This is a genomic window from Pseudomonas sp. MYb60, from assembly GCF_002979555.1.
Classification (GTDB): domain Bacteria; phylum Pseudomonadota; class Gammaproteobacteria; order Pseudomonadales; family Pseudomonadaceae; genus Aquipseudomonas.
Genome location: NZ_PCOZ01000002.1, coordinates 228433 through 339915 on the forward strand (window position 1 = coordinate 228433; position 111483 = coordinate 339915).

Annotated in this window: 112 protein-coding genes and 1 other RNA gene (2 of these 113 cut by a window edge); 50 read left to right on the forward strand and 63 right to left on the reverse strand. The window is 61.6% G+C overall.

Translation table 11 applies throughout. The annotated features are described in order from the left end of the window. Both argA and argE read right to left on the reverse strand, forming a co-directional pair. Window positions 1-191 carry the beginning of an amino-acid N-acetyltransferase gene (gene argA, locus CQ041_RS03810; protein WP_105521170.1) on the reverse strand. Its footprint begins 1111 nt before the window's first position, so the window shows 191 of its 1302 coding nt (coding positions 1-191); it begins with the start codon at window positions 189-191; its stop codon lies off the left edge, out of view. 135 nt (window positions 192-326) lie between these two features. Then, complete coding sequence (argE, locus tag CQ041_RS03815) at window positions 327-1475, reverse strand: acetylornithine deacetylase (RefSeq protein WP_105521171.1); 1149 nt, start codon at window positions 1473-1475, stop codon at window positions 327-329. Between the two features lie 158 nt (window positions 1476-1633). Here argE and CQ041_RS03820 point away from each other — a divergent pair, with 158 nt between their 5' ends. Further along, window positions 1634-3001 (forward strand): inorganic triphosphatase, encoded by a 1368-nt coding sequence (locus CQ041_RS03820; RefSeq protein WP_105521172.1) that lies wholly within the window; start codon window positions 1634-1636, stop codon window positions 2999-3001. Between the two features lie 111 nt (window positions 3002-3112). Here the strand turns inward: CQ041_RS03820 and CQ041_RS03825 are convergent, their stop codons facing one another. Beyond that, complete coding sequence (locus tag CQ041_RS03825; RefSeq protein WP_105521173.1) at window positions 3113-3583, reverse strand: Lrp/AsnC family transcriptional regulator; 471 nt, start codon at window positions 3581-3583, stop codon at window positions 3113-3115. A gap of 127 nt (window positions 3584-3710) precedes the next feature. Here CQ041_RS03825 and CQ041_RS03830 point away from each other — a divergent pair, with 127 nt between their 5' ends. The 6 genes from CQ041_RS03830 to CQ041_RS03855 all read left to right on the forward strand — a co-directional run bounded on the left by CQ041_RS03830 (window position 3711) and on the right by CQ041_RS03855 (window position 8958). Beyond that, window positions 3711-4049, forward strand: a complete 339-nt coding sequence (locus tag CQ041_RS03830; protein WP_105521174.1) for a hypothetical protein — start codon at window positions 3711-3713, stop codon at window positions 4047-4049. Between the two features lie 85 nt (window positions 4050-4134). Further along, on the forward strand, window positions 4135-5814 hold the full coding sequence (locus CQ041_RS03835; protein WP_105521175.1) for a GspE/PulE family protein: 1680 nt from the start codon (window positions 4135-4137) through the stop codon (window positions 5812-5814). 77 nt (window positions 5815-5891) lie between these two features. After that, window positions 5892-6812, forward strand: a complete 921-nt coding sequence (locus CQ041_RS03840) for an SPFH domain-containing protein (RefSeq protein ID WP_105521176.1) — start codon at window positions 5892-5894, stop codon at window positions 6810-6812. 4 nt (window positions 6813-6816) lie between these two features. After that, window positions 6817-7263: an NfeD family protein gene (locus CQ041_RS03845; protein WP_105521177.1), complete on the forward strand. Its 447-nt coding sequence runs from the start codon at window positions 6817-6819 to the stop codon at window positions 7261-7263. A 69-nt stretch (window positions 7264-7332) separates the two neighbouring features. Beyond that, entirely contained in the window at window positions 7333-7647 is a 315-nt protein-coding gene (locus tag CQ041_RS03850) for a DUF2388 domain-containing protein (RefSeq protein ID WP_003176799.1), read from the forward strand. A gap of 162 nt (window positions 7648-7809) precedes the next feature. Continuing rightward, entirely contained in the window at window positions 7810-8958 is a 1149-nt protein-coding gene (locus CQ041_RS03855; protein ID WP_105521178.1) for a DegT/DnrJ/EryC1/StrS aminotransferase family protein, read from the forward strand. Window positions 8959-9018: 60 nt separating this feature from the next. Here the strand turns inward: CQ041_RS03855 and gcvH are convergent, their stop codons facing one another. The 9 genes from gcvH to CQ041_RS03900 all read right to left on the reverse strand — a co-directional run bounded on the left by gcvH (window position 9019) and on the right by CQ041_RS03900 (window position 18420). Then, complete coding sequence (gene gcvH / locus CQ041_RS03860; protein ID WP_105521179.1) at window positions 9019-9402, reverse strand: glycine cleavage system protein GcvH; 384 nt, start codon at window positions 9400-9402, stop codon at window positions 9019-9021. 53 nt (window positions 9403-9455) lie between these two features. Then, the gene (gene gcvT / locus CQ041_RS03865; RefSeq protein WP_105521180.1) at window positions 9456-10538 is read right to left on the reverse strand and encodes a glycine cleavage system aminomethyltransferase GcvT; all 1083 of its coding nucleotides are present in this window, start codon (window positions 10536-10538) and stop codon (window positions 9456-9458) included. 157 nt (window positions 10539-10695) lie between these two features. Next, a complete protein-coding gene (locus CQ041_RS03870) occupies window positions 10696-12312 on the reverse strand; it encodes an iron ABC transporter permease (protein WP_105521181.1) in 1617 nt (538 codons plus the stop codon). Window positions 12313-12463: 151 nt separating this feature from the next. Next, window positions 12464-13468: an extracellular solute-binding protein gene (locus CQ041_RS03875; protein ID WP_105521182.1), complete on the reverse strand. Its 1005-nt coding sequence runs from the start codon at window positions 13466-13468 to the stop codon at window positions 12464-12466. 156 nt (window positions 13469-13624) lie between these two features. Further along, window positions 13625-14848 carry a 2-octaprenyl-3-methyl-6-methoxy-1,4-benzoquinol hydroxylase gene (locus tag CQ041_RS03880; protein ID WP_177429353.1) on the reverse strand — a complete coding sequence of 408 codons (1224 nt, stop codon included), beginning with the start codon at window positions 14846-14848 and terminating at the stop codon, window positions 13625-13627. 9 nt (window positions 14849-14857) lie between these two features. Next, window positions 14858-15343 carry a DUF4442 domain-containing protein gene (locus CQ041_RS03885; protein ID WP_105521184.1) on the reverse strand — a complete coding sequence of 162 codons (486 nt, stop codon included), beginning with the start codon at window positions 15341-15343 and terminating at the stop codon, window positions 14858-14860. Then, the gene (ubiH, locus tag CQ041_RS03890) at window positions 15336-16523 is read right to left on the reverse strand and encodes a 2-octaprenyl-6-methoxyphenyl hydroxylase (RefSeq protein WP_105521185.1); all 1188 of its coding nucleotides are present in this window, start codon (window positions 16521-16523) and stop codon (window positions 15336-15338) included. Before ubiH ends, CQ041_RS03885 begins: the two co-directional genes overlap by 8 nt. Further along, window positions 16520-17842 carry a Xaa-Pro aminopeptidase gene (gene pepP, locus CQ041_RS03895; protein WP_105521186.1) on the reverse strand — a complete coding sequence of 441 codons (1323 nt, stop codon included), beginning with the start codon at window positions 17840-17842 and terminating at the stop codon, window positions 16520-16522. The genes ubiH and pepP overlap by 4 nt, the downstream gene beginning before the upstream one ends. A 20-nt stretch (window positions 17843-17862) precedes the next feature. Continuing rightward, complete coding sequence (locus CQ041_RS03900) at window positions 17863-18420, reverse strand: YecA family protein (protein ID WP_105521187.1); 558 nt, start codon at window positions 18418-18420, stop codon at window positions 17863-17865. Window positions 18421-18558: 138 nt separating this feature from the next. Between CQ041_RS03900 and CQ041_RS03905 the strand changes: the two genes are divergently transcribed. The 4 genes from CQ041_RS03905 to CQ041_RS03920 all read left to right on the forward strand — a co-directional run bounded on the left by CQ041_RS03905 (window position 18559) and on the right by CQ041_RS03920 (window position 19978). Further along, window positions 18559-18768 (forward strand): TIGR02449 family protein, encoded by a 210-nt coding sequence (locus CQ041_RS03905; RefSeq protein ID WP_003177365.1) that lies wholly within the window; start codon window positions 18559-18561, stop codon window positions 18766-18768. Continuing rightward, the gene (locus CQ041_RS03910) at window positions 18765-19082 is read left to right on the forward strand and encodes a cell division protein ZapA (RefSeq protein ID WP_105521188.1); all 318 of its coding nucleotides are present in this window, start codon (window positions 18765-18767) and stop codon (window positions 19080-19082) included. Before CQ041_RS03905 ends, CQ041_RS03910 begins: the two co-directional genes overlap by 4 nt. A 30-nt stretch (window positions 19083-19112) precedes the next feature. Then, window positions 19113-19291, forward strand: a non-coding RNA gene (gene ssrS / locus CQ041_RS03915) — 6S RNA. A 57-nt stretch (window positions 19292-19348) separates the two neighbouring features. Then, window positions 19349-19978 carry a 5-formyltetrahydrofolate cyclo-ligase gene (locus tag CQ041_RS03920; RefSeq protein ID WP_105521189.1) on the forward strand — a complete coding sequence of 210 codons (630 nt, stop codon included), beginning with the start codon at window positions 19349-19351 and terminating at the stop codon, window positions 19976-19978. Window positions 19979-19985: 7 nt separating this feature from the next. Here CQ041_RS03920 and CQ041_RS03925 read toward each other — a convergent pair whose 3' ends face one another. Beyond that, on the reverse strand, window positions 19986-20135 hold the full coding sequence (locus CQ041_RS03925; RefSeq protein WP_085986534.1) for a hypothetical protein: 150 nt from the start codon (window positions 20133-20135) through the stop codon (window positions 19986-19988). A gap of 194 nt (window positions 20136-20329) precedes the next feature. Between CQ041_RS03925 and CQ041_RS03930 the strand changes: the two genes are divergently transcribed. Further along, complete coding sequence (locus CQ041_RS03930) at window positions 20330-20779, forward strand: EVE domain-containing protein (RefSeq protein WP_105521190.1); 450 nt, start codon at window positions 20330-20332, stop codon at window positions 20777-20779. Between the two features lie 4 nt (window positions 20780-20783). On the opposite strand, the gene CQ041_RS03935 is transcribed toward CQ041_RS03930, so the two are convergent. After that, the gene (locus CQ041_RS03935) at window positions 20784-21191 is read right to left on the reverse strand and encodes a flagellar basal body-associated protein FliL (RefSeq protein WP_105521191.1); all 408 of its coding nucleotides are present in this window, start codon (window positions 21189-21191) and stop codon (window positions 20784-20786) included. A gap of 149 nt (window positions 21192-21340) precedes the next feature. Here CQ041_RS03935 and CQ041_RS03940 point away from each other — a divergent pair, with 149 nt between their 5' ends. Next, window positions 21341-22318, forward strand: a complete 978-nt coding sequence (locus tag CQ041_RS03940; RefSeq protein ID WP_105521192.1) for an NADPH:quinone oxidoreductase family protein — start codon at window positions 21341-21343, stop codon at window positions 22316-22318. Window positions 22319-22505: 187 nt separating this feature from the next. Continuing rightward, a complete protein-coding gene (gene glpT / locus CQ041_RS03945; RefSeq protein WP_105521193.1) occupies window positions 22506-23843 on the forward strand; it encodes a glycerol-3-phosphate transporter in 1338 nt (445 codons plus the stop codon). Here glpT and CQ041_RS03950 read toward each other — a convergent pair. Next, window positions 23840-24493, reverse strand: a complete 654-nt coding sequence (locus CQ041_RS03950) for a gamma-glutamylcyclotransferase (RefSeq protein ID WP_105521194.1) — start codon at window positions 24491-24493, stop codon at window positions 23840-23842. The genes glpT and CQ041_RS03950 overlap by 4 nt on opposite strands. Before the next feature lie 270 nt (window positions 24494-24763). Here CQ041_RS03950 and CQ041_RS03955 point away from each other — a divergent pair, with 270 nt between their 5' ends. Then, the gene (locus tag CQ041_RS03955; RefSeq protein ID WP_105521195.1) at window positions 24764-25246 is read left to right on the forward strand and encodes a sn-glycerol-3-phosphate transporter; all 483 of its coding nucleotides are present in this window, start codon (window positions 24764-24766) and stop codon (window positions 25244-25246) included. 89 nt (window positions 25247-25335) lie between these two features. Here the strand turns inward: CQ041_RS03955 and CQ041_RS03960 are convergent, their stop codons facing one another. From CQ041_RS03960 to CQ041_RS03985, 6 genes are all read right to left on the reverse strand, one after another. Next, window positions 25336-26304, reverse strand: coding sequence for a CDP-6-deoxy-delta-3,4-glucoseen reductase (locus CQ041_RS03960; RefSeq protein ID WP_105521196.1), 969 nt, complete (start codon window positions 26302-26304; stop codon window positions 25336-25338). Next, window positions 26304-27770, reverse strand: coding sequence for a 4-hydroxy-3-polyprenylbenzoate decarboxylase (gene ubiD / locus CQ041_RS03965; RefSeq protein WP_105521197.1), 1467 nt, complete (start codon window positions 27768-27770; stop codon window positions 26304-26306). The genes CQ041_RS03960 and ubiD overlap by 1 nt, the downstream gene beginning before the upstream one ends. A gap of 59 nt (window positions 27771-27829) precedes the next feature. Further along, window positions 27830-29812 (reverse strand): acyltransferase family protein, encoded by a 1983-nt coding sequence (locus CQ041_RS03970; protein WP_105521198.1) that lies wholly within the window; start codon window positions 29810-29812, stop codon window positions 27830-27832. A 158-nt stretch (window positions 29813-29970) separates the two neighbouring features. Further along, entirely contained in the window at window positions 29971-31230 is a 1260-nt protein-coding gene (gene rho, locus CQ041_RS03975) for a transcription termination factor Rho (RefSeq protein WP_016973082.1), read from the reverse strand. Between the two features lie 235 nt (window positions 31231-31465). Beyond that, on the reverse strand, window positions 31466-31795 hold the full coding sequence (trxA, locus tag CQ041_RS03980) for a thioredoxin TrxA (RefSeq protein WP_003213989.1): 330 nt from the start codon (window positions 31793-31795) through the stop codon (window positions 31466-31468). A gap of 121 nt (window positions 31796-31916) precedes the next feature. Further along, window positions 31917-32612, reverse strand: coding sequence for a FadR/GntR family transcriptional regulator (locus CQ041_RS03985; protein WP_105521199.1), 696 nt, complete (start codon window positions 32610-32612; stop codon window positions 31917-31919). Between the two features lie 255 nt (window positions 32613-32867). Here CQ041_RS03985 and CQ041_RS03990 point away from each other — a divergent pair, with 255 nt between their 5' ends. Genes CQ041_RS03990 through CQ041_RS04005 form a run of 4 tightly spaced genes read left to right on the forward strand, consistent with a single transcriptional unit; the run spans window position 32868 to window position 35708 of the window. Further along, complete coding sequence (locus tag CQ041_RS03990; RefSeq protein WP_105521200.1) at window positions 32868-33653, forward strand: transporter substrate-binding domain-containing protein; 786 nt, start codon at window positions 32868-32870, stop codon at window positions 33651-33653. Window positions 33654-33668: 15 nt separating this feature from the next. Continuing rightward, the gene (locus tag CQ041_RS03995) at window positions 33669-34337 is read left to right on the forward strand and encodes an amino acid ABC transporter permease (protein WP_017736949.1); all 669 of its coding nucleotides are present in this window, start codon (window positions 33669-33671) and stop codon (window positions 34335-34337) included. Beyond that, window positions 34334-34984 carry an amino acid ABC transporter permease gene (locus CQ041_RS04000; protein WP_105521201.1) on the forward strand — a complete coding sequence of 217 codons (651 nt, stop codon included), beginning with the start codon at window positions 34334-34336 and terminating at the stop codon, window positions 34982-34984. Before CQ041_RS03995 ends, CQ041_RS04000 begins: the two co-directional genes overlap by 4 nt. After that, window positions 34971-35708: an amino acid ABC transporter ATP-binding protein gene (locus CQ041_RS04005; RefSeq protein ID WP_105521202.1), complete on the forward strand. Its 738-nt coding sequence runs from the start codon at window positions 34971-34973 to the stop codon at window positions 35706-35708. Before CQ041_RS04000 ends, CQ041_RS04005 begins: the two co-directional genes overlap by 14 nt. Here the strand turns inward: CQ041_RS04005 and CQ041_RS04010 are convergent. From CQ041_RS04010 to CQ041_RS04025, 4 genes are all read right to left on the reverse strand, one after another. Next, on the reverse strand, window positions 35689-36219 hold the full coding sequence (locus CQ041_RS04010) for a hypothetical protein (protein WP_105521203.1): 531 nt from the start codon (window positions 36217-36219) through the stop codon (window positions 35689-35691). The genes CQ041_RS04005 and CQ041_RS04010 overlap by 20 nt on opposite strands. Then, window positions 36209-38725 carry a fimbria/pilus outer membrane usher protein gene (locus CQ041_RS04015; protein WP_256586735.1) on the reverse strand — a complete coding sequence of 839 codons (2517 nt, stop codon included), beginning with the start codon at window positions 38723-38725 and terminating at the stop codon, window positions 36209-36211. The genes CQ041_RS04010 and CQ041_RS04015 overlap by 11 nt, the downstream gene beginning before the upstream one ends. A 7-nt stretch (window positions 38726-38732) precedes the next feature. Beyond that, window positions 38733-39416, reverse strand: coding sequence for a fimbria/pilus chaperone family protein (locus tag CQ041_RS04020; protein WP_105521204.1), 684 nt, complete (start codon window positions 39414-39416; stop codon window positions 38733-38735). 137 nt (window positions 39417-39553) lie between these two features. Then, entirely contained in the window at window positions 39554-40201 is a 648-nt protein-coding gene (locus CQ041_RS04025) for a DUF1120 domain-containing protein (RefSeq protein WP_105521205.1), read from the reverse strand. 444 nt (window positions 40202-40645) lie between these two features. On the opposite strand from CQ041_RS04025, the gene ppx reads away from it, so the two are divergent. After that, window positions 40646-42148 (forward strand): exopolyphosphatase, encoded by a 1503-nt coding sequence (ppx, locus tag CQ041_RS04030; RefSeq protein WP_163001956.1) that lies wholly within the window; start codon window positions 40646-40648, stop codon window positions 42146-42148. A 126-nt stretch (window positions 42149-42274) separates the two neighbouring features. On the opposite strand, the gene ppk1 is transcribed toward ppx, so the two are convergent. Both ppk1 and hemB read right to left on the reverse strand, forming a co-directional pair. Further along, window positions 42275-44494, reverse strand: coding sequence for a polyphosphate kinase 1 (gene ppk1 / locus CQ041_RS04035; protein WP_105521206.1), 2220 nt, complete (start codon window positions 44492-44494; stop codon window positions 42275-42277). Between the two features lie 18 nt (window positions 44495-44512). Next, window positions 44513-45526: a porphobilinogen synthase gene (hemB, locus tag CQ041_RS04040; protein ID WP_105521207.1), complete on the reverse strand. Its 1014-nt coding sequence runs from the start codon at window positions 45524-45526 to the stop codon at window positions 44513-44515. A gap of 207 nt (window positions 45527-45733) precedes the next feature. Here hemB and CQ041_RS04045 point away from each other — a divergent pair, with 207 nt between their 5' ends. Then, a complete protein-coding gene (locus CQ041_RS04045; RefSeq protein ID WP_105521208.1) occupies window positions 45734-46375 on the forward strand; it encodes a DedA family protein in 642 nt (213 codons plus the stop codon). On the opposite strand, the gene CQ041_RS04050 is transcribed toward CQ041_RS04045, so the two are convergent. After that, the gene (locus CQ041_RS04050; RefSeq protein ID WP_105521209.1) at window positions 46356-47591 is read right to left on the reverse strand and encodes a sterol desaturase family protein; all 1236 of its coding nucleotides are present in this window, start codon (window positions 47589-47591) and stop codon (window positions 46356-46358) included. The genes CQ041_RS04045 and CQ041_RS04050 overlap by 20 nt on opposite strands. Before the next feature lie 116 nt (window positions 47592-47707). On the opposite strand from CQ041_RS04050, the gene elbB reads away from it, so the two are divergent. Then, window positions 47708-48373 carry an isoprenoid biosynthesis glyoxalase ElbB gene (elbB, locus tag CQ041_RS04055; protein ID WP_105521210.1) on the forward strand — a complete coding sequence of 222 codons (666 nt, stop codon included), beginning with the start codon at window positions 47708-47710 and terminating at the stop codon, window positions 48371-48373. Between the two features lie 24 nt (window positions 48374-48397). Here the strand turns inward: elbB and CQ041_RS04060 are convergent, their stop codons facing one another. Together CQ041_RS04060 and CQ041_RS04065 are read right to left on the reverse strand one after the other, a co-directional pair. Beyond that, window positions 48398-48853 (reverse strand): YaiI/YqxD family protein, encoded by a 456-nt coding sequence (locus CQ041_RS04060; protein WP_105521211.1) that lies wholly within the window; start codon window positions 48851-48853, stop codon window positions 48398-48400. Window position 48854: 1 nt separating this feature from the next. Next, a complete protein-coding gene (locus tag CQ041_RS04065; RefSeq protein WP_105521212.1) occupies window positions 48855-50750 on the reverse strand; it encodes an FTR1 family protein in 1896 nt (631 codons plus the stop codon). A gap of 267 nt (window positions 50751-51017) precedes the next feature. Here CQ041_RS04065 and CQ041_RS04070 point away from each other — a divergent pair, with 267 nt between their 5' ends. From CQ041_RS04070 to CQ041_RS04085, 4 genes are read left to right on the forward strand one after another with little or no spacing between them, the layout of a single operon-like run. Beyond that, on the forward strand, window positions 51018-52415 hold the full coding sequence (locus CQ041_RS04070) for a COG3014 family protein (protein ID WP_105521213.1): 1398 nt from the start codon (window positions 51018-51020) through the stop codon (window positions 52413-52415). Window positions 52416-52425: 10 nt separating this feature from the next. Further along, a complete protein-coding gene (locus CQ041_RS04075; protein WP_105521214.1) occupies window positions 52426-52797 on the forward strand; it encodes a YcfL family protein in 372 nt (123 codons plus the stop codon). Window positions 52798-52831: 34 nt separating this feature from the next. Beyond that, complete coding sequence (gene lpoB, locus CQ041_RS04080; RefSeq protein WP_105521215.1) at window positions 52832-53419, forward strand: penicillin-binding protein activator LpoB; 588 nt, start codon at window positions 52832-52834, stop codon at window positions 53417-53419. Between the two features lie 3 nt (window positions 53420-53422). Then, entirely contained in the window at window positions 53423-54163 is a 741-nt protein-coding gene (locus CQ041_RS04085) for a penicillin-binding protein activator LpoB (RefSeq protein ID WP_105521216.1), read from the forward strand. A 78-nt stretch (window positions 54164-54241) separates the two neighbouring features. Here the strand turns inward: CQ041_RS04085 and CQ041_RS04090 are convergent, their stop codons facing one another. The 3 genes from CQ041_RS04090 to CQ041_RS04100 form a co-directional block, all read right to left on the reverse strand. Next, the gene (locus tag CQ041_RS04090) at window positions 54242-54874 is read right to left on the reverse strand and encodes a LysE family transporter (RefSeq protein ID WP_105521217.1); all 633 of its coding nucleotides are present in this window, start codon (window positions 54872-54874) and stop codon (window positions 54242-54244) included. 72 nt (window positions 54875-54946) lie between these two features. Further along, window positions 54947-55501: a mechanosensitive ion channel family protein gene (locus CQ041_RS04095; protein WP_105521218.1), complete on the reverse strand. Its 555-nt coding sequence runs from the start codon at window positions 55499-55501 to the stop codon at window positions 54947-54949. Continuing rightward, on the reverse strand, window positions 55501-57411 hold the full coding sequence (locus CQ041_RS04100; RefSeq protein ID WP_105521219.1) for an ATP-binding cassette domain-containing protein: 1911 nt from the start codon (window positions 57409-57411) through the stop codon (window positions 55501-55503). The genes CQ041_RS04095 and CQ041_RS04100 overlap by 1 nt, the downstream gene beginning before the upstream one ends. A gap of 50 nt (window positions 57412-57461) precedes the next feature. Between CQ041_RS04100 and CQ041_RS04105 the strand changes: the two genes are divergently transcribed. Further along, a complete protein-coding gene (locus CQ041_RS04105) occupies window positions 57462-57929 on the forward strand; it encodes a TIGR02444 family protein (protein WP_105521220.1) in 468 nt (155 codons plus the stop codon). Here CQ041_RS04105 and CQ041_RS04110 read toward each other — a convergent pair. Next, window positions 57926-59011, reverse strand: coding sequence for an AlgP family protein (locus CQ041_RS04110; protein WP_105521221.1), 1086 nt, complete (start codon window positions 59009-59011; stop codon window positions 57926-57928). The genes CQ041_RS04105 and CQ041_RS04110 overlap by 4 nt on opposite strands. A gap of 192 nt (window positions 59012-59203) precedes the next feature. On the opposite strand from CQ041_RS04110, the gene CQ041_RS04115 reads away from it, so the two are divergent. Continuing rightward, window positions 59204-59869, forward strand: a complete 666-nt coding sequence (locus tag CQ041_RS04115; protein ID WP_105521222.1) for an FKBP-type peptidyl-prolyl cis-trans isomerase — start codon at window positions 59204-59206, stop codon at window positions 59867-59869. A 53-nt stretch (window positions 59870-59922) separates the two neighbouring features. Here the strand turns inward: CQ041_RS04115 and rsd are convergent, their stop codons facing one another. The 7 genes from rsd to CQ041_RS04145 form a co-directional block, all read right to left on the reverse strand. Beyond that, window positions 59923-60381: a sigma D regulator gene (rsd, locus tag CQ041_RS04120; protein WP_105521223.1), complete on the reverse strand. Its 459-nt coding sequence runs from the start codon at window positions 60379-60381 to the stop codon at window positions 59923-59925. 210 nt (window positions 60382-60591) lie between these two features. Beyond that, entirely contained in the window at window positions 60592-61113 is a 522-nt protein-coding gene (locus tag CQ041_RS04125) for a disulfide bond formation protein B (RefSeq protein ID WP_105521224.1), read from the reverse strand. A 237-nt stretch (window positions 61114-61350) separates the two neighbouring features. Next, window positions 61351-62592, reverse strand: coding sequence for a heme biosynthesis protein HemY (locus CQ041_RS04130; protein WP_105521225.1), 1242 nt, complete (start codon window positions 62590-62592; stop codon window positions 61351-61353). A 5-nt stretch (window positions 62593-62597) separates the two neighbouring features. Beyond that, entirely contained in the window at window positions 62598-63710 is a 1113-nt protein-coding gene (locus tag CQ041_RS26500; RefSeq protein WP_122557352.1) for a uroporphyrinogen-III C-methyltransferase, read from the reverse strand. An 18-nt stretch (window positions 63711-63728) separates the two neighbouring features. After that, a complete protein-coding gene (locus CQ041_RS26505) occupies window positions 63729-64487 on the reverse strand; it encodes a uroporphyrinogen-III synthase (protein ID WP_122557351.1) in 759 nt (252 codons plus the stop codon). Next, window positions 64484-65425: a hydroxymethylbilane synthase gene (gene hemC, locus CQ041_RS04140; RefSeq protein ID WP_105521226.1), complete on the reverse strand. Its 942-nt coding sequence runs from the start codon at window positions 65423-65425 to the stop codon at window positions 64484-64486. The genes CQ041_RS26505 and hemC overlap by 4 nt, the downstream gene beginning before the upstream one ends. Window positions 65426-65551: 126 nt before the next feature. Beyond that, the gene (locus tag CQ041_RS04145; RefSeq protein WP_105521227.1) at window positions 65552-66298 is read right to left on the reverse strand and encodes a LytTR family DNA-binding domain-containing protein; all 747 of its coding nucleotides are present in this window, start codon (window positions 66296-66298) and stop codon (window positions 65552-65554) included. 501 nt (window positions 66299-66799) lie between these two features. Between CQ041_RS04145 and argH the strand changes: the two genes are divergently transcribed. Continuing rightward, window positions 66800-68194 carry an argininosuccinate lyase gene (argH, locus tag CQ041_RS04155; protein WP_105521229.1) on the forward strand — a complete coding sequence of 465 codons (1395 nt, stop codon included), beginning with the start codon at window positions 66800-66802 and terminating at the stop codon, window positions 68192-68194. 111 nt (window positions 68195-68305) lie between these two features. Here the strand turns inward: argH and CQ041_RS04160 are convergent, their stop codons facing one another. Further along, the gene (locus tag CQ041_RS04160; RefSeq protein WP_105521230.1) at window positions 68306-68965 is read right to left on the reverse strand and encodes a glutathione S-transferase family protein; all 660 of its coding nucleotides are present in this window, start codon (window positions 68963-68965) and stop codon (window positions 68306-68308) included. A gap of 126 nt (window positions 68966-69091) precedes the next feature. Here CQ041_RS04160 and CQ041_RS04165 point away from each other — a divergent pair, with 126 nt between their 5' ends. The 3 genes from CQ041_RS04165 to CQ041_RS04175 all read left to right on the forward strand — a co-directional run bounded on the left by CQ041_RS04165 (window position 69092) and on the right by CQ041_RS04175 (window position 72736). Beyond that, entirely contained in the window at window positions 69092-69376 is a 285-nt protein-coding gene (locus CQ041_RS04165; RefSeq protein ID WP_105521231.1) for a hypothetical protein, read from the forward strand. A 96-nt stretch (window positions 69377-69472) separates the two neighbouring features. Continuing rightward, on the forward strand, window positions 69473-69727 hold the full coding sequence (locus CQ041_RS04170) for a TIGR02647 family protein (RefSeq protein ID WP_003195403.1): 255 nt from the start codon (window positions 69473-69475) through the stop codon (window positions 69725-69727). A gap of 168 nt (window positions 69728-69895) precedes the next feature. Further along, window positions 69896-72736, forward strand: a complete 2841-nt coding sequence (locus tag CQ041_RS04175; RefSeq protein ID WP_105521232.1) for a class I adenylate cyclase — start codon at window positions 69896-69898, stop codon at window positions 72734-72736. On the opposite strand, the gene rnk is transcribed toward CQ041_RS04175, so the two are convergent. The 3 genes from rnk to cyaY all read right to left on the reverse strand — a co-directional run bounded on the left by rnk (window position 72733) and on the right by cyaY (window position 73831). Beyond that, complete coding sequence (gene rnk, locus CQ041_RS04180) at window positions 72733-73146, reverse strand: nucleoside diphosphate kinase regulator (RefSeq protein ID WP_105521233.1); 414 nt, start codon at window positions 73144-73146, stop codon at window positions 72733-72735. The genes CQ041_RS04175 and rnk overlap by 4 nt on opposite strands. Before the next feature lie 131 nt (window positions 73147-73277). Beyond that, the gene (locus tag CQ041_RS04185; protein WP_105521234.1) at window positions 73278-73496 is read right to left on the reverse strand and encodes a DUF1289 domain-containing protein; all 219 of its coding nucleotides are present in this window, start codon (window positions 73494-73496) and stop codon (window positions 73278-73280) included. A gap of 2 nt (window positions 73497-73498) precedes the next feature. Further along, window positions 73499-73831: an iron donor protein CyaY gene (gene cyaY / locus CQ041_RS04190; protein ID WP_105521235.1), complete on the reverse strand. Its 333-nt coding sequence runs from the start codon at window positions 73829-73831 to the stop codon at window positions 73499-73501. A 238-nt stretch (window positions 73832-74069) separates the two neighbouring features. On the opposite strand from cyaY, the gene CQ041_RS04195 reads away from it, so the two are divergent. From CQ041_RS04195 to CQ041_RS04220, 6 genes are read left to right on the forward strand one after another with little or no spacing between them, the layout of a single operon-like run. Then, window positions 74070-74237: a lipoprotein gene (locus CQ041_RS04195; protein ID WP_017845169.1), complete on the forward strand. Its 168-nt coding sequence runs from the start codon at window positions 74070-74072 to the stop codon at window positions 74235-74237. Window positions 74238-74246: 9 nt separating this feature from the next. Beyond that, a complete protein-coding gene (lysA, locus tag CQ041_RS04200) occupies window positions 74247-75494 on the forward strand; it encodes a diaminopimelate decarboxylase (protein ID WP_105521236.1) in 1248 nt (415 codons plus the stop codon). Between the two features lie 3 nt (window positions 75495-75497). Continuing rightward, entirely contained in the window at window positions 75498-76328 is an 831-nt protein-coding gene (gene dapF / locus CQ041_RS04205) for a diaminopimelate epimerase (RefSeq protein ID WP_105521237.1), read from the forward strand. Between the two features lie 13 nt (window positions 76329-76341). Beyond that, a complete protein-coding gene (locus tag CQ041_RS04210; RefSeq protein ID WP_105521238.1) occupies window positions 76342-77058 on the forward strand; it encodes a DUF484 family protein in 717 nt (238 codons plus the stop codon). 2 nt (window positions 77059-77060) lie between these two features. After that, on the forward strand, window positions 77061-77960 hold the full coding sequence (gene xerC / locus CQ041_RS04215) for a tyrosine recombinase XerC (protein ID WP_105521239.1): 900 nt from the start codon (window positions 77061-77063) through the stop codon (window positions 77958-77960). After that, window positions 77957-78652, forward strand: a complete 696-nt coding sequence (locus CQ041_RS04220) for an HAD family hydrolase (RefSeq protein ID WP_105521240.1) — start codon at window positions 77957-77959, stop codon at window positions 78650-78652. The genes xerC and CQ041_RS04220 overlap by 4 nt, the downstream gene beginning before the upstream one ends. A 145-nt stretch (window positions 78653-78797) precedes the next feature. Here CQ041_RS04220 and sutA read toward each other — a convergent pair whose 3' ends face one another. The 3 genes from sutA to glnK form a co-directional block, all read right to left on the reverse strand. Continuing rightward, the gene (gene sutA, locus CQ041_RS04225) at window positions 78798-79133 is read right to left on the reverse strand and encodes a transcriptional regulator SutA (RefSeq protein ID WP_105521241.1); all 336 of its coding nucleotides are present in this window, start codon (window positions 79131-79133) and stop codon (window positions 78798-78800) included. 386 nt (window positions 79134-79519) lie between these two features. Further along, a complete protein-coding gene (locus tag CQ041_RS04230) occupies window positions 79520-80857 on the reverse strand; it encodes an ammonium transporter (protein ID WP_105521242.1) in 1338 nt (445 codons plus the stop codon). Between the two features lie 34 nt (window positions 80858-80891). Continuing rightward, window positions 80892-81230 (reverse strand): P-II family nitrogen regulator, encoded by a 339-nt coding sequence (glnK, locus tag CQ041_RS04235; RefSeq protein ID WP_002555808.1) that lies wholly within the window; start codon window positions 81228-81230, stop codon window positions 80892-80894. 423 nt (window positions 81231-81653) lie between these two features. On the opposite strand from glnK, the gene CQ041_RS04240 reads away from it, so the two are divergent. Both CQ041_RS04240 and CQ041_RS04245 read left to right on the forward strand, forming a co-directional pair. Continuing rightward, a complete protein-coding gene (locus tag CQ041_RS04240; protein WP_105521243.1) occupies window positions 81654-81917 on the forward strand; it encodes an accessory factor UbiK family protein in 264 nt (87 codons plus the stop codon). Window positions 81918-82046: 129 nt separating this feature from the next. Beyond that, a complete protein-coding gene (locus CQ041_RS04245; protein WP_105521244.1) occupies window positions 82047-83543 on the forward strand; it encodes a YifB family Mg chelatase-like AAA ATPase in 1497 nt (498 codons plus the stop codon). A gap of 3 nt (window positions 83544-83546) precedes the next feature. Here the strand turns inward: CQ041_RS04245 and CQ041_RS04250 are convergent, their stop codons facing one another. Together CQ041_RS04250 and CQ041_RS04255 are read right to left on the reverse strand one after the other, a co-directional pair. After that, the gene (locus CQ041_RS04250) at window positions 83547-85523 is read right to left on the reverse strand and encodes a methyl-accepting chemotaxis protein (RefSeq protein ID WP_105521245.1); all 1977 of its coding nucleotides are present in this window, start codon (window positions 85521-85523) and stop codon (window positions 83547-83549) included. A 179-nt stretch (window positions 85524-85702) separates the two neighbouring features. Then, on the reverse strand, window positions 85703-86620 hold the full coding sequence (locus CQ041_RS04255) for a LysR substrate-binding domain-containing protein (protein WP_105521246.1): 918 nt from the start codon (window positions 86618-86620) through the stop codon (window positions 85703-85705). Window positions 86621-86770: 150 nt separating this feature from the next. Between CQ041_RS04255 and CQ041_RS04260 the strand changes: the two genes are divergently transcribed. Beyond that, window positions 86771-88174 (forward strand): NorM family multidrug efflux MATE transporter, encoded by a 1404-nt coding sequence (locus tag CQ041_RS04260; protein WP_105521247.1) that lies wholly within the window; start codon window positions 86771-86773, stop codon window positions 88172-88174. A gap of 60 nt (window positions 88175-88234) precedes the next feature. On the opposite strand, the gene CQ041_RS04265 is transcribed toward CQ041_RS04260, so the two are convergent. After that, window positions 88235-89899 (reverse strand): bifunctional diguanylate cyclase/phosphodiesterase, encoded by a 1665-nt coding sequence (locus CQ041_RS04265; RefSeq protein WP_105521248.1) that lies wholly within the window; start codon window positions 89897-89899, stop codon window positions 88235-88237. 265 nt (window positions 89900-90164) lie between these two features. On the opposite strand from CQ041_RS04265, the gene rep reads away from it, so the two are divergent. Together rep and CQ041_RS04275 are read left to right on the forward strand one after the other, a co-directional pair. Next, window positions 90165-92174: a DNA helicase Rep gene (gene rep / locus CQ041_RS04270; protein ID WP_102061199.1), complete on the forward strand. Its 2010-nt coding sequence runs from the start codon at window positions 90165-90167 to the stop codon at window positions 92172-92174. A gap of 58 nt (window positions 92175-92232) precedes the next feature. Beyond that, the gene (locus CQ041_RS04275; protein ID WP_010207474.1) at window positions 92233-92805 is read left to right on the forward strand and encodes a xanthine phosphoribosyltransferase; all 573 of its coding nucleotides are present in this window, start codon (window positions 92233-92235) and stop codon (window positions 92803-92805) included. A 70-nt stretch (window positions 92806-92875) separates the two neighbouring features. Here the strand turns inward: CQ041_RS04275 and CQ041_RS04280 are convergent, their stop codons facing one another. The 5 genes from CQ041_RS04280 to dadA form a co-directional block, all read right to left on the reverse strand. Continuing rightward, window positions 92876-94798 carry an acetyl-CoA hydrolase/transferase C-terminal domain-containing protein gene (locus tag CQ041_RS04280; protein ID WP_105521249.1) on the reverse strand — a complete coding sequence of 641 codons (1923 nt, stop codon included), beginning with the start codon at window positions 94796-94798 and terminating at the stop codon, window positions 92876-92878. Window positions 94799-94933: 135 nt separating this feature from the next. Further along, window positions 94934-95347, reverse strand: a complete 414-nt coding sequence (locus CQ041_RS04285; protein ID WP_105521250.1) for a cytochrome c5 family protein — start codon at window positions 95345-95347, stop codon at window positions 94934-94936. Between the two features lie 181 nt (window positions 95348-95528). Continuing rightward, window positions 95529-96077 (reverse strand): cupin domain-containing protein, encoded by a 549-nt coding sequence (locus CQ041_RS04290; protein WP_105521471.1) that lies wholly within the window; start codon window positions 96075-96077, stop codon window positions 95529-95531. A 115-nt stretch (window positions 96078-96192) separates the two neighbouring features. Beyond that, window positions 96193-97266, reverse strand: coding sequence for an alanine racemase (gene alr, locus CQ041_RS04295; protein ID WP_105521251.1), 1074 nt, complete (start codon window positions 97264-97266; stop codon window positions 96193-96195). Window positions 97267-97397: 131 nt separating this feature from the next. Beyond that, window positions 97398-98711: a D-amino acid dehydrogenase gene (gene dadA, locus CQ041_RS04300; protein WP_105521252.1), complete on the reverse strand. Its 1314-nt coding sequence runs from the start codon at window positions 98709-98711 to the stop codon at window positions 97398-97400. A gap of 156 nt (window positions 98712-98867) precedes the next feature. Between dadA and CQ041_RS04305 the strand changes: the two genes are divergently transcribed. Beyond that, window positions 98868-99356, forward strand: coding sequence for an Lrp/AsnC ligand binding domain-containing protein (locus CQ041_RS04305; protein WP_003176896.1), 489 nt, complete (start codon window positions 98868-98870; stop codon window positions 99354-99356). 64 nt (window positions 99357-99420) lie between these two features. Here the strand turns inward: CQ041_RS04305 and CQ041_RS04310 are convergent, their stop codons facing one another. Beyond that, window positions 99421-99774, reverse strand: a complete 354-nt coding sequence (locus CQ041_RS04310) for a YkgJ family cysteine cluster protein (protein ID WP_105521253.1) — start codon at window positions 99772-99774, stop codon at window positions 99421-99423. Between the two features lie 115 nt (window positions 99775-99889). On the opposite strand from CQ041_RS04310, the gene CQ041_RS04315 reads away from it, so the two are divergent. Continuing rightward, window positions 99890-101182 (forward strand): FAD-binding oxidoreductase, encoded by a 1293-nt coding sequence (locus CQ041_RS04315; protein ID WP_105521254.1) that lies wholly within the window; start codon window positions 99890-99892, stop codon window positions 101180-101182. A gap of 1 nt (window position 101183) precedes the next feature. Here the strand turns inward: CQ041_RS04315 and CQ041_RS04320 are convergent, their stop codons facing one another. After that, window positions 101184-101408 (reverse strand): DUF1127 domain-containing protein, encoded by a 225-nt coding sequence (locus tag CQ041_RS04320; protein ID WP_105521255.1) that lies wholly within the window; start codon window positions 101406-101408, stop codon window positions 101184-101186. A gap of 164 nt (window positions 101409-101572) precedes the next feature. On the opposite strand from CQ041_RS04320, the gene CQ041_RS04325 reads away from it, so the two are divergent. Further along, a complete protein-coding gene (locus tag CQ041_RS04325) occupies window positions 101573-102997 on the forward strand; it encodes a PLP-dependent aminotransferase family protein (protein ID WP_105521256.1) in 1425 nt (474 codons plus the stop codon). Between the two features lie 62 nt (window positions 102998-103059). Next, window positions 103060-104625, forward strand: a complete 1566-nt coding sequence (locus tag CQ041_RS04330; RefSeq protein WP_105521257.1) for a phospholipase D family protein — start codon at window positions 103060-103062, stop codon at window positions 104623-104625. Here CQ041_RS04330 and CQ041_RS04335 read toward each other — a convergent pair. Beyond that, entirely contained in the window at window positions 104622-105764 is a 1143-nt protein-coding gene (locus CQ041_RS04335) for an MFS transporter (protein WP_105521258.1), read from the reverse strand. The genes CQ041_RS04330 and CQ041_RS04335 overlap by 4 nt on opposite strands. A gap of 181 nt (window positions 105765-105945) precedes the next feature. Further along, complete coding sequence (locus CQ041_RS04340) at window positions 105946-107439, reverse strand: aldehyde dehydrogenase (RefSeq protein ID WP_105521259.1); 1494 nt, start codon at window positions 107437-107439, stop codon at window positions 105946-105948. A 194-nt stretch (window positions 107440-107633) separates the two neighbouring features. Here CQ041_RS04340 and CQ041_RS04345 point away from each other — a divergent pair, with 194 nt between their 5' ends. Then, on the forward strand, window positions 107634-107996 hold the full coding sequence (locus CQ041_RS04345; RefSeq protein ID WP_105521260.1) for a cupin domain-containing protein: 363 nt from the start codon (window positions 107634-107636) through the stop codon (window positions 107994-107996). Window positions 107997-108067: 71 nt separating this feature from the next. Here CQ041_RS04345 and rpmG read toward each other — a convergent pair whose 3' ends face one another. Continuing rightward, window positions 108068-108223 carry a 50S ribosomal protein L33 gene (gene rpmG, locus CQ041_RS04350; protein WP_003176906.1) on the reverse strand — a complete coding sequence of 52 codons (156 nt, stop codon included), beginning with the start codon at window positions 108221-108223 and terminating at the stop codon, window positions 108068-108070. 11 nt (window positions 108224-108234) lie between these two features. After that, window positions 108235-108468 (reverse strand): 50S ribosomal protein L28, encoded by a 234-nt coding sequence (gene rpmB, locus CQ041_RS04355; protein ID WP_019410280.1) that lies wholly within the window; start codon window positions 108466-108468, stop codon window positions 108235-108237. Window positions 108469-108926: 458 nt separating this feature from the next. Here rpmB and CQ041_RS04360 point away from each other — a divergent pair, with 458 nt between their 5' ends. Next, a complete protein-coding gene (locus tag CQ041_RS04360; protein WP_105521261.1) occupies window positions 108927-110519 on the forward strand; it encodes an ABC transporter substrate-binding protein in 1593 nt (530 codons plus the stop codon). Window positions 110520-110569: 50 nt separating this feature from the next. Here CQ041_RS04360 and radC read toward each other — a convergent pair whose 3' ends face one another. Further along, the gene (gene radC / locus CQ041_RS04365; protein WP_105521262.1) at window positions 110570-111244 is read right to left on the reverse strand and encodes a DNA repair protein RadC; all 675 of its coding nucleotides are present in this window, start codon (window positions 111242-111244) and stop codon (window positions 110570-110572) included. A 141-nt stretch (window positions 111245-111385) separates the two neighbouring features. On the opposite strand from radC, the gene coaBC reads away from it, so the two are divergent. Further along, on the forward strand, window positions 111386-111483 hold the beginning of the coding sequence (coaBC, locus tag CQ041_RS04370) for a bifunctional phosphopantothenoylcysteine decarboxylase/phosphopantothenate--cysteine ligase CoaBC (RefSeq protein ID WP_105521263.1). 1111 nt of this gene lie beyond the right edge of the window; the window shows 98 of its 1209 coding nt (coding positions 1-98); its start codon is at window positions 111386-111388; its stop codon lies off the right edge, out of view.

Here is a 111483-nt window from a genome sequence, read left to right on the forward strand (position 1 = left end):
ATCTGCGGGCGCGAACCGTGCACCAGCACCAGGCGCACCCCCAGGCTGTGGAGCAGCACCAGGTCGTGGACGATATTGCCGAAGTTGGGATGTTCCACACCGTCGCCGGGCAGCATGACCACGAAGGTGCAGTCCCGGTGGGCATTGATGTAAGGGGAAGCGTGACGAAGCCAATTAACGTAGTCGGGCATAACACCTGGGCCTGTAATAAAAAGCAGCCAAAAAAGGATGAGTCGTGAAAACGCACAGCGGGCTGATGGTTATCGTCGGAACAGGCTTGGCGACACGCTCACTCTCCTTCTATGTACGAACAGTCAGGGGTTAATTTATGCAGGCTTGAGGCAGTAATGTTCGATCAGTTCCCGCAATAGACGCACTGTAGGCGTCAAGCGTGACATTTCGAGGTATTCGCCCGGCTGGTGGGCGCAGGCAATGTCGCCGGGGCCCAGCACCAGGGTTTCGCACCCAAGGCGCTGAAGATAAGGCGCTTCGGTGCCGAACGCTACTGCTTCGGCACGGTGGCCGGTCAATCGTTCCGCTACCCGTACCAACTCGGCGTCTTCAGACTGCTCGAATGGCGGCACTTCGGGAAACAGCGGCGCATAGTCGATCTTGACCTGATGGCGCTCGGCCAGGGGTTGCAGCTTCTGGCGGATGGCCGCGCGCAGCACCTCGGGGTCCATGCCCGGCAAGGGCCGCAGGTCGAACTCCAGGGAGCACTGGCCGCAGATGCGGTTGGGGTTGTCGCCGCCGTGGATGCAGCCGAAGTTCATCGTCGGCTGCGGCACACTGAATTGCGGGTTGCGGTATTCGCGCTGCCAGGCCAGGCGCAGGCCCCGCAGCTCGCCGATGGCGTCGTGCATGGCCTCCAGGGCGCTGTGACCCAGCTTCGGGTCCGACGAATGGCCGCTTTGCCCAAGGATGTCGATACGCTCCATCATCACGCCTTTGTGCAGGCGGATCGGCTTGAGGCCGGTGGGCTCACCGATCACCGCTGCACGGCCCAGCGGGCGACCGGCTTCGGCCAGCGCACGGGCACCGGACATGGAGCTTTCTTCATCGCAGGTGGCGAGGATCAGTAGCGGCTGCTTGAACGGCTGGTCCAGCAGCGGCAGCACGGCCTCAATCGCCAGGGCGAAAAAGCCCTTCATGTCGCAGCTACCCAATCCTACCCAGCGGCCGTCAACTTCCGTCAGCTTGAGCGGATCGGTCTTCCACAGTGCAGCGTCATAGGGAACGGTATCGCTGTGCCCCGCCAACACCAGGCCACCCGGGCCGCTGCCAAAGGTGGCGAGCAGGTTGAATTTTCCGGGGCTGACTGGCTGGATATCGATGGCAAAACCCAGGTCGCCCAGCCAATCGGCGAGCAAATCGATGACCGGCCGGTTGGTCTGGTCGAGAGACGCCTGGGTGCAACTGACGGACGGTGCGGCGATCAGCGCGGCGAACTGTTCTTTCAGCGTGGGCAATGGCATGCGCGGTCTCTCAACTTCCCGGATGAGCCCCACTATAGAGCCATCTGTACGACACAATAAACCGTTGCGGCACGTTGCCGGGCTCAGTCCTGTACACTGCACGGCCTTGGCAGCCACTCTTTTCCCCGGCTGCGCTCCCGATCCTGGATTTTCCGGCCATGCAGAAAGAAACCGAAATCAAGCTCCGCGTCAGCCGCGAAACACTCGCCGCGCTACGTGAGCACCCGCTACTGAAAAAACGCAACAAAAGTGGCTGGGAACGCCTTGAGTTGATGAACCAGTACTTCGACACCCCCGAGCGCGACCTGGCCCAGGCCAAAGTCGCCCTGCGCCTGCGCAAGGACGGTGACGCCATCATCCAGACCCTCAAGACCCGTGGCCAGAGCGTCGCCGGCTTGTCGGAACGCAACGAGTACAACTGGGACCTGCCCAAAGCCAAGCTCGACGTGAAGAAACTCGACGGCGAATGCTGGCCCGAGCAACTGGCCGAGCTGGACAAGAAAACCCTCAAGCCGATCTTCACCACCGACTTCGTCCGTGAGCGCGCGGAAATCGCCTGGGGCCGCGGCAAGGCCAAGGTGGTGATCGAAGCCGCCCTGGATTTGGGCCACGTGGTAGTCGGCAAGCAGAAAGAAGAAATCTGCGAACTGGAACTGGAACTGCGCGAAGGCGAACCGGCTGCCCTGCTGGAGCTGGCCGCTGAATTGGCCGCCACGCTGGCGCTGATGCCCTGTGACATCAGCAAGGCCGAACGCGGCTACCGCCTGCACGATGCCAGCAGCTACTCCCTGAGCCTGCCGGCGCCGCAGCTGCACGCCGAAATGCCGTTGGACGACGCTTTCGCCGCAGTCCTGTGGCACCTGCTGGGCAGCAGCCAGCGCCTGGCCGAGCAATACCGTTTCAATGGCCACTGGCGCCTGCTGCAAGACTGGGTCGACAACCTCGGCGAAATGCGCGCCCTGATCGGCAGCCTCGGCCAGGCCGCACCGCGTCAATCCACCAGCGAACTGCGCAGCGCACTGGATGCCCTGCTGGAAGACTGGCGCCCGCTGGTCCAAGCCGGCGACGACGATGAAGACATTCGCAAAGCTGCACCGGAACAGTTCGTCGAAGAACTTGAAGACGTGCGGTGGGGCCTGTTCTCGCTGAACGCTTCGCGCTGGCTGCTGGCTCGTACCTGGACCGCCGACCGCAACGTGCGCGGCAACCGCCAGGGCGCTGCGCAAATCACCAACTGGCTGCCACGCCTGTTGGCCGACGACGCCGTCGCCCTGCAACTGCCGCGTTACCAGCAGCAGCCGGAAGACCTCGCCGAGCAACTGCCGCGCATCGAACGCATCCAAGCCTGGCTGCACCATGCCCGCCAAGTGGTGGACATCCCGGAACTGGACCGTCTGTATGGCGAGTTGAACAAACTCGCGCAACTGGCCAACCAGCCGATCACCGATGAGTCGCTGGATGCGCGCATGCATCAGGCGATTGCGGTGTATCAGAACCGGGCCTGGAAAACGCTGCTGCGTCTGTAAAGAAGCCATCGGGGGCAAGCCCCCCCTCCCACATTGCCCCGGGCTCACAGCGTTCCATTGGTGAATGCAGTCAGTCTGGGAGGGGGCTTGCCCCGGGTGAGGCCAGCACTGTCAGCGCAATACTGGCAGGCTGGTGGTGGACTTGATCTCCGACAACGCCACAATCGAGTTGACCTCCTGGATCCCCGGCACCATCGACAGCTTCTCGAAGAAGAACCGCTCGTAAGCCTCGATATCCGCCGTCACGATGCGCAATAGAAAATCCACCGCGCCCATCAGCACATAACATTCCAACACTTGCGGAAAGCCGCGAATCGCCTCGGTGAACTCGGTGAAGTTCGACCGACCGTGGGCGTTGAGTTTCACCTCGGCGAAAATCTGCGTGTTGAGGCCGATCTTCTTACGGTCCAGCAGGGTCACCTGCCCGCGAATCACTCCCTCCTCTTTCAACCGCTGGATGCGCCGCCAGCACGGCGACTGAGACAGGCCGACCTGTTCGGCAATCTGCGCGCTGGACAACGACGCGTCCTCTTGCAGCAGGGCCAGGATACGGCGGTCGTAGGTGTCCAACTCGCTGTGCATATAAATACCTTCCAGAGTGCGTTTATTGAATTGATCAATTCGATCAATGCTGGATTCAGCCCATCTTAGATAAGAAATCTCCCGTGTCGAATGTAAAAATTCCTCCTGTCGAATCAGGAGATTTCCCATGCATGTTGTCGAAACCACCCACCCCGTTACCCGCGTCGATGCGTGGGCGGTCAACAGCGTGCATTGCCAGGCGCACTACCGGATCGTCGCCGAGGCGGAACCGGATCTGCTGTGCCGGGTGCTCAACCTTTTCGCGTTGCAGTTCCTGACCCCCAGCCAGGTCACGGCAAACCGCGTGGACGACCTGCTGCACCTCGACATCGTAATGGATGGCCTGAGCTGGCATCGCGCACAGGTGATCGCCGAAAAGATTCGAAACCTGATCAGCGTGTACTCGCTGCAGGTATGGGAAGTCGATGCGGTGGCGCCTGCAGACGTGGTGGCCGCCGCTCGGTAAAGCCCTGCAATACACACACGGAGGAAGAAACATCGGGGCTGACTAGGCTGGGATTCACACCCGGCCTCCACTCAGGAACCCCTCCATGCCCGTTGATCAGCAATTGGATTTGCAGCAGTTGATACCCGACCTGCTCGATGCAGGCCTGGTGACGACCGATGTAGCGAAACGCTTATCGACGTTGGGGGCCGACGTTCACAGCCATCCGCTTGAGCGCGTTGCCGAACAGGGTCCCTGCCTGGAAACCCTCATACACTGGCTGGCCCGGCACGCAGGGCAGGATTACCTGCGTATCGACCCGCTGAAGATCGACGTCGCGACCGTCGTGCCGCTGATGTCCCATGCCTTCGCCCAACGCCACGCCATCCTGGCCGTTGCCGTGGATGCGCACACCGTCACCATTGCCAGCGCCCAGCCGTTCATTACCGGCTGGGAGGCAGGGCTGGCCCAGGTCCTTCAACGTTCGATCAGGCGGGTGGTCGCCAACCCCCAGGCTATCCGGCGTTGTATCGGCGAGTTCTACCGGCTGGTGAAATCCGTCGGCGGGGCCGATCAAAAAGCGCTGGCACCGGGTAATTTCGAACTGCTCAACCTCGGCGCCAGCGACCAGGAACCGGACGCCAACGATGCGCATATCGTCAATATCGTCGACTGGCTGCTGCAGTACGCATTTGCCCAGCGGGCCAGCGATATCCACATTGAACCCGGCCAGGAGCAAGGCCGCGTGCGCTTTCGCATTGACGGGCTGCTGCATGATGCCTACCAGTTTCCGCCCCAGGTCACGATGGCAGTGGTCAGCCGCCTGAAAAGCCTGGGCCGCATGAACGTGGCGGAGAAACGTCGTCCCCAGGACGGCAGGATCAAGACCAAGAGCCCGACGGGTGCTGAAGTCGAGTTGCGGCTTTCCACGCTGCCGACGGTTTTTGGCGAAAAACTGGTGATGCGGATCTTTGACCCCCAGGTTCTGCTCAAGGACTTTGACCAGTTGGGCCTGTCCGCCGAGGACCAACAGCGCTGGCAGGCCATGACCCGCCAGGCCAACGGCATCATCCTGGTCACCGGCCCCACCGGCTCAGGCAAGACCAGCACGCTCTACACCACGCTCAAACAGATGGCCACGCGGGAGATCAACCTGTGCACGGTGGAAGACCCCATCGAAATGGCCGAGCCCGCGTTTAACCAGATGCAGGTGCAGCCCAACATCGACCTGACCTTCGCCAGCGGCATCCGCGCCCTGCTGCGCCAGGATCCGGACATCATCATGATCGGCGAGATTCGTGACCAGGAAACTGCCGAGATGGCGATCCAGGCTGCCTTGACCGGGCACCTGGTGCTGTCGACCCTGCACACCAACGACGCACCGAGTGCCATCAGTCGCTTACAGGAACTGGGTATTGCTCATTATTTGATCAAGGCCACGTTGTTGGGGGTGATGGCGCAAAGACTGGTGCGGGTTTTGTGTGCCCACTGCAAGCGCTCGCTGGGGGGCGTCCATGAAGCCGTGGGGTGCGTTGAATGCCGAAACAGCGGCTATCGGGGCCGCGCCGGGGTTTACGAAATCATGCCTCTGGAGGAAGAGCTCAAGGCGCTGATCACCCCCGGCACCGATGTGCAGGCCCTGCGACAGCGGGCCATGGCACAGGGGATGTGCAGCCTGCGCATGGCGGGTATGCAAAAGGTCGAGGCCGGCCTGACCACGCTGGAGGAAGTATTGCGGGTCACCCCTGGGGATTCAGTAACAAATGCTTTGATTGTTGCGCCGTGAAACCGTCCTTATCGGTGACGACACCGTTACAATCCGTCGAACACCGTTCGACTGACACCATCAGATAGGGAATCGCTATGCAGATCGGAACCGTACTGCTTCTTTTCGTGGGGCTGGCCGTCGCCATCCTGTTCATGGGCTTCAAGGTAGTCCCCCAGGGATACCAGTGGACCGTCGAGCGCTTCGGCCGCTACACCAACACCCTCAAGCCTGGCCTGAACATCATCATCCCGGTGATGGACCGCATCGGTCGCAAGATCAATGTGATGGAAAGCGTGCTGGACATCCCGCCCCAGGAAGTCATCACCGCCGACAACGCCACTGTGCAGATCGATGCCGTGTGCTTCTTCCAGGTGGTCAACACCGCCCAGGCCGCCTACGAGGTGAACAACCTCGAACATGCCATCCGCAACCTGCTGCAAACCAATATCCGTACCGTGCTCGGCTCCATGGAACTGGACGCCATGCTCAGCCAGCGCGACGGCATCAACGAAAAGCTCCTGCGAACCGTGGATGAAGCCACCGCACCCTGGGGCATCAAGATCACCCGTATCGAGATCAAGGACATCAGCCCGCCCGCCGACCTGATGGCAGCCATGTCCGGCCAGATGAAAGCCGAGCGGATCAAGCGTGCGCAGATCCTTGAAGCCGAAGGCCTGCGAGCGTCGGCGATCCTCACCGCCGAAGGCAAGAAGCAGGCGCAGATCCTCGAAGCCGAGGGTAGCCGTCAGGCCGCATTCCTGGAGTCCGAAGCCCGCGAGCGTCAGGCCGAAGCCGAGGCCCGCGCCACCCAAGTGGTGTCGGAAGCGATTGCGTCGGGCAACGTGCAGGCGGTCAATTACTTCGTCGCGCAAAAATACATCGACGCCCTGGGCAAGCTGGCATCGGCCAACAACAGCAAGGTCATTCTGATGCCGCTGGAAGCGAGCCAGGTGATCGGCGCGGTCGGTGGTATCGGCGAGATCGTCAAGGCCACCTTCGACAGCAAGAAAGGCTGAGATCATGTGGGAATTCCTGCAGCATCTGTCGTTCTGGGATTGGCTGGCACTGGGCACCGTACTGCTGATCCTTGAGGTCTTCGGCGCCGGCGGTTACCTGTTGTGGATGGGTATCGCTGCGGCGGCCGTGGGTGTGATCAAGTTTCTGGTGCCGCCCCTGGCGCTGGAATGGCAACTGCTGCTGTTCGCCGTGTTGTCGATACTGACCGCGGTGTATTGGTGGAAACGCCAGCGCAGCAGCGCCAAGGCCAGCGACCAGCCGGGTCTGAATGAGCGCGGCTCCGAGCTGATAGGCCGAACCTTCATGGTGCACCAGGCAATCGTGGACGGCCGGGGCAAGGTAAAAGTCGGTGATGGCGTGTGGATGGTGACCGGCCCGGACAGCCCTGTGGGCGCCCAGGTACGGGTGATAGCCCAGGAAGGGGTGGTGTTGAAAGTTGAAACTGTTTAGTCGCTCACGGAACTCGGACGGGCCAACTACAATCATACAGAACAGATACCCCACCCGGAGTCACCCACCATGCGTCTCAAATATGCTGTCGCAACCCTTGCTGTGCTTTCCCTTCCTGTCGGTTCAGCGATGGCCGACAGTTTCTGGCGCAACGTCATCTCGTCGGGCGCCACCACTGGCTCGACGTACCTGACCTTCAAGGACCACAAGTTGGTGGTCGCCGCTCAAGACGACGCAGGCAGCTTTGTTGCCAGCGACGGCGGTATCCGTGGCCCCTACCTGGAAGCCGCGATGCAGAAAGTCCGCGCCGACAACCCTGGCCTGCAAGCCACGGACATGGAACTGGCGAACGCCATCCTTGCGAAAAACGCCGTTACCGAGTGACCCCCTCACTCTGAAAAATGCCGCTCTCGTAGCGGCATTTTTTTGCCTGCTCGGTGACGATTCATTCACAGGCGACAGGCTATATTCAGTCGAACCGTGCAACCATGCCGCTGCTGGTACCTCGCCACTCATCGCCAATCTGAAACGGATGCCTTCGTCGTCATGAGCTCACTGCCCTTCCTGCCGTTCTCCAAACCCACCATCGACGAAGCCACCATCTCGGCCGTGGGCGATGTATTGCGCTCGGGCTGGATTACCAGTGGTCCAAAAGTCCAGGCGTTCGAGGCGCAGTTGTCGGAATACTTTGGCGGCAGGCCGGTGCGCACGTTCAACTCGGGCACCTGCACCATGGAGATTGCCTTGCGCATTGCGGGCGTCGGGCCGGGGGATGAAGTCATCACCACACCGATCTCCTGGGTCGCCACGGCCAACGTGATTCTCGAAGTGGGCGCCACTCCGGTGTTTGCCGACATTGACCCGGTGACCCGCAATATCGACCTCAGCCAGGTGGAAGCGGCAATCACCCCGCGCACCAAGGCGATCATCCCGGTGTACCTGGCCGGCCTGCCGCTGGACATGCCGATGCTTTACGCGCTGGCCAACAAGTACAACCTGCGCATCATCGAAGACGCCGCCCAGGCACTGGGTTCCAGCTGGGACGGCGAGCGCATTGGCGCTACCGGCGATTTCGTGTCGTTCAGCTTCCAGGCCAATAAGAACATCACGTCTTCCGAAGGCGGGTGCCTGGTGTTGAACACTCCCGAAGAGGCACGCCTGGCCGAGAAGTATCGCCTGCAAGGCGTCACGCGCACTGGCTTCGACGGACTGGACGTGGATGTATTGGGCGGCAAGTTCAACATGACCGACATCGCTGCCGCCATTGGCCTGGGGCAATTTGCCCATATCGAGCAGATCACTGCTCACCGCCAGAACCTGGCGCGGCACTACTTCAAATATTTCGGTGCCGACTTTGAAGCGCAATACGGCGCCCAGCTACCGCCCGCTGACTTCGAGAACAGCAACTGGCACTTGTTTCAACTGGTGCTTGCGGAGCGCACAGACGGCCTGCCCGCCCGCGCCACGTTCATGGAGCAGATGCAGGCTCACGGCGTAGGCATTGGCTATCACTACCCGCCGATCCACCTGCTGAGCCTTTATCGGGCGCAGGGGTTCACGGAAGGCATGTTCCCGGTGGCGGAAAAGGTGGGGCGCTTGATCGTGTCGTTGCCGATGTTTACGGCGATGACAGAGGCGGATGTGGAGCGGTCGGTAGCGGCGGTCAAAGCCGTCTTGAAGCGCGCTAAACCCTAAAGGCTGGCGCCGATCAAAAGGTGGGAGGTGGCTTTCCCCCCCTCCCACATTTGAACCTATTTATTCGCCGATGGCGGCTTTGTAGCCAGCAGCATCCAGCAGTTTTTCCACATCCGCCGGGTTGCTTGGCTTGAGCTTGAAGATCCATGCGCCATACGGGTCGGAGTTCAGCAGCTCCGGGCTACCACTCAGCTCTTCGTTGACGGCGATCACTTCGCCGGCGACCGGGGCGTAGATATCCGAGGCGGCCTTTACCGATTCAACCACACCTGCCTGGCCTTGCGCTTCAAACTGCGCGCCCACTTCCGCCAACTCAACGAACACCACATCGCCCAACGCTTCCTGGGCATGGTCGGAGATGCCGACGGTCACGGTGCCGTCAGCTTCCAGGCGTGCCCATTCATGACTCTCGGCAAAACGCAGGTCGGCCGGGATATTGCTCATAGTCTGTGTCCTCAAGAAGTAATGTCAGCGGCCTTTGGCCTGCCGGAAATAGGTTAGATCAAGGTTTTGCCATGGCGCACGAAGGTCGGCTTGACCACTCGAACCGGGTACCACTTGCCGCGAATTTCCACTTCGGCCCGATCAGCCGTCGCCGTCGGCACACGCGCCAGGGCAATGGATTTGCTCAGCGTAGGAGAGAAACTACCACTGGTGATCTCCCCTTCGCCAACATTGGCGATACGAACCACCTGATGAGCGCGTAAAACCCCGCGTTCTTCCAGTACCAGCCCTACCAGCTTGAACTGCACACCGGCAGCCTGCTCGGCCTCCAGCGCGGCACGGCCGATGAAATCGCGCTCGGCAGGCTCCCACGCAATGCTCCAGGCCATGTTCGCCGCCAAGGGCGAAACGTCCTGGTGAATGTCCTGGCCGTAGAGGTTCATCCCGGCTTCAAGGCGCAAGGTGTCGCGGGCGCCCAGGCCGATGGGTGAAATACCCGCACCCACCAGGTCGTTGAAAAAGCCCGGTGCCTGGTCGGCCGGCAGCACAATTTCCAACCCGTCTTCGCCGGTGTAGCCGGTGCGAGCGATAAACCAGTCGCCATCGGCCTGGCCTTCGAACGGCTTGAGTTGGTGAATGAGGGTGCTGCGGGACTGGGTCACCAGTTCGGCGATCTTGTGCCGGGCGTGCGGCCCTTGAATCGCCAGCATCGCCAGCTCGGCACGCTCACTCAGCTGGACCTGATAGCGGCCCAGTTGCGCTTGCATCCAGGCCATGTCCTGGTCGCGGGTGGCGGCGTTGACCACCAGGCGGTAACCGGCTTCGGTGCGGTAGACGATCATGTCATCCACCACGCCGCCCTTTTCGTTGAGCATGGCGCTGTACAACGCACGACCACAGGCGTGCAGACGCTCGACGTCATTGGCCAGCAGGTGCTGGAGCCATTCCTTGGCCTGTGGGCCGGCGACATCGATCACGGTCATGTGAGATACATCGAACACCCCGCAGTCGCGTCGCACCTGATGGTGTTCTTCAACTTGCGAGCCGTAATGCAGAGGCATATCCCAACCGCCAAAATCGACCATTTTCGCGCCTAGGGCGAGATGCAGGTCATACAGAGGCGTACGCTGTCCCATGGGTTTCTCCTTCCGGGCTTGGCGAAGGTGCGCGGAGCTGCCGTTTGCACCTGAACGCCTTGATTCACAAGGCTTGCAGCCGCGCCCAGCGACCCGCTCCGAAAGACGAAGCGCACCGAATGCCGCGCATTGTAGCCGCAAGCCGTAGGACTGGCACCTAAGCGATTTGCCGGGCCGAGCGTCGGATCAGCCCGATGACCGGCAACAGGCCGACCAGCACCAGGGTCAGCGCCGGCAATGACGCCCGCGCCCACTCCCCTTCGCTGGTCATTTCAAAGATGCGAACAGCGAGGGTGTCCCAGCCGAACGGGCGCATCAGCAGGGTCGCGGGCATTTCCTTGAGCACATCGACGAATACCAGCAGCGCTGCGCTGAGCGTGCCCGGCAGCAGCAACGGCAGATACACTTTGCAAAACAGTCGCGGCCCGCTCACGCCAAGGCTGCGCGCGGCTTCGGGCAACGAGGGGCGAATGCGCGCCAGGCTGTTTTCCAGCGGCCCGTAAGCCACGGCCAGGAAGCGCACCAGATAAGCCAGCACCAGCGCCGACAGGCTGCCCAGCAACAACGGCTTGCCCGCACCACCCAGCCAGCCGGAGAGCGGCACCACCAGTTCACGGTCCAGGTAGCTGAACGCCAACATGATTGACACCGCCAGCACCGAGCCCGGCAACGCATAGCCAACGTTGGCCAGGCTGATGCCGGAGCGGATCGCCCGGGTCGGCGCCAGCCGGTTGGCGAAGGCCAGCACCAATGCCACGCTGACGGTGATCAGCGCTGCGATGCCGCCCAGGTAGAGGGTGTGGATGATCAGACCGGTGTAGCGCTCGTCCAGGTCAAAGCGGCCGCGCTGCCAGAACCAGGCGACCAGCTGAATCATCGGGATGACAAAGGCACAGGCAAATACCAACCCGCACCAAGTGCTCGCCGCGGCAGCCTTGAACCCGTGCAAGTGATACAGCGCCTTGCCCCGCGGGCGCTCATTGCTCGGCCGGCTGGCCCCGCGGGCACGCCGTTCGCCGTACAGCACCAGCATCACCACCAACAGCAACAGGCTGGCCAGTTGTGCCGCACTGGACAGGCTGAAGAAGCCATACCAGGTTTTATAGATAGCGGTGGTGAAGGTATCGAAGTTGAACACCGAGACCGCGCCGAAATCCGCCAGGGTTTCCATCAGTGCCAACGCCACACCCGCACCGATCGCCGGGCGCGCCATGGGCAGAGCCACGCGCCAGAACGCCTGCCAAGGCGATTGTCCCAGCACCCGCGCGGCTTCCATCAGGCCTTTGCCCTGGGCCAGGAACGCGGTGCGCGCCAGCAGGTAGACGTAGGGATAGAACACCAGCACCAATACGATGATCACGCCGCTGGTGGAGCGCACCCGCGGCAGGCGCAGGCCGCTACCGAACCATTCGCGCAACAGGGTTTGCACCGGGCCGGCAAAATCCAGCAGCCCTACAAACACAAACGCCAGCACGTAGGCAGGAATGGCGAATGGCAGCATCAGTGCCCAATCCAGCCAGCGTCGTCCGGGGAATTCGCAGAGGCTGGTCAGCCAGGCCAGGCTCACACCCAGCAGGGTTACACCGACGCCAACGCCCAGCACCAGGGTCAAGGTGTTGCTCAACAGGCGTGGCATCTGGGTTTCCCAGAGATGGGACCAGATTTGTGTGTCGATGCTTTGCCAGGACAGCAACAGCACGCTCAGCGGCAGCAGCACCAGGGCAGCGACGGTGAAGACCGGCAGGTACCAGCGGCGTTGGGCGGGGTGAGCCAAAAGCGTATTCTCAATTGATGAATAGGTTTAAACCACCACAATCCAATGTGGGAGGGGGCTTGCCCCCGATGGCGGTGGATCAGTCACTGATGAGTAGACTGACACTCCGCTATCGGGGCAAGCCCCCTCCCACATGTTGATTTGCAGTGTGTCAGTTCCAGCCAGCCCTATCCATCAGGCGGATCGCCTCGGCCTGACGCTTACCCGCCACTTCCACCGGCAAGGTGTCTGCCACGAATTTGCCCCAGCTCGCCACTTCGGCCGATGGCGGTACCGCCGGGTTGGCCGGGAACTCCTGGTTCACGTCGGCAAAGATCTTCTGCGCCTCGGCGGTGGTCATCCATTCCACCAGGGCCTTGGCCGCTTCCGGGTGCGGCGCGTGCTTGGTCAGGCCGATGCCCGACAGGTTCACATGCACGCCGCGATCGCCCTGGTTCGGCCAGAACAGCTGCACGGCCAGCTTCGGGTTCTGCTTGTGCAGGCGGCCGTAGTAGTAGGTGTTGACGATACCCACGTCGCATTGCCCGGCGTTGATCGCCTCCAGCACCGCGATGTCATCGGAGAACACATCGGTGGACAGGTTGTTGACCCAGCCCTTGACGATCTCTTCGGTCTTGGCCGCGCCATGGGTTTCGATCAGGGTGGCGGTCAGCGACTGGTTGTAGACCTTTTTTGCGGTACGCAGGCACAGGCGGCCTTCCCACTGCTTGTCGGCGAGCGCTTCGTAGGTGGTGAGGTCCGCTGGTTTTACCCGGTCGGTGGAATAGGCGATGGTGCGCGCACGCAGGCTCAAGCCGGTCCAGGCATGGTTTGAGGAGCGGTATTGCAGGGGAATGTTCTTGTCGATCACCGGTGACGTGAACGGTTGCAGAATGCCCATCTGCTCAGCCTGCCAGAGGTTGCCGGCATCGACGGTGAGCAGCAGGTCGGCGGTGGCATTTTCGCCTTCGGCCTTGATGCGCTGCATCAGCGGCGCTTCCTTGTCGGTGATGAACTTCACCTGCACGCCGGTCTTCTGGGTGTAGGCGTCGAATACCGGTTTGATCAGTTCGTCGATGCGCGAGGAGTAGACCACCACTTCGTCGGCGGCCTGCACGGTGGTGCTGCCGATCAGGGTGAGTGCCAGGGCAGTCAGGAGGCGCTTGGGTGCCAACATGGGGGCAGTCTCTCATTTGCAAAAAGAGGGCAAATGATAAGGACTCACATTTGGTGATGCTTGGTGGAGGCGTTACCAGATGTTGCATGGCCGGGATTGGCAGTGCGGCTTATGGCCTCATCGCGGGCAAGTCCGGCTCCCACAGGGGGTCGCATTTCAACCTAAGGGTTTCGCAAGCTCCGGGAGGTCGCCGGTCAGGCCAAGGGCCTGGCGCACGAAGACGGCCTTGGCTTCGGGCATCTGGTCGACCATCTTCAACCCGGCGTTGCGCAACCAGCGCAGCGGCAGTTGATCGGCCTGGAACAGTCGCTCAAAACCTTCCATCGCCGCCATCAACGCCAGGTTGTGCGGCATGCGCCGACGCTCGTAGCGGCTCAACACCTTCACATCGGCCAGGCGCTCGCCGCGTTCGGTGGCTGCCAGGAGCACTTCGGCGAGTGTCGCTGCATCGAGGAAACCCAGGTTCACGCCCTGCCCCGCCAACGGATGAATCACGTGGGCAGCATCGCCGATCAACGCCAGGCCTTCGGCCACGTAGCGCTTGGCATGACGCTGGCGCAGCGGCACGCAGACACGCGGGTCGGCGCTGACCACCGTACCGAGACGCCCTTCGAAGGCACGCTCCAGTTCACGGCAGAAACGTTCATCGTCCAGCGCCATCAGGCGTTCGGACTCAGCCGGCGTGGTCGACCAGACAATCGAACACCAGTCCTCCTGCCCATCCCGCACCAGCGGCAAGAACGCCAGCGGGCCGGTGTCGGTGAAACGTTGCCAGGCCGTGCGCTGGTGCGGCTGGCTGCTGCGCACGCTGGTGACAATGGCGTTATGCAGGTAATCCCATTCGCGGGTGGCGGTGCCGGTCAGGCGGCGCACCGCGGAGTGGGCGCCATCGGCCGCCACCACCAGCGGCGCACGCAAGGTGCGGCCATCGGCCAGGGTCAGCAGCCAGTCATCGCCGGAGCGGCGCATCTGCTCCAGGCGCGCATTGGCCAGCAGGCCGAGGTCGCAGTCGTGCAGGCGGTCGAGCAAGGCGTCCTGGACCACGCGGTTCTCGACGATATGCCCGAGCACCTCGGCGTGCACGCTGGCGGCCGAAAAGTGGATCTGGCCGGTGCCGCTGCCGTCCCACACCTGCATGTCACCGTAAGGGCTGGCGCGGCGCGAGACAATGCCGTCCCACACGCCCAGGCGTTCGAGGATCCTCTGGCTGGCGGCCGACAAGGCGCTCACCCGGGGCTCGAAGGCCGCGTCCCGGTCGAACGGCTTGACGCTCAGCGGGCTGCCGTCGAGCAACAGCACTTGCAGGCCACTGCCTTGCAACGCCAGCGCCAGGGCGCTTCCGACCATTCCGGCCCCGACAATCAGCACATCTGCGCGCATGTCCATGGTTTAAGCCTGTCTCGCTCGCGGCTTGCGCCGCACGTAAAGGGTTTTATCGACCCGCGCCACCAGGGTGCCGGAGCCGTCATGAATCTCGACCTTGAGGTGGGGCAAGTATTTCTCGCCCCCTTCGGTCTGCCGACGAATCTCATCGAGCAACGCGTCGTCGATGGAAAATTCGGCGTACACCGGGCCTTTGCCCGGCGAGATGAAATCGATGCTCGCTGCCTTGTCCCACACGATGTAGTCGCGGCCGAGGTTCTCCATCAAGAGCAGCATGTAGAACGGATCGACCATCGAATACAGGCTGCCGCCAAACTGCGTGCCGACGTAGTTGCGGTTGTACCAGCCCAGGCCCATGCGCACTTTGACGTGGCGAAAATCAGCGCTCATGTGTTGCACGCTGACACCCGCGCCCAGGTACGGCGGATACAGGCTCATGACCCAGCGCAGCAGCCGCGCTTTACCGATGCGCGCAATCAGCCACTTACGCATCGGGCCGCGTGCCCAGGCCCATGGCTTGACGAGCGAACCAGCGCTTGGCCGGCGGCAGCAGGTCCAGCCCGAGCAGGCCCATGTTGCGCCCGAGGGCCACCAGCGGTTGGGCACTGCCAAACAGACGCGTGACCTGGTCGGAGAAGCCTACGGTGAGGCTCTGGTCCAGGCGTTGGCGCTCGCGGTAACCCTGCAACGTGGCCAGGTCGCCCGGCACCTGCGGCCCTGCCAGCAAGGCCTCGGCCAGGGCCACCGCATCGCGCAGGGACAGGTTGAACCCCTGCCCGGCAATCGGGTGCAGGCTGTGGGCGGCATTGCCGAGGATCGCCAGGTGGGAACGCACTTGCTCCTCGGCTTCCACCAGCGTCAGCGGATACAGATGACGCACCCCCACTTGTTTCAGGGTGCCCAGGCGGTAACCGAAAACGCCCTGCAATTCGCTGAGGAAACTGCGCTCGTCGAGGTTGGCCAGGCGCTGGGCGTCCATGCCGATGCGCGTCCATACCAGTGCGCAGCGGTTGTCCGGCAACGGCAACAGGGCCATCGGGCCTTCGTCGGTGAAACGTTCGAAGGCCTCGCCGTTATGGGCTTCGCTCGGTGTGATGTTGGCGATGAGCGCGCTCTGGTTGTACGGGCGGGTTTTCACGCCAATGCCCAGCTGTTCGCGCAGACCAGAGCGGCCACCGTCGGCCAGGACCGCGAGGTCGCACTCCAGCACGGTTTCATCGTTGAGGGTCAGGCGATAGCCATCGGCAAGCGGCTCCATGCGCGTGACTTCGGCCGGGCAACGCCAGCTGACCACGTCCTTGTCCAGGCCCTGCCACAGGCATTGGCCCAGCCAGGCATTTTCGACCACGTAGCCCAAGGCCGGCACGCCCTCCTCCATGGCAGACAAGCGCGCGGTGGAGAAGCGGCCCCGGTCCGATACGTGAATCTGCTTGATCGGCTCGGCGCGGCGGGAAATGTCCTGCCACAGCCCCAGCCGCTGATAAATCTGCCGCGCACCATAGGACAACGCCGAAGAACGCGCATCGTAGCTCGGCTGGTAGCTGTCGCCCGGAGCGAAGGGCTCGATCAGCACGATCTTCCAGCCCCGCGCCTTGGCCCCGGCCTGCAACGCCAGCGCCAGGCTGGCGCCCACCAGACCGCCACCGATGATGGCCAGGTTGACCCGGCTCATCGGGCAGCCGCCATCAGCGCTTCGATGTCGGCGACGGCCTTGGGCACGCCGCCGGTCAGGATTTCACAGCCTTGCTTGGTCACTACCACGTCGTCCTCGATGCGTACGCCAATGCCACGCCATTTCTTTGCCACGTTCGGGTGATCCGGCGCGATGTAGATGCCCGGCTCAACGGTCAACGCCATACCGACTTCCAGCACACGCCATTCACCGCCCACCTTGTACTCGCCCACATCATGCACATCCATGCCCAGCCAATGGCCGGCGCGGTGCATGTAGAACGCCTTATAGGCTTCGCTGGCGATCAACTCGTCGACGTCACCTTGCAACAATCCCAACGCCACCAGGCCGCTGGTGATCACTCGCACCGTAGCCTCATGGGCCTGGTTCCAATGCTTGTTCGGGGCGATCTCGGCAAACGCGGCTTCCTGGGACGCCAGCACGATCTCGTAGATCGCCTTCTGTTCGGGCGAAAACCGGCCGTTGACCGGCCAGGTGCGGGTGATGTCGCTGGCGTAGCAGTCGATCTCGCAACCGGCGTCGATCAGCACCAGGTCGCCGTCCTTGAGCACGGCGTCATTCTGCTGGTAATGCAGGATGCAGCTGTTGCGCCCGGCGGCGACGATGGAGCCGTAGGCGGGCATCTTCGCGCCGCCCTTGCGAAATTCGTAATCCAGTTCGGCTTCGAGGCTGAATTCGTGCAACCCGGCGCGACTGGCCTGCATCGCCCGGATATGGGCGGCGCAGGAAATTCGCGCGGCTTCACGCATCACCTTCACTTCTGCCGCCGATTTATACAGGCGCATGTCGTGGAGCAGATGATCCAGGGCAACGAACTCGTTCGGCGGCTGGGCGCCGAGGTGCGCCTTGGAACGGATCACGTTGATCCACTCCATCAGGTGGCGGTCGAATTCGGCATTGCTGCCCATGGCCGAATACACCCGGTCGCGGCCTTCGATCAGGCCGGGCAGGATGTCGTCGATATCGGTGATGGGGAATGCGTCGTCTGCGCCGAAGTCACGGATCGCGCCTTCGGTGCCGGCGCGCAGGCCGTCCCACAGTTCGCGTTCGGCGTTGCGCTCGCGGCAGAACACCACGTACTCGCCGTGCTGGCGACCGGGCATCAGCACGATCACCGCTTCCGGCTCGGGGAAACCGCTCAGGTACTGGAAGTCGCTGTCCTGGCGGTACACGTGCTCGACATCACGGTTGCGAATGGCCACGGCGGCGGCCGGCAGGATCGCGATGCTGTTGGGTTCCATCTGCGCCATGAGCGCCTTGCGACGCCGGGTGTATTCCGCTCTGGGGATATGAATCATGGGCAGATGGGCTTCCTTTCTCAGTGCAGCGACGGCTTGGGTGCGGCCGGTTCAGCGGACTTGCGGGTCTCGGTGAACAGCAGCAGCGGCGCGACGCGCAGGTACTCCATGACTTCCATGTAGTCGCCTTCGCCGTCTTCGGACTCTTCCAGGGCGTCTTGCACCTGGGAGATGGCCGCCAGGTCCTGCAATACTTCCTTGGCGTCGGTGCTCAGTTCCAGGCCGCCGGCGTTGACGCCGAAACCGTGAAGGAAGCCCTGGCACCATTGGCCCAGCGCGGCAGCGCGCTCGGTGAGCGGCGCGTCGTCGGTCGGCAGCAGCAGGACCACGGTGACGTCATCACCGGTCAGCTCGCCCTTGACCATTTCCTGCAGGCCGATCAGTGCGTTACGCACGTTGTCTTCGGGTTCTTTTTCCAGCAGTTCGGCCACATCGGCCAGCCAGTTGTCGGCATCGAAGCCTACGCCGGTGCAGCTGCGGCCCAGCAACACGCCGTGCAGTTCGGCAGGCGAGCAAGGGTGGCCGCTGGTGCTCAGCAGTTTGGAAAAAGCGTCGTACGGGGAGTTCTGAATGGGCATGGTGAGCTAGGCGCCAGACGGCGCAATGTCTAGAATGGAGCGCTGTATCCTAGCACCGGCAGACGTACCAAGACTATCAAGGGCGTCAGATCGTTTATCCTGCAGTTGCCATTCATCAGACAAATCCAGTGGAACCCAATGGAAGACACCGACCTGCAAGCGCTGATGGCCAGACTCGAACTGCTAATTGATCGGGTCGAGCAACTTAAGAGTCAAAATGGACTCCTACTAGCTCAGGAAAAAACCTGGCGCGAGGAACGCGCTCACCTCATTGAAAAAAACGAAATCGCCCGGCGTAAGGTCGAATCGATGATTTCGCGCCTGAAGGCCCTGGAGCAAGACTCATGAGTTCAAGCAATAGCGTCACCGTGCAGATCCTGGATAAAGAATATTCGATCATCTGCCCCCAGGAAGAGCGCAACAACCTGGTGAGCGCTGCCCGCTACCTGGATGGCAAGATGCGTGAGATCCGCAGCAGCGGCAAAGTCATCGGTGCCGACCGTATCGCCGTGATGGCCGCGCTGAACATCACTCACGACCTGCTGCACAAGCAGGAGCGCCCCGATGTGCAGGCCAGCGGGTCGACCCGCGAGCAGGTGCGTGACCTGCTGGAACGCGTTGATCTGGTGCTGTCCAGCGACACAGACGCATCCAAGGGCTGATTGCCGAGTCGGTTTAAGGTATACTCGCCCCACTCCCTGGCGTGTTTGCCAGTCGGCGATGTCCCTGAGCCGATTCGCACTACCCTGGAAGTTGCACGTTGGGCTGGTGTGCATGTCCGCTAGACGGAAAGCCTGAAAGCCTACTGCTTCTTCCACCTTGAACTTTCGGGTTCAAGGGCTAAGTCGACAGCGGCTCTGTCGGGGAGCCTGAATTCCCAAACTCAATGCCAGTCTTCGGACTGGCATTGTTTTATGAGCCGGAACCCATGACCGAACCTGCGCCGCTCTCTCGTCCGCAACTTCGACGCATGTTGCGCAAAGCCCGTCGCGAACTCACGCCGAGCGAGCAGCGCAAGGCCGCCCAAGGCCTGTTTCGGCAACTGGCACAGCACCCGCTGTTTCGCCGCTCCAGGCATATCTCCCTGTATTTACCGACGGACGGTGAAATCGATCCGCGCCTGCTGCTGCGCGCTGCCCAGCGTCGGGGCAAGGCCACCTACCTGCCGGTGCTCAGCGCCTGGCCACGGACCAAGATGGTGTTCCAGCGCGTGCGGCCCGGCGAAAAGCTGCGGCCCAATCGCTTCCGGATCCTGGAGCCGCGCATCAACCTCGGCCAACAACGCGCGGTGTGGGCACTGAACCTGGTATTGCTGCCCTTGGTAGGCTTCGATGAAACTGGCGGGCGCCTGGGCATGGGCGGAGGATTCTACGACCGTAGCCTCGCCTATCTCGCCCGGCGCCAGAACTGGCGCGCACCGACGCTGCTGGGCCTGGCCCATGAATGTCAGAAGGTCGAACGCCTGACGCAGGCAAGTTGGGATGTGCCGCTGGCTGGCACGGTGACGGACAAAAGATGGTATATCGCAGAGGCACCACTGGAGTCAGCAGTGCCTTGAGGAAGGGTCAGCGCTTGAACGGTTGCGGCTGTTGCTGAGTCAACTCGATGGGCGCATCGGTCTTGTTCGACCACAAGCTTTGCGCATACCCGGTGGTCACGACGCCCAGACCAAACAAAATCACCAAAATCCATAGTAAATCCGGTTTACGTTGCATCGATTGCCCCCCTTCAGGCACCTCGTACACGATGACAACAACGTTCCAAAGTAGTCCGTTGCAGCGGCGTCAAGCTTAAAAGCCGGCATTCTGCGGTAACGTGAACCAACACGCAAACCTTGGCGCCAACCGACTGTCGGTTTGTCATTAAATTGCCCGACAACTTGCCCAATCCCATTTTCAGGAGCGCAAAAATGGCCTATTGGCTGATGAAATCCGAGCCCGACGAGCTCTCGATCAAGGGCTTGGAAAAGCTCGGCGAGGCCCGTTGGGACGGGGTACGCAACTATCAGGCGCGCAACTTCCTGCGCGCCATGGCCGAGGGTGACACGTTCTTCTTCTACCACTCCAGTTGCCCGGAGCCGGGGATTGCCGGCATCGGCAAAATCATCAAGGCGGCGTATCCAGACCCCACCGCACTCGATCCGCAAAGTCACTATTTCGATGCCAAGGCCAGCACGGAAAAAAACCCGTGGAGCGCTATCGACGTGGCCCACGTCGAGACGTTTCCCCGCGTGCTGGGCCTTGGCTATCTAAAGCAGCAAGCCGCCCTTGCCGAACTGCCGCTGGTGCAAAAAGGCAGCCGGCTATCGGTAATGCCGGTGACCGCCGAGCAATGGGTGGCGGTCCTCGGGTTGCGCTGAGGCGTTACTGGATGATGAGGTTGTTGAACAACAGGTCTTCCACCACCGGCTTGCCGGTCTCGTCGTTCATCACTTGCTGAGTCTGCTTCAGGGCTTCCTGACGCAACTTCTCTTTGCCTTCCACGGTGCTCATGGTCTCGTTGGTCTGTTGGGTAAACAGCGCCACCAATTGGTTGCGGATCAACGCGTCATTGGCTTTGACCGCGGCGGCGGCTTCGGTGCCGGTCACGCGCAGGGCGATGTCGGCCTTGTAGACCTTGAGCTTGGCCGTGCCATCCAGGCCATAGTTGCCCACGAACGGCGGGCTCAGGCTGATATAGCTGACTTTCGGCGCCTCGCCCTCTTTGGCTTCTTCGGCCTGGGCTGCCATCGGCAAGGTCAGGGCCAGCATCAACAGGATCCACGCTTTCACAATTCATTCCTCACATTCGGTGGCAGGTAGCATAACGCTAGCCAGGCAGAGCACAAGCTTATGGCGACTTATCAGGCCCGGGCATGCTCGTTGACCCACCCGGTTACCCTCCTACACTTATCGGCCACGACCCCCAAAGGAATAGTCCGATGAAAGCTGTGCTGTGCAAAGCCTTCGGCCCCGCCGAAAACCTCGTGCTGGAAGATGTCGAAAGCCCGGCGATCAAGAAGAACGAAATCCTGCTGGACGTGCACGCCGCCGGGGTCAATTTCCCGGACACCCTGATCATCGAAGGCAAGTACCAGTTCAAGCCGCCATTTCCGTTCTCGCCGGGTGGCGAGGCGGCGGGTGTGGTCCGTGAAGTCGGGGAAAAGGTCAGCCACCTCAAGGTCGGCGACCGCGTCATGGCGCTGACCGGCTGGGGCAGCTTTGCCGAACAGGTCGCGGTGCCGGGCTACAACGTACTGCCGATCCCGCCAAGCATGGACTTCACCACCGCCGCAGCCTTCAGCATGACTTACGGCACCTCGATGCACGCGCTGAAACAACGCGCCCATCTGCAACCCGGCGAAACCCTGTTGGTGCTTGGCGCCTCGGGCGGCGTGGGCCTGGCCGCCGTGGAAATCGGCAAGGCCATGGGGGCCCGCGTGATCGCCGCGGCGAGCAGCGCCGACAAACTCGCCGTGGCCAAGGCCGCAGGCGCCGATGAGTTGATCAACTACAGCGAAACCAGCCTGAAGGATGAGGTCAAGCGCCTCACCGACGGCAACGGCGCCGATGTGATCTACGACCCGGTGGGCGGCGACCTGTTTGACCAGGCCATCCGCAGCATCGCCTGGAATGGCCGCCTGCTGGTGGTGGGGTTCGCCAGCGGGCGCATTCCGGAGCTGCCGGTGAACCTCGCGCTGCTCAAGGGCGCGGCGGTGGTCGGCGTGTTCTGGGGCTCGTTTGCCCAGCGCCAGCCGCAGGATAACGCGGCGAATTTCCAGCAGTTGTTCGGGTGGTTTGCCGAGGGCCGGTTGAAACCGCTGGTGTCGCAGGTGTATCCACTGGACCAGGCGGCCCAGGCGATCAACGATCTGGTGCAGCGCAAGGCTGTCGGTAAAGTGGTCGTCCAGACTCGATAAAAAATTTGAAACAGGGTCAATGTGGGAGGGGGCAAGCCCCCTTCCACATTTTGATCTCCGGTGTTCGTAAGGGAACATTCATTAGCGCTCATTTCTTGTTGTTTGCAGATAAGAGGCAATGCTATTTTCGGTAACGAAACTGTAACATTCGCATCCGCAGTCAAAACAAGAAATCTGGAGCTCTTGAATGTTTGCTTTCTTTCGTCCTGCCGCACATCAGGCGCCCCTGCCTGAAGAAAAAATAGACAGTACCTACCGACGCCTGCGCTGGCAGATCTTCGCCGGTATTTTCTTTGGCTACGCAGGCTACTACCTGCTGCGCAAAAACTTCTCCCTGGCCATGCCCTACCTGATCGACGAGGGTTACACCCGTGGTGAACTGGGCCTGGCGATGTCGGCCATCGCGATTGCCTACGGCCTGTCCAAGTTCCTCATGGGCCTAGTGTCCGACCGCTCCAACCCGCGCTACTTCCTGCCCTTCGGCCTGCTGGTTTCAGCCGGTGTGATGTTCATTTTCGGTTTCGCACCTTGGGCGACGTCCAGCGTGACCATGATGTTCATTTTGCTGTTCATCAACGGCTGGGCCCAAGGCATGGGCTGGCCGCCAAGTGGGCGGACCATGGTGCACTGGTGGTCGCAGAAGGAACGCGGCGGCGTGGTGTCGGTGTGGAACGTGGCGCATAACGTCGGCGGTGGCCTGATCGGCCCGCTGTTCCTGCTGGGCATGGCCTGGTTCAACGACTGGCACGCAGCGTTCTACGTCCCGGCCACCGTGGCCCTGCTGGTGGCGGCATTTGCCTTCATCACCATGCGCGACACCCCGCAATCGGTGGGCCTGCCGCCTATCGAGAAGTACAAGAACGACTACCCGGAAGGCTACGACGCCAGCCACGAAGACGAATTCAGCGCCAGGGAAATCTTCGTCAAGTACGTGCTGCGCAACAAGATGCTGTGGTACATCGCCTTCGCCAACGTGTTCGTCTACCTGTTGCGCTACGGCGTGCTGGACTGGGCACCGACCTACCTGAAAGAAGCCAAGCACTTCACCGTCGACAAATCGTCGTGGGCGTACTTCTTCTACGAGTGGGCGGGCATTCCAGGCACCCTGCTGTGCGGCTGGATGTCGGACAAGATCTTCCGCGGCAACCGTGGCCTCACCGGCATTGTGTTCATGGCGCTGGTGACCGTGGCGACCCTGGTGTACTGGCTCAACCCGCCAGGCAACCCGATGGTCGACATGATCGCGCTGGTGTCCATCGGCTTCCTGATCTACGGCCCGGTCATGCTGATCGGCCTGCAGGCACTGGAACTGGCGCCGAAGAAAGCCGCCGGCACGGCCGCGGGCTTCACGGGCCTGTTTGGTTACCTGGGCGGTTCGGTGGCGGCGAGTGCAGCCATGGGCTACACCGTGGACCACTTCGGCTGGGACGGTGGCTTCGTGCTGCTGATCGGCGCGTGCGTGTTGGCCATCGCGTTCCTGATCCCTACGCTATGGCACACCAACAGCGTCAGTTCGGCGCGTTAACCGCCTGAACAGTCCTTCGCACAACGCTTGAGCCGCGCCTCCAGGTTTTTATCTGGCATGGCGTGGCTACGCAGGGCGTTGACGGTCTGCTCGACATAATCGCGCGTAGTGCCGTAGCGCCCGCAAGCGCTTTCCAGCACGTGGTTCAGGATGGCGTCGGGAAGATTCCCCGCATAACTGGGCAAGTGCCGCTCCAATACAAACCCCAAGGCCTGCACCTGAGTGCCATCTTCAAGACGGCAACTGAGCCAGTGTGGCCGATACGAGGGGTAAGGCATTTCGCGGCACCACAACGCGTAGAGCGAAGCCTCCAGCTGATCTTCCGGCAGACGGTAGGCAAACCCGCTGCAGGAGCCACCGCGATCCAGGCCAAAAACCAACCCCGGCAACTCCGGCGTGCCCCGATGCTCGTGGGACCACAGGTACAACCCTCGGTGATAGCCGTGGACCCGCGCCCGCACCCGCTGCGTCGAAGAACACTCCGGGCGCCAGATCAATGATCCGTAGGCAAACAGCCAGACCGGCCCACCCTTGTGCCGACCCATGGTGGCCTGCATCGAGCTCATCAATTGTTCGTGAGTGAGTTGCGGGCCTAGATCGAGCCGCGGAGGGTAAGCCAATTGCATAAGATCGGATTCAATAACGGTCATGGCAGATCGCTGAGGTCTCCTGTGTGTCTGCGGGAAACTGGTACAGGTTGCGTGTAACTCTAGCGTAATGGAACACACTGCTGCGCCTGAATTAAATACCTTAAAAGCATAAGTAAAAGTATAAGCCTGGCCCCCGTTCGTCAGGATTTACCCTGCCAACCCCGTTACCTTCAGCCCTGGTTCAGCCTGGGCACGCCGCTCGACGTCAAAATGGCGCGTACACCACGACCCACTTAGCCGCCCGTCAAACCGACTATCGAGGTCGCACCCATGAAGACATTTCGCCTGCCTGGCCTGTTGTTCCTGGCCCAGGCCACCACAGCGCTGGCAAACGAAGCGCCAGGGGGCACAGAGGACAAAGGCTTCTGGTACGCCCAGACCAGCGTGTACACCCGGCACTTTTCGCCCGACCCGGCACACAACAACAATCAGGACCTGATCGGCCTGGAGCGCAATGACGCCTCAGGCTGGGTGTATGGCGGGGCGACGTTTCGCAATTCATTCAGCCAACGTTCGTACTATGCCTATGCGGGCAAGCGCTACGACATGACGGACTACCCGGTGTACCTGAAGCTGACCGGCGGGGCGATCCAGGGTTATCGCGGAAAGTACCGCGACAAAATCCCGTTGAATCGCTTCGGCGTGGCGCCGGTAATCATTCCGTCAGTGGGCACCCATTACGGGCCGGTAGCGGCGGAACTGGTATTGCTGGGGTTCAATGCAGCGATGGTGACGACGGGCGTGCGGTTCTAACCCTGACATGGTTCTGAGTGAGCACAATCCAAATGTGGGAGGGGGCAAGCCCCCTGCCACACAAGCCCCGCTCCACGATAGGGTCAGTGTCAGGGCCGTGGGGCGTAGGCAAACACGTCAGCACGCATCTGGTGCGCATCCATGCCAGCGTCCACCAAGGCATCCAGCGTGCCGTAGATCATCGCCGGCGACCCGCTGGCGTAAACATGCACGGCCTTGAGGTCGCTGATGTCTTCGCACACCGCTTCATGCAGCAGCCCGCAACGGCCTTCCCAGCCACACAGGTCGCTGACGACCTTGTGCAGGAACAGGTTGGGCAGTTGCTTCCATTGCTCCCAGTGCTCGATGGCGTAGAAATCTTCCGGACGACGCACGCCCCAGTACAGGTGCACCGGATGCTTGAAGCCGGAGGCGCGGCAATGTTCGATCAGGCTGTGCATCTGCGCCATGCCGGTGCCGGCAGCGATGAGTACCAGCGGCCCCTCGGGCAGCTCGGCCAGGTGGGTGTCGCCAAACGGCAGCTCGACGCGCGCCATCTGGTTACGCTGCAACTGCTCCAGCAGGCTGCGGGCGCTGTCTTCGCGGGCCAGTACGTGCAGTTCCAACTCGCGCCCGGCGTGGGGCGCGGACGCCAGGGAAAACGCTGACTTCTCGCCGTTCTCCCGCTCGATCATCAGGTATTGCCCGGCGTGGTAACGCACGGCCTTGCCCGCTGGCGCGCGTAAACGCACGCGCCACACGTCGCCGCCGACGTCCACACACTCGCTCAATTGGCACGACAACTTGCGCAACGGCAACTCTCCCGGCGCCAACACGCCATCCCACAGCACTACGCAATCTTCCAGCGGCTCGGCAATGCACGTGTAGAACTCACCGTGGTCACGCACTTCACCGGCTTGCTGCACCCGGCCTTCCACCAACAGCGCGGCGCACACATGGCAGACCCCGTTGCGGCAGGCCTGAGGGCATTCATAGCCCAGGCGACGCGCCCCTTCAAGGATTCGCTCGCCAGGGACCAGCTCCAGCACGGCGCCGGACGGTTGCAGGGTTACACGCATCAATCTATTCCCAATTCTTTCCAGATCGCATCGACACGTGCGGTGATGGCTTCATCCTTGACGATCACCCGGCCCCACTCTCGCGTGGTTTCACCCGGCCATTTGTGCGTGGCGTCCAGGCCCATCTTCGAACCCAGGCCCGACACCGGCGAGGCGAAGTCGAGGTAGTCGATCGGCGTGTTGTCGATCATCACCGTGTCGCGCTTGGGGTCCATGCGCGTGGTGATGGCCCAGATCACGTCGTTCCAGTCGCGGGCATTGATGTCGTCGTCGGTGACAATAACGAACTTGGTGTACATGAACTGTCGCAAAAACGACCACACACCCAGCATGACCCGCTTGGCGTGGCCCGGGTACGACTTCTTCATGGTCACGATGGCCATGCGGTACGAGCAGCCCTCGGGCGGCAGGTAGAAGTCGGTGATTTCCGGGAACTGCTTTTGCAGGATCGGCACGAACACTTCGTTGAGCGCCACGCCAAGGATCGCCGGCTCATCCGGCGGACGGCCGGTGTAGGTGCTGTGGTAGATCGGTTTGATACGGTGGGTGATGCGCTCGACGGTGAACACCGGGAAACTGTCGACTTCGTTGTAATAACCGGTGTGGTCGCCGTAAGGACCTTCATCGGCCATTTCACCTGGGTGAATCACGCCTTCGAGGATGATCTCGGCGGTGGCCGGCACTTGCAGGTCGTTGCCACGGCACTTCACCAGCTCGGTACGGTTACCGCGCAACAGACCGGCGAAGGCGTATTCGGACAGGCTGTCGGGCACCGGGGTGACCGCGCCGAGGATGGTCGCCGGGTCTGCGCCCAGTGCCACGGAGACCGGGAACGGCTGGCCGGGGTGTTTTTCGCACCACTCGCGGTAATCCAGCGCACCGCCACGGTGGCTCAGCCAGCGCATGATCACCTTGTTGCGGCCGATCACTTGCTGGCGGTAGATACCGAGGTTCTGACGGTCCTTGTTCGGGCCTTTTGTGACGGTCAGGCCCCAGGTGATCAGCGGGCCGACGTCGCCGGGCCAGCAGGTCTGCACCGGAAGCATGGCCAGGTCGACGTCATCGCCTTCGATGACCACTTCCTGGCACACCGCGTCCTTGACCACTTTTGGCGCCATGGCAATGATCTTGCGGAAGATCGGCAGCTTCGACCACGCATCCTTCAAGCCCTTCGGCGGCTCGGGCTCCTTGAGGAACGCCAGCAGCTTGCCGATCTCGCGCAGCTCGCTGACCGACTCGGCGCCCATGCCAAACGCCACGCGCTCAGGCGTGCCGAACAGGTTGCCGAGCACCGGAATGTCATAGCCGGTCGGGTTCTCGAACAGCAGCGCCGGGCCCTTGTTGCGCAAGGTACGGTCGCAAATCTCAGTCATTTCCAGTACCGGGGAAATCGGCATCTGGATACGTTTCAACTCTCCGCGCTGCTCAAGTTGCTGCACGAAATCCCGAAGATCCTTGAATTTCATTAACCATGCCACCCGTAAAATAGGCGTACATCCTACCTGCTCTGCGTGCCGCTGGCAGCTTAATTGGCCGTCAGACCACGTGATTGCAACGAACTGAACAGCGGTTCCAGGAACGCTTCGATGTACCGCGCCCCGGCGTCTGAAAGGTGATTATCGTCGGTATACAGCGCGCGCCCGTCGAGTTCGACCCGGCACAGGCCCGCGGCATCACACAGTTGCGGCGCAGGATCCAGCACCTGCACGCCGTCGTCGGCGGCCGCCAGTTGATCAAACAGCTGGGTGATGAACACCTGGCGCCTCACATGATGAGCCACGTCAAGCCCCTCACCTTCCACCGAACGGTTCAGCATGGCCAGGCGACTGAGCCGATAAGGCACCACCATCTCCTGCAAGGGCACTTCCTTGACCAGCCATACCCGGTGCCCGGCGGCCCGCAAGCCAGCCACGCGCTGGCGCAGGCCTGCGGCAAAGCGCTGCTCGGCAACGGCACGCACATAGTGGCCGGTGTCAGGATCCTTGAGCGCGGGGCCCAGGTCACCCGATAATTGCCCGTACAGATACAGGCTCCAACGCGCCACCAGCACCACGTCCGTGAATGACTGTTGGCTCATGGCCTGTTCGACACGCTGATTGAACCGCGCGCACTGGCTGACATTCTCCAGCCCATCCAACGGCAGGCACCCGGCGAAGCTGGCCTGGACCAGGCTGATGTGATGGCGGTCGGCACCCGCCTCGAGTGCGGGGATCAAGGCAGCGGCGTGGCTGTCGCCCCACACCAGCGCAGACCTGGCGCTGTCGCGCGGGCCGAAGTGGCAGAACAACCGGTCATCTTGGGTCTTGCGGTCCGCGATGCATGCCAGCAGCTCCGGGCCCCACTGCTTGGCCTGGGCATAGCGCAGCGCCTGCTCGGGCAGGCGCCACGGCAAGCCGTCGGTCCAGCGCAACACCTGGCCCGCCAGGCCCAGGCAGAGCATGCCGACGCCGGCGCCCAGCAGGATCGCCTTGCGCCCTGCCAACAGGCGCTTCTCACGAAACGGAGCCTCGACGAACCGCCACGAGAGGTAACCCAACAGCAGGGTAGCCAGCAGGACTGCGGCCCACTCGAAGGCATTCAAGCCATCGATGGCCGCGTAGCTGGAATAGACGAAGACCGGCCAATGCCACAGGTACCACGAGTACGACACCAGCCCCAGCCCCACCATCACCCGCGTGCTGAGCAGGCGCCCGACCCAGGTGTGTTGCTGCCCGTTGGCCCAGATCAACCCCACCACCCCCAGCACGGGCAGCAATGCCGCGATGCCGGGAAACGGGGTGACTGAATCGAAGCCGAACACTGCAACCAGGATCAGCCCCATGGACACCAGGCTGACGCCCTGGGCCAGGGCCGGCGATGCACGCCAGGCGGTTTTGGGCATCACTGCCAGCATCGCGCCTGCCAGCAGTTCCCAGGCGCGCATGTGCAAGAGGAAGAAGGCTTTTTGCGGTTGATGGAAGACTGCCCAGGCACTCATGCCAAACGACACCAGCAACAGCCCGAACAGCACCAGACGCCAGTGTTTCAAACGGCTGGACAGCACGGCCAGAACCAGCGGGAACAGGATGTAGAACTGCTCCTCCACCGCCAGCGACCAGGTATGCAGCAACGGCTTGATATCGGACGCCGCATCGAAATAACCGTCCTGCCGCGCAAACAGCAGGTTGGACGTAAACACCACCTGATAACGCGCCGAGCGCCCGAGCTCTTCGTAATCCTTGGGCGCCAGCAGGAACCAGCCCACCGCCAGCGTGGCCGCCATCATCACAAACAGCGCCGGCAAGATGCGCCGCGCCCGCCGTGCCCAGAAGTCCACGAAACTGAAACGCCCAGCCTCGCGCTCGCGCCAGATGATCGAGGTGATCAGGAAACCTGAAATCACGAAGAACACATCTACGCCGACAAAGCCGCCCGTAACGCCCGGAACCCCGAAATGAAACAGCACCACTGCGATTACTGCGACGGCTCGCAGGCCGTCAATGTCTCTTCGATACGCAAGCACGGTCATAGATAGTCTTGTCAGTCTGTCACGGTTAGTAATGAGCGTAGCTGCACTCATCTTTTTTGTTTGTTAACTGACACTTATGTGGCACGAACCTTCCTTTTTCGCCGCAAAAAAAAATGGCGCCTCAAAGGGCGCCATTTTTCAGGACCATAAGCGTCGTATCACTTGCGCTTCATCGACAAGAAGAACTCGTCGTTGGTCTTGGTGGTCTTCAGCTTGTCGACCAGGAACTCGATGGCGGCGACTTCGTCCATCGGGTGCAGCAGCTTGCGCAGGATCCACATGCGCTGCAGTTCGTCGTCGGCCGTCAGCAACTCCTCGCGGCGGGTGCCGGAACGGTTGATGTTGATCGCCGGGAACACGCGTTTTTCCGCGATGCGACGGTCCAGGGGCAGTTCCATGTTGCCGGTACCCTTGAACTCTTCGTAGATCACTTCGTCCATTTTCGAACCGGTTTCAACCAGTGCGGTGGCGATGATGGTCAGCGAGCCGCCTTCTTCGATGTTCCGCGCAGCACCGAAGAAACGTTTCGGTTTCTCCAGGGCGTGAGCATCGACACCACCGGTCAATACCTTGCCGGAGCTCGGAATCACGGTGTTGTAGGCACGGGCCAAACGGGTGATGGAGTCGAGCAGGATCACCACGTCCTTCTTGTGTTCGACCAGGCGCTTGGCCTTCTCGATCACCATTTCGGCAACCTGCACGTGGCGGGTCGGCGGCTCGTCGAACGTCGAGGCAACCACTTCGCCGCGCACGGTGCGCTGCATTTCGGTCACTTCTTCCGGACGCTCGTCGATCAGCAATACGATCAGGTGAACTTCAGGATTGTTACGCGCGATGTTCGCTGCGATGTTCTGCAGCATGATGGTCTTGCCGGCTTTCGGCGGCGCGACGATCAGGCCACGCTGGCCTTTGCCGATCGGGGCGCACAGGTCGATCACACGACCAGTCAAGTCTTCGGTGGAACCGTTGCCGGCTTCCATCTTCATGCGCACGGTCGGGAACAGCGGGGTCAGGTTCTCGAAGAGAATCTTGTTCTTCGCGTTCTCAGGACGATCGAAGTTGATCGTGTCGACCTTGAGCAGGGCGAAATAACGCTCGCCTTCCTTCGGCGGTCGGATCTTGCCAACGATGGTGTCACCGGTGCGCAAGTTGAAGCGACGGATCTGGCTCGGCGAGACGTAGATATCGTCTGGGCCGGCGAGATAGGAGGCGTCTGCAGAGCGGAGGAAGCCGAAGCCGTCCTGGAGAATCTCCAGCACGCCATCACCGGAGATTTCCTCGCCGCTTTTCGCGTGCTTTTTCAGCAGGGAGAAAATCACGTCCTGCTTGCGCGAACGGGCCATATTTTCTATGCCCATTTCTTCGGCCAGTTGGAGCAGGTCGGTAATCGGCTTTTGCTTGAGTTCAGTCAGATTCATATAGGAATGACGTAATCATTTATGGAGGGGGGGAAATTAAGCTTTTGGCTTAATGAGGCCGCGCCGCGGAGAAGGCGACAGGATCGCGTACTAATCGAAAAGGAATGCGTCGGCGACGGCTTGCAGGGGGCAGTGGAGAAACCAGTGCGGGGCCGAATGTACCACCTGACTTTCTGAGCGTCTAGCCCTGTTTCACGAAAAAGCCCCGCTATTTGCGGGGCTTTTTTGACGACGCTTAGATGTTCGCGTCGAGGAAAGCTTGCAGCTGGGACTTCGACAGCGCGCCCACTTTGGTGGCTTCGACGTTGCCGTTCTTGAACAGCATCAGCGTCGGGATACCACGCACGCCGTGCTTGGCCGGGGTTTCCTGGTTGTCGTCGATGTTCAGCTTGGCAATGGTCAGCTTGCCTTCGTAGGTGGTTGCAATGTCGTCCAGAACAGGAGCGATCATTTTGCAAGGGCCGCACCATTCAGCCCAGTAGTCAACCAGCACCGGGCCTTGAGCCTTGAGTACTTCGGCCTCAAAGGTCGCGTCGGTGACGTGCTTGATAAGATCGTTGCTCATGGATGTCTCCGGATTGTAAGCAAAAAAAACGTGGCCCATCATAGCCGCCCTTCCCCCGTTCAGGAAGCCGCGTCTGATTGAGTCTTGCTATGGTGGTGCATGAGTTTGGGTATAGCCCAACTCAGGGCGCCACGGGAGTCACGAAGGCAATGCCGGTGCGCAATGCCGCGTTGCGTACATGTTCCTGCATGGTTTTCTGCGCCGCCGCACTGGCGCGACGGGCCAGTGCCCGCAGGATCTTGCGATGCTCCTGCCAGGTTTCCATGGCACGCTCCGGCCGGATGAACGGTAGTTTCTGACTCTCCAGGAAGACCTCGGCGCTGGCGCTCAGGATGCTCACCATCGCCTGGTTGCCGCTGGCCAGCAGGATGCGCTGGTGAAATTCGAAGTCCAGCCGTGCGGCCGCGTCGAAGTCGCCTGCCTTGAGCACCGCGCGCATGGCCTCGACGTTATCTTCCAGGCGGTCCAGTTCATCGACGGTCAGCGTCACGGCTGCCAACCCCGCTGCAAACCCCTCAAGGGCATAGCGCAACTGGAAGATATCCAACGGCGTGGCCTGGGCGGCGAACGGCCAGGCAAACCCCGGCGCCTCCTCCGCCGCCTGCACAAACACGCCTTTGCCCGGCTGCACGCTGACCACGCCCAAGGCGCTCAGCGACGACAACGCCTCGCGCAGCGACGCCCGGCTCACCCCCAATTGCAACGCCAGGTCACGTTGGGACGGCAATGCATCGCCCGGCTCGAAGCCTCGTTCCTTGATCAGTTTGCGGATGGCCTGCAGGGCCGCTTCCGGTACGGCTTGGGCAATGGAATTCATAAAAAACTCGAGGTTCCAGACAACTGATCGGCTAGTTGTAAAGCTATTCGAAGCTGCCGGCAAGCCACGCCCCAAAGGGGCTCGCCGGGTTTTGCCGACGCTCGAAAAGGGTGCGAAAAACTCGCCAACTGTTCAGACCAGTAAGACCGCCAGCGCGCAGTAAACCCGTGGCTTGCGGGCGATCCCAAGGACGATGGCATGGGCTGTGCACTGGGCAAAAACAGAAATTCCCTTCGCCCTTCTCGGAGAGTTGCCATGACCAAGCGCTACAGCGCCCTGCTCACTGCCCTGTTTGCCAGCCTGATGCTGAGCCAGGCACCCGCCCAGGCCAATGGTCTGGACGACATCGTCGCCCGTGGCACCCTCAAGGTCGCGGTCCCCCAGGACTTCCCGCCGTTCGGCTCGGTCGGCCCGGACATGAAGCCGCGCGGCCTGGACATCGACACCGCCAAGCTGCTGGCCGACCAACTCAAGGTCAAGCTGGAGCTGACACCGGTCAACAGCACCAACCGGATCCCGTACCTCACCACCGGCAAGGTCGACCTGGTGATCTCCAGCCTGGGCAAGAACCCAGAGCGCGAAAAAGTCATCGACTTCTCCAAGGCCTACGCGCCGTTCTACCTGGCGGTGTTCGGCCCGCCTGATGCAGCGATCACCGGCCTTGACGACCTCAAGGGCAAGACCATCAGTGTGACCCGTGGCGCCATCGAAGACATCGAGCTCACCGCCGTCGCGCCCAAGGAAGCCACGATCAAGCGCTTCGAGGACAACAATTCCACCATCGCCGCCTACCTGGCCGGCCAGGTCGACCTGATCGCCAGCGGCAACGTGGTGATGGTGGCGATCAGCGAACGCAACCCTAAACGCGTGCCGGCCCTGAAAGTAAAACTCAAGGATTCGCCAGTGTACGTGGGCGTGAACAAGAACGAGCCGGCGCTGCTGGAGAAGGTCAACCAGATCCTCATCGCGGGCAAGGCTGACGGCAGCCTGGAAAAGAACGCGCTGCAATGGCTCAAAGAACCCCTGCCGGCCGACCTCTGAACGCGGAGCTGACTCATGGCGTATCAATTTGACTTTGTGCCGGTGCTGGCCAATACCGACCTGCTGTTGCGCGGCGCGCTGTTCACCCTTGAGCTGACGGCCATCGGCGCGATCCTCGGCGTCGCCCTGGGCACCGTGGGCGCCGTGGTGCGGGCGTGGAAGATCCAGCCGTTCGCCTGGTTCTTCGGGGTGTATGTCGAGTTGATCCGCAACACGCCGTTCCTGGTGCAGTTGTTCTTCATCTTCTTCGGCCTGCCGTCCCTGGGGCTGAAGATCACCGAGTGGCAAGCCGCCGTGCTGGCGATGGTGATCAACCTGGGGGCCTACTCCACCGAGATCATCCGCGCCGGCATCCAGGCGATCCCGCGCGGGCAACTGGAAGCCGCCGCCGCGCTGGCGATGACGCGCTTCGAAGCGTTCCGCCACGTGGTGCTGCTGCCGGCGCTGGGCAAGGTGTGGCCGGCCCTGAGCAGCCAGATCATCATCGTGATGCTCGGCTCGGCGGTATGTTCGCAGATCGCCACCGAGGAGCTGAGCTTTGCCGCCAACTTCATCCAGTCGCGCAACTTCCGCGCATTTGAAACCTACGCCCTGACCACCCTGGTGTACCTGTGCATGGCGCTGATGATTCGTCAGTTGCTCAACTGGATCGGCCGACGCTTTGTGATGAGGAATAGCCGATGAGTGATTTTTCCTTCTGGGACATCGTGCGCAACCTGCTCACCGGCCTGCAGTGGACCTTGCTGCTGTCACTGGTGGCGTTTATCGGCGGCGGCCTGATCGGTTTGCTGGTGATGACGATGCGTATCAGCCACAAGGCCTTCCCGCGCAACGTGGCGCGTACCTACATCGAGCTGTTCCAGGGCACGCCGCTGCTGATGCAGCTGTTCCTGGTGTTTTTCGGCATCGCCCTGCTGGGTGTGGATATCTCGCCGTGGCTGGCCGCGGCAATTGCCCTGACCCTGTTCACCAGCGCCTACCTCGCCGAAATCTGGCGCGGCTGCGTCGACTCCATCGCCCATGGGCAATGGGAAGCCTCGGCCAGCCTGGCGCTCAACCCGCTGGAGCAACTGCGTTACGTGATCCTGCCCCAGGCCCTGCGAATTGCCGTGGCGCCCACCGTGGGCTTCTCGGTGCAGGTGGTCAAGGGCACCGCCGTGACCTCGATCATCGGTTTCACCGAATTGACCAAGACCGGCGGCATGCTCGCCAACGCCACCTTCGAACCCTTCATGGTCTACGGACTGGTGGCCCTTGGTTACTTTTTGCTCTGCTACCCACTGTCCCTCAGTGCGCGCTACCTGGAAAGGAGACTGCATGCCTCTGCTTAGAATTTCCGCCCTGCATAAGTATTACGGCGATCACCATGTGCTCAAGGGCATCGACCTGACTGTCGAAGAAGGCCAGGTGGTGGCGATCATCGGCCGCAGCGGCTCGGGCAAGTCCACATTGCTGCGCACCCTCAATGGCCTGGAGTCGATCAATGACGGTGTGATCGAAGTCGACGGCGACTACCTCGACGCCGCCCGCGCCGACCTGCGCAGCCTGCGGCAGAAAGTCGGCATGGTGTTCCAGCAATTCAACCTGTTCCCGCACCTGACGGTGGGTGAAAACGTCATGCTTGCGCCGCAAGTGGTGCAGAAGGTGCCCAAGGCCAAGGCCGCGCAATTGGCCCGGCAGATGCTGGAGCGTGTCGGGCTGGGCGAAAAATTCGACGCCTTCCCCGATCGCTTGTCTGGCGGCCAGCAGCAACGCGTGGCGATTGCCCGCGCGCTGGCGATGTCGCCCAAGGTCTTGCTGTGCGATGAAATCACCTCGGCCCTGGACCCGGAGTTGGTCAACGAAGTGCTCAGCGTGGTGCGCCAACTGGCCAAGGACGGCATGACCCTGATCATGGTGACCCACGAAATGCGGTTTGCCCGGGAAGTGGGCGACAAGCTGGTGTTCATGCACCAAGGCAAGGTGCATGAAGTCGGCGATCCGAAAGTGTTGTTCGCCAGCCCGCGAACTGCCGAGCTCGCCAACTTCATTGGTTCTACGGAACAGCCGGGCTGACCAGTTCGAACTGGCCATGCCCTTCCAGCAGTATCTCCCGACGCACCGAGAGGGCGTCGGCCGGCAACTGAACCGCTATCTCCACCTGTGCTGCCAATCGATGGCCTGTGATCGGCACACCGCCTGCGCTTGCAGACAGCGTATGACCCGGTAAAAGCTGCCCGCTGGAGGCTTCGTCGGGCAGCCACGACACCGGCCTGCCGTCGACCTGAGCCTGCCTCAGACTCAAGGTAAAACGTCCCTGTCGACCAAACTGGAAGCCTTTGGAATCGGCGGCCACCCCGCTGAAACGCAACGCCATCGCCGAGGGGGCCGTACAAAGAACGCTCAGGTGCAGCGTGCGCGGCGTATCCAGCGTCACTGTCGCCCTGCCGGATGAAACTTGCGAAGGGCGAATCACGCCGTAGTCGACCCTTGGCTCGCTCAGGGTCATCCGGCAATTCTCAGCCTGAGCCTGGGTCGCAACCAGAGCCGCCCACAGCAGCCACAGACTCCTGCGTTCAACGAACATGGCAGACCGCCGGAGCGGTTTCGTAGAATTTGTCATCGTCAGGCTCTCGCTCAGGATTGACGTGCAGCAGGCACGACTTGGAGTCCGGCAATAAGACCCTCAAGGTTTGCGGCCCGTCGATATTGCTCAGGAACACCATGCCTTCACCCACCACACTGGTCATAAAGCTGTTGTCCTCGCCAAACACCGCTGCGCCTTGAGGCAAGTGCCGACCCTGTTCGTCCCGGGACTCAAGCAACAGTCGGCGCACTTTCACCACATCAAAGTCGGGGATGTTGACCGAGCCACGACCGGCGGCTAGCACCTTGGTACCGTTCTTCAAGTCGACGCGTTTGGGCAGCGATTGGGTCTGCACTTGCAAATGGTTGTTGCTGTAGGCCTGCAAACCGGGGATCACCGCTTGGCCAGTGAAATCGGTCCAAACCGGCCCTTGGGGCGTCGAAACCTTGGCCGCGCCAATGTCGCCTACAGAGACAATCCCAAAAGTGTCCTGCACCGCATACGGCGAAAACGTCACTCCGTTTTCATGAGCCACGATGCCGCCTTGCAGTTGGCCGGAGTAGTTGATGTTCGTCGGATCACGGCTGACGCCCAGACTGACGCGGGTATAGAGCGGTAGGACATCCACACGTGCGCGCACGCTTTGCTCTCGCTGTTTCACATCCCGCTCAACACCGACCTCGTAGTGCACATAGTCGTTGACCCGCTCACTGAGGGCGGTCCCGGCATCCAACCGGTTACCGCGACGGCTGACATAAGCGTTCACACGCCGTTCAGCACCCAGCGGCATCGTGACCTGCAGCCTGACAGAAGTGCCCTCGTCCAGCCGCTCGTCGCGGCGGCTACCGCGAACAGGGTCCAGGCGCCGAGGCTCGGTCCTCCCTACCTGGGCATCGGCAATCAGTGCGACGCCCACACCGTTGAACGTGTTGTTCCATGAGACAAAAAGGTGGTCGTTGGATTGCCCGTCAAACTGCGAGCCCCGGGTAAAACCGAGAGAGAAGCCACCCAGGGACGGGTCCGCCCAGCTCAAACCTGCCGTGTACTGGCGCTTGAAACGCGCATCGACGCTGTACCCCCGCGACGCCTGGCCAGCGTCCAGTACCTCCCGGTAGCCGCGACTCTGTGCCGAGGCGCTCAGGTTGATATCAAGATTGGCGAATAACGGAGTCCCTATAGACAGTGCGCTACGCGCGCCGCTCACCTCATCTTGAGCATCGCGGGACAGGTTATGACGCACCCCCACGGTCATCTGATGGAAAAACACGCTGCTCAGGGATCCGCCTGCCGACTGGTACTCATCGGTACTCAGCAGACCGAAACCCAACGACGAGCGCTGACCCAGCCCCCAGGTGCCGCTGCCCATGGCGACCACAGGGGATTCCTGGTGGTCGATGGCTGTCCCGCGCACTTTACCGAGGGAAAAATAGTACCCCGGCTCCACTGGAGCCCCACCCCGAAAGGAAGCAGCAGGCACCACAAAACTGCGCGTTGCCCCACGCACGTCAATCACGCTCACGTCGAGGTCGCTGGTGCTGTTCAGCAACGGTAAGCCGGTCAGTCTGAACGGACCTTCCGGCACCAGGGTGGAATGGATCAGTGCGCCCGATTGACGAACTTCGACCCGCGACTGGCTTTGTGCCAGCCCTTCAACCACGACATTGCTGTCGCCCGCACCGCTGCGCTGCTGGCCGTCCGGGGAGAACTGCAAGCCGGTCAGCTGTACACCGCCAAAAATCGGGTTGTTGCTGGAAATCTGCCCCACCTGGAAAGTCGACCGCAACGCCGCGATATCACGCTGGGCATAGGCGTTTACCTGTTCTGTGCGTGTCTTGCCATTGTCGGAAACATAAAACTGACGGCTGCGAACAATCCAGTTTCCCAGGTTGAATCCCGCCTCGGTGTAGGCCGATACGAAGCGACTCGGCCCGCTGCGCGAGTGAGTATCGAAACCCAATACGTCGTAGTTGAAGATGGCGGCCGCGCCACCCTCGGAGAAACTCCCGCCCTCCCACTCCGGCGCACGCATGGACTGGGTCGGCACCACCAGCGTGACCTCGTCGCTGCTGGGGCGCAGCCTCACCAGGGTCGCGGGATATTCCCCCACGAAATCATGGCAGGCCTGGTCAGGGGTGATGCCCTCGCGCAAAAGGCGGGAAGGGGTGACCAGACCGGCCTTTGCCAACAATGCGGGGGTGAAGCATAACTGGCCCTGGTAGTCGAAACGGGCGTCAACCAACCCCAACGGCGTGCCATTGACCCGTAGCCCGACAACGTGGACACCTTCACGAAAGCGTGCTGCGCTGCGAAAGTATTCGGACACCTGCGGATCAATCCCAAGGGCGGTCAGCGCGGCCAGATCAAAACCTTCCCCCAGCCCAACCGCTGCACTGGTACCTGGCAGACTCCACAGCGTTGCAAGGCCCAGCAGAATTCTGGAACGGGCCTGGGAAACATTGCTTGGTACGCTATTGGCCGAGCGACGGGGTTGCCTGATCTTTTTCATAGGCCAGTCAATCCGCATCAGCCGTAACCGGCGCGCGATAACTGTCCACCGTAAACCCGTAGACGGTGGCCGGTTGAATCCCCACAGCCACTACTCCCGTTACTGGGCCTGCCGACACCAGCGTCAGCGCTTCACCCGGCAGAACGTAGGTCCGTGGCAAAGTTGCCACGCCTGCCTGCGGATGCAGCTCTACTTCCATCCCCAGCCGCACGACATAGGCGCTGTCGTTATGGACCCTCAACTGGCCCCCTACACGCGTCCATGTCAGCAACTGCCAGGGAGCGTCATGTCTGGGCAAGCCTTTGGGGTGCAGGATCACTGGCAGACTCTGGCGCAGGGTAATACCAATGGTCGCACCGCCGGGTGCACGTGCTTCTGGAATACCTTCAAAGGAAACACGCTTAAGGCGCTGGGTCTTGAGCGGTGCCTTCGTGGTACTGATGAAACGGACAAGTTGGGTGTCGCCCGCTTCGACCCGCGTAATCGGGGGCGTTACGATCAACAATGGCTCCAGGTCTTCCGGTATGTCTTGAATGACCGAGTGCAGTAACGCAGGGCCCGAGTCGGTGTTTTTAACATTAAGTGTCGTCTCACCCTCTTCTTCATTCAGAATGACAACGGTTGTCTCGGGCTGCATTCCGTCCGCCACGGCCATGCCACAAAAAAAAAGACACGCGCTTATATACCGCATCAGCGACCTCAGGATTACTGTTGGAACATTCACCGACTTACCCCAGCCAAACATAAAAAAAATGCAGGTTTAAAAAGCCGACATTCAACAAAGCCAGCTAAGTGACAGTGCATTCATGCCGACTATTAACGACGTACTTAGATGTAATCCACTGACAGACTGGTGCGACCATCCAACGTTACATCGCGGGTCAGGTCCAAATCCTGCGTGCGGTTGATAACGGCTTTTACTTCAAGCGTGCCTGTAAGACTGGTGATGGATGCCGGTACCGCAGTGGTACCGCTACGCCAGGAATATTGGGCAGGTGATTGTGCGACTTTACCGTCACTGTGCTGCCAGGCCGACGCCGGACTGGTCCGCATGATTGGGTTCAGGACACCGCTGCTCGCACTCAGATTCTTGAGGGTCACGGAGTACCCGCCGGTACGCCTGCCATTGGCGAGCCCTAAGCCGTAGTTCTGTGCCTCGGTGAACCCGGCACCGAGGATGCCTGGCACCTTACTGGCAGATTGAAGGTCACTCAGCGACACTCGGAACTGCGCAGCCCGACCGCAATTGATGGTCAAACTGACCGGTTTCGCTACAAGCGGCGTGAACTGCGTCGGGGACAAGCTTGAGGCGGCAATCGTCTGGTAGTCGACAAGGCCATTACCGGTGAGGCTAAGGTTGCAAGCCACAGGTTTGATAGTTCCTCGTACAATCAGTTCGGCAACATTAGTTGCATGAGCTCCGACACTGACGATCAGACAAAGGGCACCGACTGTAACACCAAACATTTTTCTCATAATCAACCTGTCATGTGGAATGAGCAGGTGTATTTATGATGGCCAGGAATTGCGACCATAAATAAATAACACCACGGCGAGATTGCCGGATGACAGTCTGCGGTTTAGGCACAGGATCAATGAATCAGAGAACACGCCAACCATTGTGAGAGGCGTTGATATAAAAAGTGGGCAACCGTTAACTATCGAGTAGGCTGAACTACAACGCGCCTAAGCCAATAGCCTCTGCCGTGTAGGCAAAATCAAAAACAGGACGATCAATACAACACGTTAATACGTCCTACAAATATAAAACCTCATGCTTTGCAAACTCAAAAAAACGCCCTACATTTCCGACAAATATTCCCGGCAGACACCCGCAGGAAAATTACCCAAGCAGTACGCGTTGGCACCAAAGGTCGATCGTGGCACGATGGTCGGGTTATCGACCGAGACCCCCAAACCATGCCGCAATCCCAAGCCAAGAATCTGTCCCTGATCGCCGCCATCGACCTGGGCTCCAACAGCTTTCACATGGTCGTGGCCAAGGCCCAGAACGGTGAGATCCGCATCCTTGAGCGGCTCGGCGAGAAAGTACAATTGGCTGCCGGGATCGACGACGAGCGCAAGCTCAACGAAGAATCCATGCAGCGCGGGCTTGATTGCCTCAAGCGTTTTGCCCAATTGATCAACGGCATGCCCCTGGGCGCCGTGCGGATCGTCGGCACCAACGCCCTGCGCGAAGCGCGCAACCGTGGCGAGTTCATCCGCCGCGCCGAGGAGATCCTCGGGCACCCGGTAGAAGTCATCTCCGGCCGTGAAGAAGCGCGCCTGATCTACCTGGGCGTGTCCCACACCCTGGCCGACACCCCCGGCAAACGCCTGGTGGCGGACATCGGCGGCGGCAGTACCGAATTCATCATCGGGCAGCGATTCGAGCCATTGTTGCGTGAAAGCCTGCAAATGGGCTGTGTCAGCTTTACCCAGCGCTATTTCAAGGACGGCAAGATCACCCCGGCGCGCTACGCCCAGGCCTACACGGCCGCGCGGCTGGAGATCATGAGCATCGAGCATGCCCTGCATCGCCTGACCTGGGATGAAGCCATCGGCTCGTCCGGCACCATCCGCGCCATCGGCCTGGCCCTCAAGGCCGGCGGCCATGGCACCGGCGAGGTCAACGCCGAGGGCCTGGCGTGGCTCAAGCGCAAGCTGTTCAAGCTGGGTGACGCCGAGAAGATCGATTTCGACGGCATCAAGCCCGATCGCCGGGCGATTTTCCCGGCAGGCCTGGCGATTCTCGAAGCGATCTTCGACGCACTCGAACTGCAACGCATGGACCACTGTGACGGCGCCCTGCGCGAAGGCGTGCTCTACGACCTGCTGGGTCGCCATCACCACGAAGACGTGCGTGAGCGCACCCTCAGCTCGCTGATGGAGCGTTATCACGTCGACCTGGAACAAGCTGCCCGCGTGGAGCGCAAGGCCCTGCACGCCTTCGACCAAGTGGCCGAGGACTGGGACCTCGAAGATGGCGTCTGGCGTGAACTGCTGGGCTGGGCGGCCAAGGTGCATGAAGTGGGCCTGGACATCGCCCACTATCATTACCACAAGCACGGCGCCTACCTGATCGAGCACTCGGACCTGGCCGGTTTCTCCCGCGAAGACCAGCAAATGCTCGCCCTGCTGGTCCGCGGCCATCGCCGCAACATCCCCAAGGACAAGTTTGCCGAGTTCGGTGACGACGGCATCAAGCTGATTCGCCTGTGTGTGCTGCTGCGCTTTGCGATCCTGTTCCACCACATCCGTGGTACCCAGGAAATGCCCCAGGTCAAACTGCGTGCCGATGGCGACAGCCTGGAAGTGATGTTCCCGAAAGGCTGGCTGGACGAGAACCAACTGACCCAGGCGGACTTCGCCCTGGAAGCGGAGTGGCTGACGCGGGTAGGGTTCACCCTCAACGTGCGCTGACCCGGCACAACCCAATGTGGGAGGGGGCTTGCCCCCGATGGCAGTGGATCAGTCAAAGTTTCCAGTGACTGGCACACCGCTATCGGGGGCAAGCCCCCTCCCACATTTTCAGACCTGTGTTGACGGTCAGTTCACGGTCAGGATCGGGCTACCCAACCTCTCCAGCAACGTCGCCTGCGCGCTGCGCGGGTTCTGGTTGCCGGTTGGCGTGTTGCGCACGTAGCGCCCGTCCGACTGCAGGCTCCAGCTGTGGGTGTTGTCGGTGAGGTAGCTTTCCAGCTCCTTTTTGACCCGCATGATCAGCTTCTTGCCTTCCACCGGGAAGCAAGTCTCCACGCGCTTGTCGAGGTTGCGCTCCATCCAGTCGGCACTGGAGAGGAACATCTGCTCTTCGCCACCATTGAGGAAGTAGAACACCCGCGTGTGCTCCAGGAAGCGGCCGATGATCGAACGCACATGGATGTTGTGCGACACCCCGACAATCCCCGGACGCAGGCAGCACATGCCACGCACCACCAGGTCGATACGCACGCCGGACTGGCTGGCCTTGTACAGCGCGCGGATGATTTTCGGATCGGTCAGCGAGTTGAACTTGGCAATGATGTGCGCCGGTTTGCCATCGAGGGCGAACTGGGTCTCGCGGGCAATCATGTCGAGCATGCCCTTCTTCAGGGTGAACGGCGCGTGCAGCAGTTTCTTCATGCGCAGCGTCTTGCCCATGCCGATCAACTGGCTGAACAATTTGCCGACGTCTTCACACAGGGCGTCGTCGGAGGTCAGCAGGCTGTAGTCGGTGTAAAGCTTGGCGTTGCCAGCGTGATAGTTGCCGGTACCGAGGTGGGCGTAGCGCACGATCTCCCCGGCCTCGCGGCGCAGGATCAGCATCATCTTGGCGTGGGTCTTGAAGCCCACCACGCCGTAGATCACCACCGCGCCGGCCGCTTGCAGGCGGCTGGCCAGTTGCAGGTTGGACTCTTCGTCGAAGCGCGCACGCAGCTCGATCACCGCCGTCACTTCCTTGCCGTTACGCGCAGCGTCCACCAGGGCATCGACGATTTCCGAGTTGGCGCCGGAACGGTACAGGGTCTGGCGCACCGCCAATACATGCGGGTCCTTGGCGGCCTGCCGCAGCAGGTCGACCACCGGCGTGAACGACTCGAACGGGTGCAGCAGCAGGATGTCCTGCTTGCTCACGACGCTGAAGATGTTCTCGCTGTTTTGCAGCAGTTTCGGGATCTGCGGGGTGAACGGCTTGTACTGCAGCTCCGGATGACTGTCCAGGCCGGTGATGCTGAACAGGCGCGTCAGGTTCACGGGGCCATTGACCTGGTACAACTCGGACTCGGCCAGGTTGAACTGCTTGAGCAGGTAGTCCGACAGGTGTTTCGGGCAGGTATCAGCGACTTCCAGGCGCACTGCATCGCCGTAGCGCCGCGAGAACAGCTCGCCGCGCAGGGCACGGGCCAAGTCTTCGACGTCTTCGGAGTCCAGCGCCAGGTCGGCGTTTCGGGTCAGGCGGAACTGGTAGCAGCCCTTCACCTTCATGCCCTGGAACAGGTCGTCCGCATGAGCATGAATCATCGAGGAGAGGAATACATAGTTGTCGCCAGCCCCCCCCACCTCTTCGGGTACCTTGATGATCCGTGGCAGCAAGCGCGGTGCCGGGATGATCGCCAGGCCCGAGTCGCGACCGAAGGCATCGATGCCCTCCAGCTCGACGATGAAGTTCAGGCTCTTGTTGACCAGCAACGGGAACGGGTGCGTCGGGTCGAGACCTATCGGGGTGATGATTGGCGAGATCTCGTCACGGAAGTAACGGCGCACCCAGGTCTTGATCTTGGTGGTCCATTGACGGCGACGGATGAAGCGGACCTGATGTTTTTCCAGTTCCGGCAACAGGATGTCGTTGAGGATCGCGTACTGGCGGTCCACATGGCCGTGTACCAGCTCGCTGATGCGCGCCAGGGCCTGGTGCGGTTGCAGGCCGTCAGCACCGGCTTGCTCGCGGGCGAAGGTAATCTGCTTCTTCAGGCCGGCCACGCGGATTTCGAAGAACTCGTCCAGGTTGCTGGAGAAGATCAGCAGGAATTTGAGCCGCTCCAGCAAGGGGTAGGACTCATCCAATGCCTGCTCAAGCACGCGGATGTTGAATTGCAGTTGTGACAACTCGCGATGGATATACAGGCTGCTGTCATCCAGGTTGGTCACCACCACCGGGGCCGCCACGGGCACTTCGGCCACGACCGCAGGCGCGGCGGGCTCATGCTCCGGCGGCGTCTCGGTCACCTGTTCAACCACCGGGTGAGCGTCTTTTACGGCAACTTCTGTGAGTCCTTCGGTATTCATCGAGTGTTCCTGTGAGGGCTATTGTTGCTCTCTAAGCAATTGGGCGGCGCGGGCGGCGAAGTAGGTCAGGATGCCATCAGCCCCGGCGCGTTTAAAGGCTGTGAGGGATTCAAGGATCACCCCTTCGCTCAGCCATCCATTCTGTATTGCAGCCATGTGCATGGCGTATTCGCCACTGACCTGATAGACAAAGGTCGGCACCTTGAATTCGTCTTTGACCCGGTAAAGGATGTCGAGGTACGGCATCCCGGGCTTGACCATCACCATGTCGGCGCCTTCAGCCAGGTCGGCCGCCACTTCGTGCAGGGCTTCCTCGCTGTTGGCCGGGTCCATCTGGTACGAGGCCTTGTCGGCCTTGCCCAGGTTCAGCGCCGAACCCACCGCATCGCGGAACGGGCCGTAATAGGCGCTGGCGTACTTGGCCGAGTAAGCCATGATCCGCACATTGACGTGGCCGGCCAGCTCGAGGGCTTCGCGGATCGCCTGGATGCGGCCGTCCATCATGTCCGACGGCGCAACCACCTGCGCGCCCGCTGCTGCGTGGGACAAGGCTTGCTTGACCAGCGCATCGACGGTGATGTCGTTTTGAACATAGCCGTCTTCATCAAGAATGCCATCCTGGCCGTGGGTGGTGAATGGGTCCAGCGCCACGTCAGTGATCACCCCCAGTTCCGGAAAGCGCTCACGCAGGGCGCGGGTGGCGCGCTGGGCGATGCCGTCCGGATTCCAGGCCTCGGCCGCATCCAGGGACTTGAGCCCGGGCGGCGTGACCGGGAACAGCGCCAGCGCCGGGATCCCCAGCTCGACCCACCCTGCCGCCTCGATCAGCAACTGATCAATGGTCAAGCGCTCCACACCCGGCATCGACGCCACCGCTTCCCGGCGGTTTTCCCCGTCCAGCACAAACACTGGAAGGATCAGATCGTTCGTCGTCAGGACGTTTTCACGCACCAGGCGGCGAGAGAAATCATCACGACGATTGCGGCGCAGACGGGTTGCGGGGAACAGGCGGTTGGCAGGGGTAAAGCTCACGACAGACTCCTGAGCCCGCAATCACGGGCGAGCGTTGCAGTTATAAGCGGCCATTATGACGAAGGTATTACAGTTGTGCTTATGGATGCGACCTGTAGCCGCATTCGTCGTTTATGTAGGAATTGTTCACTTCGTGACACATCTCGATACTTTCATGAATGTTCATGAAGGCGTAGGCTGCGCGTTCATTTCGCCAGCACCCAGACCATGCTTCAACAATTTCTGCATGACTTCGGCTACTTTGCCCTCTTCCTAGGCACCTTCTTTGAAGGCGAGACGATTCTGGTTCTCGCAGGCTTCCTGGCGTTCCGTGGCTACATGGATATCAACCTGGTGGTGGTCGTTGCCTTTTTTGGCAGCTACGCCGGCGACCAGTTGTGGTACTACATGGGTCGCAAGCACGGGCGCAAGCTGTTGGCGCGCAAGCCGCGCTGGCAACTGATGGGCGACAAGGCCCTGGGACATATCCGCAAGCATCCGGACATCTGGGTGCTGAGCTTCCGCTTCGTCTACGGACTGCGCACGGTCATGCCGGTGGCGATCGGTCTTTCAGGCTATCCGCCACTGCGTTACCTGATCCTCAACGGCATAGGCGCAGCGATCTGGGCCGCCGCCCTGGGTGCGGCGGCGTATCACTTCGGCGCCGTGCTCGAAGGCATGCTCGGCAGCGTCAAGAAATACGAGTTGTGGGTGCTGGGCGCATTGCTGGTACTGGGCTTCGGCCTGTGGCTACGCCGCCGGTTCAAGAATGCACGCATCGCCCGCGAGGCCTGCGCCGAGGCCGAGGCCAAGGCCCGACTCGCTGCCGAGCCGGTGCCGGTCGAAACGCCTAAGACACCAGTCGAGTAGAGCGGCCTCTGCAGCAATAGAGGCCGATCACGCTGATCAGGCTGTAACTCAACAGCCCCAGCCAGGCCAGTTGGCTGGTCGGCCACAGCCCGACCAGCGGCGCCAGCGCTATCAACGGCACATTCAGCGCCAGGCGCAACAACTCGGCTTTCATTGCCCACGGACGGTTCTCCAGCACCACGCCCAGGCTAAACAACCCCAACGCCATCGACCCCCAGCCCAGGATCAACGCTGACGTAGGCATCCCTTCGCCGACGTTCATCAAATAGCTGCCAAACCCTACATAAGCTGCAAATTGCAACGCGACATAGCGTTGCTGGCGCACGTCCAGCGGCACCTCGAACTTTCGGAACTGGCTCAAATCGTGTTTGGCCAACGGGTAGTTGGCCTTGACGTCCGCAGGCCGCCAGCCGGTGCGCATGAACCAGATGCGCAACTTGTCCCACCAACGCTCGGTACGCCGCGCATCACTCCACAACTGGGCATAAAACTGCAGGTTGGCCCACAGTGGATTCCAACTGGCCAGGGGGGTGGTCACGCCGAAGATCACCGGCTCGTTGTCGTCTTCTTCCTGGAATGTGCCGAACAGGCGGTCCCAAAGAATGAACACCCCGCCGTAATTGCGATCCATGTAGAGAGCGTTCTGTGCATGGTGGGCCCGATGATTGGACGGCGTGACGAAGAACCACTCGTACCAGCCGAGCTTGGGCACGTGGCGCGTATGCACCCAGAATTGGTACAGCAGGTTGAGGGACGCCACACTGATGAACACCACCAGCGGCACGCCGACCACGGCCAGCGGCAGGTAGAAGATCCAGCTCAGCAAGAAGCCGGTACTGGTCTGGCGCAGGGCGGTGCTGAGGTTGTAGTCCTCGCTCTGGTGATGCACCGAGTGGGCAGCCCAGAGGATATTGCGCTCGTGGCCCATGCGATGCAGCCAGTAGTAGCAGAAGTCGTAGAACACGAAGGCAAATACCCAGGTCCAGACGTTCTGGGCAGGCACGTCGAACAACGCCAGGTGCTTGAGGGCGAAGGCGTAGGTGAGGATTCCCACGCCTTTGGTCAACAGGCCCGTGGTGGTGGACAGCACGCCGGTGCTGAGGCTGTTGATGGCATCCGCCACCCGGTAGTTGCGCTCGCCACGCCAGCGGTCGGCGAGCAGTTCCACCACGATCAAGGCGATGAAAAACGGTACCGCGTAAGGCACGAAGTCCATGGTCTGGTCCGGTTTGTTTTTGTTACATCTAGAGTAGGTGTAGCGGCGCCCTGCCCCATTGGCAACAGGTGACAAATTAGTAGACATTTAACGCCAAGAATCCAGGAGAAATGCCCATGAGCAAAAAAGTTGCAGTGATCCTTTCCGGCTGTGGCGTGTACGACGGCGCAGAGATTCACGAAAGCGTGATCACCCTGCTGCGCCTGGACCAGCGCGGCGCTCAGGTTCAATGCTTTGCCCCTGACGTGGCGCAGATGCATGTCATCAACCACCTCACCGGCGAGGAGATGCCCGAGTCGCGCAATGTGCTGGTGGAGTCGGCACGCATCGCCCGGGGCGAGGTGAAGGACCTGCGCGAGGCCAACGCCGAAGACTTCGATGCGCTGATCGTGCCTGGCGGGTTTGGGGCGGCGAAGAACCTGTCCAACTTTGCCGTGGAAGGGGCTGGCTGCAGCGTCAATCCACAGGTATTGGCGTTGGCCGAGGCTTTTGCCGAAGCGGGCAAGCCCGTTGGACTGATCTGTATCTCACCGGCCCTGGCCGCCAAGATCTACGGCCCGGGCGTGACCTGCACCATCGGCAACTGCGCCGACACCGCAGCGGCCCTGGACAAGATGGGCGCTACCCATCAGGAATGCACGGTGGAAGACATCGTCGAAGACAAGGCGCGCAAGTTGGTGAGCACACCCGCTTACATGCTGGGCAAGAACATCAGCGAGGTTGCTTCGGGGATCAACAAGTTGGTGGACCGGGTGCTGGAACTCACACACGAGAACGACTGATCAGCCAACCCCACACTAAACAGGTCAGGATTGGCGCATCAACCGGGTCAGGATGCGATCCAGCGCATTGGCAAACGCCTGCTTGTCCTTCTCGCCATGGGGCGGTGGTCCACCGCCCATCTGGCCTTGCTCACGCAAATCGGTGAACAGGTTGCGCACTGCCAGGCGTTCACTCATGTTCGCCGGGCTGAACTCTTTGCCCCGCGGATCAAGCGCCGTCACACCCTTTTTTACCAGCCGATCGGCCAGTGGCACGTCGCTGCAGATCACCAGCTCACCGGGCACCGCATGCTCGACCAGATAATCATCCGCCGCATCCGGGCCGCTGGGCACCACGATCAGCTTCACGCAGGAAAAGCTCGGCTTGATCTGACTCTGGCCAGCCACCAGCACCACGTCGAACTGACGCTTGAGGGCGAACTTCACCACCTGGTCCTTGGCCGCGCGGGGGCAGGCATCGGCATCGATCCAGACGCGCATGTCAGGCCGCCACTCGACGCTTTTCGGCCAAGCGGCTGCGGCCATACAAAACCACAATCGCCAGGATGGCCACGGCCTGCGCACTCAGCGAATACGCGTCGGCATGGATGCCCAACCAGTCGAAGTCAAAGAACGCCACCGGCCGTGTGCCGAAAATGCCGGCTTCCTGCAACGCCTTCACGCCATGCCCGGCAAATACCACCGACAGTGCACACAGCAACGCCGCGTTGATGCCAAAGAACAACGCCAACGGCAGCTTCGCCGAACCGCGCAGAATGATCCACGCCAAGCCCATCAGCAGCACCAGCGCCGTGGCGCCCCCTGCCAGCACGGCGTTGTGCCCGGCAGGTCCGGCTTGCAGCCACAGGGTTTCATAAAACAGGATCACTTCGAACAACTCGCGATACACCGAAAAGAACGCCAGCATCGCAAACCCGAAGCGCCCGCCGCCGCCTACCAGGCTGCTCTTGATGTAGTCCTGCCAGGCGGCTGCATGCCGGCGGTCGTGCATCCACACCCCCAGCCACAGCACCATCACACTGGCAAACAATGCCGTGCAACCTTCAAGTAGCTCGCGCTGGGCACCGCTGACGTCAATCACGTAAGCCGCCAGTGCCCAGGTCGCCAAGCCGGCTACCAACGCCAGGCCCCAACCGACGTTGACGCTGCGCACCGCCGACTGCTGGCCGGTATTCCGCAGGAACGCCAGGATCGCCGCCAGCACCAGAATGGCTTCCAGGCCTTCACGCAGCAGGATCAGCAAACCCGAGATGTAACTCAACGACCAGCTCAGGCCATCGCTGCCGAGCAAGCCTGCCGACTCCGTCAACTTGCCCTTGGCCACGTCCAGGCGTTGCTGCACCTGCTCGACCGGCAAGCCGTCCTGCAACGACTGCCGGTAGGCCATCAGGGCCTTCTCGGTGTCTTTGCGCACGTTGGCGTCGACGTTATCCAGGGAGCTTTCCACCAGCTCGAAGCCTTCCAGGTACGCCGCCACCGACAGGTCATAGGCCTGTTCGTGATCGCCGTTACGGTATGCCGCGAGGCTCTTGTCCAGGGTGGTTGCCGTATACTCAAGCAACTGCGCCGGACCACGCTTGACCTGCGGCGGCTGTGCCCGCTGGGCGCGGAAGGTGGCCGCAGCAGCCGGGCCATTGGCCGCCAGCACTTCGGCAGGGGTCTGACGGGCCAGGTCGGCGAGGTTGAAGGGTTGCTCGCTCGGTGCCGCAGCAGGGTCAGCGGTGAAACCGGCAATGTAGGTGGCCAGGTCCCAGCGTTGGCGGTCGTCCAATTGATCGGCAAACGACGGCATATCGGTGCCTTCGACACCCAGGCCCAGGGTGTTGTAGATCGCGTAGAGGCTCAAGTGGTCGAGGCGTGACGCATCCCGCAGGTTGGCGGGCGGCGGCGTCAGGCCCACGCCGGCCGGGCCGTCACCGGCGCCCGTTGCGCCATGGCAGACCGAGCAGTGCTGGGCGTACAGCGGCGCGCCGCGGGTTGGGTCGGGCGTGATGACCGGGGCCTGGCTGACTTCATAGGCTACGGCCAGTTGAGCTCCCAACTGACGGGCCTGGCGGGCTACCGCTGCGCCGTCCTGATGCGCGGCTACAGCCGCTGACAGTTCGTCGACGCCTGTCACCAAAGCCGCGTGCTCAGGCCTCTGCGGCAGGTCAGCGACCAAGCCTTGCAACACGCCGAGAAATTCCAGTTGTTCGCGGTATTCCGATTCGTCGATAACCTTGCCCGCCGCCACCGTGGCAGGGTAGTCAGCGCCAATGTAGTCCAGCAAATGCAGGGCCTGCGGGGCACCCTCGGCAGTCGCGGCCAACAGGTTGAAGCTGCACGACATCAACGCCGGCAACACCAGCCAGGCGAGAAAACGAAAGGGGGCAGTCATGGATGAATCTCAAGGGAAATACGAAGTTACATATTGTTGAGGTTTAAGCCGTTTGACTCAAGGTGTAAGTGCTTTGGCGTGACCGAGTGCAAGGCGTTTCGGGTTTGAGTAGTGGCATTTTTGTCGATTACATCACAGCAAAAAGCCATTGTTTTGCCAGTAATGGCGCTTATAATGCCGCGCCCTGTCAGTGCGAAAGGGAATTTCAATCCTCGTTTTCATGAGGAATGACTACATAGGTTGAACACTTTCAGGGAAGAAGTTTGCATGGCATTTCGCGCCTTAACTCCGCTCGCGCTCGCCGCGGTGACCTTGTTATCCGGTTGTTCGATGTTCCGCAGCTACGATAGCGAGCTGCAAGCCACCAACCAGCAATTGGTCACGGGCAACGTCGACGCAGCCCTGACACTGCTGGAAAAAAACAACACCGGCGACGACAAGGACCTGCTCTATTTCTTCGAAAAGGGCGAATTGCTGCGCGCCAAGGGTGACCTCACCGGCAGCCAGACCGCCTGGCGCAGCGCCGACCTGCAAGTCTACAAGTGGGAAGAGTCGGTCAAATTCGACAGCGAAAAGTACCTCTCCCAGTTCGGCAGCTTCCTGGTCAACGACAAGGTGCGCCGCTACGAAGGCTATGACTACGAAAAAGTCATGCTTACCACCCAGATGGCACTGAACCTGCTGGCCTTGAACGACTTCGACGGCGCCCGCACCGAAATCAAGAAGACCCACGAACGCGAAGCCGTGATCGCCGACCTGCGGGACAAGGAATACCTCAAGCGCGAGGACGAAGCCCAGCGCGAAGGGGTGACCACCCAGATGAAAGACTTGCGCGGCTATCCGGTTGAAGCCCTGGACGCGCCGGAAGTGGTCGGCCTGAAAAACAGCTACCAGAGTGCGTTCAGCCATTACCTGGCAGGTTTCGTCTACGAAGCCCTCGGCGAAAAAGACCTGGCCGCGCCTGGTTACCGCAAGGCCGCCGAACTGCGCCCCAACACCCCATTGCTGGAACAGGCCCTGTTGAACCTGGACATATCCAAGGTCGGCGCCGATGAAAGCGAAGTGCTGATTGTGGTCCAGAGCGGCCTGGCCCCGGCCCGCGACTCGATCCGCCTGCCACTGCCGATCCCGATCAACGGCAACCTGGTGATCACCCCGCTGTCGTTTCCGGTAATCAAGGCCGACAATTCCACCGCCACCTTCGCGCAGATCGGCGTCGACGGTCAGCAGCAGAACCTCACGGCCCTCAACAGCACCAGTGCGATGTCCCGTCGCGCCCTGCGCGACGACATGCCGGGCATCATCCTGCGCACCACCGTGCGTGCGGTCACCCGTGGGGTTGCGCAGAACAACCTGAACAAGACCAGCCCCATGGCCGGTTTGGTGCTGGGCATCGCCTCGGCCGTCACCGAAGGCGCCGACACCCGCACCTGGCGCACCCTGCCGGACATGACACAGGTCACCCGCTTGCGCCTCAAGCAGGGCGAGCACCAGGTCAGCCTGCCCAATGCCCTGGGCGGCACGCTGGTGACGGTGAAGGCCGACCAACGCTACCAGGTGATCACCCTGCGTGTTGTGGGTAATCAGGTGTTCGCAGGCGGCCTTGCCGCTCACGTCGTGCCGAGCACGCCACCCCAGGCCATCGCCACCCTCAAACAACCTTAAGGAGCACGCTATGCGTCATTTCATCCTCGGCGCCCTGGCGCTCATCTTCCTCGCCGGCTGCGCCACCCCGCCGCCACCGGAGCCCGGCAGCGCCGCGAGCAAAGTCGTGGTGATGGGCAAGTTCAAGGGCATCGCTGTCGGCGCCATTCGCGTGGCGCGCGAGAACGGCTTCCTCACCGCCAAGGTGCAGTTGAGCAACATCACCAGCAGCAACCAGGTCATGTATTACCGCTTCGCCTGGCTGGGCGCCGATGGCTTCCCGGTGGGCGACGAAGACACCTGGAAGGTGCTGAACCTGTATGCCAACCAGGCGACCTTCCTCCCGGCCATCGCCAACCTGCCTCAGGCGGCGGACTTCCGCCTTGAAGTGAAAACGCCTTGAAGCCCACCCCCTTCAGTTGTTGAGAGATTTCCCCATGTTTGCACGCTTTTCGATTCTCGCCGTGGTTGCCGTCCTGGCCAGCGGTTGCGCCAATACCTCGCCAGTACTCGGCAGCAAGAACATCAGCTACGGCGATACCAAGGCCGTGGAAACGGTCACCAACGAGTTCGGTTCCACCGACCTGCAGATGATCGCCGAAAGCATGACCCGCTCCCTGGCCCAGTCCGGGATCCTGCAGGGGCGCCCGGTGGTGCAGGTGTATGACGTGAAGAACAAGACCAGCGAGTACATCGACACCCGCGAGATCACCACGTCGATCAAGACACAGTTGATGAAGACCGGCACCGCGCGCTTCGCCAGCGACAACACCGACATGCAGAGCCAGGTCGACCAGCTCAAGCTGCAGAACCAGAGCGGCCTGTACAAGAAGTCCACTGTCAGCAAGACCGGCAACATGGTGGCCGCCAAGTACCGCCTGGAAGGCTCCATCAGCTCCATCGTCAAGCGCAGCTCGGACTACAAGGACGTGTTCTACAAGTTCAGCCTGCAACTGATCGACGTCGAGAGCGGCCTGGCCGAATGGATGGACGAAAAAGAAATCCGCAAGACCACGGAGCGCTAATCAATGCGTGCATGGATCGGCATGATCGGCCTGCTGTGCGCCTTTGGCGCCTCGGCCGCCCCGAAAATCGCGGTGACCGACCTGGCCTATGAGGCCCGGGTCGAGGAATACATCCACCAGGTTTCGGCCAGCAACAACTTCCAGGCCAGCGCCTACCACGCCAGCGGCGCGTCGAACTACAGCGAGTACGAAAGCCGTACCAGCTACATCGAACAGACCGAACTGCGTAAATTCAGCGGTGATATCAAGGGCGAGATCCTCAAGTCCCGTCAGTTCCAGCTGGTGCAGGGCACGCCCTACACGGCAGACGCCAAGGGTGACGTGTACGACGTGATCAAGCGCATCAAGGCTGGCAACTTCAAGGGCGCGGACTATGTGCTGTTCGGTACGCTGTCGGATATCGACTTCACCCAGGACATCAATGCGCTGGACCACACCAACAGCTACTCGGCGGTGCTGGGCCTGACACTGGTGGCGGATTTCAGCTTGATCAACACCCGCACCTACGAAATCACTTCGGCGTTTACCGCCATGGGCGAAGGCCAGGACACCAAGCTGGTAAACAACCGCGACGTTCGCGTAAGCCTGAACCGCCCACGGGTGGTGAAGGAAGTGTCGAAAGCGCTGGGTGAGGATGTGGCGCGGCAGTTGGCAGAGCAGTTGGGTGGCGGCTATCAAGAGCCAGGCGCACCTGCGTTGCGCAACAACCTGCCAAGGGATGAAGCACCGAAGATCTTGCGCTGACGCTCGTTAGATCAAGCAACACAAAACCAATGTGGGAGGGGGCTTGCCCCTCCCACACGTTTAACCCCGTTTCGTCAGTTATGCCGTCGCGCGATGCAGGCTGGCGAGGAAACCCGCCGCGCCGACGAACAACCCCGCAAACGTCCGATTCATCCGCTTCTGCTGCTTAGGCGTGCGAAGCAGCCGCAATACCTTCGACGCCAGCCCTGTATACCCCGCCATCACGATCATATCGACGACGATCATCGTCGCTCCCAGGATCACATACTGGATCAGCAACGGCGCCTGTGGGTTCACGAACTGCGGCAGCACCGCCAGCATGAACACCAGAGCCTTGGGGTTGCTGGCATTGACCAAAAAGCCACGGAACATCATCGCCATCGGCTTGCCGATCGGGCGTACGGTCGCGTCATCGGTCATGTCCATGGGCAAAGCGCGCCACTGTTTCACGGCCAGGTACACCAGGTACGCCACGCCAAACCATTTGATCGCATAAAACGCGGTGGACGATGCCGCCAGAATGGCGCCCAAGCCACCCGCAACCACGGCGATCTGCATTGCCAGGCCCAGTTGCAGGCCGATGGCGTTCCAGTAGCCGCGGACAAAACCGTACTGCAGGCCGCTGGACATCGAGGCGATGGCACCGGCACCGGGGGAAAGGGAGATGATCCAACTGGCCAGGAAAAAGGCCAGCCATGTATCGAGCGCCATTACACACCTCGTTTCAAATTCGTCGTGAGCGATAAGCTAACTCCGACCAACGAGGCCTGGCTATAGAATTTTTTAGACGGGCGTAATCCAGCGTCGCACTGAGCGTTGGAAGAACAGGCTGTTGGGAACCTGCACCATCGCGCTGTCGGTACCGGCTTCGGCCACTTCGATCAGCGTGGTGTACAGCAGGTTGATCGCCACGACTCGCCCCTTCACGCCCGGCTTGTCGACGGTGTCCACCAGTTCGACCACATCGCCGATACGAAACGGCCCAACGGTGAAGATCAAGATCGCGCACAGCAGGTTCGACAGCACCGACCACATGGCAAAGAACGCCACGGCCGCAACCGCGACAAACCCTGACAACGCTGTCCACAGCACAGTGGCAGACACGCCCAGGCGTCCGAGCACAAAGATCAGCGCACTGCCCATGATCAACCAGCGCAAGCCACCGCGCAGCGGCATCAACAGTTGCGGCGGCAGCGGGTAGCGCTCACCCAGGCGCGTCAGGCCCTTGGCGACAAAGCGTTGGGCGAGATAGCCGGCCAGCAGGATCAGCAGGATCTGCACGCCAATCCAGAGGGGCTCGATCCACTGCGCCGGCAACGGCAGTTGCAGGGCTTCCATCAGGACAGCGCCTCCAGCTCTGCCTGCAGGGACTCGAGCAATTCGAGGGCTTCCATCCAGGTTTCCTCCAATTGCCCTTCACGCACCTTGAGCCTGGCCTGCTCGGCCAGCAAGTCACGCAATTCATCCTTGCGCGCCGCTTCGTACACGGCGCTGTCGCCCAGGCTGGCTTCGATCTTGGCCAGGCGCTCGTGCACCTTGCCCAATTCGGCTTCCAGCTTGTCGGCTTCACGCTTGTGCGGCGCCAGTTGTTGGCGAAGTGCTGCGGCAGCCTGGCGCTGGGCTTTCTTGTCGGTCTTGTCGGGATTGACCGGCGTGTTGCTGATCGGCGCGTTGCGCAGGCGATAGTCCGTCAGCCAGCGCGCGTAGTCGTCCAGGTCGCCGTCGAACTCTTCGACTTTGCCGTCAGCCACCAGCAGGAAGTTGTCGGTGGTGCTCTTGAGCAAGTGCCGGTCGTGAGACACCACCAGTACCGCACCGCTGAATTCCTGCAGGGCCATGGTCAGCGCCAGGCGCATTTCCAGGTCCAGGTGGTTGGTAGGTTCGTCGAGCAGCAGCAGGTTCGGGCGATCCCAGGCGATCAACGCCAGGGCCAGACGGGCTTTTTCACCGCCGGAGAAATTCAGCACCGGCTCGTCGATGCGCGCGCCACGGAAGTCGAAACCGCCAAGGAAGTCGCGCAGGGTTTGCTCGCGCTCAGTCGGCGCCAGGCGCTGCAAGTGCAGCAATGGGCTGGCCTTCGAGTCTAGAGAGTCCAACTGATGCTGGGCAAAATAGCCCACCACCGTGTTCTCGCCTCGGGTCAGGCGGCCGGCCAGGGGCGAAAGCTCACCCGACAGGTTTTTGATCAGCGTCGACTTGCCCGCGCCGTTGGGGCCGAGCAAACCGATGCGCGCGCCCGGCGTGAGCTGCAGCTTGACCTTCTCAAGGATGGTTTTGTCGCCATAACCCAAGCGCGCATCCGAAAGGTCCAGCAACGGGCTGGAGATTTTCACCGACTCGCGGAATACGAAGTCGAACGGCGAATCGACGTGGGCCGCCGACAGCTCTTCCATGCGCTCCAGCGCCTTGATCCGGCTTTGGGCCTGGCGAGCCTTGGTGGCCTGGGCCTTGAACCGGGCAATGTAGCTTTCCATGTGCGCACGTTGCGCCTGCTGCTTCTCGTAGGCCTGTTGCTGCTGGGCCAGGCGCTCGGCACGGGCGCGCTCGAACGCGGTGTAGCCGCCACGGTAGAGGGTGATTTTCTTCTGTTCGACGTGGGCGATGTTGTCGACCACGGCGTCGAGGAAGTCCCGGTCGTGGGAGATCAGCAGCAAGGTGCCCTGGTAGCTCTTGAGGAAGTCTTCCAGCCACAGGATCGCATCGAGGTCCAAGTGGTTGGTCGGTTCGTCGAGCAGCAACAGGTCCGACGGGCACATCAGCGCCTGTGCCAGGTTCAGGCGCATGCGCCAGCCGCCGGAGAAGTCAGCGACCGGGCGGTCCATCTGTTCGTTGGTAAAGCCAAGGCCAGCGAGCATCTTGCGGGCGCGGGCGTCGGCGGTGTAGCCGTCGGCGCTGTCGAGTTCGGCGTGCAGGCGCGCCTGGGCAGCGCCATCCTGGGCGTTCTCGGCCTCGGCGAGGTCGCGCTGCACCTGACGCAGGCGCAGGTCGCCGTCGAGCACGTAGTCGATCGCAATGCGGTCCAGGGTGTCGATTTCCTGGCGCATGTGGGCGATGCGCCAGTCGGCCGGCAGCAGGCAGTCCCCGGAATCCGGGGTCAGCTCACCCAGCAACAGGGCAAACAACGTGGATTTGCCGGCACCGTTGGCACCGATCAGGCCGGCTTTGTGACCGGCGTGCAGCGTCAGCTCGGCGTCTTCAAGAAGACGCTGCGGGCCACGCTGTAATGTTAGGCTTTGAAGTCGGATCATAATGGCGGCGGAGTCTACCAGCTTCGTTGCCCGCTGGCTTGGGTGTGAATATGTGCGCTGACCTGTGGAGCTTTGCCCTCTCGCTCTACGCCCGTCCGGGCGTCGAAGCCGACTGTCTGCGCTTGCAGGAACAAGGGGCGGACGTGTGCCTGTTGCTCTGCGGTGCATGGCTGGAGCAGCGGGGCGTGGTGCTGAAACTTGAGCGTGTGCAGGCGCTGCGACAGATCGCCAGGCCTTGGCAGACGCAAGTCGTGGAGCCGTTGCGACAGGTGCGCACGCAATGGCGCGCCATGGCGCAGCAGGATGCGCAATTGAGAGTGTTGCGGGAGCGGCTCAAGGCCTTGGAGCTGGATGCCGAACGAGCCTTGCTGACGCGCCTGGATGCACTGGTGCAGGCGTGGCCGACGGGGGAAGCGACCGATCAACAACCGTGGCTGGAAGGACTGGCGGCTGAGGATGCCGCCAACCTTGACCACGACGCGCTGCATCGGCTGCGCGTCGTGGCCACCGGCACTTAGGAAGCGCTGGTTGGGGTGGTGCCTGGCGCTACGGGTGCAGGCGCGCTGCTGGCCGGGGCGGCTGGAGCGGTCGACGCTGCCGGCGTTGCGGCTGGCTTGGCCGGTGCTGGCTTTGCAGCAGCTGGCTTGGCGGCCGGTTTTGCTGCAGCAGGTTTGGCAGCTGGTTTAGCGGCGGGTTTTGCAGCAGCAGGTTTGGCAGTTGGCTTGGCGGCTGGTTTCGCAGCAGCAGGTTTGGCAGCTGGCTTGGCGGCTGGTTTCGCAGCAGCGGTCCTGGCAGCTGGCTTGGCCGCGGGTTTTGCAGCAGCCGTTCTAGCAGCTGGCTTGGCCGCTGGTTTTGCAGCAGCCGTTCTAGCAGCTGGTTTGGCCGCGGGTTTTGCAGCAGCCGTTTTGGCAGCTGGCTTGGCCGCGGGTTTCGCAGCAGCCGTTTTGGCAGCTGGCTTGGCCGCTGGTTTTGCAGCAGCCGTTTTGGCAGCTGGCTTGGCCGCCGGTTTTGCAGCAGCCGTTTTAGCAGCTGGCTTGGCCGCTGGTTTTGCAGCAGCCGTTTTGGCAGTTGGCTTGGCCGCTGGTTTTGCAGCAGCCGTTTTGGCAGCTGGCTTGGCCGCTGGTTTTGCAGCAGCCGTTTTAGCAGCTGGCTTGGCCGCTGGTTTTGCAGCAGCGGTTTTAGCAACCGCCTTTGCAGGGGTACGAGCACCCAGCACTTTAGCCACGGCTTCTTTCACACGGCCAACACCCTGGGCCAGCTTCAAGCTTTCCTGGGCGTCTTTTTTGAGTTGGGAAATGTAGGCGCGGGTTTCAGCCTGGCGATCCTTGAGAGCGTCCAGCAAGTCCTCAAGTTCTTTCACAGCGTCTTTCGCTTTGGCTTGTGCCTTGGCCTTGCCGGCAGTGGCGGCGTCTTGCAGTTTGGTGCGGGATTTGTGCAGCTTCTCTTGCGCTTTACCGCGTTGTTTCTCCAGCTTGGCGAGCAGCTTTTCTGCATCGGCCAACGCTTGGGAACAGGCGCTTTCCAGGTGTTCGAGCAAGCTGCCCGAAAGTTGTTGGAGTAAATGCAACGGGGTATTAACAGGCTTCTGTTTGGCCGACATGGTTTACCTCCTGGCTGACGTGGGTGCGGCTCATACTAGCCCTCTGCTCTTACCGCCGCTAGGGCATGTTGACAGTATCGATTGCCTGGCGTTGCAACGTACGAAAATTCTTATTGATATAACGAAAACACGCGGCACTTTTTGGCCTCGCGCACTGGCATAATCCTTCGCACTTTCGGCAGGAGAATGCCCATGTCGCGTTACCTTTTTCTTGTGCTGGGCCTTGCGATTTCCATGGCGAACGCGAGCGAGCAATCGTCGCCAAAAACCACTGCGCAAGACCAGCATGACCTCGCCTACAGCCTCGGTGCCAGCCTTGGTGAACGCCTGCGCCAAGAAGTGCCCGACCTGCAGATCCAGGCCTTGATCGACGGCCTAAAACAGTCCTATCAGGGCAAGCGATTGGCACTCGACAACGCACGTATCGAACAGATTCTTGCGCAGCATGAAGCCAACTCGCAGGCACCCGACAGCGAGAAATCCCTGGCCGCCGAACAGGCATTTCTCGCCCAGGAAAAAACACTCAAGGGTGTGCGCGAACTGGCCGACGGAATCCTGCTCACCGAACTCTCCCCCGGCACAGGCAAGAAGCCGTCAGCCAACGATCAGGTGCAGGTGAAATACGTGGGACGGCTACCCGACGGCACCGTGTTCGACCAAAGCACACAACCCCAATGGTTCCGCCTGAACAGCGTGATCAGCGGTTGGAGCAGCGCCTTGCAACAGATGCCGGTGGGTGCGAAATGGCGCCTGGTGATCCCATCGGCGCAGGCCTATGGTACTGAGGGCGCAGGTGAGCTGATCCCACCCTACACACCGCTGGTGTTCGAGATCGAATTGCTCGATACCCGACCATGACCGCATAAAAAAACGGCGCGCCATGCGCACCGTTTTTATACCGCTCCCGGGCTTCACGCCTGGGTCGCAGGTTCTTCCTTGTGAGCGTTGTGCAGCACTTCGATCAGGCAGTCTTCCAGTTCGAAGCGCTCGTGGAGCAACCCGCCCAGCTTCTTGAATTCTTCAGCGACGCACTTACCGGCATCACACAGGTCGTTGAACGCCAGCAGCTTCTCGGTAATGACATCGATGCGCGGGTAGATCGTCTCGGCCAAGTCCAGGCCACGCTGATCGTCGAAGGCTTCTGCCTCCTTGGTCAGTTGCTCATAGACACCAAAATGGCCGGCCGACACGTAGTCGACCAATGAGCCGCAGAACTCCTGCAACGGCTTGCGGTTTTCAGCGAGCGCCTCGGGTTTATCGCCGAGAGCGTCAAAGTCCCGAACCAGTTCGTGACGTGCCTTCAACCAGCTGTCGATCAGCTTGTGCACACCACCCCAGCGTTCCTGAGCATTCTGACAACTTTCCAGCATGATGATCTCTCTTCCCTATAGGGGCGCTGCCGCCGAGTGCCCGCGCAACACTTCAAGGATAAAAGCGCCAGCGGGACAAGGCCGCATCTGACAAACGGTTTCATTAACGCGTGCGGGCCAGATTATGCCCGCACGACTATGGCTTCAAGGTACGCAGGAGAGAAAGTTCATACAAGTGTTTAATCCCCCCCGACACACTACGACCCATTTTCAGCGCCTGGCCGAGCGTAAACGATGGCCCGGCAACAGCGGTGAAAACTGCATGCCCCCCAGTATCAACATACCCAGAAAGAACAACAGGCTCCACTCGGGGAGGCTCAAGTCAAACAGTGTCCAGTTGATTTCCACGCAGTCGACGGTGCCTTTGACCGTCGATTGCAGCGCCTGCCACAGCGACAGGTTGTCGATCATGGAGTGCAGGCTCGGCCAGCAATCGGCCGCTTGATCCAGTGCAGCTTTCTGCAGCAACACTTGACGCGCGGCGGTAACGGCGCCAAACAACGCACATCCCATGCTAGCCAGCCAATACAGGTTGAAAATGGGCCGCTTGGGGTTGTGAAGAGCGGCGACCAGATTGATCAAGGTGAAGGCCGCCAGGAATATCCGTTGCATCTGGCACAGGAAACAGGGGCGCAACGACGCTCCAAACTCAAGGTAAAAGGATGCACCCAGGGTCAGCGCACCGGCCATGAACGCGATGAAACACAAAGAACGTGAAGGGGCCAAAGACATGCTTTATCCGCATCGCGAAAGATAGGTCGCTACGGTAGAGGAAAGGACTGAACGCTTTCAATACACGCCAAGGCAGACAATTCCGAGGGCACTTGCAGACTTCCCGTCAGAACATGGAAGACCTCAAGCCTTTCGACGTAGGACTGCGCCTAAGAAGCCGTTAGGCCCGGCAAACACACGACTTCGACGGGTTGGCTCTCGGATACATCTGCGCCAACCCTCGGCTTATTTCCTACGTCAAACCCTGGCGGGAGCCGGCAGCGGCGAAGCCAGCAGGCGGTTGTCCAGCAACCCCAGGCCTTCTTGGAACAACTGATTGCTGCGCTCGGTATCACCCAGTTGGGCCAGCAGTCGCGCCAACTCGGCGCAAGCCTCAGGGTTGCGCTGCACCTGAAGGCTGCTTTCCAGGTAGTCCCGCGCCTTGCCCCACAGGCTGTTTTGCAGGCTCAGACGGCCCAGGGTCAGCAACAGGCTCGCATCGCCGGGATGGTCCTTGAGCCAGCCTTCGGCAAACTTCAATTGCCGTGCAGGGTCGCTGCCACGCAGCAGGCCATAAAGACGGACCAGGTGACTGTCGTAACTGCGCTTGATGGCGCCACGCAGTGCCTCTTCAGCCTGGACGTCGGCGCCCAGCTGGCGCAACTGCTCGGCATAGGCCAGCACCAACTGCGGCTCCTGGCGCTGGGCAGAGGTGAGTTGCTGCCAGGCACGCTCCAGCGACTGCAGGCCCGCCTCGCCTTGCTCTTCGCGTTGGGCCGCCAGGCTCAGGTTTTCACCCCAGGCGCGACGCTCCAGCTCGGCCAGTTCGCTGGCAGGCAGAACCTTGTCCTTGCGCAACTCCGGCAGCAGGCGGATCACCGCCGACCAGTCGCCGCGTTGCTGATGCAAGCGCTGCAACTGACGCAGAACCTGGGCGTTGTGCGGATGACGCTCATGCATCGCCTGCAACGTCGTCAACGCACCCTCCGTGTCGCCACGATCCTGCTGCAGTTGCGCGTGACTCAAGGCCACCGCCAACTCGGCCTGGGGCTGACGCTCCAGGGCACGTTCCAGCAAGCCGTCAGACTCTTCGTAACGGCCCAACTCGTTGGCGGCACGGGCCGCTCCGAGGTAATAGAGCAAAGGTTGGCGCTCGGCTTCAGCGGCTCGGTGCAGGTGGCGCTCAGCGCTGGCCCAGCGGCCCTCGGCGAGGTCCATCTGGCCCTGCTCGATGGCGATCTGCACGCGGCGGCTGCGGTTGCGTCGCGACCAAGGATTGACCACCCCACCGGAGGTGGTAAGCAGGCCCAGCAGCACGCGCACGAGGTAGATCGCCAGGCCAATGACAAATACCGCCACCACGGTGGCCCACAGGCTCGACTCGTAATGCAGCACATGCGGATAGGTAATCAGCACATAGCCGGTGTGTTTCGAGATGCCCACGGCGAGTGCCAGGGCGATCGCGATCGCCAGCACCAGGATCACATAGAAACGTTTCATCGGCTCTACTCCTGCTTCGCCGGCGCGGCCGCGGCCTTGGCTTCATCGGCAGACAAGTGACGACGCTCCAGATAAGCCTGCACTGCAGCCAGGCTCGCGGCCAGGTCCGGCGTCACCACCGACACGGCCTTGGGCTCAAGTTCGGCGATACGCGCCAGCATGGCCTTGCTCTGCGGGTTGTCCTGGTTGAAGTTGTCCTGCAGCACGCTGCGCGCCTCGCCCAACGAGCGGCTGTACACCGCCGACTCGCCATTGAGCGCCGCCCACTGCGCTTGCTCCAGGGCCAGGCTCAACGCCAGGCGTACCTGGTTCAGGCCTTGGCCGGCGAGCAACGGACGAATGTTGTCGTCGGGGTTGAAGTCAATGCGGAAATAACGGGAAATCTGCTCCCACCACTGGCGCCAGCGGCTATCGGTATCGGTGGTCGGGCGACCTTCGGAACCCGGCTCGGTGAGCTGGTATTCCGGCGCGATGGCCGACAGTTGCACGACTTGATCACGCAACGCTGCCAATTGCAGATACAGCCCGGTGCGATCCGGTTGCTCGGTACTGCGCAACGCGGCGAGGCTCTTGGCCAATTGCTCGCGGGCAGCGTAGGAACCTGGATCGCTCTGCTCGCGCAGGATCTCGTCGGCGCCCTGCACCAACGCTTGGGCGCTGTTGATATCCTGCAGGGCAGACAGGCGCAGGCTCGCCAGGCGGATCAAATGCTCGGCCTCGGCCAAACGCCAGTCCTTGCGGCTTGAGCCCAGTACCGTTTCCAGGCGCTGGCTCAAACGCTGCTGATCACCTTGTAACTGCGCGACCAACCGACGGCGCTCTTCGAGTTCATCCGCCCCCGGCAGTTGCGCCAGGCGTGCAGCCAGTTGCTGCTGGCTCTGCTTGAGGGACTGGGATTGATCGTCGAGGGTCTGTACCTGCCCCAACTGTTGCTGGCTGCTGGCTTGCAGGGCACGAACCTGCCAAATCCCCCACCCCCCGGCGGCAACACCGGCGGCGCCCAGCAGCAGCGCGACGATTGCCAGGCCATTGCCACGGCGCGGCGCAGGGACAGGCGACTCAACCGGCGCATCAATGGCGGGTTGGACTTCTTCTTTAGGCAAGGCTGTTTCGCTCACGTATCCGTCCTTTGCGTATCAGAGAGTGGCGGCGTCATGACTGCGCAACGCCACTAACAAAGCCGCGGCACTCGCACCGCGACAATCCACAACTTTTTCTGCGCCAGCGTCCCGCGCCATCTCCAGGACTCGCGGGCTGGGCACGAACAACGGCAACTGTGCCATCCGGGGCCAATCGGGGCCGGCCAGGGCGTGCAGGTGCAACAAACCCTGCCCACTGCTGACCACCAGGCCGTTCAAGCGTTCCAACTGGATGCGCCGGGCCAGTTCACCCACGGCATAGGCCGGGAGGAAACGACGATACAGTTCCAGGTAGTCGACACTAGCACCTTGCTCGCGCAAACGCTGCGCCAGCAACTCTCGCCCGCCCTCCCCGCGAAGGATCAAGACCCGGGCACCAGGCCGTGCGACAGCCTCGCGCAAGGCCGCCAACTCAAGCAAGGCTTCGCTGTCGTCACCGGTTTTGGGGTAGTGCACGTCCAGGCCGTGGTCAGCCAGCACCTGTGCAGTGGCTGCGCCCACGCTGAACCAGGGCAGTTGCGGCCAAGGCTGATCCAACAGCTGTACAGCAAGGCGCGCGGCGGGCTTGCTCACGACGATCACCGCGCAATAGCGGCCCAAGTCACGAAACACCGCCTGTTGTTCGCCCGTGAGCGCCAACGGTGCGGTTTCCAGCAAAGGCAGGCTGCTGCTGAAAATGCCCGCGTCGGACAACGCTGCCGCCAGGGCCGTCGACTCCTCGGCAGGCCGCGTCAGCAGCACTCGCCATGGGGTCACTGCGGCCCGGCCTCGCCGTAGACTTTTTGCAGGATGGCGCCGGCGCCCTTGTCCAGCAGCGCTTCGGCCACCTGAATGCCCAGCGCCGTGGCATCACCCTGCGGGCCACGCACGTCGGCGGTCAGCAAGGTGCCGCCATCCGGATCGCCCACCAGGCCACGCAGCCACAGGTTGTCACCTTCAAGCACGGCGTAGCAGGCGATCGGTACCTGGCAGCCGCCGTTGAGGTGTTTGTTCAGGGCGCGCTCGGCGGTGACGCGAACCTCGGTATCGTGGTGATCAAGCGGTTTGAGCAGGGCGTGGATCTCGCTGTCGGCGGTACGGCATTCGATGCCCACGGCGCCCTGCCCGCCAGCCGGCAAGCTGTCCTCGACACTGATGGCCGAGGTGATGCGGTCTTCGAAACCGAGGCGGATCAGGCCGGCTGCCGCCAGGATGATCGCGTCGTATTCACCGGCGTCGAGCTTGGCCAGGCGGGTGTTGACGTTGCCGCGCAGAAAGCGGATCTGCAAGTCCGGGCGGCGCGTCAGCAATTGGGCCTGACGCCGTAGGCTCGACGTGCCGACGATGCTGCCCAGGGGCAAATCATCCAGGGATGCATAAGTATTGGAAACGAAGGCGTCGCGCGGGTCTTCGCGCTCACAGATACAAAAAAGGCCCAGGCCTTCAGGGAAGTCCATGGGCACATCCTTCATCGAATGCACGGCAATGTCGGCTTCGTTTTCCAGCAGCGCCGTTTCCAATTCCTTGACGAACAGGCCCTTGCCGCCGATTTTCGACAGCGGCGAGTCCAGCAGCTTGTCGCCGCGACTGACCATCGGGACCAGGGACACCGTGAGGCCGGGATGGGCCTGCTCGAGGCGTGCTTTGACGTATTCGGCCTGCCACAAGGCCAGGGCGCTTTTACGGGTGGCGATGCGGATTTCGCGAGAGGACATGGATCAATCCGTACTGAATAGATACGGCAGATAATAACAGCTCAGGCAAATACGCTTTGATTTGAATCAGCAAGTGCGGGGCCTTCCTGGCTACGCCGCACCGGGATCAGGACTGCCGCCCTCGGGCTAAAGCTGCTGCATCATCTTGCGCACACCGGCGACATGGCGTCGGCTGACGATCAGCGCGTCGCCATTGAGCCCTTTCAGGAACAGCTGAAAGTGTCCCAGAGGCGTGCGCTGCAAACGCTCTATGCGCTCGCGGGCTACCAGCGCGTTGCGGTGGATACGCACGAAGCGCTCGCCGAATTCATCCTCGAGGGCCTTGAGTGGCTCGTCGAGCAACACCTCACCGCCCTCATGGCGCAGGGTCACGTATTTGTGATCGGCAATGAAGTAGACCACTTGATTCAAGGGGATCAACTCGATGCCTTTGCGCGTACGCGCACTGATATGGCTGCGTGGTCCATTGCCACTCTGGGCAGCGGGCTGCGTGAGCGCGGCGAGTTGGGCGCGATTGGGGCGCTCGGCTTTTTTCAGCGCCTTGAGCAGCGCTTCGGCCGTCACCGGCTTGACGACAAAACTGACGCCGCTGGCTTCCAGCGTCTGCGAGGGAAACTCTTCCTGGGCCGCGCACAACACCACCGCAGGCGGCGATTCACGCTCGCTCAAGCGGGCAGCAACCTGCAGGCCATCAAGCCCTGACATGTGGATATCAAGCAGCACCACATCCGGCTTGAGGCTGTCGATCAGCGTCAACGCCTCCTCACCGTTGGTGGCGCTCGGTTCAAGGACTGTATAACCCTCGAGCTCACTGACCAGACGGCTCAGTCGCTCGCGGGCTTGGGGTTCGTCATCAACGATCAGGACATTCATATTGCACTGGATTCCTGCGTGAGTCTCGCACAAGGATAGCGTAGACAGGTGCGGTGACTTGCGTCACTGCGATCCACGCTAAGACTAGCGCGAGCGGCAAAAAGTGCCGTGGAAGCGGCACCCATATTTACCCGGACCTGTTCAAGAGCGCCCAAGACCTGCTGCCTTTGGGCATCGTCATAGGGTTTGCTGATACACAATCCGAATACCCCCCGTTTAAATGGTTAGTCTGGGCTCTGACCGCATCACCCGACTTTGGTGCATTCACACACTATCAGTCCAACTGTAGACGCTCACTGGAACGACATTGCTCAATCGTCAAATATCGTTTCAATATGCCCCTGTCTCCAGTCTCGTCCGGGACGCGGTCGACGGCAAGGCACTTAGCCACCTTTGCACAAATAAAAATGCCGACGACCCACAGCACCGCCTCCAACGGCAACCCTGTTATTATCGCGGGCACACTTCCATGCCTCTATTAAGCAGATCACGAGCGAATCCATGAGCACCGACAAGACCAACCAGTCCTGGGGCGGCCGCTTCAGTGAACCCGTCGACGCCTTCGTCGCCCGCTTCACCGCCTCCGTCACCTTTGACCAGCGCCTGTACCGCCACGACATCATGGGCTCAATCGCCCACGCGACGATGCTGGCCAAGGTCGGCGTGCTGACTGACGCCGAGCGCGACGCCATCATCGACGGCCTGCACACCATTCAGGGCGAGATCGAAGCCGGCACGTTCGACTGGCGCGTCGACCTGGAAGACGTGCACATGAACATCGAGGCCCGCCTCACCGACCGTATCGGTGTGACCGGCAAGAAACTGCACACCGGCCGTAGCCGTAACGACCAGGTCGCGACCGATATCCGCCTGTGGATACGTGATGAAATCGACCTGATCCTGTCCGAGATCACCCGCCTGCAAAAAGGTTTGCTGGAACAGGCCGAGCGTGAATCAGACACCATCATGCCCGGCTTCACCCACCTGCAGACCGCGCAGCCGGTGACTTTCGGCCACCACCTGCTGGCCTGGTTCGAAATGCTCAGCCGCGACTACGAGCGTCTCGTGGACTGCCGCAAGCGCGCCAACCGCATGCCCTTGGGCAGCGCCGCGCTGGCCGGCACCACCTACCCGATCGACCGCGAATACACCGCACAACTGCTGGGCTTCGACGCCGTGGGCGGCAACTCGCTGGATGGCGTGTCCGACCGGGACTTCGCCATCGAATTCTGCGCCGCGGCCAGCATCGCGATGATGCACCTGTCGCGTTTCTCCGAAGAGCTGGTGCTGTGGACCAGCGCGCAATTCCAGTTCATCGACCTGCCAGACCGTTTCTGCACCGGCAGCTCGATCATGCCGCAAAAGAAAAACCCTGACGTGCCGGAACTGGTGCGGGGCAAGAGCGGCCGCGTATTCGGCGCGCTGATGGGCCTGCTGACCCTGATGAAAGGCCAACCGCTGGCCTATAACAAGGACAACCAGGAAGACAAGGAACCGCTGTTCGACGCCGCCGACACCCTGCGCGACTCGCTGCGTGCCTTTGCCGACATGATCCCGGCGATCAAGCCCAAGCACGCGATCATGCGTGAAGCGGCGCTGCGCGGGTTCTCCACCGCGACCGACCTGGCGGACTACCTGGTGCGCCGTGGCCTGCCGTTCCGTGACTGCCACGAAATCGTCGGCCACGCCGTGAAATACGGCGTGGACACTGGCAAGGACCTGGCGGAAATGAGCCTGGAAGAGCTGCGCCAGTTCAGCGACCAGATCGAGCAGGACGTGTTCGCCGTGCTGACGCTGGAAGGCTCGGTCAATGCCCGTAACCACGTGGGCGGCACTGCGCCGGCGCAGGTCAAGGCAGCCGTTGCACGCGGCCAGGCACTGTTGGCAAGCCGCTAAAACGCATCGCGGGCAAACCCGCTTTCACATTCGACTGCATTCCAGGGTTGGAACTCGGTCAAGTGTGGGAGCGGACTTGCCCGCGAAAGCCTCACCACAGACACCAACGCTCTATTTTTTTGCCGCAATCATCGCCATGAACGCCGGCATCGCCGCCTCCCGGTCAGCCGCCACTTTTTGCGCGTTGGGCATTGCGTGCAGCTTCTCCAGCAACGCCTTGGCCGCTGGCAACCCATCCAGCAAATCCACGCCAAACAGCTTCTCGCCCACCCCGCAGGCCAGGTTCACGCTGTACATGAAGTACAGGTCGGCAATCGTAAAACTCTCCCCTGCCACATACGGCGCAAACTTCCCGTGTCGCCCCAACGCGGCCATCCCCAGCAACAGATCAGCCTTGGACTTTTCCTTGATCGCCTCGGGTAGCGACATGCCAAAAAACGCCTCGGCATAACACGCCCGCGCCGGCAACTCGATGTACAGCTCGATTTCCCGGCACAGCGCCAGCACCTGGGCGCGCTGGTAGGGATCCGCCGGCAATAGCGCGAGACCTTCCTGGGTTTGCTCGATGTACTCAAGGATCACGCTGGTCTCATTGATGAAACCCTGTTTGACGCCGAGCACCGGCACCTTGCCTCGGGGACTCACGGCCAGGGCTTCGGGCGTCTGGCCCGCGTAGAAAGGCACTTCTTCAAAGGGCAGGCCCTTCTCCAGCAACGCCAGCTTGACCATGTTGTAGTAGTTGCTGACTGAAAAACCGTAGAGCTTGAGCATGGCAGATTCCTCCAGGCCGAGTGAGGGGTTGGCTGCAGGATTTATAGATCCCTGCGCGCGTTCTGACCAGCAGCATCAGCCGGCTGAATGGGGGTAGACTGGCGACCTTTCCTTGAGGAGCCTGCCATGAGCGAGCCGACCGATATCGACAACGACGAAGAAGAATTCGCCGAGACCACACTGATCGACGCCATCGAAAACCAGATCGAAAGCGATAACCCGCCGGCCGCCAAGGCCACGTTCAACAAGTTGACCCTGGTCGGCTATGAGCGTGAAGAAATCCTGCAATTGATGGCCCACGTGCTGGCCGTCGAGATCGATGCACTGCTGGAAGAAGACCGCGCGTTCAATACCGAATGGTATGAAACTGCACTGCGCGCGTTGCCGACACTGCCGCCCGAAAAACAATAATTTCAACACGCGGCAACACACTGGACAGTTCGGCAAAGTGCGTTCACCTTATGGCCTGCTAGCCTCTAATAAATTCTTAGAAAGTCTGGAGTCCTTATGTCGTATACCCCTGAGTTGGTTGCCGAACTGGAAATCCTTGTACTCTTCCCATTAGACAGCACCAAGGAAGGTCTGAAAGTCCACCAGACCGCCGCCCCCACTGCCATTGCCGCCGCCAAGCGCCTCCACGCCAAAGGCCTTATCGACCAGCCGGACGGGGGCTACCTGACGAGCCTGGGGCGCGATGCTGCCGAGCAGGCGCAAACCCTGCTGACCATTCTGACCACTGCCAGTACCAAAGAAGCTGCCTGACACCTGATACCGCCCATGGGATCCGCGATCTGCGGATTCCGAGGGCGCTGCCGTGGGCCGCACAAAATTTTGGCGCCAAAAACCATTTCCCGCTAAACCTCCCAGGCGACTGGCTGTAAACTCCTACATGGCCGCCCGCGTCGGGCCCTGCGAGCCACTGAGTCCGACATGACCCGCACCCATGAAATCCGCCCTGACCTGGACGAAGGCATCGACCGCAAGGTGCTGGCCCAGCTGCGTGCACGTTTCATGGCACTGAACGAAGGCCGCATGGCCCGGGCCGTCGAAGGGCTGACCCCACGCCAACAGACGGTGCTGAGCCTGTTGCCGCTGTTTTTTCACGTCAATCATCCGCTGTTGCCCGGCTATGTTTCCGGCAGCACACCCGCCGGGTTGTCGAACTTCGAACCCGATGCGCAGGCCCTGACCGAAGCCCAGCGCCTGACCCGTTCGTTCTCCTACAAGACACGCCACGGCAACCCACCCCGGCCGATCCATGGCCTGTTCCTGATGGGTAGCCTCGGCACCCTGGCCCAAGCCGACCAAAGCGACATGGACGTGTGGGTCTGCCACGCGCCGGACCTCGGTGAATCCGAGTTGGCCGAGCTGCGCAAGAAGTGCCACCTGCTGGAAACCTGGGCCTTGACCATGGGCGCCGAAGCCCACTTCTTCCTCATCGACCCCACGCGCTTTGTACTCGGCGAACGCGACACCCAGCTCAGCTCCGACGACTGCGGCACCACCCAGCACTACCTGCTGCTGGACGAGTTCTACCGCACCGCCATCTGGCTAGCCGGACGTACGCCGATCTGGTGGCTGGTGCCGGTGTATGAAGAAAAGCGCTATGCCGAGTTCACCCACACGCTGATTTCAAAGCGTTTCATCCGCGCCGACGAAACCCTCGACCTTGGCCATCTGGCACACATTCCTCCGGGGGAGTTCATCGGCGCCGGGCTGTGGCAACTGTTCAAGGGCATCGAGTCGCCCTACAAGTCGGTGCTCAAGCTGCTGCTCACCGAGGTCTACGCCAGCGAGCACCCGAACGTGCATTGCCTGAGCCTGCGCTTCAAGCGCGCTGTGTTCGCCAACCAGATGGACCTGGACGAGCTGGACCCGTACATCGTGGTCTACCGGCGTATCGAGGAATACCTCACGGCGCGCAACGAGCCGGACCGCCTGGAACTGGTGCGGCGCGCGCTGTACCTGAAGGTCAACCGCAAACTCAGCGCCGGTCAGCGCACCACCAGTTGGCAACGCCTGTTGTTGGAGCGCCTGGCCCACGAGTGGGGCTGGGACCATCGCCAACTGGCCCTGCTGGACAGCCGCAGCCAGTGGAAAGTCCGCCAGGTGGCCACCGAACGCCGCGCGCTGGTCAATGAGCTCAACTACAGCTACCGCTTCCTGACCCAGTTCGCCCGCACCGAGCAGACCGCCAGCCTGATCAACAAGCGCGACCTCAATGTGCTGGGCCGGCGCCTGTACGCAGCGTTTGAACGCAAGGCCGGCAAGGTCGAGTTCATCAACCCCGGCATCGCCCCGGATTTGGCCGAGGACACCCTGACCCTGGTGCAAGCGCCCAACCGCAAGGAGCCCGGCCAGCACTATTGGGGGCTGTACAACGGCAGCCTTACCGCGCTGGAATCCGAACACTTCGCGCCGATCAAACGCAGCCGTGACCTGCTGGAAATGCTCACCTGGTGTCATCGCAACGGCGTGATCGACAGCAGCACCCGCCTGGCCCTGCACCCCGGCGACAGCGACATGACCGAATTCGAGCTGTTCAACCTGCTGGGCAGCCTGCAGCAGACCATTGCCCTGCCCCTGGCCAGCGTCGATGAAGAGCGCCTGCTGCGCTCGGCGGTGCCCGAGGACGTGCTGCTGCTGGTCAACGTCGGCGTCGACCCGCTCAAGCACCATCGCGACCTGAATATCCTGATGACCACCGAGCGCACCGATTCCCTGAGTTATGCCGGTGTGCGCGACAACCTGGTGCTGACCCTCGACCAGGTCACCCTCAACAGCTGGAACGAGGTGCTGGTCAGCCGCTATGACGGTCCCCATGCCCTGCTCGATTGCCTGCGTGACTACCTCAACCAGCTACCGCCCAATCACCTGCCCCGGCTGCGGGTGCGCTGCTTCTGTCACAACCGCGCGCAATTCATTGCCCAGCGTGTAGAGGAGATCTTCGATACCGCGCAGAACCTGCTGCTCGGCCAGTCCAATCACCGCTACCTGCTGCAGGTGCAACAGCACTACCACGTGATGGAACTGACCCTAGGCCAGGCCACCCATGTGCCCTTGATGACCCAGGATGCGCTGCTCGCCTACCTCTGCGAAGAACTGGCCAGCTACAGCCCGTTGCACCTGGACGCCATGGCCCTGGAAGGTCACGACCTGGCACTGCTGCTGCCCATGGGCATGGCCGATTGCGTGCAGGTGTTCTATCGGGTCAACGAGGGTTTCGCCGACGTCTATGTGCTGGATGAATTCAACGCACTGTGGCAACAACGCCTACCGTTCCATGACGAACAGAGCCTGCTGGTGCCGTTGCAGCGCTTTTTCCAGTCGATCATTTATCGCCGCGACGCGCTGTCGCCGGTCGACCCGCAGCTGACACCGGGCGGGCTGCAAATCCTTTACTACCAACTGTTGCCCTCAGGCCACAACCGCGCACGCACAATTGAACCGCGGCCAGCCCCGCAGCACCCGGCGAACAAAGGGTTTTATGACGTGCAGGCGATTATCGGCAAAGGCGCACCGGGCCAGGTGAGCGTGACCCTGTACTGCAATCAGCGGGAGTTTTCCGAACTGGAGTTTGGCGACCAACTCTTTGCGGTGGTCGCCCGGCAGATCGTCGGCCAGCGCCAGGAAACCGAACGCTACCGCTGCTACATCACCGACCTGGACCTGTCCGGCCTGCTCGGTGATGTACAAAGCCCGAGCAACCTGTACCTGCGCTACAAGGCTGAGCTGGAACTGTCGCTCAACGAGGCGTTGAGCCAGATTTAAAGCGGGAAGGGACCGCCGTCCTTCGGCTGCTCGTCAACACTGAGCAACTCCAGTTTGAGCGTCTTTCCACCCGGCGCCGGCCAGTCGATGTGCTGGCCTACCTGCAAGCCGAGCAAGGCACTGCCGACTGGCGCCAGGATAGAGATCTTGCCTTCGTCGGCATTCGCGTCCTTGGGATAGACCAGGGTGAGGTGGTAGTCCTTGCCGCTGCCTTGCTCACGGCAATGCACGTTGGAATTCATGGTCACGACACCCGCAGGTACTTCATCGTGGCCAACCACGTCTTCGGCGCGGTCGAGTTCGGCTTGCAACGCTTCGACACCGGGGGAGTCGTCGCCCAGGCGGTCGATCAGTTGCTCCAGACGCTGCACGTCAAGACGGGTGAGGATGATGGACGGTGCGGTGGTCATGATTCGGGCAGACTCCTTTTTTCTGCACAAAAAAGCAAAACCCCGCCAGAAAAAGGCGGGGTTCTCACGGGCCTCGATGAGTTGAGGCGTAGCCGGACACTACCACAGCGTCACAAATAAACAAGACGACCTCAGGCGCCGGCTCGACGTCGCTCGGCCTGGGCGCAGATCACCCGGCGCCGGGCATCGTCGGCAGAGCGCCATTCGCGGATGTCTTCGACGTGGCGAAAGCAGCCGAGGCAGACTTTTTGCTCGTCCAGGCGACACAAGCTGATACAAGGTGACGGCACCGCCGGGCTGACATTGCTGAACAGCGGCTTGGGTGGGCGTACAACTGCAGGCTCGGTCACTGTCAGATCTCGTCGAAATCCAGCGTTTCGCCGGTGTATTCTTCGACCAGGCGCGCGAGCATCTCGCCCAACAGTTCTTCACTCTTGTCGCACTGCCATTTGCCGCTTTCTTCGTCGTAGTCGAAGTGAACACCACCGGAACGCGCCGCCAGCCAGAGCTGACGCAGCGGCTCCTGGCGACTGAAGATCAACTGCTGACCGCTCTCGAACTTGACGGTCAGCACGCCGGCCGAGTTTTCCAGGTCCACGTCCAGGCCGCTGTCGTCGAAAATATCTTCCAGCGCCTGCTGGGTCGCATCCACCAGGTCGTGAAAACGGGCTTCGGTCAAACTCATTGTGGCAACCTCAAAAATGTCTGGTTTTGCTCAAGCGCCGCACGATACGGGCGAGCCCCGCCGATTGCAAAGGATACCGATTCCATCGCGATTGGCGGTACGAAAAATCCCCGGCCAGCGTAGCCCGCTTCGCAACCCTCTCGGCAAACCCCCGCCGGACGGGTATTTCAGCGCATAGGCAAGCTGGCGGGTGGTCGGTATACTCGGGCGCAATTAATGCATATTCAAGGATTTCGCCATGAAGCGCCTGATCTCTTCCCTTGCTGCGCTCGTCGCGGTCGCTTGCCTCGTTAGTGCCTGTGGTCAAAAAGGCCCGCTGTACCTGCCCGATGACAGCAAAGACCCGAATGAGCAGGCGCAATCGTCGCAAAAACCTGCAAAAGCGCATAAGCACGACACCTACTAAGGGAATTTCATGGACGCTTTTAACTACCGGGACGGCGAGCTGTTCGCGGAAGGCGTGGCGCTGTCCGCGATTGCCGAACGTTTCGGCACCCCGACCTACGTGTATTCCCGTGCTCACATCGAGGCCCAGTACCGCAGCTTCGCCGATGCGCTGGAAGGCACGCCGAGCCTGGTGTGCTACGCGGTCAAGGCCAACTCCAACCTGGGTGTATTGAATGTCCTGGCGCGCCTCGGTGCCGGTTTTGACATCGTCTCCCGTGGCGAGCTGGAACGCGTACTGGCCGCCGGTGGCCAGGCTGACAAGATTGTATTTTCCGGCGTCGGCAAGAGCCGCGACGACATGCGCCGCGCCCTCGAAGTCGGCGTGCATTGCTTCAACGTCGAATCCACCGACGAGCTGGAGCGCCTGCAGGTGGTGGCCGCCGAGATGGGTGTTCGCGCGCCGATCTCCCTGCGCGTCAACCCGGACGTCGATGCGGGCACTCACCCGTACATTTCCACCGGTCTCAAAGAGAACAAGTTCGGCATCGCCATTGCCGACGCCGAGGACGTGTACATCCGCGCCGCCCAACTGCCGAACCTGGAAGTGCTGGGTGTCGACTGCCATATCGGCTCGCAACTGACCACGCTGCCACCATTCCTCGATGCCCTCGACCGCCTGCTGGCATTGGTCGACCGCTTGGGCGAGTGTGGCATCTACCTGCACCACATCGACCTCGGTGGTGGCGTGGGCGTGCGGTATCGCGATGAAGAGCCACCGGCGATCGCCGACTACATCAAGGCCGTGCGCGAGCGCATCGAAGGCCGTGGCCTGGCGCTGCTGTTCGAGCCGGGCCGCTATATCGTCGCCAATGCCGGCGTGCTGCTGACTCAGGTTGAATACCTCAAGCACACCGAGCACAAGGATTTCGCCATCGTCGACGCGGCGATGAACGACCTGATCCGCCCGGCGCTGTACCAGGCCTGGATGAATGTTACCGCGGTGACGCCTCGCGACAGCGAAGCCCGCGCCTATGACATCGTCGGCCCGATCTGCGAAACCGGCGACTTCCTGGCCAAGGATCGTCAGCTGGCCCTGGAAGAAGGCGACCTGCTGGCCGTGCATTCGGCCGGTGCCTATGGGTTTGTCATGAGTTCCAACTACAACACCCGCGGCCGTACCGCCGAGGTGCTGGTGGACGGTGATCAAGCGTTTGAAGTGCGTCGCCGCGAGACGGTAGCCGAGTTGTATGCTGGCGAAAGCCTGCTGCCGGAGTAAGCCATGCTGCTGCGTTTTACCAAAATGCACGGGCTGGGCAATGATTTCATGGTTCTCGACCTGGTCAGCCAGCACGCGCACATCCTGCCCAAGCACGCCAAACAGTGGGGCGACCGGCATACCGGGATTGGTTTCGACCAGTTGCTGCTCGTCGAAGCGCCAAGCAATCCGGAGGTGGATTTCCGCTACCGGATCTTCAACTCCGACGGCTCCGAAGTCGAACAGTGCGGCAACGGTGCGCGCTGCTTCGCCCGCTTCGTGCTGGACAAGCGCCTGACCGCCAAGCGCCAGATTCGTGTCGAGACCAAGAGCGGCGTGATCGAACTGGACATCCGCAGCGACGGCCAGATCAGCGTCAACATGGGCGCGCCACGTCTGGTGCCAGCGGACATTCCGTTCCAGGCCACCGAGCAGGCGACCCGCTATGCGGTTGACGTCGACGGCACGATTGTCGACCTGGCGGCCGTGTCCATGGGCAACCCCCATGCCGTGCTGCGGGTCAACGACATCAACAATGCGCCCGTGCATGAGCTGGGGCCGAAGATCGAACACCATCCGCGTTTCCCCGCACGGGTCAACGTAGGGTTCCTGCAGGTGATCGACCGTACCCGCGCACAACTGCGCGTCTGGGAACGCGGCGCCGGTGAAACCCAGGCGTGCGGCACCGGTGCCTGCGCCGCTGCCGTGGCCGCGATCAGCCAGGGGTGGATGGATTCGCCACTGTTGATCGACCTGCCCGGCGGACGCTTGTCCATCGAGTGGGCAGGCCCGGGCCACCCGGTAATGATGACCGGGCCGGCTTCGCGCGTATACGAAGGACAGGTCCGTCTATGAGTGAGCCAATCCAATGACCGATAAGCCTCAAGTACCCGCACACGCATCCCCGAGCGACAGTCTGGAGGCCGCTGCCGTCGCGGCGTACCTTGAGGCTAATCCGGACTTCTTCGTCGAGCACGAGGAACTGCTGCCGGCGTTGCGCATCCCTCACCAGCGTGGCGACACCGTGTCGCTGGTGGAGCGGCAGATGAAGATTCTTCGCGAGCGCAACATCGAGATGCGCCACAAGCTCTCGCACCTGATGGACGTGGCCCGTGACAACGACCGTCTGTTCGAGAAGACCCGCCGCCTGATCCTTGCCCTGCTCGACGCCACCAGCCTGGAAGAAACCGTGATCGCCGTGGAAGACAGCCTGCGGCAGGACTTCCAGGTGCCCTTTGTCAGCCTGATCCTGTTCAGCGACAACCCGATGCCCGTGGGTCGCTGGGTCAGCGGCGCCGACGCTCACACTGCCATCGGCGGCTTGCTGTCCGAAGGCAAGAGCGTCAGCGGCACGTTGCGCGAGCATGAGCTGGACTTCCTCTTCGGGGCAGAACAACGCAAGCAGATCGGCTCTACCGCCGTGGTCGCCCTCAACCATCAGGGCTTGCATGGCGTGCTGGCCATTGCCAGTCGTGACCCCGGGCACTACAAGAGTTCGGTAGGGACACTCTTCCTGACCTACATCGCTGAAGTGCTGAGCCGCGAGTTGCCGCGCTTCACCACCGCCCTGCGCGCGGTGCGCTAGTCATGGAACGGCAACTGGACGCTTATTGCGCACACCTGCGCAACGAGCGACAGGTGTCGCCCCATACCCTGGAAGCCTATCGGCGGGACCTGAACAAGGTCCTGGCGTACTGCGAAAAAAACCACATCGGCAGCTGGAAGGCCCTGGATATCCAGAGCCTGCGCAGCCTCGTCGCGCGCCTGCACCAGGCGGGGCAATCTTCACGCAGCCTGTCGCGCCTGCTCTCGGCGGTGCGCGGCTTGTATCACTACCTGAACCGGGAAGGCCTGTGCGATCACGACCCGGCCAACGGCCTGTCCCCGCCCAAGGGCGAACGGCGCCTGCCCAAGACCCTCGACACCGATCGCGCCCTGCAATTGCTGGATGGCGCGGTCGAGGATGATTTCCTGGCCCATCGCGACCAGGCGATCCTGGAACTGTTTTATTCCTCGGGCTTGCGCCTGTCAGAGCTGACCAGCCTGAACCTCGATCAACTGGACCTCGCCGATGGCCTGGTGCAAGTGCTCGGCAAAGGCAGCAAGACCCGCGTGTTGCCGGTGGGCCGTAAAGCCCGCGAAGCCTTGCAACTGTGGCTGCCGCTGCGCCTGCTGACCAACCCGGCGGACGACGCGGTGTTTGTCAGCCAGCAAGGGCGGCGCCTGGGACCCAGGGCGATACAGGTGCGGGTCAAGGCAGCGGGCGAGCGTGAGCTGGGGCAGAACCTGCATCCGCATATGCTGCGCCACTCCTTCGCCAGCCACCTGCTCGAGTCCTCCCAGGACCTGCGCGCGGTGCAGGAACTGCTCGGCCACTCCGACATCAAGACCACGCAGATCTACACCCATCTGGACTTCCAACACCTGGCAACGGTGTATGACAGCGCCCATCCACGGGCCAAACGCATCAAGGGCGGCGACTCATGAGCATCAAGCTGATCACCTTCGACCTGGACGACACACTCTGGGACAACGTACCCGTCATCATCAGCGCCGAAGCGTCGATGCGCGACTGGCTGGCCACCCATGCCTCCAAGGTCGGCGAATTGCCGCTGGAGCATTTCGCCAGCCTGCGCCAGCAAGTGCTGGAGCGTCATCCCGAGCTCAAGCATCGCATCAGCCTGTTGCGCCACCGGGTGCTGGCCCTGGCATTTGAAGAGGCCGGTTATCCACAGCCCGAAGCCACGCAAATGGCTGACGTGTGCTTTGAGGCATTCATTCACGCACGTCACCAGCTCACACCGTTTCCGGAAGCCGAGCCCATGTTGCAGACCTTGCGCGAGCACTTCCTGTTGGGGGTGATCACCAATGGCAATGCGGATGTCCAGCGTGTCGGCCTGGCGCACTACTTCCACTTCGCCCTGCGCGCCGAAGATATCGGCATTGCGAAGCCGGATGCGCGGTTGTTTCAAGAAGCGTTGCAGCGCGGCGGGGTCGATGCCAGTGCGGCGGTGCATGTGGGCGATCATCCGGGGGATGACATTGCCGGTGCGCAGCAGGCGGGGCTTCGAGCGGTGTGGTTTAACCCGACGGGCAAGGTGTGGGATGCGGATAAGCGTCCGGATGCCGAGATTCGAAGCCTGACGGAGTTGCCGAATTTGCTTCGCAACTGGCAGTGACACGGTATAAACAATACTGAGAATCAAAATGTGGGAGGGGGCTTGCACCCTCTCACATCAGGATCGCCACAAGGTTTAAGTAAATCACCAGGCATGAAAAAGCCCGCAGCGACGGCGGGCTTTTTCCTACAAGCAGGTACTGACCTCAGATAGGTCGGCTGCCGTACTTGTTGTCCGGCTTCTTCGGTGGATCCGCCACCACGTTGGCCTCGACTTCCTGCACTTTGCCGCCTTTGGCGAGGAATTCTTCCATCGCTCGGGCCAGGGCATCGCGCTCTTTGTTCTTGGCTTCAACGCTCGGCAGTTCGTCTACCGAAACGGCAGCCTTGGCCTTGCCTTTGGCCTTGGGAGCAGCGGCGTCGTCGCCACCGTCGTCGGCCTCATCAGCGCCGTCATCAACGGCTGCTGCATCAAGGCTGTCTTCGGTCTCGTCGTCATCACCTACTTCGAGTTCGTCGTTTTCCAGATCATCGTCGCTCATGTTCTACCTCATGACTTGCGAAAAGCAGATTAGTTATAGCCCAGCTTCATCCCCTGTCGAGGCCGCTGGAAAAAAATCACATCCACCAGATAACCAGTGGCTTATGCCCCATCACCGTGCACGATGGCGAGGACTTCACGAGCACCGCCAAGATCGCGGTGCTCGCCCGGATAAATACAGTTATGTGCCCATCGGCGCGCATTCTAGCGCGCTCTGGGAAAAAACAAAGTGCCGAATACGCCTACATGCCTGTAAGACATTCGCAGGCTGAAAAGTACCGTGTGCGGCCCATCACAAACTGGGCGCAAAAACCGGTACAGCGCTCAATGACTGACAAACGCCAGACAAAAAAATGCCCGGCAAGCCGGGCATTTTTTTTCGCGTACTTACAAGTTGTAGCCGCGTTCGTTGTGTTGTGCCAGGTCGAGGCCGACCGCCTCTTCTTCTTCGGTGACTCGCAGGCCAATGACCATGTCCAGCACCTTGAGGATGACGTAGGTCACGATACCCGTGTAGATCACGGTGAAGCCGACGCCTTTGCACTGGATCCAGACTTGCGCAGCCACGTCAGTCACGGTGCCGAAGCCACCCAGGGCCGGTGCAGCGAACACACCGGTGAGGATCGCACCGACGATACCGCCGATACCGTGCACGCCGAATGCGTCCAGGGAGTCGTCATAGCCCAGCTTGCGCTTGAGGCTGGTGGCGCAGAAGAAGCAGATCACACCGGCTACCAGGCCGATCACCAGCGCGCCCATCGGGCCTACGGTGCCAGCGGCCGGGGTGATTGCCACCAGGCCAGCAACCACACCCGAGGCAATGCCCAGTGCGCTTGGTTTGCCGTGAGTGATCCACTCGGCGAACATCCAGCCCAGCGCCGCAGCAGCTGTAGCGATCTGGGTGACCAGCATCGCCATGCCCGCAGTGCCGTTGGCGGCAGCAGCGGAACCGGCGTTGAAGCCGAACCAGCCGATCCACAGCATCGCCGCGCCGATCAGGGTGTAACCCAGATTGTGCGGGGCCATCGGGGTGGTCGGGAAGCCTTTACGCTTGCCGAGCACGATGCACGCCACCAGGCCAGCCACACCGGCGTTGATGTGCACCACGGTGCCGCCAGCGAAGTCCAGCACGCCCCAGTCCCACATCAGGCCACCGTTGCCGCTCCAGACCATGTGCGCGATCGGTGCATAGACCAGGGTGAACCAGATGGCCATGAAGATCAGCATCGCGGAGAACTTCATGCGCTCGGCGAAGGCACCGACGATCAGCGCCGGGGTGATGATGGCGAACGTCATCTGGAAGGTGATGAACACGGCTTCCGGGAACAGCGCCGCTGAGCCAGTGATGCTGTCCGGGGTGACACCGGCCAGGAACGCCTTGCCCATGCCGCCGAAGAAGGAGTTGAAGTTGACGACACCCTGTTCCATGCCGGTGGTATCGAACGCGATGCTGTAGCCGTAGACGACCCACAGGATGCTGATCAGGCCAGTGATGGCAAAGCACTGCATCATCACCGACAGAATATTTTTGGAGCGAACCATGCCGCCGTAGAAAAGCGCCAGGCCCGGGATGGTCATGAACAGCACCAGTGCGGTGGCGGTCAGCATCCAGGCGGTGTCGCCGGAGTTGAGGACTGGAGCAGCCACTTCGTCTGCCGCCATGGCCAGGCTTGGCATTACGATGGACAACAGGGCTCCTAGCCCTGCGAATTTACGCAGAGTCATATTGTTTTCTCCTGGGGCGTTGGGGTTTGGCGGCTTAGATTGCGTCGGTATCGGTTTCGCCGGTACGGATGCGAATAGCCTGTTCCAGATTGACCACGAAGATCTTGCCGTCACCGATCTTGCCGGTGTTGGCGGCCTTGGTTATCGCCTCGATAACCCGATCAAGATCCTTGTCGTCAATGGCGACATCAATCTTCACCTTCGGCAGGAAATCGACCACGTATTCCGCGCCGCGGTACAGCTCGGTGTGACCCTTCTGCCGACCGAAGCCTTTGACCTCAGTAACGGTAATGCCCTGCACGCCGATCTCGGACAACGATTCGCGTACGTCGTCCAACTTGAACGGCTTGATGATGGCAGTGACTAGCTTCATGAAAACTCTCTCCCGAATTGGTGGACTTGCCCCAGGAAAACAAACCCGTCTCAAGTCTAAGCGCAGTGCCTGGCTTTGTAACGCGTCGTCGCTTGGGCATGTGCCTTTGCGACGCCAGCAAACCACTGGTGACGAAACCTGTACCCCTGATCCGTCGGCGCACTGCATTCGTCACAGCGACTGCATCAGTGCATGGGTCATGATCGTCTAAGCAGAAACCTTGCCAGCTCCGTAAAAATCACTGAAATCAGTCCTTTGCCCACTGATGCCCACCTGCCGGGCGTTTTGATCAACCTAATGCGCACAAAAACGGTGCGTGACTGCCTGGCCCCTTGCGCGAAAAGCGTGCGCTGGCCCACGTGAAAAAAGACTATAGACGCTGCGTGATACACTGCCCGCCAACAGTTTTCCGGAATATTTCCCATGCTCGCGCCCAAAGATCTCCTCGATGCCCTGAGCGGCCACGCCTCTCGCCTGTTCAGCGGCGACACACCGTTGCCCCGCAATGAAATCGAAAGCCAATTCAAGGCATTGCTGCAAAGCGGTTTCAGCAAACTCGACCTGGTGAGCCGGGAAGAGTTTGATAGCCAGATGGTCGTACTGGCCCGCACCCGTGCGCGGCTGGAGAGCCTGGAAGCCAAAGTCGCGGAACTGGAAGCGCGGTTGACGCCTGCGTCGGCTGAATAAACGCGGTCTCACATTTGCTCAGCGTTGCTCTCTGGATACGTTCTGTAAAACGTCCGAGGCACGCTCCTCCCCACCTCGTCTACCCTTGAAAAACCGCAGGATGCGGCCTCTACTTTTCAAGGAACGAGCATGTCCCTCGCCATTGTCCATAGCCGCGCCCAGGTCGGCGTCGAAGCGCCTGCCGTCACCGTCGAAGTGCATATGGCCAATGGTTTGCCGTCCCTGACGCTGGTCGGCTTGCCGGAAACGGCGGTCAAGGAAAGCAAGGACCGGGTGCGCAGCGCCATTCTCAACTCCTCGCTGCAATACCCATCCCGACGCATCACCCTCAACCTCGCGCCCGCCGACCTGCCCAAGGACGGCGGGCGTTTTGACCTGGCGATTGCGCTAGGGATCCTCGCGGCCAGCGTGCAAGTGCCCGCGTTGATGCTCGACGAGGTGGAGTGCCTGGGGGAACTGGCGCTGTCCGGTGAAGTGCGGGCAGTGAAAGGCGTATTACCGGCAGCCCTGGCGGCACGCAAAGCCGGGCGCACCGTGATAGTGCCGCGGGCGAATGCCGAAGAAGCCTGCCTGGCATCAGGCTTGAAGGTGTTCGCAGTGGACCACTTGCTGCAGGTGGTGGCGCACTTGAATGGGCATCAGCCCATCGAGCCGTACAAATCCGATGGCCTGCTGTACCTCAACAAGCCTTACCCGGACTTGAGCGAAGTACAGGGTCAGCTCGCCGCCAAGCGCGCACTGCTGATTGCAGCAGCGGGGGCGCATAACCTGCTGTTCAGCGGGCCACCCGGTACGGGCAAGACCTTGCTCGCCAGTCGCCTGCCGGGTTTGTTGCCACCGCTGAGTGAGCAGGAAGCGTTGGAAGTGGCGGCCATCCAGTCGGTGGTCAGCCTGGCGCCGCTGAGCCATTGGCCGCACCGTCCGTTCCGCCAGCCGCACCATTCTGCATCCGGCCCGGCATTGGTCGGCGGCGGGTCAAAGCCGCAGCCAGGGGAAATCACCCTCGCCCACCATGGCGTGCTGTTCCTGGACGAACTGCCGGAGTTCGATCGCAAGGTCCTGGAAGTCCTGCGCGAACCCCTGGAATCGGGGCAAATCGTCATTTCCCGCGCCCGCGACCGCGTGAGTTTCCCGGCCCGCTTCCAACTGGTGGCCGCCATGAACCCCTGCCCCTGCGGCTACCTGGGCGACCCTACCGGCCGCTGTCGTTGCACCCCGGAACAGATCCAGCGCTACCGCAACAAGCTCTCGGGGCCATTGCTTGACCGTATCGACCTGCACCTGACCGTCGCGCGGGAAACAACTGCGCTGAACCCGATCCAACAGCCAGGCGATAACACAGCCAAGGCTTCGGCCGAGGTTGCCGAGGCCCGAGAGCGACAATTACGGCGCCAGGGTTGTGCGAATGCCTTCCTCGATCTGCCCGGCCTACGCACGCACTGCGCGTTGACGAAAGTCGATGAAGGCTGGCTGGAGACCGCCTGCGAGCGGCTGACACTGTCGCTGAGGGCGGCGCATCGTTTATTGAAAGTAGCGCGCACCCTGGCCGACCTGGAGCAGATAAATGACATCACCCGTGAGCATCTGAAGGAGGCCTTGCAATATCGCCCGGCCTCCATCAACTGAGCCTCAGCGGAAGCGATCTACCTCATGCCGCAAGCCCGCCGCCAGCGTCTCCAACTCCTTGGCGGTGATCGCGAGGTTCGATACCACTTCGCGCTGCTCGCTGTTGGCCAGCGCAATGCTTTGCAGGTTGCTGCTGAGCAAGGTCGCGGTGCTGCTCTGCTCCTGGGTGGCGGTGGTGATGGCCGCAAACTGCTGACCGGCCGAGCGGCTTTGCTCGTCGATGCGCGCCAGCGCCGACGCCACGTCGGCATTGCGCGACAGGCCTTCCTGCATCAGCACGTTGCCGCGCTCCATGGTGCTGATGGCGTTGCCGGTTTCCTGCTGGATGCTCTGGATCATCCCGGAGATTTCATCGGTGGCCTCGCGGGTGCGCGACGCCAGGTTGCGTACCTCGTCGGCGACCACGGCAAAACCACGGCCCTGCTCACCGGCGCGTGCCGCCTCGATGGCGGCATTGAGCGCCAGCAGGTTGGTTTGTTCGGCGATGGAGGTAATCACGCCGACGATCCCGCCAATTTCCTGGGAGCGCTGGCCCAGGGTATTGATGACCGTGGCCGTGCTGTTCAGCGCGGTGGCGATGTGTTCCAGGGAAGACGACGCTTCCTGCATCGAGTTGCGCCCGATGCGGGTCTGCTGGGCGTTTTCCTGAGCCAGGCGCTCGGTGTTGCCCATGTTGTCGGCGATGTTCAGCGACGTCGCGCTGAACTCTTCCACTGCGCCGGCCATGCTGGTGATTTCGCCGGACTGCTGCTCCATGCCCTCGTAGGCACCGCCAGACAACCCGGACAGCGCCTGGGCGCGGCTGTTGACCTGTTCGGCCGCGTTGCGGATATGAGAGACCATGGTCGACAGCGCTTCGCCCATCTGGTTGAAGCTGCGGGCCAGTTGGCCGATCTCGTCATGGCTGGAGACGTTCAGCCTGGCGCTCAAGTCGCCGGCGCCAAGGGCTTCGGCCTGGCGCACCAAATCACCCAGCGGCGCCAATTTGCTGCGCAGCAGCCATACCGTCGCGCCCACCGCCAGCAGCATCGCCAGCACGCTGCCGATCACCAGGCGGATGCCGACATCCCAGGTGACCGAACGAATCTCGGCCTTGGGCATGCTGGCAACGACCGCCCACGGACCGCCATCGAACGGCACCGACACGCTGTAGAAATCTTCGTTCTTGTCAGTCCAGAAGCGACCTTTGCCGGGCGCCTTGGCCAAGTCCAGCATCACCGGCACCGCCTGGTCCGGCGCCTGCACGCCAGCCGGCGGCACCAGCCAGCGTTTTTGCTCGTCGAGCAACGCCAGGGAGCCGGTCTGGCCGATACGGAAGCGCTTGAGGTTATCGAACTGGGCGTTCTGCGCATCGGTGTAGTCAAAACCGATGAACAACACCGCGATGACTTGCCCGCTGCTGTCACGCACCGGGCTGTATTGGGTCATGTAGGAGCGATCGAACAGCACCGCCCTGCCGATGTAGGTCTGCCCACTGAGCACACGCTGATACGCAGGGCCCTGGCGGTCCAGCACGGTGCCGATGGCGCGGTTGCCGTCCTGCTTGGTGAGGGAGGTGCTGATACGGATAAAGTCGTCGCCGCTGCGCACGAATACCGTGGCCACGCCGCCGGACATCTGCTTGAACTCGTCGACTTCATCAAAGTTGTTGTTCAGCACCTCGCTGCCCAGGTACAGGCTCGGGGTCTGCACGCCAGCCACGGTCACAGGCTGGTCGGCATGTACCTTCAAGCCGGCGCCGAAACGCTTTTCGAACAACCCGGTCAGCCGCTGCGTGCTCTCACGCAGCGTGCTGTGGAACGTGTTGAGCTGGTCGGCGAGCAGGCGCGCTTCACTGGCCAGATGCTCTTCACGGGTATCGAGGTTGGCAGAGTCCAGAGAACGCAAGGCAAACACGGTGCTGCCGCCAATGGCGACAGCCAGGATCACGGCTAGCGCGAGACCTAACTGGGAGGCAATCCGGGCACGAGGTTGAGACATGACAGCTCCTGGCCGAGGCCAGGATCATCCTGATCTCTTAGCGTTGCTCGGCAGATTATCTAGTGGGTAGCGTTGGGCACGATGGTTCCAACACACCTACTTCGGCGGCCAAGAGCAATACTTGAGCGCTGCGCAGGGGTATCTCGCAAACGATTGCACAGCGGATGCGCAACGAGCCGTTACAGGTGCTCGACCGCAGGTAATTCCATGGCCTTGACCTCGCCCTGCAGAAAGTCCGCCAGGCGCCGCAAACGCTCACCACCGGGACGGGTTTTCGGCCACACGAGGTAGTAATTCTCCCCGCTGGCCACGGCGGTCGGCCACGGCAGGCTCAAGCGTCCTTGTGCCACGTCTTCGGCGACCATCAGCAGGTCGCCCATGGACACACCGTAACCCCTGGCAGCGGCAATCATGCCCAGTTCGAGGGTATCGAATACCTGCCCGCCCTTGAGTGACACCTGGGACGCCAATCCCATGCGCTCCAGCCAGTTGCGCCAGTCCCGACGGTCCGGCGTGGGGTGCAGCAACTCGGCGGTGGCCAACCGTTCGGCGTCCCAGGGCCCGTCATCCAACAGGTTCGGCGCGCCTACCGGGATCAACAGCTCGGGGAACAGGTAGCAGGCCTCCCAATCCGCCGGAAAGTGCCCAAAGCTGAGCAGCACGGCGCAGTCGAACGGTTCCTGATTGAAGTCCACCTCATCCACGCTCATCCAGGCGCTGGTGAGTTGTACCTCGTTGCCCGGCTGCAAGGCGCGGAAGCGGCTGAGCCGCGCCAGCAGCCAGCGCATGGTCAAGGTCGACGGCGCCTTCATGCGCAGGATGTCATCTTCGGCGTTCAGGGTGTGGCAGGCCCGCTCCAGCGCCGCGAAACCCTCGCGCACGCCGGGCAGCAACAAGCGCGCGGCTTCGGTGAGCTGCAGGGTGCGGCCGCTGCGCTGGAACAGGCGGCAGGCGAAATGCTCCTCCAGGGTACGGATATGCCGGCTTACGGCACTTTGGGTGATCGACAACTCCTCCGCCGCCCGGGTGAACGAGTTGTGCCGGGACGCGGCTTCAAATGCACGCAAGGCGTAAAGCGGAGGAAGACGACGTGACATCTGGAATATTCCTACAGGGTGATGCCGTAACCTAGCAGATTCATCCGACATGAGTTTTAGTCATGCTCGTGATCGCTTTTATCCTTTTGTGCAATCGGTTGGGAGCGCCGAGAATCAACCCTTCCCCACTATTACGATTAGTTGAGCGTGATGATCATGCAGCATCCTGCACGTACCGAACTCTGGGCCATTCTGCGGCTGTCGGGGCCGCTGATTGCCTCACAGTTGGCGCACATGCTGATGGTGCTCACCGACACCCTGATGATGGCCCGCCTGAGTCCCGAGGCATTGGCCGGCGGCGGCCTGGGGGCGGCCAGCTATTCGTTCGTGTCGATCTTCTGCATCGGCGTGATCGCGGCCGTGGGCACCCTGGTGGCGATTCGTCATGGTGCGGGCGACATAGAAGGCGCCACCCGCCTGACCCAGGCCGGCCTGTGGCTCGCCTGGTTGATGGCCCTGGCGGCCGGGCTGCTGCTGTGGAACCTCAAGCCGGTGCTGCTGATGTTCGGCCAGACCGAAACCAACGTGCATTCAGCGGGGCAGTTCCTGACGATCCTGCCCTTCGCCCTGCCTGGCTACCTGAGCTTCATGGCCTTGCGCGGCTTCACCAGTGCCATTGGCAAGGCCACCCCGGTGATGGTGATCAGCCTGTGCGGCACCGTGCTCAATTACCTGCTCAACCACGCCTTGATCGAAGGTATGTTCGGCCTGCCCAAGATGGGGTTGGTGGGCATCGGCCTGGTCACCGCGATCGTCGCCAACGGCATGGCGCTGGCGTTGCTCTGGTACATCCGCAGCAACCGCGCTTACGCTGCCTACCCGCTAGGCGCCGGCCTGTTGCGTCTCAACACTCAGTACCTGCGCGAGCTGTGGCGCCTGGGTCTGCCCATTGGCGGTACCTATGCGGTGGAAGTCGGGCTGTTTGCGTTTGCCGCGCTGTGCATGGGCACCATGGGCAGTACGCAATTGGCGTCCCATCAGATCGCCCTGCAAATCGTCTCGGTGGCCTTCATGGTGCCGGCGGGAATGTCCTACGCGGTGACCATGCGCATCGGCCAGCACTATGGCGCCGGGCAGTTGCAGCGGGCTCGCCTGGCCGGTCGCGTCGGCATCGGTTTCGGGGCCACGGTGATGTTGGGATTTGCTGTCATGCTGTGGCTGTTTTCCGAACAATTGATCGGACTGCTCATCGACCGTAACGACCCCGCCTTTCACGACGTCATCGTCCTGGCGGTCAGCCTGCTGGCCGTGGCGGCCTGGTTCGAGCTGTTCGACGGCGTGCAAACCATCGCCATGGGCTGCATTCGCGGGCTCAAGGACGCCAAGACCACGTTCCTGATCGGCGCAGGCTGCTATTGGTTGATCGGTGCACCGTCAGCCTGGCTGATGGCGTTCACGTTGGGCTGGGGGCCGACCGGCGTCTGGTGGGGCCTGGCGCTGGGCCTGGCCTGCGCGGCCGTGAGCCTGACGTGGGCATTCGAAGCGAAGATGAAGCGCATGATTCGGCAGGAGCCTGACGTTCGCACTGAGTTTCAGGCCATGCAGCCAGACTAGAGGCTACACAAGATCATTGTGGGAGGTAGGCCGGCTCCCACAGTTGATCGGGTTTACACCTCAACCCAGCAGCGCCTGCTGGCCGTTACTGAACGTCAAATACTCTACCAACTCCGGCAACGGCAGCGGTTTGCTGATCAGGTAGCCCTGGGCCTGGTCGCAACCGAACAAACGCAGCAACGCCAGTTGCTCGGGGGTTTCCACGCCTTCGGCGACCACTTCCAGATTGAGGTTGTGCGCCAGGTTGATCATGGCGTGCACCAGCTTGCGGTTCTCTTCGCGCTCCTCCATGCCGCCGACGAAGCTCTTGTCGATCTTCAACAAGGCAATCGGCAGGCTGTTGAGGTGCACGAACGATGAAAAGCCGGTGCCGAAGTCATCCAGGGAAAACCGCACACCCAGACGGCCGAGGGCGTCCATGGTCTGCTTGACCAGGTCGCTGCGGCGCATCACGGCGGTTTCGGTGAGTTCGAATTCCAGCCACTGCGCTTCCACGCCACGTTCGGCAATCAGCCGGCTGAGGGTCGAGAGCAACTGGCTGTCCTGGAACTGGCGGAACGACAGGTTCACCGCCATGTGCAGCGGCGGCAGGCCGCGTTCGCGCAACGCCTGCATATCGCGCAGGGCCCGGGAGATCACCCAGTAGCCCAGTGGCACGATCAGGCCACTCTGCTCGGCCAGGGGCACGAATTCGCTCGGCGGCAACAGCCCGCGTTCGCCGTGACGCCAGCGCACCAAGGCTTCGAGGCCGACGATATGCCCGTCGTCCAGGTCCAGGCGCGGCTGGTAATGCAATTCCAGTTCGTCACGACGCAGGGCACGGCGCAGTTCGCTTTCCAGGTCGGCGAGGCTGCGCGCGTTGCGATTGATGCGTTCGTTGAAGATGTGAAAGGTGCAGCCTTGGGTGCTCTTGGCTTGCTGCATGGCGATGTGGGCGTGCCACATCAACGGGTCGGCGCCTGCACGGGCGCGAGCATGGGCCACACCCAGGCTGCAACCGATCAACAGGCTCTCGCCGTCGACCCAATAGGGTTCGGCCATGACTTCGGTGATGCGTTCGGCCATCCACTCGGCCCGTTGGGGCGCACGGCGGGTGTCGATCAACAGGGCAAATTCGTCGCTGCCCAGGCGAGCCAATTGGTCGCCCACTTCGAGCTGGCTCTTGAGCCGCGACACCACTTGCAGGATCAACCGGTCGCCGGCCTGGTGACCAAGGGCGTCGTTGGCGTGACGGAAGTTGTCGAGGTCCAGGTGCCCCAGGGCCAGGCCGCGGCCTTCATTCTCGGCCAGTCGCGCGGCCAACAGGGTCTGGAAACCCTGGCGGTTGGCGATGCCGGTGAGCGGGTCCTGTTCGGCCAGGCGTTGCAGGGTATTTTCCAGCAGGCCGCGTTCGCGCACATGGCGCAGGCAGCGACGCAGGGTCTCGGCGTCCAGCACATCGCGCACCAGCCAGTCACTGACACCCAGGGGAGAGACCAGCGGCTCCTGGTCCAGCAACAACACGCACGGCAGACTGCAGCGTCCAGGGCCGGGTTGCAGGCTGGGCGTGGTCAACAGCACGGCGCTGTGGTCGTCATCGAACAGACGACTCACCGAGTCCCAGTTTGGCGCGCTGATCAGCACGGCTCCGTCGCCCATCGGCGCCAGGCACTCGCGCAACAGCGCTGCCCACTCAGGCATATCGGCCAATAGCAGCAAACGCAAGGGTTCGACAGGCGTAGACAAGCTAGCTCCCTAGACTCTGCAAAATTCGTTGGCGGCGGGCATTATGACGTGCAGCCTGATAATGACCAATGATATGGGGTATCGGACACACAGGCCGTAAACATTAGCAGCAAGATAGTCGCAAATGCCCTCACATCCTGCGGCAAAGTATCAAAACCGGCAAATTTAGATCGAGTGGTACGTCACACTGTCGTTCTGACAGAGCAGAATCCTGTCAGCCTGTTAAAATGCCCGCCCTTTTGAACAACGACTCCCTGAATTCTGTATGTCCCGACTCAACCCCCGGCAGCAAGAAGCCGTGAACTACGTCGGCGGCCCTCTATTGGTGCTCGCCGGCGCAGGCTCCGGCAAGACCAGCGTGATCACCCGCAAGATCGCGCACTTGATCCAGCAGTGCGGCATCCGCGCCCAGTACATCGTCGCCATGACCTTTACCAACAAGGCGGCGCGGGAAATGAAAGAGCGCGTCGGCACCCTGCTCAAGGGTGGCGAAGGCCGTGGCCTCACCGTGTGTACCTTCCACAACCTGGGCTTGAACATCATCCGCAAGGAGCATGTTCGCCTGGGCTACAAGCCAGGCTTCTCGATCTTTGACGAGACCGATGTGAAGTCGCTGATGACCGACATCATGCAGAAGGAATACGCAGGCGACGACGGCGTGGACGAGATCAAGAACATGATCGGCGCCTGGAAGAACGACCTGATCCTGCCCGCCCAGGCCCTGGAAAACGCGCGCAATCCCAAGGAACAGACCGCCGCCATCGTCTACACCCACTACCAGCGCACGCTCAAGGCGTTCAACGCGGTGGACTTCGACGACCTGATCCTGCTGCCGGTGAAGCTGTTCGAGGAACACGCCGACATCCTCGAAAAATGGCAGAACAAGGTGCGCTACTTGCTGGTAGATGAATACCAGGACACCAACGCCAGCCAGTACCTGCTGGTGAAAATGCTCATCGGCAAGCGCAACCAGTTCACCGTGGTAGGCGACGACGACCAGTCGATCTACGCCTGGCGCGGCGCCCGTCCGGAAAACCTGATGCTGCTCAAGGACGACTATCCGTCCTTGAAAGTGGTGATGCTGGAGCAGAATTACCGCTCCACCAGCCGCATCCTGCGTTGCGCCAACGTGTTGATCTCGAACAACCCCCACGAGTTTGAAAAACAACTGTGGAGCGAGATGGGCCACGGCGACGAAATCCGCGTGATCCGCTGCCGCAACGAAGACGCCGAAGCCGAACGCGTGGCCGTGGAAATCCTCAGCCTGCACCTGCGCACCGACCGGCCTTACAGCGATTTTGCGATCCTCTATCGCGGCAACTACCAGGCCAAGCTGATCGAGCTGAAATTGCAGCACCACCAGGTGCCGTATCGTCTGTCGGGTGGCAACAGCTTTTTCGGACGCCAGGAAGTAAAAGACCTGATGGCCTACTTCCGGTTGATCGTGAACCCGGACGACGACAACGCCTTCCTGCGCGTGATCAACGTGCCGCGCCGCGAGATCGGCTCCACTACGCTGGAAAAGCTCGGTAACTACGCCACCGAACGCAAGATTTCGATGTATGCCGCCACCGATGAAATCGGCCTGGGTGAACACCTGGACACGCGCTTCACCGATCGCCTGTCGCGCTTCAAGCGTTTCATGGACAAGGTCCGCGAACAGTGCGCCGGCGAAGACCCGATCAGCGCGCTGCGCAGCATGGTCATGGACATCGACTACGAGAACTGGCTGCGCACCAACAGCTCCAGCGACAAGGCTGCGGACTACCGCATGGGTAACGTCTGGTTCCTGATCGAAGCGTTGAAAAACACCCTGGAAAAAGACGAAGACGGCGAAATGACCGTCGAAGACGCCATCGGCAAGCTGGTGCTGCGCGACATGCTCGAACGCCAGCAGGAAGAGGAAGACGGCGCCGAAGGCGTGCAGATGATGACCTTGCATGCGTCCAAAGGACTGGAATTCCCCTACGTGTTCATCATGGGCATGGAGGAGGAAATCCTCCCCCACCGCTCCAGTATCGAAGCCGACACCATCGAAGAAGAACGCCGCCTGGCCTACGTGGGCATTACCCGCGCGCGTCAGACTTTGGCCTTTACCTTTGCCGCCAAGCGCAAGCAATACGGCGAGATCATCGATTGTGCCCCCAGCCGGTTCCTGGATGAACTGCCGCCGGACGACCTGGCCTGGGAAGGCAATGACGACACCCCGACCGAGGTGAAGGCCGTTCGCGGCAACACCGCCCTGGCGGACATACGCGCGATGCTAAAGCGCTAGATTCGACTACTTTTCAATCTACTTTCGGCGCGCGTTGCGCCAACAGAGGACGCTTTCCGTGGAAGCACTGCACAAGAAAATTCGCGAAGAAGGCATCGTGCTTTCCGATCAGGTACTGAAGGTCGACGCCTTCTTGAACCACCAGATCGACCCGGCACTGATGAAGTTGATCGGCGACGAATTTGCCGCCCTGTTCAAGGACTCGGGCATCACCAAGATCGTCACCATTGAGGCCTCGGGCATCGCGCCGGCGATCATGACCGGCTTGAACCTGGGTGTCCCGGTGATCTTCGCTCGCAAGCAGCAATCGTTGACCCTCACGGAAAACCTGCTGTCGGCGACTGTCTATTCCTTCACCAAGAAGGTCGAAAGCACCGTGGCGATCTCTCCGCGCCACCTGACCAGCAGCGACCGCGTGTTGGTGATCGATGACTTTCTGGCCAATGGCAAGGCGTCCCAGGCGCTGATCTCGATCATCAAACAGGCAGGCGCGACCGTTGCCGGCTTGGGGATCGTGATCGAGAAGTCGTTTCAGGGTGGCCGTGCGGAATTGGATGCACAGGGTTATCGAGTTGAATCGCTGGCGCGCGTGAAATCGCTGGCCGGCGGCGTCGTGACCTTCATCGAATAATCACTGCCTGACGGTGATCAAACATGTGGGAGGGGGTTTGCCCCCTCCCACATTTGCCTTGGGGAGCTTTCTAATGGGCGGTCGCCTGTAGGCCCGCCAGCAACAACCGCTGATACAAATCTTCTTTCAGCCCATCGGGCTTGTCCAACCGCATCCGCTCCAGATGCTTGGGAAACACCTCCTGCTCCGGCGCATCCAGTGCTGCCTTGCCCAGTTCCAGAATCTCCGTCAGCTTGAATTTGCTCTTGAGCCAGTTCAACGCCCGCAACAAATCCTGCTCTTCAGCCGTGAAATCAGTGCCCAGTGGATACTCCGGGAACAACCGGCGATGCCGCGCCTGAATGCCTTTGAGCCGCTCCGGCGTGTTGTCGGCAAAGCGTGGATCGAGCTGGAAATGCTTGGGCAACTTGCCGGCCTTCTGCGCCTGCTCGATCAGGTCGGCCTGGAAACGTGAGTCGGTAATATTGAGCAATGCCTCGATCACCTTGGCATCCGTCTGACCACGCAGGTCAGCGATTCCGTACTCCGTAATGACAATGTCCCGCAGGTGCCGGGGAATAGTGCAGTGGCCATAGTCCCAGACAATATTGGAACTGACCTCCCCCGCCGACTCGCGCCAACTGCGCAAAATCAGGATCGAGCGCGCACCTTCCAGCGCATGGCCCTGGGCCACAAAATTGTACTGACCGCCCACGCCGCTGAGCACGCGGCCATCTTCCAACTGATCGGCAACACCCGCCCCCAGTAACGTCACCATGATCGCGCTGTTGATAAACCGCGCATCCAGCCGTTGCAGGCGCTTGAGTTCTTCCTGGCCGTACAGCTCGTTGATGTAGCTGATACGGGTCATGTTGAATTCGAGGCGCTTGGCGTGGGTCATTTCCTGCAGGCGCTGGTAAAAGCTCCCCGGGCCCAGGAAGAAACCGCCGTGGATCGAGACACCGTCCGGCTGCGCGGCGTGGTCCAGGGTGCCGGCATTCGCCTGCTCCTGAGTCGCCACGTCGGGATACACCTTGCGCCGCACAATCCCCGCATCGGCGAGCACCAGCAGGCCGTTGACGAACATTTCGCTGCAGCCGTACAGGCCGGAGGCGAATGGGTCGACACCGCCCTCTCGGCTGATCAACGGCGCCCATTGATACACATCAAGGTCGGTAAGTAGCAGGCGATAGGCCTCGTTGTCGGCCTGGCGGGCCAGCAATGCGCAGGTCAGCGCATCGCCCATCGAGCCAATGCCGATCTGCAAGGTGCCGCCATCGCGCACCAGCGTGCTGGCGTGCAGGCCGATGAAATGGTCCTGGAACCCCACCGGCATATTCGGCGTGGAAAACAACGTAGTGCTGTCTTTTTCGTCAATCAGGTAGTCAAAATCGTTCATCCCCAGCTCTGAATCACCGGGCATGTACGGCAGATCGGTATGCACCTGACCGACCACCAGGATGGTCTCCCCCGCCTCGCGGCGCTTGGCGATCATGGGCAGGAGATCAAGGGTGATATCCGGGTTGCAGCTCAGGCTGAGACGATCCGGATGCTCGCTGCTACTGGCCACCAGTTGCGCCACCAGGTTCAGGCCGGCGGCATTGATATCCCGTGCGGCGTGGCTGTAGTTGCTGCTCACGTAATCCTGCTGGGCCGAGGGGCTGTGCAACAGGCTGCCGGGTTGCATGAAGAACTGCTGCACATGGATGTTCGTCGGCAGGGTGTCTTTATGAAGGTCGGCGAGAAAATCCAGCTCGGGGTAATCGCCGAACACCCGCTCGATAAAGGGTTCGAGAAAACGCTTCTGCAACCCATCACCAAAGGGTGGACGCCCCAGGGCCAGCGCGGTGTAGATCGTCAGCGAGCGCTCGGGCAACTGCGCGACACGCCGATACAGCGCATTGACGAACAGATTCGGCTTGCCCAGCCCCAGCGGCATGCCCATGTGGATATGCGCCGGCAAACGCGCCAGTACATCGTCAACTGCCTGCTCGATTGAACACAACTGCACCATCCGACCCTCCTGAACGTTCCGTGATTAGGGGTTGGACAGAGAGTGGCCGGTGTTTGCTGCAAAGAACAGTATTGAAACACTACAACGAGCACAAAAAAGCCGCTCGTAAGCGGCTTTTTCGCGAAGATCGGCAGATTAAAGCCCGGACATCTTCTTGATAGCGCCTTTCAGCTCTTCATCCGAACAATCCGCACAGGTGCCCTTGGGCGGCATGGCGTTGATGCCGGTGATTGCCTTGGCCAGAATTCCGTCGAGGCCGCCCTGGTGGTCGGCGCGCTCTTTCCAGGCGGCGGTGTCGCCGATTTTCGGAGCATTCAGCAGGCCGGTACCGTGACACGCGTTGCAGTGCTTGGCGATGATTTCATCCGGCGTCTTGGCGCCACCACCACCGCCCGCCGTCACGGCGACTTCCATGCCCTTGCATTCCTGCCCCTGGACGCAGACCTGGCCGACAGGCTCGAGGCGCTTGGCAATGTCGTCATTGGTCGCAGCCTGGGCGGTCACAGCCCATAGAGCCAGTACGGTTGCTGGTGCAGCCAGCATTTTCATAATTAGGTTCACGCGTTCACCCTCAATGGTGGCTATTCACGCCTGCGGCCACGGTTTCGCAGGCGGCGAAAGTATAACGGTTAGCCCGCCGGGCCGAAACAACCCTATTAAATAAAGGGAGATTAGGGCTCGCGGCTACAGCCACGGGCGCCTCTGCAACGCTGGCAGGACGCCTCTTTTCTTAGAAGTTCGCCGGTGTCGCTGCGCTGATTAGCCGCGCTGGCACGTCGAACGGATTGCGAAAACGGTGGGGCTTGGTGCTTTCAAAGTAGTAGCTATCGCCGGCTTCGAGCACAAAAGTTTCAAGGCCCACCACCAATTCCAGGCGCCCTTCCACAAGAATCCCGGTTTCTTCACCGTCATGAGTGAGCATTTCTTCGCCCGTGTCGGCGCCCGGCGGGTAGATCTCGTTGAGGAACGCAATCGCCCGGCTTGGGTGCGCCCGGCCTACCAGTTTCATGGTGACGGCGCCGTCAGAGATGTCGATCAGCTCATTGGCTTTATAGACGATCTGCGTCGGTATTTCCTGGAGGATCTCTTCGGAAAAGAACTCGACCATGGACATGGGGATGCCGCCCAGCACCTTGCGCAAGGAGCTGATCGAGGGGCTGACGCTGTTTTTTTCGATCATCGAAATGGTGCTGTTGGTGACACCCGCGCGCTTGGCGAGCTCACGCTGGGAAAGACCCTTCAGTTTACGGATGGATTGCAGTCGTTCGCCGACGTCCAATGCAGGTGCCTCCTGGGTTTCAGGCTTGTTGTAGTTGAGCGTTATCATGGCGACAGCGTTCAGTATTTACAACACTTGGGCCTAAATCCCGGACGGCGGTATTCGTGGCGGCCGGTCAGTCGCCGGAATAGAGCCTTGGCACCCGGCGCAGGTTGCAGAAGATCTGGTAGGGGATGGTGTCAGCAGCAACCGCGATGTCGCTGGCGAGGATGTTTTTGCCCCACAGTTCGACTGTGGAACCCAGGCCGGCCTGTGGCACGTCCGTCAGGTCGATGCACAGCATGTCCATGGACACCCGACCGAGCAACTGGCTGCGCTGCCCGGCGACGAGCACCGGCGTGCCCGTCGGTGCGTGACGCGGGTAACCGTCGGCGTAACCCATGGCTACCACACCGATGCGCATCGGCTTGGGCGTGATGAACCGGGCGCCGTAACCCACTGGCTCACCGGCCGGCAGTTCGCGCACGCAGATGACCTTGGATTCCAGGGTCATGACGGGCTGCAAGCGCGCAGCCACGGCCTGGTCTTCGCCGAACGGCGTAGCGCCGTACACCATGATGCCGGGGCGCACCCAGTCACTGGCCACCGTCGGCCAGCCCATCACCGACGGCGAGTTGCGCAAGCTGACTTCAGCCGCCAAACCCTGGCGCGCCGCTTCGAATACCGCCACTTGCTCATCACTGCGCACGCAGTCGAGTTCATCGGCACGGGCGAAGTGGCTCATCAAAACGATCCTGGCGACTTTGCCACTGGCCAGCAGGCGCTGATACGCCTGTTGATAATCCTTGGGATGCAGGCCAACACGATGCATGCCGGAATCGAGCTTGAGCCAGACAGTCAGCTGCTTACTCACGCTGGCGTGCTCGATCGCGTCCAGCTGCCACAGCGAATGCACCACGCACCACAAGTCATGCTCGTTGATCAGCGGCAATTCGCTGGCTTCGAAAAAACCTTCCAACAGCAACACCGGCGCACGAATCCCGGCAGCGCGCAGCTCCAGTGCCTCTTCGACGCACGCCACGGCAAACCCGTCTGCCTCGGCTTCCAACGCCTGGGCCACACGCACGGCACCGTGGCCGTAGGCATCGGCCTTGACCACGGCAAGGGCCTTGGCCCCCGTGACTTCACGGGCCAATTGGTAATTGTGGCGCAGGGCTTGGAGGTCGATCAGGGCACGGGCAGGACGCATGGCGGCAGGCTTCTAGGCGGCAGGGTGAATAAATCCTGGTGCCAACCAACACTGTCGGCACCAGGCAAGGGGTCCAGGTTTAACGCAAGACAACCACTACGGTCATTCCGAGAGCATTGTACAAGGTCAATTCACGCGCGACCTGATGGGTGAGCGGGCGCTGTGCTGACCGGTCTCGCCGACTCTCGAGGGTAGCCATAGCGGGAAATATCGAGGCCGGCGGCGCTGATCTGCGGGGTCTTTTTCGCGATAAGGTCCGCCAGCAAGCGACCGGAGCCACAGGCCATGGTCCAACCGAGGGTGCCGTGGCCGGTGTTCAGGAACAGGTTCTTGAACGGTGTGGCACCGACAATCGGCGTGCCATCGGGTGTGGTTGGGCGCAGGCCAGTCCAGAAGCTCGCTTCGGCCAGGTTACCGCCCTGAGGATAAAGGTCGTTGACGATCATCTCCAGGGTTTCGCGCCGACGCGGGTTCAACGACAGGTCAAAACCGGCGATTTCCGCCATGCCGCCGACGCGGATGCGGTTGTCGAAACGGGTGATCGCGACCTTGTAGGTCTCGTCGAGAATGGTCGACGTCGGCGCCATGGCCGGGTTGGTGATCGGCACCGTCAGCGAGTAACCCTTGAGCGGATACACCGGCGCCTTGATCCCCAGCGGCTTGAGCAGCTGCGGCGAGTAGCTGCCGAGGGCCAGCACATAACGGTCGGCGGTTTCGAGCTTGCCATCGATCCAGACGCCATTGATGCGCTCGCCCGCGTGGTCGAGGCGCTGAATGTCTTGTTCGAAGCGAAATTCCACGCCCAACTGCCTGCACATGTCGACCAGGCGGGTGGTGAACATCTGGCAGTCGCCGGTCTGGTCATTCGGCAGGCGCAGCGCACCGGCGAGGATATCGGTCACGCTGGCCAGTGCCGGCTCAACGCGGGCGATGCCAGCGCGGTCGAGCAATTCAAAGGGCACACCGGACTCTTTCAGCACGGCGATGTCCTTGGCGGCGCCGTCGAGCTGGGCCTGGGTACGGAACAGCTGGGTCGTGCCCAGGCTGCGACCTTCGTAGGCAATACCGGTCTCGGCACGCAGTTCATCAAGGCAATCGCGGCTGTACTCGGACAGGCGCACCATGCGCTCTTTGTTGACGGCGTAGCGGCTGGCGGTGCAGTTGCGCAGCATCTGCGCCATCCACAGGTACTGGTCGATATCGGCAGTGGCCTTGATGGCCAGCGGCGCGTGGCGTTGCAGCAGCCACTTGATGGCCTTGAGCGGCACGCCCGGTGCGGCCCATGGCGACGCATAGCCGGGAGACACCTGACCGGCGTTGGCGAAACTGGTTTCCATGGCAGCGGCGGGCTGGCGGTCGACAACCACCACTTCAAAGCCGGCCCGCGCCAAATAGTAGGCACTGGTCACACCAATGACGCCGCTACCCAAGACCAGAACGCGCATTTTTATATCCTCATCGCGGGCATGGCCGCTGACGTGTGTTATTCGAGCAATGATGAGCGCAGTGTAAAAAACAATGACCAGTGCATTTCACTATATAAATGCCTATATTTGGCGACAATTCTCGGCAAAAACCCTTTTTACAGAGGCGTATCCCCTATGCGTACCAACACCCAGACCAAGCGGGAGCTGGACAAGATCGACCGCAACATCCTGCGCATCCTGCAAACCGACGGGCGAATTTCGTTCACGGAACTGGGGGAAAAGGTCGGGTTGTCGACCACGCCGTGCACTGAACGCGTGCGCCGGCTGGAACGTGAAGGGATCATCATGGGCTACAACGCGCGGCTCAATCCCCAGCATTTGAAGGGGAGTTTGCTGGTATTTGTCGAGATCAGCCTGGATTACAAGTCTGGCGACACCTTTGAAGAATTCCGCCGCGCCGTGCTGAAGCTGCCCCATGTGCTGGAGTGCCACCTGGTGTCTGGGGACTTCGACTATCTGGTGAAGGCGCGCATCTCCGAGATGGCGTCGTACCGAAAATTGCTGGGCGATATCCTGCTCAAGCTGCCCCATGTGCGGGAGTCCAAGAGCTATATCGTGATGGAAGAGGTGAAGGAGAGCCTGAATTTGCCTATTCCTGACTAACGGGAGAAATCAGGTCTGTGTGGGAGGGAGCTTGCCCCTCCCACATTTGAGCTGCGCACACCTGTTAGACCAGTACCTGCCGCGTGCTCGCCATGTATTCATGGATCTGCTTTTCCACCCGCGGATGAATCAGCTCCACCGGGCGCCGCCCATTCGGGCACGGCAAAGTCTTGGTAGTGCCGAACAACCTGCAGATCAGCGGGCGCTCCTCGTACACGGTGCAGCCGTTGGGTCCCAGGTGCACGCAGTTCAGTTCATCCATGGCCGCGTCCTGCTCGGCGGCGGTCTTGCGCGGCAGGCGCGACATTTCTTCGGGCGAGGTGGTGACCGGCCCACAGCAATCGTGACAGCCAGGCACACACTCGAATGAAGGAATCTGGCGACGCAGCGCGCTGATTTTCTGACTGTTGCAGCTCATCGAAACCCATACCGAACGGCGAATAGACGTGGATTCTGCCGCAAAACGCCTTGCGCAGACAGCTTCGTCCGACCGTTGTATCCTGCGTCAAATTTTCCAAACAGGGAGGCTCCCCATGACCGCCAGCGCCCGACACACAGCGTCCTACTACGCCGCCAGCAGCGTACCGCAACCGGATTATCCGGCGCTGACGGGCGAAGTGACCGCCGACGTGTGCGTAGTGGGGGGTGGTTTTTCCGGGCTGAACACGGCGCTGGAGCTGGCCGAGCGGGGTTTCAGCGTGGTGCTGCTGGAGGCGCGCAAGGTCGCCTGGGGCGCCAGCGGTCGCAACGGCGGCCAGTTGATTCGCGGCGTTGGCCATGGCCTGGAGCAGTTCACCAACGTGATCGGCACCGACGGTGTGCGCCAGATGAAGCTGATGGGCCTGGAAGCGGTGGAGATCGTGCGCGAGCGCGTCGAGCGCCATCAGATTCCGTGTGACCTGACCTGGGGCTACTGCGACCTCGCCAACAAACCCCGCGACCTGCACGGCCTGGCCGAAGACGCCGAAGAATTGCGCAGCCTCGGCTATCGCCACGAAGTGCGCCTGTTGCAAGCCGGCGAGATGAGCAGCGTGATCGGTTCCGACCGCTACGTGGGCGGCATGATCGACATGGGCTCCGGGCACCTGCACCCGCTGAACCTCGCCCTTGGCGAAGCCGCCGCAGCCCAGCAATTGGGTGTGAAGGTATTTGAACAGTCAGACGTCACGCGAATCGACTATGGCCCGCAAGTCAATGTGCACACCGCCCAGGGCAACGTGCGCGCCAAGACCCTCGTGCTGGCCTGCAACGCCTACCTCAACGGCCTCAACCCGCACCTGAGCGGCAAGGTGCTGCCCGCCGGCAGCTACATCATCGCCACCGAACCCTTGAATGAAGCGCTAGCTGCCAGCCTGCTGCCGCAGAACATGGCCGTGTGCGACCAACGGGTGACCGTGGATTACTTCCGACTGTCTGCCGACCGCCGCCTGCTGTTCGGTGGGGCCTGTCATTACTCTGGACGCGATCCGCAGGACATCGGCGCCTACATGCGTCCGAAAATGCTGCAGGTGTTCCCGCAATTGGCCAACGTAAACATCGATTTCCAGTGGGGCGGCATGATCGGCATCGGCGCCAACCGCCTGCCGCAAATTGGCCGCCTGGCCGATCAACCTAACGTGTACTACGCCCAGGCCTACGCCGGCCACGGCCTCAACGCCACGCACCTGGCGGGCAGGTTGCTGGCCGAAGCCATCAGTGGCCAGCAACAGGGCCGTTTCGATCTGTTCGCCCAGGTGCCGCACATCACGTTCCCCGGCGGCAAACATTTGCGCTCGCCGCTGCTGGCCTTGGGAATGCTCTGGCACCGCCTGAAAGAATGGGTATGAATCAGCTGCGCCAGAAGGGTTTCAGCCCCTCCTGGCGTGCTTGTTCGGCGGTCAGCCCAATGTCGCGCAATTGCTCCGGGCTCAGGTCCAGCAAGGCCTTGCGGGTATGGCGACGGTGCCAGAACAGGCCCCAGCGGCTGTCGGTGGGCACCGCCATCCCACGCGCCTGCCCTGCTTGCAGTTCCAGACTGTGTAACGCCAGCCGCACATCGCTCATGCCGTTCATTTTGCTGCCCCTCGTTGGCTTGTTGCCTTGAGTGAACAGCATGGGGGAACGCGCGAAACCATGACAGATTCAACCACCCCTTATTAAATCCATACAGATACTGCCACCGGAGGGCTGAATCCTGTATTTTCACCCCATCTGTACTGGTCCTTGGGAGCGACCACATGACCCTCTACGTGAATCTCGCCGAATTACTGGGCACCCGCATCGAACAGGGTTTCTATCGCCCCGGAGATCGACTGCCGTCTGTACGGGCCTTGAGCGTCGAGCATGGGGTGAGCCTGAGCACCGTGCAGCAGGCGTATCGCGTGCTGGAAGACAACGGCCTGGCAATGCCCAAGCCCAAATCCGGTTACTTTGTGCCGGTCGGTCGTGAGTTGCCCGCCTTGCCCGAAGCGGGCCGCCCGGCGCAGCGCCCGGTGGAAATCTCGCAGTGGGACCAGGTCCTGGAATTGATTCGTGCGGTGCCCCGCAAAGATGTCGTACAGCTGGGCCGTGGTATGCCGGATGTGCTCTCACCCACTATCAAGCCCCTATTGCGCAGCCTCGCCCGCGTGAGCCGTCGCCAGGATCTGCCGGGGCTGTATTACGACAACATCCTTGGCTGTATGGAGCTGCGTGAGCAAATTGCGCGACTGTCATTGGATTCGGGCTGCCAACTCACTGCCGACGACATCGTGATCACCACGGGCTGCCATGAAGCGCTGTCCGCCAGCATCCATGCCATCTGTGAGCCTGGCGATATCGTCGCGGTAGACTCGCCCAGTTTTCACGGTGCCATGCAGACCCTCAAGGGCCTGGGCATGAAAGCCTTGGAAATCCCCACGGACCCGCTCACCGGCATCAGCCTGGAAGCCTTGGAACTGGCGCTGGAACAGTGGCCGATCAAGGTCATCCAGCTGACCCCCAACTGCAACAACCCCTTGGGCTACATCATGCCGGAAGCCCGCAAACGGGCGCTGCTGACCTTGGCCCAGCGCTTTGACGTGGCAATCATCGAAGACGATGTGTATGGCGAATTGGCCTACAGCTACCCACGCCCGCGCACCATCAAGTCCTTCGACGAAGACGGCCGCGTGCTGCTCTGCAGTTCGTTCTCGAAAACCCTGGCACCCGGTTTGCGCATCGGCTGGGTAGCGCCCGGACGGTATCTGGAGCGGGTGCTGCACATGAAATACATCAGCACAGGATCGACGGCCACCCAGCCACAGATTGCCATTGCGGAATTTCTCAAGAACGGTCACTTCGAACCCCATTTGCGGCGGATGCGCACCCAATACCAGCGCCATCGCGACCTGATGCTCGATTGGGTCACTCGCTACTTCCCGGCAGGCACCCGCGCCAGCCGGCCCCAAGGCAGTTTCATGCTGTGGATCGAGCTGCCGGAAGGCTTCGATACGCTCAAGCTCAACCGCGTGCTGGTGGAGCAAGGCGTACAGGTGGCGGTAGGAAGCATCTTTTCTGCCTCGGGCAAGTACCGGAACTGCCTGCGCATGAACTACGCTGCCAAGCCAACACCGGCTGTTGAAGAAGCCGTGCGCAAGGTCGGCGCCGCTGCGATCAGGATGCTGGCAGAGATGGCGGACTGACCTTTCGCGCGAAATCGCCGTCATATGCCGACAACCGCCCTGATCTGGAAGCGACTCCCTTGATGATGCAACGGCTTTTACCGTTTTTCCTGTTGGGGGCGCTGGCCTTGGGAGGCTGCGCCAGCGTGAGCACGCCGCGCATCCCCAGCGATGCCCTGCCCGCCGCACAATCGTCGTTCGGCCGCTCGATCCAGGCCCAGGCTGCGCCTTACCAGGGACGCTCGGGTTTTCGCCTGTTGCCCAACAGCAGCGAGGCCTTCATGGCCCGCGCCGAGCTGATCCGCAATGCCCAGACCAGTCTCGACCTGCAGTACTACATCGTCCACGACGGCATCAGCACGCGCATGCTGGTGGATGAACTGCTCAAGGCCGCCGACCGTGGCGTGCGCGTGCGCATCCTGCTGGACGACACCACCAGCGACGGCCTCGACCAGATCATCGCCACCCTGGCCGCCCACCCCAAGATCGAGATCCGCCTGTTCAACCCCCTGCACCTGGGGCGCAGCACGAGCGTGACGCGGGCCATGGGCCGCCTGTTCAACCTCTCGCTGCAACACCGGCGCATGCACAACAAACTGTGGCTGGCGGACAACAGTGTGGCCATCGTTGGCGGGCGCAACCTGGGCGATGAATACTTCGACGCCGAGCCCAACCTCAACTTCACCGATATCGACATGCTCAGCGTGGGGCCGGTGGCTGAGCAACTGGGCCACAGCTTCGACCAGTATTGGAACAGTGCCCTGAGCAAACCCATCGATGACTTCGTGTCCATCCCGCCGTCATACAGCGACCTGACCGCTGTACGCGCGCGCCTGCAAGCGTCCCTGGCCGAGTCGCGCCAACAGAATCACGCGCTCTACAACAGACTGCGGACCTACCAGACCGAGCCACGCATGGACATTTGGCGACGCGAGCTGATCTGGGCCTGGAATCAGGCACTATGGGATGCACCGAGCAAAGTGCTGGCCAAGGCCGACCCGGCCCCTCGCTTGCTGCTCACCACGCGGCTGGCGCCGGAGCTGGAAGGGGTGCACAAGGAGCTGATGATGATCTCGGCGTACTTCGTGCCGGGGCAACCGGGGCTGGTGTACCTGACCGGCCGTGCCGACGCCGGCGTGTCCGTGAGCCTGCTGACCAACGCCCTGGAAGCCACCGACGTCCCGGCCGTGCACGGCGGCTATGCGCCGTATCGCAAGGCGCTGCTGGAGCATGGCGTAAAACTCTACGAGCTGCGTCGCCAGCCAGGGGATGGCGGCGGCAGCGGGCCCCATCTGTTCCGGCGCGGTACCTTCCGCGGCTCGGACTCCAGCCTGCACAGCAAGGCGATGATCTTTGATCGGCAAAAGTCGTTTATCGGCTCGTTCAACTTCGACCCGCGCTCAGTGCTGTGGAACACCGAGGTCGGCGTGCTGGTAGACAGCCCGGAATTGGCGGAACACGTGCGCAACCTGGCATTGCAGGGCATGGCGCCAGCGCTGAGTTACGAGGCGAAGTTGCAGGATGGTCAGCTAGTATGGGTGACCGAGGATGACGGCCAACTGCACACCCTGGACCGTGAGCCAGGGAGTTGGTGGCGGCGGTTCAATGCGTGGTTTGCCACACGTGTTGGCCTGGAGCGCATGCTCTAGGCCGGTTGCGCCACCCCGAATGCGCCCTGGCGCAGCAACAACAGCACCAAGCCCAGCGCGCCGGCCGCCATCAGCAACGGCAATGCGTGCCCGCTGATCCACTGGCTGCCCGCACCTGCCGCGAGTGGGCCGATCAGGCAACCGATACCCCACAGTTGGGCCACGTGGGCATTCGCACGTACCAACGCATCATCGCGGTAACGTTCGCCGATCAGGATCAGCGACAGGGTGAACAAGCCGCCCGCGCTGGCACCGAACAGCACCCACACGGGCCAGACCAGCACGGTATGCAACACCACCGGGATCGCTAGGCTCGACACCAGCAAGAGTACGGCACACGCCAGGAACAGCGTGCGACGCGGCAAATAATCGGCAAGGGCGCCAATGGGCAGTTGCAGCAGCGCGTCGCCGACCACGACGGTGCTGACCATCGCCAAGGCAATCTCGGCGGTGAAGCCTTGTTGCAGGCAATACACCGGCAACAACGTCAGAATCATCGCTTCGAACGCGGCGAACAGCGCCACTGCCCAGGCAATCGCGGGCAGGCTCAGGCAGAAGCGCCAGAGATCGCCGAAGGTCACGCTGAAGGAATCGGCGGTAGGCGCACCGGAGCGGCCCAGCAACAGGACGGGGGCCACCACCAACAGGCCGACGCCGACCCAGAAGCCGTAATCATGGTCGGTACCGATGACCCCCAGCAACAACGGGCCCGACAGTTGGCTCAAGGCATAGCTGCAGCCATACAGCGCCACCAACCGGCCACGCCATTGCTCCACCACCAACTGGTTGATCCAGCTTTCGCCGAGGATAAACACTATGGTCAGGATCACCCCGATCATCAAGCGCAGCACCAGCCACACCGGATAGCTGGGCAAGATCGCCAGCAACCCGATGGACACCGCACCGCCCCACAGGCACAGGCGCATCAGGTTGGCAGTGCCGAACTTCGCCGCCAGACGGCTGGAAACCTTGGCCCCCAATAGCACCCCGAACGCCGGCATCGCCGCCATGACGCCGATGGCGAAACTGCCGTAGCCCCAGCCCTCCAGGCGCAGGGACACCAGCGGCATGCTGACGCCCAGCGCCAAGCCGACACTGAGCACCGAGGCCAACACGGCGAAGTAAGTCGCCCAACGCATTGCCACGCTCCTGTGGATAAGTTTTCCGGTGTGCAAAACGAACTGTAGGAGCGAGCAAGTGTGGGAGCCGGGCTTGCCCGCGATGCAGATACCTCGGCGTGTCAGGCACACCTCGGTGATGCTATCGCAGGCAAGCCAGCTCCCACACCAGCTGGCTCCTACATGGGATCAGCGGTGTTGCTTAGAGCTTGATCCAGGTCGCCTTCAGCTCGGTGTACTTGTCGAACGCATGCAGCGACTTGTCGCGACCGTTGCCCGATTGCTTGAAACCACCAAACGGTGCGGTCATGTCGCCGCCGTCGTATTGGTTGACCCACACGCTACCGGCGCGCAGCGCCTTGGCGGTCAGGTGCGCCTTGGAGATATCCGCGGTCCACACCGCCGCCGCCAGGCCGTAAACGGTGTCGTTGGCGATCTTGACCGCCTCCTCCGCAGTGTCGAAGGTGATCACCGACAGCACGGGCCCGAAGATCTCTTCCTGGGCGATCTTCATGGCGTTGGTCACACCGTCGAAAATCGTTGGCTCGACGTAGGTGCCACCGGTCTCTTCCAGCGTGCGCTTGCCGCCGGCCACCAGCTTGGCGCCATCGGCATGGCCCGCTTCGATGTAGGACAGCACGGTGTTCATCTGTTGGGTGTCCACCAGCGCGCCGACATTGGTCGCCGGGTCCAGCGGGTTGCCCGGTTTCCAGCCCTTGAGGGCCTCGATCACCAGCGGCAGGAATGTATCTTTGATCGAGCGCTCGACCAACAGACGCGAACCGGCAGTGCAGACTTCACCCTGGTTGAAGGCGATGGCGCCAGCGGCGGATTCGGCGGCGGCCTGCAGGTCAGGCGCATCGGCGAAGACGATGTTGGGGCTCTTGCCACCCGCTTCCAGCCACACACGCTTCATGTTCGACTCGCCGGAGCGGATCAACAGTTGCTTGGCAATTTTAGTGGAACCGGTGAACACCAGGGTGTCGACGTCCATGTGCAGCGCCAGCGCATTGCCCACGGTATGGCCGTAGCCCGGCAGCACGTTGAACACCCCTTTGGGGATACCCGCTTCAACGGCCAGGGCAGCGATGCGGATGGCGGTCAGTGGAGATTTTTCGGACGGCTTGAGGATCACCGAGTTACCGGTCGACAGCGCAGGTCCCAGTTTCCAGCAGGCCATCATCAGCGGGAAGTTCCACGGCACGATGGCCGCCACAACCCCCACAGGCTCGCGAGTCACCAGACCCAGTTGGTTGTGCGGCGTTGCTGCGACTTCGTCGTAGATCTTGTCGATGGCCTCGCCGCTCCAGCTCAGCGCATTGGCCGCACCGGCCACGTCGACATTGAGCGAATCGCTGATCGGCTTGCCCATGTCCAGGGTTTCGAGCAGCGCCAGCTCTTCGGCGTTCTCCTTGAGCAAGGCTGCAAAACGGATCATGGTCGCTTTGCGCTTGGCCGGCGCGAGGCGCGACCAGGCACCGGAATTGAAGGCAGCACGCGCATTTTCCACGGCGCGCTGGGCATCGGCGACGTCACAGCTGGCGACCTTGCCGAGCAGGCGGCCATCGACCGGACTGATGCATTCGAAAGTGTCACCGGAAGCAGCGTCGGTGTATTCGCCATTGATGTAGGCGCGGCCTTCGATCTTCAGATCCTTGGCGCGTTGTTCCCAGTCGGCACGGGTCAGGGTGGTCATGCGAGCGTCCTCCTCTTGTTGAATACAAGGGCCTGGCGGTGTCCGCCGGCAGCCTCAAGGCAGCTGCCACCCTAAACCAGCGGCCAGGGATGTTTCAATATATTTGACATATGCGCGGCAAACGCCCTTGCGACGTTCATTTTAATAAACATAGACTTTGGGCTCTCCAACCGCAGGCCAGACGGGACACGCACATGAGCATCCAGGACATCGTCGACTTCAGCCAAGCCAACACCGCCCCCGACCGCTACCGCCCCGCCGCCGAGAAAATCCTCAAGGGCGACCCCGAGCAAACGATCTACAACCACTACAACAGCCCGTGTGGGCAGATGAGTGCGGGCGTGTGGGAAGGTGAAGTCGGGCAGTGGAAGGTCAACTACACCGAGCATGAGTACTGCGAGATTGTGCAGGGCGTTTCCGTGTTGCGTGATACCGACGGCAACGCCAAGACCCTGCGCGCCGGCGACCGCTTCGTGATCCCGGCCGGCTTCAGCGGCACCTGGGAAGTGCTGGAGCCGTGCCGCAAGATCTACGTGGTGTTCGAGCACAAGGCCTGAACAGCAGATTCCAGGCAAAAAAAAGCCCGTATCGTGAGATACGGGCTTTTTTTCACAAGGAGGAAAATCAATTACTTGATTTTGCCTTCTTTGTAGATCACGTGCTTACGAACGCGCGGGTCGAACATTTTCTTTTCGAGCTTGTCCGGGGTAGTACGCTTGTTCTTGTCGGTAGTGTAGAAGTGACCAGTACCGGCGCTAGAGATCATTCGAATCAATTCACGCATGATAGAGCTCCTTAGATCTTGCCAGCGCGGCGGATTTCGGCCAGCACGACAGTGATGCCACGCTTGTCGATGATGCGCATGCCTTTGGCAGATACACGCAGGCGAACAAAACGTTTCTCTTCTTCAACCCAGAAGCGGTGATGCTGCAGGTTCGGCAGGAAACGACGACGGGTTTTGTTATTTGCGTGGGAAATGTTATTCCCAGTCACCGGACCCTTACCGGTAACTTGACAGACTCTCGACATGCCTCAGCCCTCTAAAACCACATGCCCAACCCGGCATGGGTTGGCCGCTTAATCTCTCAGTCATTTGGCGCCAGGCGCCGCGTTTCTTTAGGGTCTTACCGGCTACACCTACAAGCGAAGGAACCGGGCCCCTAGAAAAGAGCGCTGCTTTATACCAGAAAGACCCCAGTGCAACAACAGCCCGTGTGTTTTTACCGGCGTAAATCTCGGTAAAACACACGTGAACCGTTGCCAGGAGGGGCCGCTGTCACCGGCGACCGCTCGTCGCACAGAATGATCGGCAGCGCTCCTGCGCACGGCAAAGCGCTCGGCGAAACGTACAGAAGCGCCATCAAAACAGCATTTGGGGCAAAAGCACAGGCAAAAATGAGCTAGTCATTTATCAATCTGAGCACTACGGTAGGACTTTTCCAGACTGCACTCGCAGATGGGCCTTCGATCTGCAAAGGAAACCGAACATGCGCCTCGCTGCCCTACCGCTCTTGCTCGCCCCTCTATTCATTGCTCCACTGGCCACCGCCGCCAGCAACCTGAGCGTCTGTACCGAGGCCAGCCCCGAAGGGTTCGACGTGGTGCAATACAACTCGCTGACCACCACCAACGCCTCGGCCGACGTGCTGATGAACCGTTTGGTGGACTACGACGCCGCCAGCGGCAAGCTGGTGCCCAGCCTGGCGGACAGTTGGGAGGTGTCACCGGACGGTCTCACCTACACCTTCAAGCTGCACCCGGATGTGAAATTCCATCGCACCGAGTACTTCACCCCAAGCCGCACCCTGACCGCCGAAGACGTGCGCTTCAGCTTCGAACGCATGCTCGACCCGGCCAACCCATGGCACAAGATTGCCCAGAGCGGCTTCCCTCACGCCCAGTCGCTGCAATTGCCGACGCTGGTGAAGAAGATCGACGCGCTCGACCCGCTGACCGTGCGCTTCACCCTGGATCACGCCGACTCCACCTTCCTTGCGGCCCTGAGCATGGGTTTCGCCTCGATCTACCCGGCTGAATACGCCGACAAACTGCTCAAGGCCGGCACGCCAGAGAAGCTCAACAGCCAGCCAATCGGCACCGGACCGTTCATCTTCGGTCGTTTCCAGAAAGACGCCGTGGTGCGCTACAAGGCCAACCCGGATTACTTCGCCGGCAAACCGTCTGTGGATAACTTGATCTTCGCCATCACCCCCGATGCCAACGTGCGCCTGCAGAAACTGCACCGCAATGAGTGCCAGATTGCCCTGTCGCCCAAACCACTGGATGTGGGCGAGGCCGAGAAAGACCCGGCACTCAAGGTCGAGAAAACCGCGGCGTTCATGACCGCCTTCGTGGCGATCAACAGCCAGCACCCGCCGCTGGACAAGCCTGAGGTACGCCAGGCGATCAACCTGGCCTTCGATAAGGCCAGCTACCTCAAGGCCGTATTCGAAGGGACCGCCGAAGCCGCAAACGGACCTTTCCCGCCCAATACCTGGAGCTACGCCAAGGACCTGCCGGGTTATCCACAGGACCTCGCCAAAGCTAAGGCCTTGCTGGGTCGCGCCGGACTCAAGGACGGTTTCAAGACCACCATCTGGACTCGTCCAACCGGCAGCCTGCTGAATCCCAACCCCAACCTGGGCGCGCAATTGCTGCAGGCGGACCTCGCCAAGATCGGCATCCAGGCGGAGATCCGCGTGATCGAATGGGGCGAACTGATTCGTCGCGCCAAGGCCGGCGAACATGACCTGCTGTTCATGGGCTGGGCCGGCGACAACGGCGACCCGGATAACTTCCTGACCCCGCAGTTCTCCTGCGCGGCGGTGAAATCCGGTACCAACTTCGCCCGCTACTGCGACCCGGCGCTGGACAAGTTGATCAGCGCCGGCAAGACCACCAGCGAGCAAGGCGTGCGCAGCAAGCTCTACCAACAGGCCCAGGCGCAGATTCAGCAACAAGCGCTTTGGCTGCCCCTGGCGCATCCGACGGCATTCGCCCTGGCCCGCAAGAATGTCGAGGGTTACCAGGTGAGCCCGTTCGGGCGCCAGGACTTCTCGAACGTCAGCGTCAAGCCGTGACCCCACGCCCCCTGTAGGCGCGAGCTTGCTCGCGCCTGCAATTGCCCCGCCTACATCCAGCCATATTCGGCCATCGACAACGGGTCACCGTCCCCCACGATGATGTGATCGAGCACACGTACATCCACCACTTCCAGGGCCTTTTGCAGCAATTTGGTCAATTTTCGATCAGCCGCGCTAGGCTCAAGGCTGCCGGATGGATGGTTGTGGCACAGGATCAACGCCGCCGCGTTGTACGCCAGCGCCCGCTTGACCACCTGGCGCGAGTAAACCATGGCCGCATCGATGGTGCCCTGAGACAACGCCTCGAAACCCAGCACCCGATGCTTAGAGTCCAGAAACAGGCAACCAAACGTCTCGTGGGGCTCGTGGCGCAGCAGGGCCTTGAGGTAGTCGCGCACGGCCACCGGGCTTTCCAGCACCGACTCCTTGCGCAGCCGCTCGGCCATATGCCGCCGGGACATCTCCAGCACGGCCTGCAACTGGGCAAACTTCGCCGGCCCCAGCCCCAACTGTTGGCTGAACAGCATCTGACTCGCCTCCAGCAATGGACGCAGACCGCCGAACTGCGCCAGAAGATGGCGGGCCAGGTCCACTGCGCTCTTGCCCGACACCCCGGTGCGCAGGAAAATCGCCAGCAACTCGGCGTCGGACAGACTCTGCGCGCCCCACTCCAAAAGCTTCTCCCGTGGCCGCTCCGTCGCCGGCCAATCACGAATACTCATCCCGCCTCCCTGTGTGTGCGCCGCTGTAGCCTGACGGGCGCTGTGTTATCGTAGGCCCTCTTTTTTGCATGCGATTTCACCTGGGGAGGGGTCATCGCAGGCGTCACTGAACTGGCATCACTGAACTGGAAAGGCAAACCAATGCAGCGTCTGTATCGGAAACGCATCGTTCTCGGCGTCGGCGGCGGCATTGCCGCCTACAAGAGCGCAGAACTGGTTCGCAGGCTCCTGGACCAGGG

Coding starts and splice junctions, on each gene's coding strand:
- rnk (WP_105521233.1), bottom strand. CDS start 73,146: ATGACCACCGCACCGTCCATCATCCTCACCCGTCTTGACGTGCAGCGT.
- CQ041_RS03840 (WP_105521176.1), top strand. CDS start 5,892: ATGCAGATCGGAACCGTACTGCTTCTTTTCGTGGGGCTGGCCGTCGCC.
- CQ041_RS04130 (WP_105521225.1), bottom strand. CDS start 62,592: ATGAAACGTTTCTATGTGATCCTGGTGCTGGCGATCGCGATCGCCCTG.
- rsd (WP_105521223.1), bottom strand. CDS start 60,381: ATGCTGGAAAGTTGTCAGAATGCTCAGGAACGCTGGGGTGGTGTGCAC.
- CQ041_RS04160 (WP_105521230.1), bottom strand. CDS start 68,965: ATGCTCAAGCTCTACGGTTTTTCAGTCAGCAACTACTACAACATGGTC.
- CQ041_RS04100 (WP_105521219.1), bottom strand. CDS start 57,411: ATGATCCGACTTCAAAGCCTAACATTACAGCGTGGCCCGCAGCGTCTT.
- CQ041_RS04240 (WP_105521243.1), top strand. CDS start 81,654: ATGCTCGCGCCCAAAGATCTCCTCGATGCCCTGAGCGGCCACGCCTCT.
- CQ041_RS04260 (WP_105521247.1), top strand. CDS start 86,771: ATGATCATGCAGCATCCTGCACGTACCGAACTCTGGGCCATTCTGCGG.
- CQ041_RS03880 (WP_177429353.1), bottom strand. CDS start 14,848: ATGCGCGCAGATGTGCTGATTGTCGGGGCCGGAATGGTCGGAAGCGCC.
- CQ041_RS04230 (WP_105521242.1), bottom strand. CDS start 80,857: ATGACTCTGCGTAAATTCGCAGGGCTAGGAGCCCTGTTGTCCATCGTA.
- CQ041_RS04000 (WP_105521201.1), top strand. CDS start 34,334: ATGAGTGATTTTTCCTTCTGGGACATCGTGCGCAACCTGCTCACCGGC.
- CQ041_RS04090 (WP_105521217.1), bottom strand. CDS start 54,874: ATGGCGCTCGATACATGGCTGGCCTTTTTCCTGGCCAGTTGGATCATC.
- CQ041_RS03875 (WP_105521182.1), bottom strand. CDS start 13,468: ATGTTGGCACCCAAGCGCCTCCTGACTGCCCTGGCACTCACCCTGATC.
- CQ041_RS04245 (WP_105521244.1), top strand. CDS start 82,047: ATGTCCCTCGCCATTGTCCATAGCCGCGCCCAGGTCGGCGTCGAAGCG.
- CQ041_RS04145 (WP_105521227.1), bottom strand. CDS start 66,298: ATGAATGTCCTGATCGTTGATGACGAACCCCAAGCCCGCGAGCGACTG.
- CQ041_RS03900 (WP_105521187.1), bottom strand. CDS start 18,420: ATGCCCATTCAGAACTCCCCGTACGACGCTTTTTCCAAACTGCTGAGC.
- rpmB (WP_019410280.1), bottom strand. CDS start 108,468: ATGTCGAGAGTCTGTCAAGTTACCGGTAAGGGTCCGGTGACTGGGAAT.
- CQ041_RS04095 (WP_105521218.1), bottom strand. CDS start 55,501: ATGGAAGCCCTGCAACTGCCGTTGCCGGCGCAGTGGATCGAGCCCCTC.
- CQ041_RS04115 (WP_105521222.1), top strand. CDS start 59,204: ATGTCGCGTTACCTTTTTCTTGTGCTGGGCCTTGCGATTTCCATGGCG.
- CQ041_RS04105 (WP_105521220.1), top strand. CDS start 57,462: ATGTGCGCTGACCTGTGGAGCTTTGCCCTCTCGCTCTACGCCCGTCCG.
- trxA (WP_003213989.1), bottom strand. CDS start 31,795: ATGAGCAACGATCTTATCAAGCACGTCACCGACGCGACCTTTGAGGCC.
- rep (WP_102061199.1), top strand. CDS start 90,165: ATGTCCCGACTCAACCCCCGGCAGCAAGAAGCCGTGAACTACGTCGGC.
- CQ041_RS03990 (WP_105521200.1), top strand. CDS start 32,868: ATGACCAAGCGCTACAGCGCCCTGCTCACTGCCCTGTTTGCCAGCCTG.
- CQ041_RS04110 (WP_105521221.1), bottom strand. CDS start 59,011: ATGTCGGCCAAACAGAAGCCTGTTAATACCCCGTTGCATTTACTCCAA.
- CQ041_RS04020 (WP_105521204.1), bottom strand. CDS start 39,416: ATGCGGTATATAAGCGCGTGTCTTTTTTTTTGTGGCATGGCCGTGGCG.
- radC (WP_105521262.1), bottom strand. CDS start 111,244: ATGAGTATTCGTGATTGGCCGGCGACGGAGCGGCCACGGGAGAAGCTT.
- CQ041_RS04125 (WP_105521224.1), bottom strand. CDS start 61,113: ATGTCTTTGGCCCCTTCACGTTCTTTGTGTTTCATCGCGTTCATGGCC.
- CQ041_RS03930 (WP_105521190.1), top strand. CDS start 20,330: ATGGCCTATTGGCTGATGAAATCCGAGCCCGACGAGCTCTCGATCAAG.
- dadA (WP_105521252.1), bottom strand. CDS start 98,711: ATGCGCGTTCTGGTCTTGGGTAGCGGCGTCATTGGTGTGACCAGTGCC.
- CQ041_RS03985 (WP_105521199.1), bottom strand. CDS start 32,612: ATGAATTCCATTGCCCAAGCCGTACCGGAAGCGGCCCTGCAGGCCATC.
- CQ041_RS04315 (WP_105521254.1), top strand. CDS start 99,890: ATGACCGCCAGCGCCCGACACACAGCGTCCTACTACGCCGCCAGCAGC.
- CQ041_RS03950 (WP_105521194.1), bottom strand. CDS start 24,493: ATGACCGTTATTGAATCCGATCTTATGCAATTGGCTTACCCTCCGCGG.
- CQ041_RS03920 (WP_105521189.1), top strand. CDS start 19,349: ATGACCGAACCTGCGCCGCTCTCTCGTCCGCAACTTCGACGCATGTTG.
- CQ041_RS04360 (WP_105521261.1), top strand. CDS start 108,927: ATGCGCCTCGCTGCCCTACCGCTCTTGCTCGCCCCTCTATTCATTGCT.
- CQ041_RS03995 (WP_017736949.1), top strand. CDS start 33,669: ATGGCGTATCAATTTGACTTTGTGCCGGTGCTGGCCAATACCGACCTG.
- sutA (WP_105521241.1), bottom strand. CDS start 79,133: ATGAGCGACGATGATCTGGAAAACGACGAACTCGAAGTAGGTGATGAC.
- CQ041_RS04065 (WP_105521212.1), bottom strand. CDS start 50,750: ATGACTGCCCCCTTTCGTTTTCTCGCCTGGCTGGTGTTGCCGGCGTTG.
- CQ041_RS04345 (WP_105521260.1), top strand. CDS start 107,634: ATGAGCATCCAGGACATCGTCGACTTCAGCCAAGCCAACACCGCCCCC.
- CQ041_RS04305 (WP_003176896.1), top strand. CDS start 98,868: ATGCGTACCAACACCCAGACCAAGCGGGAGCTGGACAAGATCGACCGC.
- CQ041_RS03835 (WP_105521175.1), top strand. CDS start 4,135: ATGCCCGTTGATCAGCAATTGGATTTGCAGCAGTTGATACCCGACCTG.
- CQ041_RS04170 (WP_003195403.1), top strand. CDS start 69,473: ATGTCGTATACCCCTGAGTTGGTTGCCGAACTGGAAATCCTTGTACTC.
- CQ041_RS04255 (WP_105521246.1), bottom strand. CDS start 86,620: ATGTCACGTCGTCTTCCTCCGCTTTACGCCTTGCGTGCATTTGAAGCC.
- ppk1 (WP_105521206.1), bottom strand. CDS start 44,494: ATGAATACCGAAGGACTCACAGAAGTTGCCGTAAAAGACGCTCACCCG.
- CQ041_RS03970 (WP_105521198.1), bottom strand. CDS start 29,812: ATGACCGTGCTTGCGTATCGAAGAGACATTGACGGCCTGCGAGCCGTC.
- ppx (WP_163001956.1), top strand. CDS start 40,646: ATGCCGCAATCCCAAGCCAAGAATCTGTCCCTGATCGCCGCCATCGAC.
- argH (WP_105521229.1), top strand. CDS start 66,800: ATGAGCACCGACAAGACCAACCAGTCCTGGGGCGGCCGCTTCAGTGAA.
- CQ041_RS04025 (WP_105521205.1), bottom strand. CDS start 40,201: ATGAGAAAAATGTTTGGTGTTACAGTCGGTGCCCTTTGTCTGATCGTC.
- CQ041_RS04165 (WP_105521231.1), top strand. CDS start 69,092: ATGAGCGAGCCGACCGATATCGACAACGACGAAGAAGAATTCGCCGAG.
- CQ041_RS04250 (WP_105521245.1), bottom strand. CDS start 85,523: ATGTCTCAACCTCGTGCCCGGATTGCCTCCCAGTTAGGTCTCGCGCTA.
- CQ041_RS04335 (WP_105521258.1), bottom strand. CDS start 105,764: ATGCGTTGGGCGACTTACTTCGCCGTGTTGGCCTCGGTGCTCAGTGTC.
- glpT (WP_105521193.1), top strand. CDS start 22,506: ATGTTTGCTTTCTTTCGTCCTGCCGCACATCAGGCGCCCCTGCCTGAA.
- CQ041_RS04010 (WP_105521203.1), bottom strand. CDS start 36,219: ATGTTCGTTGAACGCAGGAGTCTGTGGCTGCTGTGGGCGGCTCTGGTT.
- hemC (WP_105521226.1), bottom strand. CDS start 65,425: ATGTCCTCTCGCGAAATCCGCATCGCCACCCGTAAAAGCGCCCTGGCC.
- xerC (WP_105521239.1), top strand. CDS start 77,061: ATGGAACGGCAACTGGACGCTTATTGCGCACACCTGCGCAACGAGCGA.
- CQ041_RS03940 (WP_105521192.1), top strand. CDS start 21,341: ATGAAAGCTGTGCTGTGCAAAGCCTTCGGCCCCGCCGAAAACCTCGTG.
- CQ041_RS04175 (WP_105521232.1), top strand. CDS start 69,896: ATGACCCGCACCCATGAAATCCGCCCTGACCTGGACGAAGGCATCGAC.
- CQ041_RS04220 (WP_105521240.1), top strand. CDS start 77,957: ATGAGCATCAAGCTGATCACCTTCGACCTGGACGACACACTCTGGGAC.
- lpoB (WP_105521215.1), top strand. CDS start 52,832: ATGTTTGCACGCTTTTCGATTCTCGCCGTGGTTGCCGTCCTGGCCAGC.
- gcvH (WP_105521179.1), bottom strand. CDS start 9,402: ATGAGCAATATCCCGGCCGACCTGCGTTTTGCCGAGAGTCATGAATGG.
- CQ041_RS03910 (WP_105521188.1), top strand. CDS start 18,765: ATGAGTTCAAGCAATAGCGTCACCGTGCAGATCCTGGATAAAGAATAT.
- CQ041_RS04015 (WP_256586735.1), bottom strand. CDS start 38,725: ATGAAAAAGATCAGGCAACCCCGTCGCTCGGCCAATAGCGTACCAAGC.
- CQ041_RS04060 (WP_105521211.1), bottom strand. CDS start 48,853: ATGCGCGTCTGGATCGATGCCGATGCCTGCCCCCGCGCGGCCAAGGAC.
- CQ041_RS04085 (WP_105521216.1), top strand. CDS start 53,423: ATGCGTGCATGGATCGGCATGATCGGCCTGCTGTGCGCCTTTGGCGCC.
- CQ041_RS03820 (WP_105521172.1), top strand. CDS start 1,634: ATGCAGAAAGAAACCGAAATCAAGCTCCGCGTCAGCCGCGAAACACTC.
- CQ041_RS03850 (WP_003176799.1), top strand. CDS start 7,333: ATGCGTCTCAAATATGCTGTCGCAACCCTTGCTGTGCTTTCCCTTCCT.
- CQ041_RS04310 (WP_105521253.1), bottom strand. CDS start 99,774: ATGAGCTGCAACAGTCAGAAAATCAGCGCGCTGCGTCGCCAGATTCCT.
- CQ041_RS03905 (WP_003177365.1), top strand. CDS start 18,559: ATGGAAGACACCGACCTGCAAGCGCTGATGGCCAGACTCGAACTGCTA.
- CQ041_RS04320 (WP_105521255.1), bottom strand. CDS start 101,408: ATGAACGGCATGAGCGATGTGCGGCTGGCGTTACACAGTCTGGAACTG.
- rpmG (WP_003176906.1), bottom strand. CDS start 108,223: ATGCGTGAATTGATTCGAATGATCTCTAGCGCCGGTACTGGTCACTTC.
- CQ041_RS03925 (WP_085986534.1), bottom strand. CDS start 20,135: ATGCAACGTAAACCGGATTTACTATGGATTTTGGTGATTTTGTTTGGT.
- ubiH (WP_105521185.1), bottom strand. CDS start 16,523: ATGAGCCGGGTCAACCTGGCCATCATCGGTGGCGGTCTGGTGGGCGCC.
- CQ041_RS03885 (WP_105521184.1), bottom strand. CDS start 15,343: ATGCGTAAGTGGCTGATTGCGCGCATCGGTAAAGCGCGGCTGCTGCGC.
- CQ041_RS04330 (WP_105521257.1), top strand. CDS start 103,060: ATGATGCAACGGCTTTTACCGTTTTTCCTGTTGGGGGCGCTGGCCTTG.
- CQ041_RS04045 (WP_105521208.1), top strand. CDS start 45,734: ATGCTTCAACAATTTCTGCATGACTTCGGCTACTTTGCCCTCTTCCTA.
- CQ041_RS03825 (WP_105521173.1), bottom strand. CDS start 3,583: ATGCACAGCGAGTTGGACACCTACGACCGCCGTATCCTGGCCCTGCTG.
- cyaY (WP_105521235.1), bottom strand. CDS start 73,831: ATGAGTTTGACCGAAGCCCGTTTTCACGACCTGGTGGATGCGACCCAG.
- CQ041_RS04075 (WP_105521214.1), top strand. CDS start 52,426: ATGCGTCATTTCATCCTCGGCGCCCTGGCGCTCATCTTCCTCGCCGGC.
- CQ041_RS03855 (WP_105521178.1), top strand. CDS start 7,810: ATGAGCTCACTGCCCTTCCTGCCGTTCTCCAAACCCACCATCGACGAA.
- lysA (WP_105521236.1), top strand. CDS start 74,247: ATGGACGCTTTTAACTACCGGGACGGCGAGCTGTTCGCGGAAGGCGTG.
- rho (WP_016973082.1), bottom strand. CDS start 31,230: ATGAATCTGACTGAACTCAAGCAAAAGCCGATTACCGACCTGCTCCAA.
- CQ041_RS04050 (WP_105521209.1), bottom strand. CDS start 47,591: ATGGACTTCGTGCCTTACGCGGTACCGTTTTTCATCGCCTTGATCGTG.
- CQ041_RS03960 (WP_105521196.1), bottom strand. CDS start 26,304: ATGCGTGTAACCCTGCAACCGTCCGGCGCCGTGCTGGAGCTGGTCCCT.
- CQ041_RS04325 (WP_105521256.1), top strand. CDS start 101,573: ATGACCCTCTACGTGAATCTCGCCGAATTACTGGGCACCCGCATCGAA.
- argE (WP_105521171.1), bottom strand. CDS start 1,475: ATGCCATTGCCCACGCTGAAAGAACAGTTCGCCGCGCTGATCGCCGCA.
- pepP (WP_105521186.1), bottom strand. CDS start 17,842: ATGATTCATATCCCCAGAGCGGAATACACCCGGCGTCGCAAGGCGCTC.
- glnK (WP_002555808.1), bottom strand. CDS start 81,230: ATGAAGCTAGTCACTGCCATCATCAAGCCGTTCAAGTTGGACGACGTA.
- gcvT (WP_105521180.1), bottom strand. CDS start 10,538: ATGGGACAGCGTACGCCTCTGTATGACCTGCATCTCGCCCTAGGCGCG.
- CQ041_RS04340 (WP_105521259.1), bottom strand. CDS start 107,439: ATGACCACCCTGACCCGTGCCGACTGGGAACAACGCGCCAAGGATCTG.
- CQ041_RS03845 (WP_105521177.1), top strand. CDS start 6,817: ATGTGGGAATTCCTGCAGCATCTGTCGTTCTGGGATTGGCTGGCACTG.
- CQ041_RS03830 (WP_105521174.1), top strand. CDS start 3,711: ATGCATGTTGTCGAAACCACCCACCCCGTTACCCGCGTCGATGCGTGG.
- CQ041_RS04005 (WP_105521202.1), top strand. CDS start 34,971: ATGCCTCTGCTTAGAATTTCCGCCCTGCATAAGTATTACGGCGATCAC.
- CQ041_RS04285 (WP_105521250.1), bottom strand. CDS start 95,347: ATGAAAATGCTGGCTGCACCAGCAACCGTACTGGCTCTATGGGCTGTG.
- alr (WP_105521251.1), bottom strand. CDS start 97,266: ATGCGTCCTGCCCGTGCCCTGATCGACCTCCAAGCCCTGCGCCACAAT.
- CQ041_RS04280 (WP_105521249.1), bottom strand. CDS start 94,798: ATGGTGCAGTTGTGTTCAATCGAGCAGGCAGTTGACGATGTACTGGCG.
- elbB (WP_105521210.1), top strand. CDS start 47,708: ATGAGCAAAAAAGTTGCAGTGATCCTTTCCGGCTGTGGCGTGTACGAC.
- CQ041_RS04210 (WP_105521238.1), top strand. CDS start 76,342: ATGACCGATAAGCCTCAAGTACCCGCACACGCATCCCCGAGCGACAGT.
- ubiD (WP_105521197.1), bottom strand. CDS start 27,770: ATGAAATTCAAGGATCTTCGGGATTTCGTGCAGCAACTTGAGCAGCGC.
- CQ041_RS04070 (WP_105521213.1), top strand. CDS start 51,018: ATGGCATTTCGCGCCTTAACTCCGCTCGCGCTCGCCGCGGTGACCTTG.
- CQ041_RS03955 (WP_105521195.1), top strand. CDS start 24,764: ATGAAGACATTTCGCCTGCCTGGCCTGTTGTTCCTGGCCCAGGCCACC.
- dapF (WP_105521237.1), top strand. CDS start 75,498: ATGCTGCTGCGTTTTACCAAAATGCACGGGCTGGGCAATGATTTCATG.
- CQ041_RS04195 (WP_017845169.1), top strand. CDS start 74,070: ATGAAGCGCCTGATCTCTTCCCTTGCTGCGCTCGTCGCGGTCGCTTGC.